A 112455-nucleotide genomic window follows, 5' to 3' on the forward strand; every position below is an offset into this window, starting at 1 on the left:
TTTGGCACGCTGTTGAGTTCTCAAGGAACGGACGCTTCCTTCGAGCCGCCTTCCAGCAGGCCCTCCGGGCTTCGTTCTTCCGTGTTTCCAGCTTATCAGATGTTTTCCGCTCCGTTTTCCGGAGTTTCATTCATCCGATTTCCCGAACTGGCCGGGGCCACTTTCGCGACGTCCACCACTTTAGCTCATTCCGAGTGTCACTCGAAATTCACACTCGCCCTGGTTGACGGGAACGCCAAGGAGCCCATTTTCATGGGGACCGGGGTGAGGGTGGGTCGAGCTGAGTGGATGGCCGCTCCAGCGACTTTCAACACTAGGCCATCGGGGCGACACCGTCAAACCCCGAGGGCCGGATCTGTCCAGATCCGGCCCTCGGGGCTCAAAGCCACAGCTCAGAGCGGGTGCGTTCTCAGCCAAGCGCGCCAAGCGTCAGCCGGCGGCGACCAGCTCCGCCGCCGCCAGGTTCCGCTTGCCGCGCCGCAGCACGAGCCAGCGGCCGTGCAGCAGGTCGGCCTCGGACGGCACTGCCTCCTCGTCCGTCACCTTGGCGTTGTTGAGGTAGGCGCCGCCTTCCTTGATCGTCCGACGGGCGGCCGAGCGGCTCGGCGACAGGCCGACGGCGACCAGCAGGTCGACCACCGTCTGGAGCTCGGTCACCTCGGCCTTCGGGACCTCGGCCAGGGCGGCGGCCAGGGTCGGGGCCTCCAGGTCGGCGAGGTCGCCCTGACCGAACAGCGCCTTGGACGCGGCGACCGCGCGCTCGTACTGCTCCGCGCCGTGCACCAGCGTGGTGAGCTCCTCGGCTAGGGCCCGCTGGGCGAGGCGGGCGGCGGGGCGCTCGGTGGTCTCGCGCTCCAGCTCCTCGATCTCCTCCTTCGAGCGGAAGCTGAAGATCCGCAGGAAGTTGGGGACGTCCCGGTCGTCCGCGTTCAGCCAGAACTGGTAGAAGGCGTACGGGGTGGTCAGCTCGGGGTCGAGCCAGACCGTGCCGGACTCGGTCTTGCCGAACTTCGTGCCGTCGGCCTTGACGATCAGCGGCGTGGCCAGCGCGTGGACGGACTTGCCGTCGGCCTTGCGGATCAGGTCCGTGCCGGCGGTGAGGTTGCCCCACTGGTCGCTGCCGCCGGTCTGCAGCGTGCAGCCGTAGCGGCGGTTCAGCTCCAGGTAGTCCATGCCCTGCAGGATCTGGTAGCTGAACTCGGTGTAGCTGATGCCCGCGTCGGAGTTGAGCCGTCGGGCGACGGCCTCCTTGGCGATCATGTTGTTGACCCGGAAGTACTTGCCCACGTCACGCAGCAGGCTGATCGCCGACATGCCGGACGTCCAGTCCAGGTTGTTGACCATGCGCGCCGCGTACGGGCCGTCGAAGTCCAGGAAGCGCGAGATCTGGCCGCGCAGCCGCTCGACCCAGCCGGCCACCGTCTCGGGGTCGTTGAGCACGCGCTCGGCGGTGGGCTTCGGGTCGCCGATCAGGCCCGTGGCGCCGCCGACCAGGCCGAGCGGGAGGTTCCCCGCCTGCTGGATGCGGCGCATGGTGAGGATCTGCACCAGGTTGCCGAGGTGCAGGCTGGGGGCCGTCGGGTCGAAGCCGCAATAGAACGTGACCGGGCCGTCCGCGAACGCCTTGCGCAGTGCGTCCTCGTCGGTGGACAGGGCGATCAGCCCACGCCACCGCAGCTCGTCGACGATGTCCGTCACGGTCACGCTTCTCCTTCGATCGGGCGTCCGCCCAGTGCTGGCCCGGTTCGGTCGGGCCCCGGGTCGGTACGACTCCAGCCTGATAGAGCCTACGCGGTCCCGGCCGGCGAGTTTCCCCCGAGGCGCCCCACCGGTCGGGCGGCGTCCGTTCCCCGGCCCCTCCCCGATACCGGAAATTCCGTTGTTCGACGGCTGCGGGCCCATTCAGAGTGGTTCCACCGCCGTGCGGCGGCAGTGACGTGTGTGGAGACGGTCGTGCCGCCGTGGCACGCCCGCGGGAAGGGTGTGCCGAGTGCGCAACACGCTGGTTCTGAACGCGAGCTACGAGCCCCTGACGACGGTGTCGCTCCAGCGCGCCGTCGTCCTGGTGCTCCAGGACAAGGCGGTGGTGGAGCAGGCGCATCCGCTGCGCTCGATCCGGGGGACGGACGTGGCCGTCCCGGTGCCACGGGTGATCAGACTGCAACGGTACGTACGGGTGCCGTTCCGACAACGGGCTCCGTGGTCGCGGCGGGGTGTCCTGGCCCGGGACCAGCACCTCTGCGCCTACTGCGGACGGCGGGCCACCACGGTGGACCACCTCCAGCCCAGGTCGCGCGGTGGTGCGGACAGCTGGATCAACACCGTCGCCGCGTGCGCGGAGGACAACCAGCGCAAGGCGGACCGCACGCCGGAGCAGGCCGGGATGAAGCTGCTGCGCCGCCCGTTCGAGCCGACGCCGCAGGCCAGCCTGATGCTGGCGCTCGGTCTGCGCAGCTCGGAGGTCCGCGACCTCGCCGACTGGCTGCCGGTCGTACCGGGCCGGCCCGTCTCGGCGGCCTGAGCGCACATCCGACGACACCCGGCGACGGACGGCGGCCGAAGGCAACGGACGGCGGCCGAAGGCAACGGACGGCGACTGAAGGCGGCCGGCAACGGAGGTGACGGCGGCGGGCGTGGAGCAGGCAGGGCGGAAGGCGTCAGTCCTTCGCCTGGTACCCCGCCGCCGTGCCGTAGTTGGTCGAGTGCTCCGGCACCACGACCACCTGCCCGCCGCCGATCAGCACCCGTCCGGAGATCAGCAGCGAGCCGGTGCCGGAGGGGAAGTTGCCGCCGGTGGCCTCCTGGCCGCCCGCCAGCGGGAACCGGCTGAGGCGGGCGGGCTGGTCGCGGCGTTCGTCGGCGGCGAGCACCAGCGACCCGCCGTCGATGCCGACGGCCCGGACGGCGCCCTTGGCGGCGGTCGGCACCTTCCAGCGCTGCTTGCCGGTGTCCAGGTCGTAGCCGACCGCGGCCACCTGCCCGCCGCCGTTCGGCGGAGCCAGGGTGGTGACCATCGTGCGGCCCTCGAAGTACACGCCGGGAGTGGCCGAAAACGTACCGTGGGCGACGTCCAGTCGGCCGCCGTCGACGGCCACCGGGATCTCGGCGGCCGGGTCGCCGGCGGTGCCCCAGGCGAACACCCGGTCGTTCTCCGGCTTCTCGCCGGTGGTGAGGACCACGGCCGGCTCGGCGGACAGCACGGTCACCGTCTTCGGCTGGTTGTTCAGGCCCCGCCACCAACTGACCTTGCCGTCGGCGGTGTTCAGCGCGACGGCCTGGTCCGCGGGGGTCGAGTCGGCGCAGGAGGAGGCGACCAGCACGGTCTTGCCGCTGACCCCGCCGGACAGTGTGCAGAACTTGCCCTGGCCGGTGTACTGCCAGACGTCCTTCCCGTCGGCCGACTCCCAGGCCAGCACCCGGTCGTCGCCGACCGCGATCACCTTGTCCTCGGTGACGCCGACCCGGGCCGAGTAGGCGCCCTTGGCGTCCGAGAGGGCCTTGGTCCAGGCGGTCCTGCCGGTCTTGGTGTCCACGGCGACCACCAGCGTGCAGGGGCTCTTCGGATCGGCCTGCGGACGGAACAGCGCCGCGCCCAGGCCCGCCTGGTTCACCCCCGCCGACAGCCCGCACGGGACGGCCCCGGCGGCCGGCGGCTCCACCGACCAGGCGAGCTTGCCGCCCGCCCGGTCGTACGCGTGCACCCCGGAGCCGTCGGCCCGGACCACCGCGTCGGCCAGCGGCCAGCTGCCGATCAGCGTGTCGTCGCCCCCGGCCGGACCGGCCGGACCGGCCGCGGCGGGCTGCGCGGCCCACGCCCGGGTGTGTGCCACCGCGAAGCCCGGCTCACCGCCGCTGCTCGCCGCCGCGCTGCCGCCGCCCTCGGTGCCGACCATCAGCCCGGCCACCGCCAGCACGCCCAGCGCGGCCACTCCTGCGCCGGTCCGCACCAGCAGGGTCTTGCGACTGGGCACGTGATCGCCGGTCAGCACAGCGCCGGCGGCCTTCCGGGCCCTGGCGGACAGTGCGGAGCCGGAGCCCGCGGCGCTGCCGGAACCGCCGCCGGCGCCCCGGCGTGCGGCGGCCCGCGACGGCGCGACGCGCTCGGCCGTCACGCCGGGGGCCTGCGGAGGGGTCTCGGCGCGATCCTCGGGGACGGGCGCGGGCGCCGGCTCGGCCTCCTCGATGTGCACGTAGCCGTCCGCCGAGTACTCCGCCCCCGCCGGGACGTACAGCCCGTCAGCGGTGGGCTGCTGCGCGGCGGCGTACGGCGCGTACGGCTGGTGCTGCAGCGGATGGTCCTGGTACGGCGGATACGGCTGGTACTGCTCCTGCTCGCCGTACTGGCCCTGGACGTAGCCGCCCTCGACCTGGCCGGTCCGGCCGTGCCCGCCCTGGTCGTAACCGGCGTGCCCGTAGCCGCTCTGCCCGTACCCGCCCTGGTCGTACCCGCTCTGGCCGTACCCGCCGTGGTCGTAACCGGAGTGCCCGTAGCCGACCTGGTCGCTCTGGCCGGCCTGCGGCTGCTGCCCGTGCTCCGCCGGGCCGTGACCCGGTTGCGGCTGCGACTGCGACTGCCACGGCAACGGCTGCTCCGGCACCTGCTGCTGCTCGGCGTACCCGCCGTACCCGTCGTTCGGCCAGTCCGCGTGGCCCTGGGGCGGCCACGGCTGTCGGGGGTGGGCGTCTCCGAAGGGCTCCTGCGCCATCCGTTCCGTCCCTCCGAGCCGCCTGCCTGCCGATGCGGCAGTCAGCATCTCACGCCCGGCCGGGGACGCGGCCCGGGCCCTCGGTCGTCCGGGGCCCCGCTTTCCGGCCGTACGGTCGGTCAGCCGGCCGACTCGGCGCGCAGGGCCTCGTCGATCCGGGCGGCGAGGGTGAGGTCCAGACCGGTGAGGCCGCCGGCGCTGTGGGTGGACAGCACGAAGCGCAGGGTGCGCCAGCGGATGTCGATGTCGGGGTGGTGGTCGAGCGCCTCGGCCTGCTCGGCGACGGCACCGACCACCCGGATCGCGGCCGGGAAGTCCGGGGCGTCGGCGGTCCGGACGATGCTGTCGCCCTCCCGCTCCCACTGCGGCAGCGCCGCCAGGGCCGCCGTGATCTCGTCCTCGCTCAGCCGTGCCCTGCTGCTCATCGCCGCGCTCCTGGTGGGTCGTCGGTCCGGGGTACCGGGCCCCCGGGTGGTCCGGGGTCCGGTGTCAGGCGGCCTTCCGGCGCGGACGGACCGCCAGCTCGCCGCCGCAGTTGGGACAGGCGCCGGCCATGGCCTCGGTGCAGTCCGGGCAGAAGGTGCACTCGTAGGAACATATCGAGGCGCCGCCGTCCGCGGTCAGCGACACCTCGCAGCGCTCGCAGCTCTCACGCATCTCCAGGGCCATGGCGTACTCCTCCGATGTGCAGACGGTCAGACGGTCTGACGTTCGTTCAGCTCAGCAACAGCTTGGTGACGGCCACCAGGCCGACCACCACGATGACACCGCGCAGCGCGGTCGGCGGGAGCCGGCGGCCGACCTTGGCGCCGAGCAGGCCGCCGACCAACGAGCCCGCCGCGATCAGCCCGGCGGCCGCCCAGTTCACGGTCGAGGTGAAGAGGAAGAAGAGCGCGGCGACCGCGTTGACGATCATCGCCAGGGCGTTCTTCACCGCGTTGATCCGCTGGAGGTCCTCCTGGAGCAGCATGCCCATCAGCGCCATCAGCAGCACGCCCTGCGCGGCACCGAAGTAGCCGCCGTAGATGCCGGTCAGGAACACACCGACCAGCAGCACCGGGCCGCCGTCCGGATCGCCGTCGGGGCGGCGGCGCGCCGCGACGGCCTTGGCCACCCGGGGCTGGACCACCACCAGGACGAGCGCGAGCAGGATCAGCGCCGGGACGATCGCGTCGAAGGCCCCGCTCGGCAGCTTGACCAGCAGCAGCGCGCCGAGCAGCCCGCCGAGCAGCGAGGCGGTGCCCATCCGCAGCACGCGGCGGCCCTGGTCGGCCAGTTCACGGCGGTACCCGATCACGCCGCTGAGCGAGCCGGGGACCAGGCCGAAGGCGTTGGAGACGTTGGCGGTGACCGGGGGGATGCCGACGGCGAGCAGGACCGGGAAGGTGATCAGGGTGCCGGAACCGACGATCACGTTGATCATCCCGGCGCCGACGCCCGCCACCAGGACGGCGATCGACTCCCAGAGCGTCATGGGTCGGCTCTCCTCTCGGTCCTGTCCGGGGGATCATGCCGGACGGCCGTACGGCCCGACCAGACCCTCCCACGATTCGGGACGCACGCCACAGCGCCCGGTCCGCCCGGGCCGGCGCCGCGACAGGCGGAGGGCCCGCCGCCTCCCGGCGACGGGCCCTCCGCGGAGCACGGTCCGACCCGTCACTCCGGGTCGATCTTCGGGTACTCCCGCGCCGGGTCCACCCGGGGGCGGGCGGCGCCCTTCTCGGTGTCCACCGGCCGCGGGCCGGACGCCGGGTCCAGCGGCACCTGGGTGGCCGCCGGGGCCGTCTGCGGGACGCTGGGCGCCGCGACCGCGCCGCCGTTCACGCCGCCGTTGCCGGTCAGGCCGGTGAAGGCGCCGCCGAGGCCCTTGAGCGCGTCGCCGACCTCGCTGGGGATGATCCACAGCTTGTTGGAGTCGCCCTTGGCCAGCTCGGGCAGGGTCTGGAGGTACTGGTAGGCGAGCAGCTTCTGGTCGGCGTCGCCGTCGTGGATGGCCTCGAAGACCGTCCGGATCGCGGCCGCCTCACCGTCCGCGCGCAGCACCGCGGCCTGCGCCTCACCCTCGGCCTTGAGCACCTCGGCCTGCTTCTCGCCCTCGGCCTTGAGGATCTGGGCCTGGCGCTGGCCTTCGGCGGTGAGGATCGCGGCACGCTTGTCGCGGTCGGCGCGCATCTGCTTCTCCATCGAGTCCTGGATGGAGGTCGGCGGCTCGATCGCCTTCAGCTCGACCCGGTTGACCCGGATGCCCCACTTGCCGGTGGCCTCGTCCAGGACGCCGCGCAGGCCGGCGTTGATGACCTCGCGCGAGGTCAGGGTGGACTCCAGGTCCATCGAGCCGATGATGTTGCGCAGGGTGGTGACGGTGAGCTGCTCGATCGCCTGGATGTAGCTGGCGACCTCGTAGGTCGCGGCGCGGGGGTCGGTCACCTGGTAGTAGATGACGGTGTCGATGTTGACGACCAGGTTGTCCTGGGTGATCACTGGCTGGGGCGGGAACGGCACGACCTGCTCGCGCAGGTCGATCCGGTTGCGGACCCGGTCGATGAACGGGACGACGATGTTCAGCCCCGCGTTGAGCGTCCGGGTGTAGCGGCCGAAGCGCTCCACGATCGCGGCGCTGGCCTGCGGGATGACCTGGATCGTCTTGATCAGCGCGATGAAGGCCACCACGACCAGGACGACCAAAACGATAAGGACGGGTTCCACGGACTCTCCCCTAGACGACCAGGGCGGTCGCGCCCTGGATTTCGACGACGTCGACCTGCTGCCCGGGCTGGTACACCTGGCCCGGGTGGAGCGCACGGGCCGACCAGATCTCGCCGTTCAGCTTGATCCGCCCGCCCTCCCCGTCGACGGTTTCCGCGACGACCGCGGTGGCGCCCTGGAGCGCCTCGATGCCCATCTTGACCTGCGGGCCCCGCTGGAGCTGCCGGTAGGCGATCGGGCGGACGAAGGCCACCAGGGCGACCGAGACGAGGACGAAGGTCACGGTCTCCAGGACCACTCCCCCGCCCAGTGCGGCCACGCCGGAGGCGGCCAGCGCCCCGACCGCGAACATGGCGAACTCCGGCATCGCGGTCAGCACCAGCGGTATGCCGAGCCCTGCGGCGGCAAGGAGCCACCAGATCCAGCTGTCCACACGTCCATCCTAGGGAGCGAAGGCCTTCGAGGCGGACAGTTCCCGCAGGTCGAGGGGCGGAAACCGGTCGCGCGTGCGACCGGTTCCCGACGGCCTTCCGGATGGCGGACGGACGGGGCGTCAGCCCAGCGGCAGACCCTGGGCCGACCAGCGGTCTCCGTGCCGCTCCAGGGTCAGCGGCAGGCCGAAGCACTTGGAGAGGTTGCGGGCGGTCAGCTCGGTGTCGATCGGGCCGGCCGTGAGCACCTTCCCCTGACGGATCATCAGGACGTGGGTGAAGCCGGGCGCGATCTCCTCGACGTGGTGGGTGACCATCGCCATCGCCGGGGCGAACTCGTCCTGGGCGAGCGCGCCGAGCCGGCGGACCAGGTCCTCGCGGCCGCCGAGGTCCAGGCCGGCGGCCGGCTCGTCGAGCAGCAGCAGCTCGGGGTCGGTCATCAGGGCGCGGGCGATCAGGGTGCGCTTGCGCTCGCCCTCGGAGAGGGTGCCGAACTTGCGGTCGGTGAGGCCGGCCATGCCGAGGCGGTCCAGCAGGGCGAGGGCCCGGCCCTCGTCCGACTGCTCGTAGGTCTCCTGCCAGCTGACCGTCATGCCGTACGCGGCGGTGAGGACGGTCTGGAGCACGGTCTGCTCGGCCGGCAGCTTGTCGAACATCGCGGCACCGGCCAGGCCGATCCGGGAGCGCAGCTCGAAGACGTCGATCTCGCCGAGCTTCTCGCCCAGCACCGTGACCTTGCCCGAGGTCGGGAACAGGTACGAGGAGGCGATCTGCAACAGCGTGGTCTTGCCGGCGCCGTTCGGGCCCAGAATGACCCAGCGCTCGCCCTCGGAGATGGACCACGAGACCTGGTCGACCAGCGCGCGCCCCTCCCGGACCACGGATACGTCCACCAGCTCCAGCACGTCGCTCATGCCTATGCCTTCCCCAAAAACAAGATTCTCGGCCGTCGGTGCGGGCGGCGAGCCTACTCCGGCGGCCGGTGGGCACGGGGTGGGTGCGCCGCACACGCATGGGCAAACCTACGCCACGCGGATGACCGCCGATTCCGTAGGCTGGCCGGATGCTCGTGACACCTGCCGACAATCCGTACGAAGAGCCCCGTTCGGGGCGGCTCACCGCATGGGGCAACGCCCTGCTGGCGGGCCTGGTGCCGCCGGACGACGCCGCCGCGGCCGTCCTGGGCTCGGACGAGGTCCACCGGGTGACCGGGCTGCCCGGTGACGGGCCCGGCGAGCGGCACGGACTGACCTGGGCGCTGGGGCGGCTGCGGGTGCTCGGTGTACGGGGCCTGCGGCTCGCGCTGCCCTCGGCCGGGCACCCGATCGGGCTGACCGGTCCGAAGGCCTTCAACGAGCGGGCCATGGACGCGGGCGAGGCCGTCCTGGCCGTGGGCGCGCCGCTCGGGCTGGTGCCGGAGGTGGACGTGTACGGCCCGGCCGGCGACCGCTCGGCCACCGTGCTGTGGCGCTGTTCCGAGGTCGACGACGCCCCTCCGGCGGACGTTCCCTCGCTGCACGAGGCCGAGCGGGAGCTGGCGGACGTGCTGCGGGAGGCGACCGTGCTGCTCACCCGCCTCGACGTGGCCGGTGCCGGGCCCGAGGCCCTGCGCGCGCTGGACGCCTACCGCCGCCGCGGCCACGGCGAGCTGCTCGCCCCCGGCTACCCGCCCCGGGCCGTCCGGGTCCTGGAGTCGGCCCGTCAGGTGTCCGCGCTGCTGGCCATCGCGTCCGGCGGGCACGGCGCCGCCGTCAGCGCCTCGGAGATGGCGGCCCGCCAGTCCGTCCTGGCCCCGCTGCGGCGCACCGCCCGGCGCGCCCAGGTGGCCGCCTACAACGCCCTCGTCGACGAGCGGGACGACCGCTGAGGCGTGCCGGGTCCCGGCGCCGCCGTCGCGCGCGCTACCCCTCCCGGGTCGCGCCGTGGCGGACGGCCCAGAGTGCCGCCTGGGTGCGGTCGGCCAGGTCCAGCTTCATGAGGATGTTGGACACGTGGGTCTTCACCGTCTTCTCCGAGAGGTGCAGGCTGCGGGCGATCTCCCGGTTGGAGCGGCCGTCGGCGATGTGGCCGAGCACCTCGCGCTCGCGCTCGGTGAGCGTGCCGCCGCGGCCCTGCGGCGCGCGCGGGCCGTCGTCGGAGAGCAGCGCCTCGGCCAGTTCGGGCTGGAGCAGGACGTGGCCGGCGTGCACCGAACGGATCGCCCCGGCCAGCGCCTCCGGGTCCACGTCCTTGTAGACGTACCCGGCCGCTCCGGCCCGCAGCGCGGGGACCATCGTGCGGTGCTCGGTGAAGCTGGTGACGATCAGGATCCGGGCCCGGCTGCCCTCCCCCTTGAGCGTGCGCAGCGCCTCGATGCCGTCGACGCCGGGCATCTTGAGGTCCATCAGGACGACATCGGGGTCGAGTTCGCGGGCCCGTTCGATGCCCTCCGCCCCGTCGGCGGCCTCGCCGACCACCTCGATGTCGTCCTGGACCTCCAGGAAGGTGCGCAGTCCGCGCCGGACCACCTGGTGGTCGTCGACCAGCAGGACGCGGATCGACGGTGTGCTCTCAGGCACCGGGGACCTCCATCTCGACGAGCGTCCCCCGGCCGGGGGCCGACTCCAGGGTGAGCGTGCCGCCGACGGCGGCCGCGCGGTCGCGCATCGAGGCCAGGCCGAGGTGGCGGCCGGCCCGGCGGACGGACTCCGGGTCGAAGCCGCGCCCGTCGTCGTGCACCCGCAGCAGCGCGCCGCGGGCCGGTGTCCCGGCCAGCGTGACGGTGACCCGGCGGGCGCCGGAGTGGCGCAGCGCGTTGTGCAGCGCCTCCTGGGCGACTCTCAGCAGCGCGGCCTCCTGGGCGGGCGGCAGCGCCCGGACGCCGTCGGCGGCGAAGGCGACGTCGGCGGTGTGCGCCCGGTCGAGGACCTGCACCTGGGAGGCGAGGGTGGCGCTGAGCCCGTCCTCCTCCAGGGCGGCGGGCCGCAGTTCCACGACGACGGCGCGCAGTTCGTCGGCCGCCTCGGCGGCCAGCCGGGCGACCTCGGCGAGCTCGGCGCGGGCCCGGGCCGGGTCGCGGTCGACGAGCTTGGCGGCCGCCTTGGCCGTGAGCCGGAGCGAGAAGAGCTTCTGTGAGACGGCGTCATGGAGGTCGTGGGCGATCCGGGCGCGCTCGCCGGCCAGGGTGAGTTCGCGGCTGCGCTCGTACAGCCGGGCGTTGGACAGGGCGAGGGCGGCGTGCGCTGCGAGGATCCGCAGCAGTTCCTCGTCGTGGTCGGTGAAGAGGCCGCCGCCGCGCTTGTTGGCGAGGAAGATGACGCCCATCACCTGCGGCTCGTCCTCGGCCGCGTCGGTGTCCAGGATCGGCATGCCCAGGAAGGCGTCCATGTCGGGGTGGGCCGCGGGCCACCCCTCGAAGGCGGGTGCCTTGCGGACGTCGACGAGCCGGGTGGGGCCGGTCTCGTGCAGCATCGCGCCGAGCACGCCGTGCTGCCGGGGCAGCGGGCCGATGGCCCGCCACTGCTCGTCGGTGACGCCGTCGACGACGAACTGGGCGAAGCCCCCGTGGTCGTCGGGCACGCCGAGGGCCGCGTACTCGGCGCCGAGCAGGCCGCGGGCGGAGGCGGTGATGCGGCGCAGCACCTCCCGGACCTCGAGGTGCCGGCTCATGGCGAGCAGGGCCTGGCTGACGGCCTCGATGCCGGACAGGCACGGTTCGCAGGCGGGCAGCGGGCCGTGGTGGGCCCGGTGGTCTCCGGTGGTGCTGGGCATACCGCCAAACTACCGCCGCCGTGACGGGCGCCGCGTCCGTCCCCGGCCGCCCCGGGCCCGGGTCCGGGGACCTAGGCCGCAGGGCCCGCCCCGGGGCCGCCGAGCACCGCCCGGGGCGCCCGGGACCGCCCTCGACCGCCCGGGTCGCGACGCGACCGCCGGGAACGCCGGGAACGCCCGAGGGGCGGCCCCCGGTGGGAGGGCCGCCCCTCGGGCGGACGTCGGAGAAGGGGTCAGCCCTTCTGCATGACCTCGGGCTCGTGCCGGCGCTGGAGCCGGGTCACGATGACGCCGATGACGACGGAGATGACGATCAGCACGCCGGCGTCGATCGCCCACTGGGCGACGCTGTGCTCCCACAGCGGGTCGTAGTTGGGGTTCTGGAAGTCCTTGTTCCAGGGGCCCATGAGCACGGAGAGGTCGAGCGTGGTGGACACGATGCCGGTGCCCCAGCGGGCCGGCATCAGCCAGGCGACCTGCTCCAGTCCGGGCTTGCTGAAGATCTGGAAGAGGCAGCCGGTGAAGACGACCTGGACGATGGCGAACATGACCAGCAGCGGCATGGTCTTCTCGGCGGTCTTCACCAGCGCGGAGATCATCAGGCCGAACATCATCGCGGCGAAGCTCAGCAGGATCATGCCGAGGGTCATCTCGATGACCGGAAGGTTCTTGACGATCAGGCCGGTCTCGGGGAGCTTGCGCGGCAGGAAGCCGACGGCGGAGATGATGGCGCCCTGGATCACGCTGAAGAAGCCCAGCACGATGATCTTGGACATCATGTACGCCGAGCGGGAGAGCCCGGTGGCTCGTTCTCGCTCGTAGATCGCCCGTTCCTTGATCAACTCGCGGACCGAGTTGGCCGCTCCGGAGAAGCAGGCGCCGATCGCCAGGATCAGCATGATCGTCGCGGCGCCGCTGTTGAGGTGGAGCTGCGTCTTGGGGTTGGGCGCGAGTCCCGGTTCGTTGGGGATCAGCACGCTGACCGCGCCGATGACCGCCGGCAGCAGCACCGACAGGGCCAGGAAGCCGCGGTCCGAGGCGAGCACCGACATGTAGCGGCGCATCAGCGTCCACAGCTGCGAGCCCCAGCTCTGCGGCTTGGGCGGGCGGATCGCCTCCTGGGCGACCTGGACGTGCTTCGCCTCGCCCGACTCCACGTCGGGGGCGGAGTACTGCTGGTAGTGCACCGAGCCGCGGTAGCGGCCGGCCCAGTCGTGGTCCGGGTAGTTCTCGAAGGCCTGGAAGACGTCCGCCCAGGTCTCGTACCCGAAGAAGTGCAGCGCCTCGTCCGGCGGGCCGAAGTACGCCACCGAGCCGCCCGGAGCCATCACCAGCAGCCGGTCGCAGAGCGCGAGTTCGGCCACCGAGTGGGTGACGACCAGGATGGTGCGGCCGTCGTCGGCGAGGCCGCGCAGCATCTGCATGACCTCGCGGTCCATGCCCGGGTCGAGGCCCGAGGTGGGCTCGTCCAGGAAGATCAGCGACGGCTTGGTGAGCAGCTCCAGGGCGACCGAGACGCGCTTCTGCTGGCCGCCGGAGAGCGCGGTGATCTTGTTGTCGGCGCGCTTGTCCAGGCGCAGCTCGTACAGCACCTCGTCGATCCGGGCCTCGCGCTCGCGCGCCTCGGTGTCGCCGGGGAAGCGCAGCCGGGCCGCGTACTTGAGGCCGGTGCGGACGGTGAGCTCCTTGTGCAGGATCTCCGACTGGGGCACCAGGCCGATGCGCGAGCGCAGTTCGGCGAACTGCTTGTAGAGGTTGCGGCCGTCGTACAGGACGTCGCCGCGGTCGGCCGGGCGGTAGCCGGTGAGGGCGCGCAGCAGCGTCGACTTGCCGGAGCCGGACGGGCCGATGACCGCGACCAGGGACTTCTCCGGGACGCCGAAGCTGACGTCGTTGAGCAGGATCTTCTTGGCGCCCTTGTGCTCGACCTCGACGGTCAGGTGGCGGGCGGAGAAGGAGACCGCGCCGGTGTCGACGAACTCCTGCAGCTGGTCGCCGACCAGGACGAAGCCGGAGTGGCCGACGGTCAGGCGGTCCTGCGGCCCCATCAGCTGGCGCTGGACGCGCTGGCCGTTGAGGAAGATGCCGTTGTGGCTGCCGAGGTCGACGATCTCGTAGCGGCCGTCCGGGAGCTGGCGCAGCTCGGCGTGGTGGCGGGAGACCTGGAGGTCGGACACCACGATGTCGTTGTCGAGCGCACGGCCGATCCGGACGGTGCGCATCGCCGACGTCAGGTTGCGGATGACGGTCGGCTGGGGACCGCCGCCGTGCTGCGGCGCGGCCGGGAAGCCCTGCTGCTCCGGGAAGCCGCCGTGCTGGGGCTGCTGCGGGGCCGGCTGGGCCTGCGGCGGCGCGTACTGCTGCTGCGGGAACGGCGGCTGCGCCTGCGGGTGGCCCGGCCAGGCCTGCTGCGGCTGCTGGTACGGGTCGTGCTGCGGCCAGCCCTGCTGCGGGGCGGGCTGGTGGGGTGCGGGCACCGGGCCGCGGCTGGTGGCGGCCTCGTGCATCGGGGCGGCCTGCGGAGCCGCGGCGTGCGCGGGTGCGGAGAAGCCGAGCCGGGGGCCGTTCTCCGGGTTGCCCAGGTTGACCACGGCACCGGGGAACAGCTGGGCCTGCATGGTGCGGGCGCCGGCCACGTACGTCCCGTTGGTGCTGCCGTGGTCGTCCAGCTGCCACCCGCTGCCGTTGAAGCTCATGGTCCCGTGGTGCCAGGACACCCGTGCGTCGTCGAACGGGAAGTCCGACTGCGGGTTGCGCCCGATGGTGTAGGACCGCCCGGGCTCCAGAGTCCGCTGCTGTCCGTTGATCTCAATGACGAGTTGCGGCACTGCGCGCCTGCCCCGCTCTCTCGGTTCCCCCGAATTGTGGCCCCCGGCCGGGGTGCGATGTTCCTGTGACTGACGGGGGGAATCATTCCAGCCCGTCGACCGCCGATGAAAGTCGGCCCGGGTGACTGTGACCAGGCTGCGACCGAGCCCCGGCCGGTGCCGTCCCGCGAGGTGGGACGGGTGCCCCCGGGCCGTCGGGCGCCCGGTAGCGTGGGAGCCACCATGAACGCATCGCCCCTGGCCGCTGAGCCCCTCCCCGCCGCCCAGCACCGGACCGCGGACGAGCGCACCCTGCTCGTCAAGGTGTTCGGCAAGGACCGCCCCGGCATCACCGCCGGCCTCTTCGCGACGCTGGCCGGCTTCGGCGTCGACGTCATCGACATCGAGCAGGTCGTCACCCGTGGCCGCATCACGCTGTGCGCCCTGATCACCCCGCCGCCCTCGCCCGGCGCCGAGGGCGGGCTGCGGGCCACCGTCCACCGCTGGGCCGACGAGCAGAAGCTCCAGGCCGAGATCCTCTCCGGCATCGGTGACAACCGGCCGCGCCGCGAGGGCCGTTCGCACGTCACGGTGCTCGGCAACCCGCTGACCGCCGCCGCCGTCTCCGCGCTCACCTCCCGGATCACCGCCTCGGGCGGCAACATCGACCGGGTCTTCCGGCTCGCCAAGTACCCGGTGACGGCGGTCGAGCTGGCCGTCTCCGGTGTGGCCACGGACGAGCTGCGGGCCGCGCTGGCCCAGGAGGCGGCCACCCAGCGGGTGGACGTCGCGGTGGTCGCCGCCGGGCTGGAGCGCCGGGCCAAGCGCCTGGTGGTCATGGACGTCGACTCGACGCTCATCCAGGACGAGGTGATCGAGCTGTTCGCCGCCCACGCGGGCTGCGAGGAGGAGGTCGCCGAGGTGACGGCGGCGGCGATGCGCGGCGAGCTGGACTTCGCCGAGTCGCTGCGGGCCCGGGTGGCGCTGCTGGCGGGGCTGGACGCCTCGGTGACCGAGAAGGTCCGCGCCGAGGTCCGCTTCACGCCGGGCGCGCGCACCCTGATCCGTACGCTCCAGCGCCTCGGCTACCAGGTCGCGGTGGTGTCCGGCGGTTTCACCCAGGTCACCGACCACCTGGTGGAGCAGCTGGGCCTGGACTTCGCGGCGGCGAACACCCTGGAGGTGGTGGACGGCCGGTTCACCGGCCGGGTGGTCGGCGAGATCGTGGACCGGGCGGGCAAGGCCCGCTGGCTGGCCCGCTTCGCCGAGCAGGCGAAGGTGCCGCTGGAGCAGACGGTGGCGATCGGCGACGGCGCCAACGACCTGGACATGCTGAACGCGGCCGGTCTCGGCGTGGCGTTCAACGCCAAGCCGGTGGTGCGGGAGGCCGCCGACACGGCGGTGAACGTGCCCTTCCTGGACACCGTGCTGTACCTGCTGGGCATCACCCGCGAGGAGGTCGAGGCGGCCGACGCGCTGCACGGCACCCCGACCGAGTAGACGGCCCGGCCCCGGCCGGTGGCGTGGGCCCCGCGCCGCACGGGCCGCGGACGCGCCCGAGGGGCGCGCGGATCAGCTCCGCGCGCCCCTCGGGTCCGTTCCGGGGATCACTCCTGCGGCGTGTGGTACGAGACCAGTTCGGCCGCGCCCGGCTCGACGCCCTTCCAGGAGCCGCGGAAGCTGAGCACCGCGATCGCCGCCGTCGGGAAGCCGCCGAGCCGCAGCCGCTCCAGCGCGTCCGGGTCGCCCGCGTCCCCGGCCAGCACCTGGGTCAGCCCCAGCACCCCCGGATTGTGGCCCACCAGCACCACGTCGGAGTACTCCTCGGGGGTCTCCTGGAGCACCGCGATGATCTCGCCGGGGCTGGCCTCGTAGACCCGCTCCTCGTAGACGGTCTTCTGCGGCCGGTGCGGCAGCTCGTGGACCGCCAGCTTCCAGGTCTCGCGGGTGCGCAGCGCGGTGGAGCAGACCACGTAGTCGGGGTTGATGCCGGAGTCGACCAGCCAGCGGCCGGCGTCCGGGGCCTGGTGGCGGCCCCGGTCGGCCAGCGGCCGGTCGTGGTCGTCCACGCCGTCCGGCCAGTCGGCCTTGGCATGGCGGAGAACGATGATCCTGCGGGGCGTGTCGGCGCTCATACCCAGCAAGCTTGGCAGAAAAGCGGCCCGGTGGCGCGACGCTCCCGGATGCCGCCACTCCGAGGGACGAGGAGTGTCGCCACCGCCCCGTTCACCTGGGCGCCGGGCGGCGTACGGGCGTCCGTCAGTCCAGGTTGGGGGCGATGGTGGCGATGATCGCCACCAGCACCACGATGGCGGCGATGGCGAGGGCGATGCGGCCGAGCTGCTTGCGGCCGTCGGTGGGGTTGGGATCGAGAACGGGCATGTCCGGAATTCTCCCACCCCGAACACGCCCGCCGTCCGCCGGGGCGTCACGCCGCGGCGCGCTCCGCCGGGTGCACCGCCTCGTCCTCGATGTGCCGGGCGCGCGCCGCCCGCAGGCCGAACAGCATCTGCGGCACCAGCAGCAGCGCCAGGAAGCCCAGCGGCAGGTACCACTCGCCGGTGACGTCGTAGAGCCGTCCGATCAGGATCGGGCCGGGGATGGAGATCAGGTAGCCGACGCCCTGGGCGAAGGCGGACAGCTGCGCGACGCCGCCGGCCGTCCGGGCGCGCAGGCCGATCATCGTCAGCACCAGCGGGAAGGCGCAGTTGGACAGGCCCACCAGGGACGCCCAGAGCCAGGACCCGCCGGCGGGGGCGAGTGCCAGCCCGGTGTACCCGGCGATCCCGCAGGCGGCCAGCACGACCACGAACAGCCGCTGGTCGCCGCGCCGGGCGGCCAGGTTGGGCAGCACGAAGGAGACCGGCACGCCGATCACCATGGTGACCGCGAGCAGCACCCCGGAGGTGCCCTTGTCGATGCCGGCGTCCTGGAAGATCTTCGGCAGCCAGCCCATCACCACGTACGCGCCGGTGGCCTGGAAGCCGAAGAAGCAGGCCAGTGCCCAGGCGGTGCGGCTGCGGGTGATCGGCAGCCTGACCGGCACGGCGGCGCCGCCCGACCGCTCGCCGCGCTCGCGCCTGGCGATCAGCACGGGCAGCCAGAGCACCAGGGCGAGGGCGCCGAGGGCGGCCCAGACGCCGAGGCCGTAGCGCCAGTCGCCGCCGAGCGCGCTGGTCAGCGGCACGGTGACGGCGGCGGCCAGCGCGGTGCCGGCGGACAGCGCCATGGAGTACAGGCCGATCATCGGACCGACCTTCTCCGGGAAGTAGCGCTTGATCACGACCGGCAGCAGCACGTTAGAGACCGCGACGCCGGCCAGCGCGAGCGCGGTGAGCAGCAGGAACACGGCCGTGCCGCCGGCGAAGGAGCGGGCCAGCACGCCCGCGGTGATCGCGCCCATCCCGGCCGTGACGACCGCGATCGGGCCGATCCGGCGGGCGGCGGCCGGTGCGGCGAAGCCGAACAGCGCGAAGCACAGCGACGGGACGGCGGTGAGCAGCCCGGCGAGCGTCGGGTTCATCCCGAGGTCGTCGCGGACCTGGTCGAGCAGCGGCCCGAGGCTGGTGACCACGGGGCGCAGGTTGAAGGCGGCGGCGGCGATCGCGACGGCGAACAGCCAGCCCAGGTACTTGGCGGAGCCGGAGGCGGCGGGCTGCTCCGCGCGCGGCGGCCGGCCCTCCGTCCGGGCGGAAGCGGTGGTCTCTGCTACGGACATGGAGAGCATCATAGAATGATGGGATGAATTGATGCACCTCGGAATTGGCATGATGTGCCGACCGTTCATCCTCCGGCCATCTCCCACCCGGACCGGCCGCCTCCCACCCAGGCCCCACCCGAGCCGTAGTCGCAAGGAGTCCCCCGTGGCGCTGTCCTCGCCGAGGCGCACCCCGCTGTCCGACCAGGTGATCGCCCAGCTGCGCGCCCAGATCACCTCCGGGGAGTGGCCGGTCGGTTCGCGCATCCCCACCGAGGCCGCCCTGGTCGAGCAGCTGGGCGTCGCCCGCAACACCGTCCGCGAGGCCGTCCGCGCCCTCGCCCACAACGGCCTGCTCGACATCAGACAGGGCTCCGGCACCTACGTGCTGGCCACCAGCGAGCTCGCCGGGGTGATGCACCGCCGCTTCGCCGACGCCGACCAGGGACAGGTCGCCGAGCTGCGGGCGGCGCTGGAGACCTCGGCGGCGGGCCTCGCCGCCCACCGCCGCACCGCCCGCGACCTGGAGCTGCTGGACGGCGCGCTGGCCCGCCGGGAGGCCGCCTGGCACTCCGGCGACGCCGAGGACTTCGTCCAGGCCGACGCCGCCTTCCACCAGGCCGTGGTGGCCGCCTCCCACAACGACGTCCTGCTCGCCGTCTACGCCGACCTCGGTGAGGTCACCCGCCAGCACCTGCGGCACGACGTCGGCCCCGAGCTGATCGCCGAACGCTACATCGGCCACCACACCATCCTGGAGGCCATCCGGGCCGGCGACGCCCAGCGCGCCTCGGTCGAGGCCGGCCGCGCCATCGGCGCCTGCGCCACCGCCGAGGCCTGACCGCCCCCGCGCGAACGCGGAACGCCGCTGCCCGGCACCCCCGAGGAGGGGTGCCGGGCAGCGGCGTACGGGCGGAGCGTCAGGCGCCGATGGCGTGCAGACCGCCGTCGACGTGGATGATCTCGCCGGTGGTCTTCGGGAACCAGTCCGACAGCAGCGCGACGATGCCGCGGCCGGCCGGCTCCGGGTCGCTCAGGTCCCACTTCAGCGGGGAGCGGTGGTTCCAGGTGTCGGCCAGGTCGCCGAAGCCCGGGATGGACTTGGCGGCCATCGAGCCGATCGGCCCGGCCGAAATCAGGTTGCAGCGGATGTCCCGCTCGCCCAGGTAGCGCGCCAGGTAACGGTTGGTCGACTCCAGGGCGGCCTTGGCCGGGCCCATCCAGTCGTACTGCGGCCAGGCGAACTGCGCGTCGAAGGTCAGGCCGACCACCGAACCGCCGTCCTGCATCAGCGGCAGCAGCGCCGTGGTCAGCGACTTCAGGGAGTACGCCGAGACGTGCATGGCGGTGGCCACGGACTCCCACGGGGTGTCCAGGAAGCTGCCGCCCAGCGCGTCCTGCGGGGCGAAGCCGATCGAGTGGACGATGCCGTCCAGGGTCGGCAGGTGCTCACGGACCTGGTCGGCGATGCCGGCCAGCTGCTCCGGGTCGGAGACGTCCAGCTCCAGCACCTTGACCGGGTGCGGCAGCTTCCTGGCGATCCGCTCGGTCAGGCTCGGGCGCGGGAAGGCGGTGAGGATGATCTCCGCACCCTGCTCCTGCGCGAGCCTGGCGGTGTGGAAGGCGATGGAGGACTCCATCAGCACACCGGTGATCAGGATCCGCTTGCCTTCGAGGATTCCGCTCATGATCAGTGACCCATGCCCAATCCGCCGTCGACGGGAATGACGGCTCCAGTGATGTACGCGGCCTCGTCCGACCCGAGGAACCGCACGGTGGAGGCGACCTCGGCGGGCGCCGCGTAGCGGCCCAGCGGCACGCCCGAGACGATCTCCGCGCGGCGCTCGTCACTGAGCACGGCGGTCATGTCGGTGTCGACGAAGCCGGGGGCGACCACGTTGACGGTGATGTTGCGCGGGCCGAGCTCGCGCGCCAGCGACCGGGCGAAGCCGACCAGGCCGGCCTTGGAGGCGGCGTAGTTGGCCTGGCCCGGGGAGCCGGACAGGCCCACCACGGACGAGATCAGCACGACGCGGCCCTTCCGGGCGCGCATCATCAGCTTCGAGGCGCGCTTGACCACCCGGAAGGTGCCGGTCAGGTTGGTGTCCACGACGGAGGTGAAGTCCTCCTCCGTCATGCGCAGCAGCAGGGTGTCGTTGGTGATGCCCGCGTTGGCGACCAGCACCTCGACCGCACCGTGCTTCTGCTCGATCTCGGTGAAGGCGGCGTCGACCTGCGCGGCGTCCGTGATGTCGCAGCGGACCGCGAGGACGTCGTACTTGGCCAGCGCCTCGGGCACCTCGCCCGAGCGGCTGGTGATGGCCACCTTGTCGCCCGCTTCGGCGAAGGCCTGGGCGATCGCGAGGCCGATGCCCCGGTTTCCTCCGGTGACGAGAACCGAGCGGCTCAACGATCCACCTCTCTCCGTGTGTGAGCGCGTACGCCGGAACGCGTACGCAGTGTGACGCTATCGGGCGGTCGGCGGCGGCGGCGCATCGGGCTCCCACAGCGCCTTACCGGCGGATCTGTCGCAATCCGACAATCCGCGGCCGCCCGAGCCGCCCCGGCCGCGGACGCCGCCCAGGCCCGGGCGCTGCCCGGATCGGGGCGACTGTACGGGAACCACACGGACGGGCGCACCCGTTGCCCCCGTGGTGCGGGCCGGCCCGGGACCTGCCGTACCGATCCCCTACCGTCCCGGCGAGCGACGAAGGCAGAACGGATGACCAAGGCACGGTCCGGGAGCACACCCCGGCGCGGACGACTGCTGGCCCTCACCGCCCTGGCGGCCGGCCTGGGCGCGGCCGCGTGGTCGTTGCGCGACCTGCCCGCGGCGTTCGGGCGGCGGCCGGACGGCGAGCGAGAGGAGCGGGTGCGCAACTCCCCGCAGTACCGCGACGGCGTCTTCCACAACGCGCCCTCCACGCTCGCCCGCGCCGCGGGGGCGCCCGGCTTCGACGGCGCCACCGCCCGCCGGATGCTGTTCGAGCGGGCCGGGCGCGTCCCCGCCCACCCGGTGCCGACCGTCCGCCCCGCCACCCCGCCCGGGCCGGCCGCCGAGGGCGTGGAGGTCACCTGGTACGGGCACGCCTCGGTGCTGGTGGAGGTCGAGGGCTTCCGGGTGCTGCTCGATCCGATCTGGAGCGACCGCTGCTCCCCCGCCGCGCACGTCGGCCCCAAGCGGCTGCACCCGGTGCCGGTGGAGCTGGAGGAGCTGCCGCAGGTCGACGCGGTGCTGATCTCGCACGACCACTACGACCACCTGGACATGGCGACGGTCAAGCGCCTGGTGCGCAGCCAGTCCGCGCCGTTCGCGGTGCCGCTCGGCATCGGCGCCCACCTGCGCCGCTGGGGCGTCCCCGAGCACCGGATCATCGAACTGGACTGGGACGAGACCTGCACCCTGGGCGGCCTGGTGCTCACCCTCACCGCGGCGCACCACTTCTCCGGCCGGGGGCTGACCCGCAACACCACCCTGTGGGGCTCCTGGGTGGTCGCCGGCCCGAACCGCAGGGTCTTCTACACCGGCGACTCCGGCTACTTCGAGGGCTACGCCCGGATCGGCGAGCAGCACGGCCCGTTCGACGCCGCGCTGGTCCAGATCGGCGCCTACGACGCGGCCTGGGCGGACATCCACATGACCCCCGAGGACGCCGTCCTCGCCCACCGGGACCTGACCGCCGGCCTGCTGGTGCCCGTCCACTGGTGCACCTTCAACCTGGGCCTGCACCCCTGGGCCGAGCCGATCGAGCGGCTGGTCAAGGCCGCCAAGGACCAGGCCGTCCCGCTGGCGGTGCCGCGCCCCGGCGAGCGGGTCGACGTCGACAACCCGCCGGAGCTGGACGGCTGGTGGGAGGCCGTCGGCTGACGGCCCGCGCCGGCCCCCGGCGGGGCGGGCCCGGCGGTCGGCCGTCCTGGCCGGAACCGCGGCGCACCGGTCGAAATGCGCTGGCCGGAAACCCGGTGGACGGGAAATGATGCGGTGCGGGCGCCCCTGTGGCGCCGCACCGCCACCCTCCGTGACCTGGGAGCCCGCTTGCCTCCGATCCCTCCGGCCGATCGCTCCGGCGCGCCGAACGGGCGCGCCGTCGACCCGCTGTTCCTCGCCCTGCCGCTGCGCCCCCTCGCCGACGCGGCCCTCACCCGGGCCCGCGAACTGGGCGTGAGCCACGCCGACTTCCGCCTGGAGCGGATCCGCAGCGCCTCCTGGCGGCTGCGCGACGCGCGTCCGGCCGGCACCTCCGACAGCGTGCGGCTCGGTTTCGCCGTCCGGGTGGTGCTGGACGGCGCCTGGGGCTTCGCCGCCGGCGTCGACCTCACCCCCGAGGCGGCCGCCCGGGTCGCCGAGCAGGCCGTCGCGGTGGCCCGCCTCTCCGGCGGGATCGGCCGGGCGGCCGGCTCCACCGAGCGGGTCGAGCTGGCCGACGAGCCGGTGTACCGGGACGTCACCTGGGTCTCCTCGTACGAGGTCAACCCCTTCGACGTGCCGGACGCCGAGAAGACCGCGCTGCTCGCCGAGCGCAGCGCCCGGCTGCTGGCCGCCGAGGGCGTCTCGCACGTCCAGGCGGCGCTGCGGACCGTCCAGGAGAACAAGTTCTACGCGGACACCGCCGGCACGGTGACCACCCAGCAGCGGATCCGGGTGCACTCCGACCTGGAGGCCACCTCGGTCGACGAGCGCACCGGCGCCTTCGACTCGATGCAGACCCTGGCCCCGCCGGTCGGCCGCGGCTACGAGTACGTCACCGGCACCGGCTGGGACTGGGACGCCGAACTCGCCGAACTGCCCGTCCTGCTGGCCGAGAAGATGCGGGCGCCGAGCGTCGAGGCGGGCCGCTACGACCTGGTCCTCGACCCGACCAACCTCTGGCTGACCATCCACGAGTCGGTCGGCCACGCCACCGAGCTGGACCGCGCGCTCGGCTACGAGGCCGCCTACGCCGGCACCTCCTTCGCCACCTTCGACCAGCTCGGCTCGCTCAGGTACGGCTCCGAGCTGATGCACGTCACCGGTGACCGCACCGCCGAGCACGGCCTGTCCACCATCGGCTACGACGACGAGGGCGTGGCCACCCAGTCCTGGGACCTGGTCCGCGACGGCGTCCTGGTCGGCTACCAGCTCGACCGCAGGATCGCCGGGTTGAAGGGCTTCGAGCGCTCCAACGGCTGCGCCTTCGCCGACTCCCCCGCGCACGTCCCGGTGCAGCGGATGGCCAACGTCTCGCTCCAGCCGGCCGCCGACGGCCCGGACACCGCGGGCCTGGTCGCCCAGGTCGAGAACGGCCTCTACATCGTCGGCGACCGTTCGTGGTCGATCGACCAGCAGAGGTACAACTTCCAGTTCACCGGGCAGCGCGCCTACGCCATCAAGGACGGCGAACTCGCCGGCCAGGTCCGGGACTTCGCCTACCAGGCGACCACCACCGACTTCTGGGGCTCGATGGCGGCGGTCGGCGGCCCGCAGACCTACCTCCTGGGCGGCGCCTTCAACTGCGGCAAGGCCCAGCCCGGCCAGATCGCGGCGGTCAGCCACGGCTGCCCGTCGGCGCTGTTCCGCAACGTCAACGTGCTCAACACCCAGCAGGAGGCGGGTCACTGATGACCGCGAAGCAGCCCCACGAACTCGTCGAGCTGGCTCTCGGCCTCTCCCGCGCCGACGGCTGCGTGGTGATCGCCGACGAGGAGTCCACCGCCAACCTGCGCTGGGCCGGCAACGCGCTGACCACCAACGGCGTCACCCGCGGCCGCCGCCTCACCGTGATCGCCACCGTGGCCGGCGCCGAGGGCACCGCCTCCGGTGTGGTCTCCCGCGAGGCCGTCACCGCGGAGGAGGTGGAAGACCTGGTGCGGGCCGCCGAGGAGGCCGCCCGCGCGGCCGGACCGGCCGAGGACGCCCAGCCGCTGATCGCGGGCCGGCCCGCCTCGCCGGACTTCACCGAACCGCCCGCGGTGACCTCCATCGAGGTCTTCGACGCCTTCGGCCCGGCCCTCGGCGAGGCCTTCGCCCGGGCCGCCGCCCAGGGCGAACTGCTGTACGGCTTCGCCCGGCACGAGATGACCTCCAGCTACCTCGGCAGCTCCACCGGCCTGCGGCTGCGCCACGACCAGCCCACCGGCATGGTCGAGATCAATGCCAAGACCGCCGACCTGTCCGGCTCGGCCTGGGTGGGCGCCGCCACCCGGGACTTCGCCGACGTCGACGTCACCGCCCTGCACACCGAGCTGACCAGGCGGCTCGGCTGGGGCGCCCGCAAGGTGGAACTGCCGGCCGGGCGCTACGAGGCGCTGCTGCCGCCCTCGGCCGTCGCCGACCTGCTGATCGTCCTCAACTGGTCCTCCGGCGGCCGGGACGCCCAGGAGGGCCGGACGGTCTTCGCCAAGCCCGGCGGCGGCACCCGGATCGGCGAGAAGCTCAGCCCCCTGCCGCTGACGCTGCGCTCCGACCCGCACGAGCCCGGCCTGGAGGCCGCGCCGTTCGTGCTCACCCACTCCACCGGCGGGGACTTCTCGGTCTTCGACAACGGCCAGCCGATCGCCGCCACCGAGTGGATCCGCGACGGCGTGCTGAACGACCTGATCACCAGCCGCCACGCGGCCGCCCTCACCGGCCTGCCGCTGCGCCCGGCGATCGACAACCTCGTGCTGGAGACGGCCGACCAGGAGTCCGCGCCGACCCTGGACGAGATGATCGCCCGCACCGAGCGCGGCCTGCTGCTCACCTGCCTCTGGTACATCCGCGAGGTGGACCCGGCGACGCTGCTGCTCACCGGCCTCACCCGGGACGGCGTCTACCTGGTGGAGAACGGCGAGGTCGTCGGCGAGGTCAACAACTTCCGGTTCAACGAGTCCCCGGTGGACCTGCTGAACCGGATCACCGAGGTGGGCCGCACCGAGCGCTGCCTGCCCCGCGAATGGAGTGACGACGTCACCCGCACCGCGATGCCGCCCGTGCGAGTCACGGACTTCAACATGAGTTCGGTCAGCCAGGCCTCCTAGCCACTGACCGACGGGGGACGAGGGACATGATGGACGAGAAGCGCCTGGTCAGGTCGAGCAAGATGCTGTCGCGCATCCTGCGGCACGAGCCCGGGCTGGTGGGGGTCTCCCTGGACGCGGCCGGCTGGGTCCGGGTCGACGAGCTGCTCGCCGCGCTCGCCGCCCGGGGCCGGCCGCTCACCCGGGCGGAGCTGGACCACGTCGTGGCGACCAACGACAAGCGCCGCTTCGGCTACTCGCCGGACGGTCTCTCGATCCGCGCCAACCAGGGCCACACGGTGGCGGTCGACCTCGGCCTGGCCGCCGCCGTGCCGCCGCCCGTGCTCTACCACGGCACCGCCGACCGGCACCTGGCGGCGATCTTCCACGAGGGCCTGCGCCCGATGGCCCGCCAGGACGTCCACCTCTCGGCGGACACCGAGACCGCGACCAGGGTCGGCGCCCGGCACGGCCGTCCGGTGGTGCTGACCGTGAACGCGGCGGCGATGACGGCGGCCGGCCACGAGTTCCGGCTCAGCGAGAACGGCGTCTGGCTCACCGACGCCGTACCCCCGCAGTACCTCTCCCGGCGCTCGTAACCCGCCGGGCCGCGCCGGCGCGCGGACCGTGCCGGCACCCGCCGCCCAGGGCCTGTCCGCTCCGCCGGACAGGCCCTTCGCGTACCCGACCGGGTGGGTCCGGCCCACCCGGTCTCGTCGCCGCCCGTGTCCGGGCGTACCGTGAGGAGGCCGCGCGGCCAGGCGCGGGGGTGCGTGACGAGGGCGGTAGGACACATGGGCAAGAGTGCCGACGGCGGGCAGGTCTTCCGGATCACCGGTGCGCGCAGCAGCCTCACCGAGGACGTCCGGGGGCGCCAGCGCCGCTACGTCATCTCGATGCTGGCCCGCACGGCGTGCGTGCTGCTCGCCGTGGTGCTGTGGGACGTCCAGCGGGTGCTGGCGTTCGCCGCGCTGGCGGGCGCCGTGCTGCTGCCGTACTTCGCGGTGCTGATAGCCAACGCGGGCCGGGAGCGGGCCCCGGGACTGCCGAGCACCTTCGACATCCCGCTCGACACCCCGCTGATGCTCGGCCCCGGTGGGACGGGTGGGGCGGGCGCGAAGGCCGGTGCGCAAGAGGCGAAGGCGGTTCCCACCGATCCTTCACAGGACGTGGACTGACCGTCCGTTTCGTGTCGTTTCACCCCCGTTCGGCTCGGCGAAAGCTCAGAAGAAGCTCAGATTAATCATGCAAGACCTCCCCATCCGAGGGTCTTGGCGTGACATACTGCGTACGCGCTCCGCATCCCCCGTCGGAGCGACGGACCGACGCCGGGCGGCTCCCCCCGTGGCTGCCCGGCGTCGCCATGTCCGGATCCGGTCGGCCCGCGCGGGCGTGACAGACTGGCGGTGCAGACGTACCCGCCAATCGTTGAGGACGGCCCGATGGACACCCCGCAGACGCCGATCTGCTCCGCCAAGGGCTGCCGGGCGGACGCCGGCTGGGTGCTGGTGTGGAACAACCCCAAGCTGCACACCCCGGACCGCCGCAAGACCTGGCTCGCCTGCGACGGGCACCGCGAGCACCTGTCCCAGTTCCTCGGGGTGCGCGGCTTCCTCAAGGAGGTCGTCGCCTTCGCCGACTGGGCCCCGGAGGCCGCCGAGGGCACCGGGGACTCCGAGAAGTCGGCCTGACCGCCGGGACGGGCGGCGGAGCCGCCGGGGGCACCGGCCTGACCGCCGGACGTCCCTGACCGCCGGGGCGCCGGCCTAGCCGCCGATCGCGGACATCGGCCGGTCGGGCTGGAGGAACTCCGGGTCGTCGATCCCGGCCCCGGCCTTCTTGCCCCACATCGCCGCCCGCCACAGCGTGGCCAGCTCGGCGTCGTCCGCGCCCGAGCGCAGCGCGGTGCGCAGGTCGGTCTCCCCGGTGGCGAACAGGCAGTTGCGCACCTGCCCGTCGGCGGTCAGCCGGGTGCGGTCGCAGGCCCGGCAGAACGGGCGGGTGACCGAGGCGATCACGCCCACCCGGCCCGGCCCGCCGTCCACCAGCCAGCGTTCGGCGGGCGCCGCGCCCCGGCGCGCGGACGGCTCGGGGGTGAGCTCGAAGCGGGCCCGCAGCAGCTCCAGGATCTCCGTCGCGGTGACCATCGACGAGCGGTCCCAGCCGTGCTGGGCGTCCAGCGGCATCTGCTCGATGAAGCGCAGCTCGTAGCCCCGCTCCAGGCACCAGGACAGCAGGTCGGCCGCCTCGTGGTCGTTGACCCCGCGCATCAGCACCGCGTTCAGCTTCACCGGCGCCAGCCCGGCGGCCTCGGCGGCGGCCAGCCCGTCCAGCACGTCCTGGTGGCGGTGGCGGCGGGTGAGGGTGTGGAACACCTCGGGGTCGAGGGTGTCCAGCGAGACGTTGACCCGGTCGAGCCCGGCCTCGCGCAGCGCGGTCGCGGTGCGGGCCAGCCCGATGCCGTTGGTGGTCAGCGAGAGCTCGGGGCGCGGCTCCAGCTCCGAGCAGGCGGCGACGACAGCGACCAGTCCGGGGCGCAGCAGCGGCTCGCCGCCGGTGAAGCGGACCTCGCGCACGCCCAGGTCGCGCACCGCGACGGTGACCAGCCGGACGATCTCCTCGTCGGTCAGCAGGTCAGGCTTGGCCAGCCACTGCAGGCCCTCCTCCGGCATGCAGTAGGTGCACCGCAGGTTGCACCGGTCCGTGAGGGAGACCCGCAGGTCAACGGCCTGTCGTCCGAAGGTGTCGAGCAGCACGTGCGTCCTTCCCCGAGATGCGACCGGCCCGGCCACCGTGACGGCGGGCCGGGCCAGCATAGTCATCGCGGGACGATCAGTGGGCGCCCAGTCCGGTCAGCGAGCGGACCTCCAGTTCAGCGTACTTCGCCGGGTCGGGTCGTTCCCTGGACAGCAGGGTGCCGATCCAGCCCGCCAGGAAGCCGATCGGGATGGAGACCAGCCCGGGGTTCTCCAGCGGGAACCAGTGGAAGTCGGAGTGCGGGAAGAGCGACTTGTCGCTTCCGGACAGCACCGGGGAGAACACCACCAGCACCACCGAGGAGACCAGGCCGGCGTAGACCGAGCTGACCGCGCCGGTGGTGGTGAAGCGCTTCCAGAACAGCGAGTAGAGCAGGGTCGGCAGGTTCGCCGAGGCGGCCACCGCGAAGGCCAGCGCGACCAGGGCGGCGGTGCTGAGCTTGCCCGCGTAGAGGCTGAGCACGATGGAGACCGCGCCGATCGCGACGGCGGCCCACTTCGCCGAGAGCACCTCCTCCCGCTCGCTCGCCCTGCCGCGCCGGATCACGTTGGCGTACAGGTCGTGGGCGAACGAGGCCGAGGAGGCCAGGGTGAGACCGGCGACCACGGCGAGGATGGTGGCGAAGGCGACCGCCGAGATCACCGCGAGCATGACCGCCCCGCCGGTGGTGCCGGCCCCGCCGCCGAGCTGCTCGGCGAGCAGCGGCGCCGCGGTGTTCCCGGACGGCGTCTTGCCCTCGACGGCCACCATGCCGCTGCGGCCGACCAGTGCCGCGGCGCCGAAGCCGAGGGCCAGGGTCATCAGGTAGAAGACGCCGATGATGCCGATCGCCCAGAGCACCGACTTCCGGGCCGCCTTGGCGGTGGGCACGGTGTAGAAGCGGACCAGGATGTGCGGCAGTCCGGCGGTGCCGAGCACCAGGGCGATCCCCAGGCTGATGAAGTCGAGCTTGGAGGTGTCGCTGGCGCCGTACTTCAGCCCGGGTTCGAGGAACGCCGCGCCCTTGCCGCTGGCGGAGGCGGCCGCGCCGAGCAGCTCCGAGGGGTTGAAGTGGTACTTGGCGAGCACCAGGACGGTCATCAGCGCGGCGCCGACGATCAGCAGCACCGCCTTGACGATCTGCACCCAGGTGGTGCCCTTCATGCCCCCTATCACCACATAGATGATCATCAGGGCGCCCACCGCGAGGATGGTCCAGCGCTTCGCGCCGTCCCCGGTGACCCCCAGCAGCAGGGCCACCAGCGCCCCGGCGCCGACCATCTGGGCGAGCAGGTAGAAGATCGACACCACGATGGTGGACACCCCGGCCGCGGTGCGCACCGGGCGCTGGCGCATCCGGAAGGCGAGCACGTCCGCCATGGTGAACCGGCCGGAGTTGCGCAGCGGTTCGGCGATCAGCAGCAGCGCGACCAGCCAGGCGACCAGGAAGCCGATCGAGTACAGGAAGCCGTCGTAGCCGTTGAGCGCGATCAACCCGGCGATGCCGAGGAAGGAGGCGGCGGACATGTAGTCGCCGGAGATGGCCAGGCCGTTCTGGAAGCCGGTGAAGCCGCGGCCGCCGGCGTAGAAGTCGGAGGCGCTCCGGTTCTGCCGCCCGGCCCGGACGGTGATGACCAGGGTGGCCAGGACGAAGACCCCGAACAGGGACATCGTCAGGCCGCGGTGCTCGGTGGCGGAGCTGGCGAGCAGGCTCATTCGGCGGACTCCCGGGGAGCGTGGACGACGGCGCCGTGCGCCTCGCGGATCGCCGCGGCGGACGGGTCGATCCGCCGGTCCGCGTAGCGGGCGTACCAGGCGGCGATGGCGAAGGTGGTCGCGAACTGCAGCAGCCCGAGCACCAGGGCCAGGTTGACGTGCCCGAGGACCTTGGTGCGCATCAGTCCCGGGGCGTAGCAGGAGAGCAGCACGTAGAGCAGGTACCAGAGCACGAAACCGATGGTCACCGGGAAGGCGAAGCTCCGGAACGAGCGCCGCAGCTTCCTGAACTCATCGCTGTCGTCGATGAGTTGGGCTTCCGTGGCGGCGGTGGTGAGCGGCGGCGAATCCACGCTGTCTCCTCACTCCTTCGGCGTATTAGTCACACGGGGGGAACGATCGAACGTGAGGGGCGTCACACGTCTGGTGCGCGCCGCGCAATGCTAGGAGCGTCCTGCCCGCCCCGGAAGGGGTTGATCGCGATCAGTCGACCGTTCGCCCCCTCGCACCATCCGATTGGCCGAAAAGCAGCCCATCTCGGCACCGCGCCGCGCACGATCCCGGGTCCCACCGCCACCGGGAGACGCCCCCAGGAAACGACACCGGGAAACGGCACCGGGAAACGCGACCGGCCCGTGCCGCGCCCCCGGGCGGGGGGGGGCGGCACGGGCCGGCGGCCGGGAGGCCGAGGCGTCAGAAGGCGATCCGCACCTTCAGGGCCGAGCGGTCGTCCATCGCGCGGTAGCCGTCCGGGACGCCGTCCAGGTCGACGGTGCGGTCGAAGACCAGGCCGGGCTCGATGGCGCCCGAGAGCACGTCCGGCAGCAGTTCGGGGATGTACGCGCGGGCCGGGGCGACGCCGCCGTTCAGCGAAACGTTTCGGCCGAACATCTGGCCGATGTCGACGCCCGCGCTGCCACCGTGCGGCACCCCGACGTAGCCCACCGCGCCGCCGTCCCGGGCGATCGAGATGGCCGTCCGCATCGACTCCTCGGTGCCGACCGCCTCCAGCACCGCGTGCGCGCCCTGACCGCCGGTCAGCTCCTTCACCGCCTCGACCGCGGCCTCGCCGCGCTCCGCCACCACGTCCGTGGCACCGAAGCGCACGGCCAGCTCGGTGCGGGCGGTGTGCCGGCCCAGCGCGATGATCCGGCCCGCGCCCAGCCGGTGCGCCGCCAGCACACCGCACAGGCCCACCGCGCCGTCGCCGACCACCGCGACCGTCGAGCCGGGCCGCACCCGCGCCGAGACCGCCGCGTGGTGCCCGGTCGACATCACGTCGGACAGCGCCAGCAGCCCGGGCAGCAGCTTCTCGTCGCCCGCCGCCTCCTTCGGCAGCTTCACCAGCGTCCCGTCCGCGAACGGCACCCGGACCGCCTCGCCCTGGCCGCCGTCCGAACCGACCTGCCCCCAGAACCCGCCGTGCGGGCAGGAGGTCTGGAGGTCCTCGAGACAGAAGTCACACGTGCCGTCGGACCAGACGAACGGCGCGACCACCAGGTCGCCCCTGGCGAAGCCGCGCACCTCGGCGCCGACCTCCTCGACCACGCCCAGGAACTCGTGCCCGATCCGCTGCCCGGCCACCCGCGGCGCCACCCCGCGGTAGGCCCACAGGTCGCTGCCGCAGATGCAGGCGTTCACCACCCGGAGCACCACGTCCGTCGGCTGCTGGATCACCGGGTCCGGGACTTCTTCGATCCGGATGTCGTTGGGGCCGTGAATCACGGTGGCACGCATGCGCTGTTCCTTAGCTGAACGATATCGACCAGGTGTACGACACCCCCGCCGACCACTCTATTCCGGGCGGTCGGTCGGAACATTCCGGCCGGAGCCACCCGTCCGGCCCCTTATCCTGTTGGACCATGCAACCGATCCAGCCCGAGACGTACGGAGCGCCGCGGACCGCACCGGTCCCCGCGCAGCGCTCCGCCGCACCCACCGGGGGCTTCGCGGTCGTCGACGTCGAGACCACCGGTCTCGGCCGCTCGGACCGCGTCATCTCGGCGGGCGTCTACCAGCTGGACCCGGACGGCGACGTCGTCGACCACTGGTACACCCTGGTCAACCCCGAGCGGGACCCGGGGCCGGTCTGGATCCACGGCCTCACCGCCGAACTGCTCGCCACCGCCCCGACCTTCCCGCAGATCGCCGACGAGTTCGCCACCCGCCTGGAGAACCGCGTCCTGGTCGCCCACAACGCGCTCTTCGACTGGAACATGATCTCCCGCGAGTTCTCCCGGGCCGGCCTGCGCGCCCCGGTCGAGCAGCGGCTGTGCACCATGGTCCTCTCCCGCGACCTGCGCCTGCCGCTGCCCAACGGCAAGCTGTCCTCGCTCGCCGCCCACTTCGGCGTCCAGCAGCGCCACGCCCACAACGCCCTGGACGACGCCCGGGTGCTCGCCGAGGCCTTCCGCCCCAGCCTCCACCTCGCCCGCGACGGCGGCGTGCCGCTGCCGCTGCAGAAGTGCGTCGCGGTCACCGACCTCGGCGAGGAGGAGCCCCCCGCGCCCGGCCGCAGCACCTGGACCGGCAACTCGTACCGCCAGGCCAGGAAGCGCCCGCCCTGCCCGTACCCCAACCCGGGGCGCTGGGAGGACGGCAAGCCGCTGGTCCAGGGCATGCGGGTGGCCATCACCGGCGACACCGCCACCGACCGCGAGGTCCTGGAGGACCGCGCGGTCGAGGCCGGCCTGCACATCGCGACCTCGGTGAGCCGCCTCACCAGCCTGCTGGTCACCAACGAGCCGGACAGCTGGAGCGGCAAGGCCCGCAAGGCCCGTGACGTCGGCACGCCCATCGTCCGCGAGGACGCCTTCCTCCAGCTGCTGCGCGAGGTCGCCCCGCACCCCGGTGCGTGAGCCGGTTGTGAGGTCGGCGTACCGTTCCCATGTGTACCGTTTTCTGCTGACCCGCCAGTGGCTGATCACCATGCTGGTCGCGCTGCTGCTGATCCCCGCGACGATCAAGCTGGGGTTCTGGCAGCTGCACCGCCACGAGGCCCGGGTGGCCCGGAACCAGCTGATCGGCCAGGCCCTCACGGCCGCGCCCGTCCCCTTCGACACCCTGTCCCCGACCCCCGGCTTCGCGGTCCCCAAGGACCTCACCTGGCGCGCGGCGACCGCCACCGGACAGTACGACCCGGCACACGAGTTCGTGGTCCGCAAGCGGACCGACTCCAACGGGACGATCGGCTACTTCGTCGTGACCCCCTTCCGGCTCGCCGACGGCAAGGGCACCGTCCTGGTCAACCGCGGCTGGGTCGCCTCCGGCAGCGGGGCCACCGAGTACCCGCCCGTCCCGGCCGCCCCGGCCGGCGAGGTCTCCCTCACCGGCCGGATGCGCGCCGAGGAGACGTACGGCGGCAGCGGCATCAAGGACCGCACCGGCCTGCCGGACCGCCAGTTCAACCTGATCAACACCGACGAGCAGGCCAGGCTGACCGGCGCCGCCCTCCTCGGCGGCTACCTCGAACTCACCGGCACCACCCCGGCCCCGGCCGACCAGCCCCAGCTGATCCCCGAGCCCAACCACTCCGACATCGGCCCGCACATGGCCTACGCCGTCCAGTGGTGGCTGTTCACCGCGATGATCCCGGTCGGCGTCTGGGTGCTCGCCCGCCGAGAGGCCAGGGACCGCGCCAAGCAGGCCGCCGAGGCCGAGGTGCCGCTCGACGCCGTGCCGGCGTAGCGCCGACAGGCCCTACAGCACGTCGTCCAGCTCCCGCAGCAAGCGGGCCTTCGCCCGCGCGCCCACCACCGACCGCACCGGCTGCCCGTCCCGGAACACCATCAGCGTCGGCATCGACAGCACCCCGTACGCCGCCTGCGTCCGCGGGTTGTGGTCCACGTCCAGGCTCACCACCCGCAGCCGGTGCACCTCCTCCCGGGCGATGTCCGCCAGCACCGGCGCCATCATCCGGCACGGCGGGCACCAGTCCGCCGTGAAGTCCACCAGCACCGGCCCCTCGGCCGCCAGCACCTCCGCGGCGAACGTGTCGTCCGTCACCGCCGGCACCCCTGCGATCCGCACCATCGTCTACTCCTTCGTCAGTTCACACCGTGGTGATCGCTCGGAGGCAGCGAGGTCGTCCCGCGCGCGGACCGCCCGCTCGAACTGCCCGGCCACCCGCGCCCGCGCCTCCCGCAGCCGCTCGATGCAGTCGTCCAGTTCGGCGAGCTTGCGCTCGTACACCTCCAGTGACGCCGGACACGAGTCCCCTTCCGGGTGGCCCGCCCGCAGGCACTCCACGAACGGCCTGGTCTCCTCCAGGCCGAACCCGACGTCCTGCAGCGTCCGGATCTCCCGCAGCAGCCGCAGGTCCCCCTCGTCGTACGCCCGGTACCCGTTGCCCGCCCGCCGGGCCGGCAGCAGTCCCAACTGCTCGTAGTACCGCAACGCCCGCGTGGTCGTCCCCGCCCGCTCCGCCAGCTCCCCGATCCGCATGCTGAACCCGCTCCTCCCGGCGCGCCTCCGCGCGCCGCCGGAACGACGGTAGACCTTGACACCCACGTCAATGCCAGCGGCCGGGGGAACACCGGCAGGCGTCCCCGGGTCCGCACGCCCGTCGGCCTCCGTCCGACGACCCCCTCCGCTACCCCCGCCCGCCGCCACCCTGCAGGATGTCCCCATGGATCTCGGACTGAAGGACAAGGCATACGTCGTCACCGGCGCCACCCGCGGCCTCGGCTTCGCCGCCGCCCGGGAGCTGGCCGCCGACGGCGCCCGGGTGCTGGTGAGCGGCCGGAGCAAGGAGGCCGTGGACGCGGCCGTCGCCGAACTGGACGCCCTGGCCGGCCCGGGCACCGCGCACGGCCTGGCGGCGGACAACTCCGACCCCGGCACCGCCGATCGGCTGGTCACGGCGGCGACCGAGCGGTTCGGCCGGCTCGACGGCGTCCTGATCAGCGTCGGCGGCCCCCAGGCCGGCCCGGTCGGAACCACCCCCGAGGACGCCTGGCGCGACGCCTTCGAGTCGGTGTTCCTCGGCGCCCTGCGCATCGCCCGCGCCGCCGCCGCGGCCCTCGGCGACGGCGGGGTGATCGGCTTCGTGCTCTCCAGCTCGGTCCGCCAGCCGATCCCCGGCCTGGGCATCTCCAACGGCCTGCGCCCGGGTCTCGCGATGGCCGCCAAGGCCCTCGCCGACGAGCTCGGCCCGCGCGGCATCCGGGTGGTCGGCCTGCTCCCGGCCCGGATCGACACCGACCGGGTCCGCGAGCTCGACGGCCTCGCGCCCGATCCGGACGCCGCCCGCGCCCAGGCCAGCGCCGGCATCCCGCTCGGCCGCTACGGCACCCCCGAGGAGTTCGGCAAGGTCGCCGCCTTCCTGCTCTCGCCGGCCGCCTCCTACCTGACCGGCCTCATGGTCCCGGTCGACGGCGGCGCCCTGCGCACCCTCTGACGCCCGGCCCGCCCCGCTACTCCACCCTGGGCCGCCTCCGCCCCCGCCGGCCCCGCCCGTGCCGCGCCTCGGCGGAGGCCGCCTGCAGGACCCGGATCCGCAGCTCGGCCGGCAGCTCCGCCAGCCGCAGGCTCCCGCACGCGTCCGCCCGGGGCCCGTCCTCGAAGTGCTCCACCAGCGCGGCCGGGTCCCCGCCCGGCCGCAACCGCACCGCCCCGCGCAACCGCGGGTGGCCCGGCGCCCGCACCAGCCGCACCCCGGCCCGCTCGACCTCCGGCAGCTCCACCGTCCCGTCCTCCATCGCCTCCTCCAACGCCCGCGCACCGACCCGCAGTCGGAGCCCGCTCGCCCCCGGCGTCGGCACCGCGATGCTCGACAGCCCGGTGCGCCTCAGCTGCGCCACCAGCCACCACGCCGTCCCGGCCACCAGTACGGCCAGCCCGCCGATCACCGTCGGCCACCACCAGGCCGACGCCACCCAGCGCCCCCGCGAGCGCCCGCTCACCACCGGCTGGTCGGGCGAGGTGAGCGGCCACCAGTGCGGCGGGTGCACGCCGAGCCGCCGGTACAGGTCGAGCCCGCCCGCCAGCACCAGCACCCCGGCCGCCAGCAGCACCGCCCCCACCACCCCGAGCAGCACCCGGTTGACGACCGTGCGCGTCACCCCGCCACTCCCTCGCCGCCGGCCGTCCCGGCACCCGTCGCGGCGCCCGGACCGGCCCCCTGGTCCGGCTCCTCCGCCACCACGACCGCGGCCCCCCGCGCCATCCGTACGTCCAGCCGCAGGGGCCGCCCCAACCCCACCCGCTCCAGCTCGTCCCGCAACTGCCGCTGCACCAGCGCCGGGTCCGCCACTCCCACCAGCGAGATCCGGACCCGCCGCCGCCCGACCCTGATCCGCAGGTGGTCGATCCCGTCCAGGCCCGCCGCCCGGTCCGCCAGGAGGTGTCCGACCCCGGCCCGGTCGACGGCCGCGGTCGTTCCCCCGTACGGCCGCAGCACCAGCCACCGCCGCAGCCCGGGCGTGACGGCCAGCCACAGCAGCCAGCCGCCGAGCAGGGCGGCCACACCGGCCCCCACCAGCACCGCCAGGTCGTCGAGGTGGCGCGTCGCCAGCTCGTCCGCGAGCTGCGCCCGCCATCGCCGCGCCGAGTGCCCGGCCCGCACCGCGACCACGTCGTACAGCAGCGCCCCCGCCACCACCAGCACCCCGGTCGCCACCAGCGCCGCCGCGGCCGTCCGCGGGGCCCGCAGCCGTCGCGCCCTCCCCCGCCGGCCCTCCGGCCCGGGCACCACCTCACTCACCGGGCGCTCCCCGTCACCAGCTTCTCGACCACGACGACCACCTCCGACACCCTCGCCCCGGTCAGCCCCGCCACCCGTTCGGCCGTCCGCGCCCGCACCGCGGCGGCCAGCGCCGCGATGTCGGAGGGGAACGGCAGTTCGAGCGCCACCCGGACCGTCACCGTGCTCCCCGGCACGGCCACCGAGACGTGCGGCGGCGCCCCCTTCGCCCGTCCGGCGGGCCAGGCCTCGGCCAGCACCTCCCGGGCGGCCCGGGCCGCGATCCGGGCGTACACCCGGTCGGCGACCCGGAGCCGCCCGCGACGCCCCGGTGCGGGGACCGAACCGGACACCGGGGCCGGAGCCGACGCGGAGCCCGCCATCAGCGGCGCCGGTCACGGCCGCGGAGCAGGTCCCCGAGCTCGCCCAGCTCGATGTCGCCCTCCAGCAGGCGTCCGATCACGAAGCCGACCAGCCCGAGCGCGGCCACCAGCAGGAAGGCCGCGAACCCGCCGAAGTACCCGGCGAAGCCGAGGGCCATGCCCACCACCAGGCCGACGATGGCCAGGTTCATCCGCTACTCCCTCGTCTCCCGCTACCCCGTCGGACCCGAACCCGCGCTCGGGACGCGCTACTTGAGCTTCGGCCGCTGCCCGGACGCGGCCACCGGCTCCTCTTCCTCCTCGAACTCCGGTTCGTCCGGGAGGTGGACGTCGTTGACCGCGATGTTGACCTCGACGACTTCCAGCCCGGTCATCCGTTCCACCGCGTTGATGATGTTCTCCCGCACCTGGCGGGCGAGTTCGGGGATGACCACGCCGTACTCGACCACCAGGGCGATGTCGATCGCGGTCTGCTTCTCGCCGACCTCGGCCTTGATGCCGCGCCCGACGCTGGGCTTGCCGCCGGGCACCCGGTCCCGCATCGCGCCGAAGGTCCGGGCCAGCCCGGAGCCGAGCGCGTGGATCCCGGCGACCTCGCGGGCGGCCATCCCGGCGATCTTCTCCACCACGCCGACGGCCAGCGCGGTGCGGCCGCGCTCCCCCACCGGCTTGGCGCCGCCGCCGACACCCGGCGAACCGGGGATCGGGGCGCCGCCGGGGTGCTTGTGCATGGTCGCGGGCGTCGGAGTGTCAGGCATGGGCGCTTCTCCCGTCGTACGGCTCCAGCTATATCGCAAACCTCCCCAACTCTGGCATTTCGCCACGTCTCCCGCCCGCCGGGCGCCGACGCAGGCACCCGTACGGGAGAACCCGGCCCCGCACACGGGAAAGGGCCCGGCCCCGGGGAGGTCTCCCCGGGGCCGGACCCCGCGTCGTGGCCGTGCGGTCAGTCGCCGATCCCGGCGAGCTCCCGGAGCCGGCGGGCCTGGGCCGCCCGTTCGGCCGAACGCTGCTCGTCGAAGGAGCGCCCGGCGGCCCCCTGCAGCAGGGCCTTGGTCTCGATCACCGCTCCGCGCGGAGCGGCCAGCAGGGCCGCCGCGAGGTCGCGGGCGGCGGAGTCCAGCTCCTCGCCCGGCACCGCCAGGTTGGCCAGCCCGATCGCGGCGGCCTCCTCCGCGCCCACCCAGCGGCCGGTCGCGCAGATCTCCAGCGCCCGCGCGTAGCCGACGAGTTCGGTGAGCGGCTTGGTGCCGGCCAGGTCCGGGACGAGGCCCAGCGAGGTCTCCTTCATCGCGAACCGGACGTCCTCGGCGACCACCCGCAGGTCGCAGCCGAGGGCCAGCTGGAAGCCCGCGCCGACGGCGTGGCCCTGGACCACCGCGATGGAGACCAGGTCCGGACGGCGCCACCAGGTGAAGGCCTCCTGGTACGAGGCGATGGCGTCGTCCAGCTCCTGGTCGGAGGAGGCGGCGAGCTGGAGGAAGGTGGGCTCGCCGGGGATGCCCTCGGGGGTGAACATGGCCCGGTCCAGCCCGGCGGAGAAGGAGACCCCCTCCGCGCGCAGCAGCACCACCCGGACGTTGCCGGGCAGCTCGCGGCCCGCGGCGGCGAGGGCGCGCCAGAGCGCGGGCGACTGGGCGTTGCGCCGCTTCGGCTGGCACAGGGTCACGACGGCGAGTTCGCCGTCGATCTCCAGGCGGACGCCGTCCCGCTCCCAGCTCGGGGCCTGCGGGTCGGTGGCGGGAGCGGTCATGGCGGGACCTCCGGTGGCGAGGGACTTGGCTACCGGAGAGTAACAAAACTCGACGCGCGAGGGCAGGGGCCCCGGACCGGAAAGATCGACGGGGCTCGCGGCGCTCGACGGCGGGCGCGGCCGAGGAGAAATGGAGAACGAAAGGAAAACGAACGGAGCCGAATCAACGGGGGACGGGCGACACCCCGGACATGACGATCGGCGGCCGGTCCACACGACCCGAGGGCGGACGCCGGGCCGAAGGCCAGCCGTCGTCTCCTCGGTCGGCGCCCTGCCGCCGCGTCATCGAGCCTATAGCCGACGAGCCGTCAGGAACCGGCCCCGGCGGTCGCCTTGTTCTTGCCCCGCGTGGCACCGCCGCGGCCCCGGAGGATCACTCCGGACTCGCTCAGCATCCGGTGCACGAAGCCGTACGAACGACCGGTCTCCTCCGCGAGAGCGCGAATGCTCGCCCCGGAGTCGTACTTCTTCTTGAGATCGGCCGCGAGCTTCTCACGCGCGGCACCGGTCACCCGGCTGCCCTTTTTCAGAGTCTCGGCCACCCGTGCCTCCTCGTAGCGTTGCTCGGTCAGATTCCCATGATCACCCATCCACCGCGTCCTGGCCACCCATTCGACAAGGTCGATGTCGGAAATGCGTGGTCCGTCGGTGGTGATCCGAGCGCATCGGGGCGCTCACCCAGCGTGCACGCCCCCGGGCGCATGGCGGCGTTCGCCGAGAAAGGGCTGATCAGCAGCGTCGGCCCGACCACGATCGAGTGGCGGGCCGACGGAAAGTCCTTAAACGGAATCCGGGTCTACTTCATTCCCGGACACGCCGAAAGGACTAGATATTCTCATCCGAAAAGCGGATCTCGCGTCTACTTCCGGTCAGGCCAGCGAGACCAGATCGGCGTACGACGGGTTCCAGAGGTCCTCCACGCCGTCCGGCAGCAGGATGATCCGCTCCGGGTCGAGCGCCTCGACCGCGCCCTCGTCGTGGGTGACCAGCACGACCGCGCCGGAGAACTCGCGCAGCGCGCCCAGGATCTCCTCGCGGCTGGCCGGGTCGAGGTTGTTGGTGGGCTCGTCGAGCAGCAGCACGTTGGCGGAGGAGACCACCAGGGTGGCCAGCGCCAGACGGGTCTTCTCACCGCCGGAGAGCACCCCGGCCGGCTTGTCGACGTCGTCGCCGGAGAACAGGAAGGAGCCGAGGATCTTGCGGATCTGCACCAGGTCGGTGTCCGGCGCGGCCGAGCGCATGTTCTCCAGCACGCTGCGGTCCGGGTCCAGGGTCTCGTGCTCCTGGGCGTAGTAGCCGATCTTCAGGCCGTGGCCCGGGATCACCTCGCCGGTGTCCGGTTGCTCCACCCCGGCCAGCATCCGCAGCAGGGTGGTCTTGCCGGCGCCGTTGAAGCCCAGCACGACGACGCGGGAGCCGCGGTCGATCGCCAAGTCGACGTCGGTGAAGATCTCCAGCGAGCCGTAGGACTTGGACAGGCCGCTGGCGGTCAGCGGGGTCTTGCCGCAGGGGGCCGGCTCCGGGAAGCGCAGCTTGGCGACCTTGTCGCTCTGGCGCACCTGCTCCAGGCCGGAGAGCAGCTTGTCGGCTCGGCGGGCCATGTTCTGCGCGGCCACCGTCTTGGTGGCCTTGGCGCGCATCTTGTCGGCCTGCGCGTTCAGGGTCGCGGCCTTCTTCTCGGCGTTGGCCCGCTCGCGCTTGCGGCGCTTCTCGTCGTCCTCGCGCTGCTGCTGGTACTGCTTCCAGCCCATGTTGTAGACGTCGATGCAGGAGCGGTTGGCGTCCAGGTAGAAGACCTTGTTGACGACCGTCTCGACCAGGTCGACGTCGTGCGAGATCACGATGAACCCGCCCTTGTACGTCTTCAGGAAGTCCCGCAGCCAGACGATCGAGTCCGCGTCCAGGTGGTTGGTGGGCTCGTCGAGCAGCAGCACGTCGGAGTCCGAGAAGAGGATCCGGGCCAGCTCGACGCGGCGGCGCTGACCACCGGAGAGGGTGTGCAGCGGCTGGTTGAGGATGCGGTCCGGCAGGCCCAGCGCGGCGGCGATGGTGGCGGCCTCCGCCTCGGCGGCGTACCCGCCCTTGGTGAGGAACTCGGTCTCCAGCCGGGCGTACTTCTTCATCGCGTTGTCGCGGGTGGCGCCCTTGCCGTTGGCCATCCGGTCCTCGTTCTCGCGCATCTTCTTCAGCACGGTGTCGAGGCCGCGGGCGGACAGGATGCGGTCCTTGGCGAGGACGTCCAGGTCACCGGTGCGCGGGTCCTGCGGGAGGTAGCCGACCTCGCCCGAACGGGTGACGGTACCGGCGGCCGGCAGGCCCTCGCCGGCCAGCACCTTGGTGAGCGTGGTCTTGCCGGCGCCGTTGCGGCCGACCAGACCGATCCGGTCGCCGGCGGCGACCTTGAAGCTCGCGGACTCGATCAGGATCCGGGCGCCGGCGCGCAGTTCGAGGGCGTTGGCGGAAATCATGGCTGGGGACTACTCCTGGGACGTGGGCGGGCGGCCGGGTGGGACGTACCCGGGGCCGGGTTGGCGTGAGGGGGGCTTCATCGGCGGTCGGCGCGGCCCTCGCGGCGCCGCCGCCCGCTATTGCCCGGAGAAGATAGCCATGGCGGCAAGTCTACCGGGCGCCGTGCCGACCCCGGGGAAGTACCGTCCCGGGGTATCCACCGGCCTCTCGCCCGCCGGTCCCCGCCGCGGGCCGGCGCCGGCGGGCCCGGCCCGCTACTGCGGCGCGGGCGGCTGGTCCCCCGCGGGGGCTCCGGTGGCCGCCGCGGCGTCCGGTGCGGCGGTGCCCGGGGCGGTGCCCGCGGCCGCCGGGTCGACCGGGGTCGGCTCCGCCGCGCAGCCGCCCTGCGGCCGGACCGCCGCGAACGGCGCGTCCACGCTGCCGCAGGCCGTCTCGGGCGCGGCCGCCTTGGTGTCGAAGACCCTGGGCGGGACGATCGGGCCGTCGGTGATCTCCACCCGGCTGCGGTCCAGCACCTTGACCGTGGCGGTCGGACCGGTGCTCGTCGCCCAACCGGTGCTGTCCAGCCGGTAGCCGGTGATGCCGCCGGAGACGGCCTGCCCGGCGCTGTTGGTGCAGGTGCGCGGGATGAGCACGGCGTAGTCGGTGTGGACGGCGCGCAGCGGGTCGTAGACGCAGCCGTTGGCCGGCTTGTCGTTGTAGCGCAGGTCGCCGTCGGCGTCGCGCAGGCCCATGGTGAGGTTCGGCGTCACCAGCGCCAGCCACGGCGAGCCGTCCCGCTGGACGGTGTGCAGCGCGCCCGCGGCCCGCTGCCTGGCGAGCTGCTTGCGCTGGGCGTCGGTCCGCTTGTCGGCGCCGGGCTCGCCGTCGCCGCGCAGCCAGTCCGACAGGCCGGGCACCGCGCGGTGCCAGCGCACCTCGTGGTCGCCGGGACGAACCGAGGTGACCATGCCGTCGTCCCAGACCACGATCGCGTTGTCGCCGGCCATCGCCAGGTGGAGCGCCTCGGCGCCCTCGCGGCGGTAGGACCAGGCCTGCTCGCCGGTCCCCTTGTGGAAGGCCTCCAGGCCGGGGCCCACCCGCAGGTCGAGGTCGGCCGAGCTGAGCGACTCGGACTTCACCGGGGTCGCGCCCGCGTCGCCCGGCCCCGCGACCCGGTCGCCGAACGGCACCGGCTTGTTCGCGTGCGCCGCCGCGCCGGCCGCAAGGACCAGCATCACCGCCGAGGCAGGCAGGATCGAGCGGGGGGTCAGTACACGCAGCGGCTTCCAGGACACGGCCGGAGCGTACCTGTCACCGGGCTCGCGAGTCAGCCCGGTTCCGTCGCCGGGACGCGCTGCCCGGCGTCCGCCCGGGCCCGCGCGCCCTCCCCGCACGTCCACCCGCCCACCTGCGCCGTCGGGGCCGCGGCGCGCCCCGGAGGGTGCGCCGGAGCGGGCCGGAGGGGCCCGACGGGACCGTTACAGAGCTGATACATGGCCGCCGGCGGTCGGCCGTTGCGTCAGACGGCGTTCGATTGGCGCCCACTTTGGGGTGACATCCGGGTTTTCGGTCCCCCTTTGGGCCTACTGTCGGCGAGCGGGGCGTCACGGTCCGTCCACGCCGAGACCGTGACGCCCCGCTCACACGACGTCCCGGAGGAGAGCACCCATGCGAATCGGCCGCCTGACGCTGGCCGCCGCCACCCTGCTGCTGATGGCCACGGCCAGCGTCCCGGCCGGGACGCCGTTCAGCCAGACCGAACGGCACGCCCTCTCCTCGGACGCCATCGAGCCGCGCGGCACGGCACCCCGCCCGGTGGTCCAGCGGCCGAGCCACGAACCGCCGTTCGGCGCCTTCGTCGGCTCCTGGGACGACTACATCCCGCAGATCGGCCGGTACGCCCAGTGGCTGGGCGACGCCAACATCCAGGTCGGCCACACCTACCTGGCGGGCAACGGCTGGAGCGACATCGAGGGCGAGCCGGCGGTGCTCGGCCTGTGGTCGCAGTGGCGGCAGGCCGATCCGTCCCGGCTGCTGGTGCTCGGGGTGCCGATGCTGGTGCCCAACGAGGCGGGCGTGTCGGACGACGAGGTCGAGACGCTGCTCGGCCAGGGGGCGCGCGGGGACTTCGACGGGCACTTCCTCAAGCTCGCGCGCCGACTGGTCACGATGGGCGGCGCGGACACCGTGCTCACCCTCGGCTGGGAGATGAACGGCACCACCTACACCCACCGCTGCAAGCCCGACCCGTCCGCCTGGAAGACGTACTGGCGGCGGATCGTCGGGGTGATGCGCTCGGTGCCGGGGCAGCGCTTCCGCTTCGACTTCGCCCCCAGCCGGGGCTTGGACGCCATCCCGTGGACCAAGTGCTACCCCGGCGACGACGTGGTCGACATCATCGGCATGGACAACTACGACCAGCCCGCCGGCGCCACCTTCGACGACTACGTGCACGAGCCGTACGGCCTCCAGGACCAGGTGGAGTTCGCCGCCAAGCGCGGCAAGCCGGTCTCGTACCCGGAGTGGGGGCTGTTCCGCAACGGCGACAACCCCGAGTTCGTGCAGCGGATGGTCGACTGGATCCGCACCCACGACACCGCCTACCAGACCGTCACCGACTACTGCCCGCACGGGTTCTTCCAGTGCGAACGCAATCCGCGCTCGACGGCGGCGTTCAAGCAGCTGATGTCCGGGTCGAAGGGGGCGCCGGCGCCGGCCGCGGGGCCGTCGGCGGCCGCGTCGGACGTTCCCGCGGTGGCGGGGCCGCCCAGCCCGCCGGAGTCGCACGCGGTACCGGCCGCACCGGCCGCACCGGGTGCCCCGCCGAGCGCGAAGGCCGGCCCGGCGGCCCGCCCGGCGAGGGGCAAGTCGACGGGCCGGCCGACGGGTGCGGCGCACGGCCGGCCCTGAGCGGTCAGCGGCGGCGGCGGGCCAGCAGCGCCTCCTTGAGCCGGGGGAAGCGGGTGCGCAGCCGGTGCGCCGCCGACTGCCGGGCCCGTACCGCCGCGGCCCGGACGGCGGCCGCCGGCGCCGCGCCCGCCGGGCCGAGCAGCAGCCGCTGGTTGGACAGCTGGTCCGGGCGCCAGCGCTGCTTGTACGGCTCCTGGCCGCGCAGCAGGCCGAGCACCGGGACGCCCGCGCCGACCGTCTCGTCCAGCGCCGCGCCGAACAGCAGTCCGGCGATGTCCAGCCGCTCGCGCAGCACCGGGTGCGCGCCGTACATGTAGAGCCCGCCGAAGGACGGGCAGAGCAGCAGCAGGTTCACCGCGACCAGTTGGCCGTCCAGGTGGAACTGGTGGACGGTGGCCCGGCCGGCGGCGACCAGCCCGGTGGTGGACTCGGTCAGGTGCCGGGCGAACCGCTCGGTGCGGTGCTCGGGCGTGACGCCGCGCGCCCGCCACTGCAGGAAGTGCAGCCGAAGCAGCCCGTCCACCGCCTGCGGCACCTCGGCCACCGGGGTCGTGCGGACCTTCACCCCCGCCTCGGCGATCTTGCGGAGCTTCACCCGGCTGCGCTGGGCGGTCTTGCCGGGCATCCGCTTGAGCAGCCGGTCCATCGGGACGGCCGGCAGGTACTGGCAGAGCGAGTCCTGGTAGCGGCGGCGGCTGCCGCGCCAGTGCCGGTAGACCCGGTGCACCGCCGCCTCCGGGTGCACCTCGCGCAGCTCCAGCCAGTGCCAGGGCCGGGTGAGCGGGAGCGCGGCGGCGAACTCGGCGGCGGCCCGGTCGGCGAACTCGTCGTCGAGCAGGACGTCGGTGTAGTCGACCAGCCCGCCGCCGAGGCCGGTCAGGCCGCCGAGCGGTCCGCCGCGGCGCACGAAGGCGCCCGCGCCGACCAGCCGGCCGGCCCGGCGGACCAGCACCACCAGGAGGCGGCCGGGGCGGCCGTAGTGGCGCCACCAGGAGCGCTGCCAGTCGGCGGCCTGGAAGAACGTGGCGGACCGGCAGCGGGCGGCCAGGTCGTCCCACTCCTCGGCGAGGACGTCCAGGGCGTCGTCCTCGGTCCGCAGCTCGGTGGTCCAGACCGGCGCCGTCAGCTGGGCGGGCAGGCTGCTTCCGCGGGTCTCGGTGCTCATCGGCCGCTCCCGGCCGCGGCCTTCTCCTGGACGGCGGGCGGCTCCTCGGCGGCGGGGGCAGGCTCGTCCGCGGCGGGGGCAGGCTCCTCGACCGGGGGCCGCTCGGCCGCCGCGGGCTCGGCGCCGGTGCGCCGGCCGGCCTTCCCGGCGGTCTTCTTCCCGGCCTTCTTGTCGGCCTTCCCGGCCTCGCTCTTCTGGCCCTCGCCCTTCGCGCCTTCCGCCTTCGCGTCCCCCGCCTTCGCGTCCCCCGCCTTCGCGTCCTCCGTCTTCGCGTCCTCGGCCGTCGCGTCCGCCGTCTTCGCGCGCTCCGTCTTCACGTCCGCGGCCTTCACGCCCTCGGTCGCGGCCGCCTCGGCCGCGGGCCCGGGCGTGCTCCCGGCCTCGGGCGCGGGGGGCGCGGAGTCGGGCCCGGCCCCGGCCACGGCGGTGGCCGGCTCCTCGCGGCGCGGGCGCGGCGTCGTCGGGACCGCCACCGGCGCGGCGGCGACGGGGGCCTCCGACGCCTTCGCGGCGCGCAGCGCCCGCAGCGTCCGCGGCGCCTCGGGGCTCCCGTCGGCGGCCTCCGGCGTCCCCGAGCCGCCCCGGCGGCGGGTCATCATCGCCAGCGAGCCCAGCAGCAGCCCCGCCGCACCGCCGACCGCCACGTCCAGCTTCCCGGAGGGCGTGGTCGGCCTGTCCGGCGCGGCGGCCGGGGACAGCGTCACCAGCCGGACGTTGGTGTCCCGGCTGCTGGTGTTGGCGAAGGAGACCAGCGAGCGGGCCACCGCGTCGGCGTTCCGGGCGGCCTCCTGGGGGCGCGGCCCGGTGCCGGTGATCTCGATCATCGGGGCGTCCGGAGAGGTCGTCCCGCGCACCAGGGACGCCAGCTCGGACCGGGTGCGGCCGGTTTCGGCGGCCGCCACGGCGAGGACCTGCGGCTGGCCGGCCAGTCGGCCGTACGCCTGGGCGAAGTTGGTCGCGATCGCCGCCTCCCCGGGGTTCTGCGCGACCACGAGGACGTAGGCGTTGGCGGCGTACGACGGGTGGGCGACGACGGCGTACCCGGCGCCGGCCGCGGCACCCAGCGGAACCGCGAGCACCACCGGCCACCAGCGGCGGACCAGGCGGCGGGCGCTTCGGCGCGGTGTGGTCATGGGGGTTGCTCCTTGGGTCTGGTACGGCGGTGGCGGGCGGTCAGACGCGGGCCAGCCGGTCGTAGAGGGCGCCCAGGTCGGAGGCGACCCGGGCGATGTCGTAGTGGCCGACGGCCGGGGGGTGCGGCAGCGGGTCGGCGGTGTGCCCGCTGAGCGGCCGCAGGTCGCGCAGGGCGGCGGCGTAGGCGGCGGGCTCGGAGGGGATGCGGCGGGCCTGCGGGGCGGCGCCGGGCGGCAGTTCGTCGAGCGCCGGGCAGGCGCTGTGCCGCACCGGAAGCCCGGCCGCGAGGCCCTCCAGGACGCCGAGGCCGAAGGTCTCCGCGTCGGAGGGGGCGGCCAGCACGTCCAGGGCGGCCAGCAGTTCGGGCACGTCGTCGCGCTCCCCGGTGAGCACCAGCCGGTCCCGGACGCCGAGTTCCTCGGCCCGGCGCTCCAGCGCGGCGCGCTCCGGACCCTCTCCGACCAGCACCAGCCGGGTGGCCGGGTCGAGGTCGGCGAGCGCCTCGACCAGCACCTCGAAACGCTTGCCGGGAACCAGCCGGCCCACCCCGCCGACCACCCAACTGCCGTACGGCAGGCCGAGTTCGGCCCGGATCCGGCGGCGGACGGCGGCCCGTTCGGCGGGCGGCAGGCTGTAGCGGGCGGTGTCGATGCCGTTCGGGATCAGCGCGATCCGGGCCGCCGGGACGCCCCAGGAGCGCAGCGTCTGGGCGACCTGGCGGGAGACCGCGACGGTGGTGCCGCCGAGCCGTTCGGCCGCCAGGTAGAGGCCCTTGACGCCCCGGGTGACCGGGCGGCCCTCGATCACCCCGGCGTGCAGCGAGTGCTCGGTGGAGACCACCGCGCGCACCCCGGCCAGCCGGGCGGCCAGTCGGCCGTACAGCTGCGCCCGGTAGAGGTGGGTGTGCACCAGGTCGTAGTGGCCGGCCCGGACCAGCCGGACCAGCCGGGGCAGCGCGCCGAAGTCCCGGTTGCCGCGCATGCCGAGGTGGTGGACGGTGACGCCGTCGGCCCGCAGCGCGGCGGCGACCGCGCCGGGGTTGGTCAGGGCGAGCACCTCGCACCGCTGGTGCGCCGGCAGGTGCCGCAGCAGCAGGTGGAGTTGGCGCTCGGCGCCGCCGGAGGCCAGGCCGGTGACGATGTGCAGCACCCTCATGGCCGGCTCCCCCGCCGGCCGTGGCGCAGCCCGGTGACCACGTCGCGCCACCGGTGCCGGCCCCTCTTGGCGCGCAGCCGCCAGGCGCCGTCGCGGTCGCCGACGTAGCAGCGGGGCAGGGCGAACCGGCCGGTGAGCGGGGAGTGCGCGATGGCGCAGGCGTGGTCGTACCCGGCGTCGCGCACGGCCAGGGCGGCGGGCAGGTCGACGGCGCCGTACGGGTAGCAGAAGCCGGTGACCGGGCCGCCGACGGCCTCCTCCAGCAGCCTCCGGCTCTCCCGGGCCTGGACGGCGAGGGCCTCGGCCGGCAGGCCGGGCAGCGCCTGGTGGCCGAGGCCGTGCGATCCGATCTCCCAGCCGGCGGCGGCGAGTTCGGTGACCTCCTGGACGGTGAGCAGCTTCTTGCGCGGGCCCTCGGCGTCCCAGTCGTTGTCCCGGCCGAGCAGGTCGGCGACCACGTACGCGGTGGCGGTGAAGCCGTACGCCTGGAGGATCGGCACCGCGTACCGGGCGAAGTCGGCGTAGCCGTCGTCGAAGGTGAGGCCGACCAGTCCGTCGTCCCGGCCGAGGGCCCGGGCCCGCATCAGCTCGCGGACCGAGACGCCGCGCCGGCCGCGCCGGTGCAGCCAGGCGATCTGTTCGGCGAACCGCTCGGGGCTGACGGTGAGCCGGTAGGGGTCCTCCTTCTCGACCGCCACCGAGTGGTACATCAGGATCCACGGCGAGGCGGAGCCGGGGACCGGCGGTCCACCGGCCGGGTGGTGGCTCCGGGACGGTCGTGCCCGGCGCGGCGGTGCGCTGCCGGCGCCCGCCCGAACCGACCGGACGGTTCCCGGTTCATCGTCCATCGGGACGCTTCCCTTCTTCGGCGACGGTTGGCGGGTTCCGGACGGGCCCCAGGGCCCGCGCGGCGGCGCGGACCGGGCCGCGCACCTCACGGGCGCCGAGCCCGGTGCCGAGGGCCGCGAAGGCCAGCGCCACGGTGAGGCCTCCGAGGAGGGTCGAGAGCAGGGGATCGGCGAGCGGTCCGGCGACGGCGGCGCCGAGCACGGTGGCCCCGGCGGCGGCGGCCACCAGCCGGCCGTGGCCGCCGAGCACCCGGCGCAGCCGCAGCGGGATGCCGCGCAGCACCAGGCCGTGCAGCAGCAGGGCGGCGGTGGCGGTGATGCCGGCCGCGTTGCCGGCGGCCAGCCCCAGGGCGCCGAAGCGGGGCGTGGCGAGCAGGCCGGTGGTGACGGTGACGCCGAGGCCGAGCACCATCGCGGCGGCCGGGTACCAGTCGAGCAGCCGGCGGCGGCCGTCCTCGGTGCCCGGGTCGTCGGCCCGGCGGACCACCGGGCGCAGCGAGAAGTACGGGCGGATCATCACGCCGATCAGGGCCTGGGCGGGCAGTCCGAAGCTGTACACCCGGATGACGTCGGCGGTGGCCGCGGTGTCGTGCGGGCCGAAGGCGCCGCGTTCGAAAAGCAGCGAGACCACCGAGGGGGCGCAGGCCATCAGGAAGGCGGTGCCGAGCAGGACGACGGCCGCCGCCTGGCCGAGGTCCTTCTCCACCCGGTCGCGGGCGGCGGTGAGGTCCCCGGCGGCGAGTGCCCGGGCGACCAGCGGAAAGGTGACGGTGCAGATCAGGATGCCCGCCGTCATGGCGAGTTGGGAGACCTTGGCGGCGTAGTTGAGGTGCGAGATGGTGCCGGGCGGCAGGGCCGAGCCGAGGAAGCGCTCGACGAAGACCTGGGACTGGCGGGTGAGCGTGAAGGCGGCCACCGGCAGCAGGGCGAGCGGCATCAGCACCAGGGTCCGGCGTGCGCGGCGGCCGCGGCCGGTGCCGGGCGGGCCCTGGCGCAGCCGGCGCAGGAACGGGCCGACCAGCAGGCCGGCCATCAGCAGGCTGCCGGCCGCGACGCCGAGGGCGGCGGAGCGCACGCCGAGGTAGGAGTGGAGGCAGAGCAGGACGGCGAGGATGCCGAGGTTGTAGGCGACGTAGATGCCGGCCGGGGCGGTGAAGCGGTGGTGGGCGCGCAGCGCGGCGGCGAGGTAGCCGGCCACCCCGAAGGGCAGCACGGTGACCGCGGTGATCCGGGTGCAGGTGACGGCCAGGCCGGGGTCGGGCAGGCCGGGGGCGAGCAGGGCGACCAGCTGCGGGGCGAGCAGGGCGGCGGCCAGGGCGAGGGCGCTGAGCGCGGTCAGCAGCCACGGCAGGGTGGCGCGGACCAGTTGGCGGACCGGGTCGGGGGCATCCGGGTCCTCCTCGCGCAGCACCAGGGCGAGGGCGAAGGCGGGCACCATGAGGAAGGACATGGCGTCCTCGATCAGCAGCGGTGCGGCGGTCTCGGGGACGGTCCAGGCGACCAGGAAGGCGTCGGTGCCCTGGTTGGCGCCGAAGTAGCGGGCCAGCAGGAGGTCGCGCAGCAGGCCGAGGCCGGAGCCGGCCGCGCTGAGCACGGCGGTGACGCCGAAGGCCTTGGCGAGGAAGCCGCGCCGGGGGGCCGGGAGGGGCTCGGCGGCGGGGGCCCCGCCGGGGGCGCCGCGGGGGGCCGGGAGGGAGGAGGCGACGGCGGTCGGCTGGTCGGTGGTCACCGGGCGGCCCCGGTGGTCGTTGGGCCGGTGGTCGCCGTGATGGTCGCCGGGCCGGTGGCGGGGGGCTCGGGGCGGTGGGCGGCCGCGCGGGCGGCGAGGCCGAGGACGACGGAGGTCAGCACGGTGGTGGTGCCGCCGATGTCGGCGTACAGGAAGTCCACCAGCACCCAGGTGAGCAGGGCGAGCGCGGCGAGCCCGGGGCCGTGGCGGTGGCGCAGGCAGCCGATCAGCAGGGTGAGGAAGAGCGCGGCGTAGGCGGTGATGCCGATCAGGCCCTGCTCGCTGAGCACCAGGAAGTACATGTTGTGCGGGGAGAGCAGCGGTTCGCGCTGGAAGCCGATGGTGGCGTCGGCGGCGTCGCTGCCGGAGGACAGCCGCAACGGGGCGTGGCTGTCGCGCAGTTGCTGGAAGGCCTTGGGTCCGGCGCCCCGCACGGGGTGGTCCTGCCAGATCCGGCCGGCGGTGGACCACAGGTCGTACCGGTCGGAGACGGACTGGTCGGGAGCGGCCGAGACGGAACCGATCGAGCCGAGCCGCTTGGTGACGCCGGAGCCGCCGAGGCCGAGGCCGCCGACCAGGACGACCGCGGCGGCCAGGCCGAGGACGGCGCCGCGCACCAGCAGCCGGGCGTCGGCGCGCAGCAGCAGCACGGTGGCGGCGAGGCCGGTGGCGATCCAGCTGCCGCGGCTGAAGGAGACGGCCAGCGGGAAGGCGAGGAAGGCGGCGGCGGCGAACATCGCGCGGCGCAGCCGGGCGTCGCCGCCCGGTCCGCGCTCGCCGAGGGCCAGCGCCAGGGCGGCGAGCAGCCCGAAGCTGACCACGCTGGACATCGCCATGATGTCGAGCGCGCCGAAGGTGCCGACGGCCCGGATCGGCTCGCCGGTGTAGGAGGCGCCGGTGTGGGTGAGGTACTGCTTCGCGCCGACCACGCCCTGGATCAGCGCGGCGAGCACGAAGGAGCCGAGGACCAGGCGCTGGTCGGTGCGGTCGCGCAGCGAGCAGAGGACGGCGGCGGGGACCAGGACGAACACCTGGGTGAGCCGGACGAAGCCGGTGACGGCGGCCGCCGGGTCGATCGAGCCGATGGTGGCGACGGCGGCGGCGACGACGATCCCGCCGAACAGCGCGCAGGTGGTGCGGTCGACCGCGGGCAGCCGCCCGCGCAGCAGGTTGAGCGCGGTGAGGGCGACCAGGGCCAGCGAGGCGAGGTCGGCGGCGGTGACGTGGACGGCGGCGGCGACGTCCTTCTCCCCGGTGGGCACGCAGACCAGCAGGACGGTGGCGGCGGCCAGCGGGCTGGTGCGCTCCGCGAGCGCGGGCAGGGCCCTGCGTAACGCCGGGCGGGGGAAGGCGGGGAGGGTCAGGGCCACGCGGGGTCAGCTCCCGTCCGGGTGGAGCATCAGGACCGCGGTGCGGCACAGGATCTTGACGTCCTGCCAGAGGCTCCAGCTCTCGATGTAGCGGTTGTCGAAGCGGGCCCGGTCCTCGATGGAGGTGTCCCCGCGCAGGCCGTTGACCTGGGCCAGGCCGGTCAGGCCGACGGGGACCCGGTGGCGGTCGGCGTACTCGGGGTAGGCCTGGCCGAACCGCATGACGAAGTACGGCCGTTCGGGGCGCGGGCCGACCAGGCTCATGTCGCCGCGCAGGACGTTCCACAGCTGGGGCAGCTCGTCCAGCGAGCTCCTGCGCAGCAGCCGGCCGACGGCGCCCATCCGGTGGTCCTGGGAGATGTTCCAGCGGGTGGCGGACTCGTGCTCGTCGTTCGGGCGCAGGGTGCGGAACTTGAGGACGGTGAAGACCCGGCCGTTCAGGCCGGTGCGCTGCTGGCGGAAGAGCACGCCGGGGCCGGTGTCGAAGCGGACGGCGAGGGCGCAGAGCCCCAGGACGGGGGCGAGCAGCAGCAGGCCCAGGGCGGCGGCGGTGATGTCCAGGGCGCGCTTGGCGGCCCAGCCGGGGCGGCGCATCGCGGGGCGGCCGACCCGCAGGCAGGGGTACCCCCACAGGTGGTCGCCGCCGGTGACCGGCGCGGTGGCCAGCGAGCCGTACTCGCGCAGCGCTGGCACCAGCCAGACCTGGCAGCCGAGCCGGGCGGCCTCGCGCAGGGTGGCGGCGGTCTCGGCCTCGTCGGCGGCGCCGGCCGTGGCGATCACGTGCTGGACGCCGTGCCGGCGCACCTCGCGCTCCAGTACTTCGCTGCCGCCGAGCACGGGCAGGTCGTTGTCGCCGGGCAGCAGCGGCGGGTCGGTGTCCAGGAAGCCGACCGGGCGCATCCCGTACTCGCCGTGCTCGCGGAGGGCGGCGGCGACCCGGCGGCCGAGCCGGCCGGCGCCGAGCACCAGGACGGGGCTGGGGCGGCTGCGGCGGCTGCGCCGGACCAGGTGGTAGAGGACGGCGCGGCCGGCGGCGGCGATCAGCAGCTGGGCGCCGAGCAGGACGGTGAGCCGGGCCGGGCCGACCGGGCCGAAGCCGGGCCAGTGGTCGGCGAGGCAGCCGGACAGGGTGACGGCGAAGGCGGTGGCGACCACGGCCCGGGCGGCCAGTGCGGGCAGTTCGTCCAGGACGGAGAGGGTGAGCCGGGAGCGGTAGAGGCCGCCGGTCAGGTTGAGCAGGAGCAGCAGGGGCAGGACGGCGGGGACGCCGAGCAGCGGGTCGAGCGGGGCGGCGGGGTCGACGGCGCGGTTGGCGATGCCGCCGGCGGAGCACAGCGCGATGACGTCGGCCTGGACCAGGGCGAGCGACAGGGCCAGCCGGGAGCGGGCCGTCCCGCGGGGCCGGTGCGGCGGCGGGACGGCCCGGGGGTGCGCCGCTCCGGCCGGCCGGTCGAGCAGCCCGGTGCCGGGTCGGCGGGGGCCGGACAGGGGCCCGGCCGGTCGGTGCACACGGTCGTGGTCAATGGTCATCAGCGCACGATCTCCCCTGCTGTGTGCCCGGGGTGACGGTGCCCCGGCACCGGTTGGCGCGGGGCGGCCGTCCCGGCCCGGCGGGCGCGGTCCTGACAGCGCCTGCTGCCGCTTGGGGCTTTCGTGGGCCCGGCGGGGCCGATCGCGAAGGAACCGGTCAGCGAGAAGTCGGTCGCGAGGGGCTCAGCCGTTAATTCCCGGAAGGAAATCCGAACGAAGCAGGCAAAATCCGACAATACAGAACCGGGCGGTACAGGGCGGAAGTTGACTTGCCGATTCATTTCCCGCCGCCCATTAATAGTTATTTCGGATTTGACGCCTCGCCTCCGTATCCGGTCGAGGGTGCGAATACGACAACGCCGGAAACGGCGGGCATTCACGGCATGTGAAACGATCAGATCCGCTCTGGGACACGGGCCCGGCGCCGCCCCGAGGCCGGTCCCGCGCCCAGCAGGTGGCGGTAGAGGACGTCCACCTGTTCGACCACGGTGCGCACGTCGTGCCGGCCGACCACGTGGTCGCGCAGCCTGGCGCCGCGCCGCTCGCATTCGATCGGATCCGACAGCGCGTCGCCCATTCGGGCGGCGAGGGCCCGCGCGTCCTCGGGCGGGACCACCGCGTGCGCCAGCTCGGACGGCGGCAGGCACTCCCGGGCGCCGGGCACGTCGGTCAGCAGCACCGGGCGGGCGCCCGCCATCGCCTCCAGCGGGGCCAGCGCCATCCCCTCCCAGCGCGAGGGCAGCACCACCAGGTCGGCCGCCGCCAGCCACGGCCGCGGGTCCGGCACGTCCCCGACCAACCGGACCCGGGACGGCTCGGCGGTCGCCCGGACCAGCTCGGCCACCCGCTGCTCCTCCGGCCCGCCGCCGACCAGCGCCAGGCGGGCCCGCGGCACCCGGCGCAGCACCTCCGGCCAGGCGGCCAGCAGCACGTCCTGGCCCTTCTGCCGGCACAGCCGCCCGACGCACACCGCGAGCGGGGCGTCCAGGTCCAGGCCGAGCGCGATCCGGGCGGCGCGGCGGTCGGCGGGCGCGTAGTGGCGCACGTCCACGCCGTTGGGCACCACCGCCCAGTCGGCGTGCACCCCGGCCGCCACGCCGTCGGCCCGCTCCTGGACGCTGACGCAGAGCAGCCGGTGCGCCCAGCGGGTCGCGAAGCGCTCCCAGCGCAGGGTGGCGGCGGCCGTCGCACCGTCCACGGCGGCGAAGGACCAGGCGTGCGGCTGGAAGACGGTCGGCACGGTGCCGCGCACCGCGAGCCGTCCGGCCAGCCCGGCCTTGGCGCTGTGCAGGTGGACCACGTCGGGCGCGGCCGCCCGGACGATCCGGCGCAGCCGCCAGGCCTCTGCGGGGGTGCCCGGGCCGGGCGGGCGCCGGGCGGGCCAGTCCTGGACCAGCGCGCCCACGGCGGCGGCCTCCTCGGCCAGCCGGCCGCCGCGCGGACAGGCGACCAGGACCCGGTGGCCGGCCTCCCGCTGACCCCGGACCAGATCGGTGACGACGCGGGCGACCCCGCCGTCCACCGGTTGCGAAATGTGAAGGATCGTCATATGCACGGCGGCGAGCCTAGGGTGGCTCCCCCGTGCCGGGCGGCCCTCGTCACCCGCAGGTGGCGGTTCGGCCACCCGTACGGCTTTCGGGTCGTACGGGTGGCCGAACCGATCGGATCTCCAAGCGATTCGCTCGCATGGCCGGATCCGGGCGCGCGGGTCCGGGCACCCGGATCGAGGCACGCGGACCCCGGGCGGGACCGGGCCCGGGCGGGGCCTCGGGGGTCCGGCGGACGCCGGTGGCCTCAGCGGACCTCGGCGGCGAGGTTGGCCAGCACCTGGTCGTGGATCCGGTTCAGGCCCTTCGGGGCGAAGGTGCGCTCGAAGAAGCCGCCGATGCCGGTCGCGCCCTGCCAGGTGGCGGTCACGGTGACCTTGGAGCGGCCCTCGCCGACGGCCGAGACGGTCCAGGTGATCACCATGCTGGAGTTGGCGTCCTTCTCCACCAGCTGGTCGGGCTCCGGCGCGGAGACGGTGAACAGGCAGTCGCGCACCCGCTTCTCGGTGGCCTGGAGCCGCCAGTGCACCTGGGTGCCGGCGCCGGTGCCGCCGACCCGCACCTCGTACTCGCTGTACTGCGCGGGCAGCAGCTTCGGGCGGGTCACCTGGTAGTCGGCCAGCGCCTCGTACACCCGCTCGGGGGCGGCGTCGTAGACCCGCTCGGTGGTGGCCTGCACCTGTCCCATGACCTTGCTCTCCTCGTCCGGTGGGAACCGCTCTGTCCGGCAAGCCAATCACAGGCTCACGCCCGCGACGCGCCGGGATAGGGTGGCCGGTGTGCTCGATCTGGTGACTGCTGTGCGCTACGTCGACCCGCTGCGCGCCGGCGGCTCCGTCCCCGGCGTGGTGGAGACCGACGACCTGGGAACGTACGTGGTCAAGTTCACCGGGGCCGCGCAGGGCCGCAAGGCGCTGATCGCCGAGGTGATCGTCGGCGAGCTGGCCCGGCGGCTGGGCCTGCGGGTGCCGGAGCTGCGGCTGGTGGACTTCGACCCGGCCGTCGCGGCGGACGAGCCGGACACCGAGATCCAGGACATGCTCAAGGCCAGCGCGGGGCTCAACCTCGGGATGGACCTGCTGCCCGGCGCGCGGGACTTCCGGCCGGGGATGATCGCGGTGGACTCCGCCGAGGCCGGCCGGGTGGTCTGGCTGGACGCCCTGACCGGCAACGTCGACCGCACCGTGCACAACCCCAACCTGGTGGTCTGGCACGGGCGGCTCTGGCTGATCGACAACGGCGCCGCGCTGATCTTCCACCACCGCTGGGCGGGCGCCGAGGCGTCGGTCGGCAGGCGGTACGACCTCAGCGCGCACGCGCTCGGCGGCTCGGCCCCGGACGTCCGGCTGGCCGACGAGGAGCTCGGGCCCCTGGTCACCGTGCCGCTGCTGGAGGAGGTGGTGGCGCTGGTCCCGGACGAGTGGCTGGCCGACGAGCCCGGCTTCGACTCGGTGGACGCCGTCCGGCACGCCTACGTCACCCACCTGGCCGCCCGGGTGGTGCTCTCCGAGGAGTGGCTGCCGGAGGGCTTCGCCACGCCCGAGCAGCTGCGCGAGGCGGAGCGGCGGCGGGCGGCCCGGACCCGGGCCGGGCGGCCGGCCTGGCTGCAGGAGGTGCCGGACCTGCACGGCAAGCCGTCGGTGGAGACGGTCTGGGAGCACCACTTCGACGAGGACTGACCGGGCCGGCCGGTGTGCGGTGGCGGAGGCCGCCGCGGCCCTTCGGTGCGGGAACGCGACCGGGGAGCGGACCCAGTGGGCCCGCTCCCCGGTTCTACTGTTCAGAGCTGTCCGCGGTCAGCGCGTCAGCGCCACCACTGGACCGCCTTCTCGGCGTTGACCAGGCCCGCGCCGTAGAAGCCGTTGTCGTCGGCGCCGCCCTCGCAGGTGGCCTTCCAGGTGCCGGCACCGCCCGGGTTGAACTCGCCGGTCGGGCACGGGACGGACTCGGCGTGGGTGGTCAGCAGCTCGGTCAGCTCGTCCGGGCTGGCCCACGGGAAGGTGCTGGCGAGCAGCGCGGCCACGCCGGCGACGTGCGGGGTGGCCATCGAGGTGCCCTGCATGTAGCCGTACTTGCCGCCGGGGATGGTGGACCGGATGCGGCCGTCCTTGTCCGGGGTGTTCGGGAACTGGAAGCGGCGGTCGCCACCCGGGGCGGTGACGGACACGACGCCCTTGCCGTAGCTGGAGTAGTACGCCTTGACGCCGTCGGAGCCGACCGCGGAGACGGCGACCACGCCGGGCAGCTCGGTCGGCAGCGACAGGCAGTCGTTGGTGACCGGGCGGGTGGTGGGCGTGGTGTCGTCCGGGCTGGCCACGTCGACGGTCTTGTGCGCCAGGTCGATGTTCTCGTTGCCCGCGGCGGCGACGTTGAGGACGCCCTTGCGCTGCGAGAAGGCGACGGCCTTGCGGACGGCCTCCGAGATCGCGGCCTGGTCCTTGTCCGTCTTGCAGTTGAACATCCACGGGTCGACGAAGTAGCTGTTGTTCGTCACCTTGAAGCCGTGCTCGCCGGCCCAGACGAAGCCGCAGACCGCGTTCTCCGGGTAGATGAACCCGCCGTCGTCGACGACCTTGACGGCGGCCAGCTTCACGTTCGGCGCGACGCCGACGATGCCCTTGCCGTTCTTGGCGGCGGCGATGGTGCCGGCCACGTGGGTGCCGTGGTCGCTGGTGGTCGGCTGCCAGGCCTTCCAGTCGGTGTTCGTCTTGCCGTCGAGGCAGGAGACCGACTGCGAGGCGTCCACGTTGGCGGCCAGGTCCTCGTGGGTGGCGTCGATGCCGGAGTCCAGCACGCCGACGGTGACGTTGCGGCTGCCGAGCGAGATCTTGTGCGCCTTGTCGGCGCCGATCTGCCGCATGTCCCACTGGTAGGCCTCGTCCGGGTCCTCACCCGGGGCGGCGGCCACGGCGGCCGAGTCGGTGGCGACCTCGGCCTTGCCCTGGTCGGAGGCCTGGATGCCCTTGGTGCGGCTGGCGCCGACCGAGTCGACGCCCTTGGCCAGGCGCAGCTTCTCGGCGAACTTGGTGTCGTTGGAGCGGGCGACCACGACGCCGACCTGCTCGTACGACTGGACCACCGTGCCGCCGAGGCCGGCGATGGCCTTCTCGACCTTCTGCACCTGGCCGTGGTTGGCCTTGGTGTTGACGACGTAGCTCATCAGCGGACCGGTCGTCGAGTCGGCCGTGGGGGCCGCGACAGCGGTACCGGCCGGCAGCGCGAGGGCGCCGGCGGTGGCGAGTACGACGCCCACCGCCGCGTACCGGGTACGACTGATCCGAGGAACACGCATGAGGGTTGGCCTCCCGGCTCGTCAGGCGGCAGCTGCGATGGGCAGGTGCGCTTGGGAATGACCGGGACGCTAATGAATATTTGGTTATAAGCGCAAGGGGTAGTCATCTAATCGTCACATCGTGACCAGGAACAGGGCCTACGGACTACCCGGCCCCAACACAGGAAACAGAGGTCAAGAGTGTTAAAAAGTGATGGTTCGCCGACGTGCGGCCACACCCGTCACGACATCGGCCACCAGCACTGATCGCATCCCTACAACGCGTACAGCCGACGGGCGTTGCCGGCCGCGACCGCCCGCGTCAGCCGCTCGGCGTCGGCCGCGGAACAGGCCCCGTCGGCCTGCCAGGCCGCGAGCAGCACACCCAGTCCGTACCGGAACTGACAGGTGCCCACCAAATACAGTTCGGGCAGGCCGTAGGCGTCGGTGGAGAACAGCATTTTCCCGAACGGGGCCAACTCCAGCATCTCGCCCAGCACCGCGGCCACCCGCGGCCCGGTGTAGGAGGCGGTCAGCCCGAGGTCGGTGTACACCGTCGGGAAGGCCTGGGCCAGCCAGGCGGCCTGCCGGTGGTACGGGTAGCCGTGCAGCAGCACCAGCGGGACGCCGCTGGGTTCGGCGGCCCGCACGAAGTCCGTCAGCAGCGACGGATCGGCCCGGTGCAGGGTGAGGTCCGGATCGCCGAAGCCGGTGTGGAGTTGGAGCGGCAGGCCGAGCTCGGCGCAGACGTCCACGGCCGTCCAGAGCAGGTGGTGCAGCAGGACCGGGTCGGTCAGCCGGACCCGCCCGGCGCGCAGGTGGGCACCGGCCGCGGCCACCACGGCCGCGGTGGCGGGGCGTTCGGCGGGCGCGGCCAGGCCGTGCCGGTAGGCGAGCACCGACTTGACCGCGACGGCCCCGGCGGCGGCCGACCGGAGCGCCTGCGCGACGGCCCGCGGCCAGTCCGCGGCGCCGCACGCCACCGTCTCGGCGACCGACTCGGACCGGACCACCTCGCGCACCGAGGCGCCGGTGGCCTCGGCCAGTTCGGCCGGCGGCAGCAGCGGGTGGCCCGCGGCGGTGGTCAGCCCGGTGTCCACCAGGCAGGTGTCGAGCCCGGCCGCCGCCAGCAGCCGCCCGGTGGCCTCGGCCGCGCCCAACTCCCGCCGCCGGGCCAGGTAGTCGGCGGCCGGGGCGTGCGCCGGCAGGCCGAGCACGGGCGGGCACCAGCGCCGCACCGCCAGGCCCAGCGCGCTGTCGAAGGGCGAGCAGCCGGGCGCGGGCGGGCGGTCGGACTCGGTGAGCAGCCCGGCCAGGGCGTCGTCGGTGAGCTCGGCCGCCACCACGCTGTGGCAGTGGTGGTCGACCAGCGCGGGGCCCTCCGGCCGGGCCACCGCTCAGTACCGCCAGCGGGTGGCCGCGACCAGCTCCTCGGGCGTGACGGCCGCGTACTGCTCCCGCTCCGCCCGGCGCACCGCCAGCACCGCCTGGTAGAGCGGCTCGCCGAGCGCCTCGCGCAGCACCGCGGAGCGCTCGTACGCGGCGATCGCCTCGGCCGGACCGGTCGGCAGCCGGGGCACCGTACCGGGCTCGGCGGCCGCCGGATCCCCGGTGAACTCCGGCGGGAGCGCTCGGCGCTGGTCCAGCCCGGCGAGGCCGGCCGCGATCACCCCGCCGACCGCCAGGTACGGGTTGGCGCTCGCGTCGAAGCACTTGACCTCGGCGTTGGCGGTGGCGGCCCGCTCCCCGGTGGAGCCGGTCACCAGGCGCAGCGCGGCCTCGCGGTTCTCCAGGCCCCAGCACTGGTAGGCGCCGGCCCAGTGCGAGGGCACCAGCCGCAGGTACCCGGCCGGGCTGGAGCAGCCCAGCACCAGCAGTTCGGGCAGCGCGTCGAGCACCCCGGCGAGGAAGCCCTCGGCCTCGGCGGTCAGGCCGTGCGGGCCGGGGCCGCCGTGGCCGAGGTTGCGGCCGTCCCGCCAGAGGCTGACGTGCAGGTGCCCGCCGTTGCCGACGACGCCGGTCTCGACCGCCGGGGCGAAGGAGGCCCGCAGGCCGTGCCGGGCGGAGACGGCCCGGACGGTGTGCCGGACCAGGACGGAGGTGTCGGCGGCGGAGACCGGGCCCTCGGGGGCGACCGAGACCTCGAACTGGCCCGGGGCGTACTCGGGGTGGATCTGGAGGACGCCCAGCCCCTGCCTGCCGAGGGCGGTGAGGACGTCGCGCAGGTAGTCGGAGAGGTCGGTGACCCGGTGCATCCCGTACGCCGGGCCGTGCGTCGGGTACCGCGGCTCCTCCTGCGGGGTGCCGGCCAGGGCGACCGTCCACTCGACCTCGATGCCGGCCTTGAGGCTCAGCCCGCGCGCGGCCGCCACGGCCTGGGCCCGGCGGGCGAACAGCCGTTGGCAGCCCGGGTGCGGGCCGCCGGCCTGGGTGTACCTGTCCCCCGGGGCCCAGGCCCAGCCGGGCTGGGCGGCCAGCGGGACGACCCGGTCGAGGTCCGGGTAGAGCCTGAGGTCCCCGGTGGGGCCGCCGATGATCGGGCTGGTGGTGATCGTGTCGTCGGCGAGGAACACGTCGAAGCAGGGCGCGGTGCCGACGCCCCACTGCGCGGCGTGCGCCAGGCCGCCGAGCGGGACGGCCTTGACCCGGGTGACGCCGGCGTTGTCCACCCAGGTGACGGCCACCGCCTCGACGGCCTCGGTGCGCAGCCGGTCGGCGGCCTCCCCGGCCCGCTCGGCCCGCTCGGCGCGCGAGGGCAGCGCGACGGCCTCCGCCGCGGCGGCGGCGAGCCGGTCGGCGGTGACGGGCGGCTCGGCGGGGCCGGGAGCGGTGGGATCGGGCGCGGCGGGGCCGGCGGGGACGGTTCCGGGGGTCATGCCCCCATGCTGCCCCGCCGGTCACGGTCGGGTAACTCCCCTATCGGGTGGTCCTATTGGCAGCCCTGTTCACCCGTTCACCCGTTCGGGGCGAACCCGGCGGCCGGCTCCGCCGCGCGGTCCGCTCCGGGTGGTCGGCGTCCGCGTGCGAGGGCGCGCGGTGGCGGGTTTTCGCCTCCGCCCCCTTCCTACTCACGAGTAGCTTCGCTACAGTGGCCGGACACGCACCACCGCCGGGCTTCGGGAGCCGCACCGGCGGCAGGCCGCGGTCGCCGTTTCTCCGGCGCCCGCGCGGTGCGCTCTTCACCGGCAGGTGCCGCGGACCGCGGCGGGCCGGGTCTCCTCCTCGTATCAGAGTCGCTTCCTTCACCTTCGAGCGCCTGAGCACCACGGCGCATCCGCAGTTCGGCCGGAGCGGACCGGCCGCTGCCCGATGCACCGCACCCGTCATCTCCCCAGCCCCCGCGCGTGGACCCTCCTCCGGCGGCGGCCGCCCCCGGCGTACGGGCGCGGCGGCGTGCCCGCCGGAGCACGCGCGGGCCCTTCATGACTAGGAGTCAGGACAGATGGAGCGTCCCTTCCCCACTGTCGCCGTCGTCGGCCTCGGCACGATGGGTGCCGGCGTCGCCGTGGCGGTCGCCAAGAGCGGCCGCCGGGTGATCGGCATCGAGGCCACCGAGGACTCGGCCGCCCGGGCGCTGGCCCGGATCGAGGAGGCCACCGCGCACGCCGTGGACCGGGAGCGGCTGACCGCCGAGGAGCGCGCCGGGCTGCTGGCCCGGCTCTCGGTCGGCCACGAGCTGGCCGCCGCCGCCGACGCGGACCTGGTGATCGAGGAGGTGCCCGAGCAGCTGGAGCTGAAGCGGGAGGTCTTCGCCGAGCTGGACCGGATCTGCCCGGAGACCACCGTGCTGGCCACCGGCACCACCGCGCTCTCGGTGACCCGGATCGCCGCCGCGACCGCCCGCCCGGAGCGGGTGCTCGGCCTGCACTTCTTCAACCCGGTGCACAGCATGAAGCTGGTCGAGGTGGTCCGCACCGTGCTGACCTCGCCGCGGACCGCCGAGGACGCCGCCGCCTTCGCCCGGGACCTCGGCAAGGAGCCGGTGGCGGCCGGCGACCGGGCCGGCTTCGTGGTCAACGGCCTGCTGTTCGCCTACCTGAACCAGGCCGCCGCGATGTACGAGTCCAAGTACGCCTCGCGGGAGGACATCGACGCCGCGATGCGGCTCGGCTGCGGCCTGCCGATGGGCCCGCTGGCGCTGCTCGACCTGATCGGCGTCGACACCGCCCGCACCGTGCTGGAGGCGATGTACGAGCAGTCCCGGGACCGGCTGCACGCCCCCGCCCCGATCCTCGGCCAGCTGGTCGCGGCCGGGCTGCTGGGCCGCAAGACCGGCCGCGGTTTCTACACCTACGAGGCGCCGGGCTCCTCCCGGGCCGTGGACGCGGCCACCGGGCCCGCCCTGCCGAAGGTGCCGGGCCGGGAGGTGCGCACCGTCGGCGTCTGCGGCTCGGGGACGATGGCCACCGGCATCGCCGAGGTGTTCGCCAAGGCCGGGCGCCCGGTGCTGCTGGCCGCCCGCAGCCAGGAGAAGGCCGAGCGGGCCAAGGCGCAGCTGGCGAAGTCCCTGGAGCGCTCGGTGGCCAAGGGCCGGCTGTCCGCCGAGGCGCGGGACGCCGCGCTGGCACTGGTGACCCCGGTCGGCCAGTACGCCGAGCTGGCCGAGGTGGACCTGGTGGTCGAGGCGGTCGCCGAGGACCTGGCGGTCAAGCGGGAGCTGTTCGCCACCCTGGACAAGGTCGTCAGGCCGGGCGCGGTGCTCGCCACCACCACCTCCTCGCTGCCGGTGATCAGCTGCGCGACCGCCACCTCGCGGCCGCAGGACGTGATCGGCATGCACTTCTTCAACCCGGCCCCGGCGATGAAGCTGGTCGAGGTGGTCTCCACGGTGCTGACCGCGCCGGACGTCACCGCGACCGTGCTGGAGCTGACCGCCGAGGTCCGCAAGCACCCCGTGGAGTGCGGCGACCGGGCCGGCTTCATCGTCAACGCGCTGCTCTTCCCGTACCTGAACGACGCGGTGCGGATGCTCCAGGAGCACTACGCGACGGTGGACGACATCGACACCGCGATGAAGCTCGGCTGCGGCTACCCGATGGGCCCGTTCGAGCTGCTGGACGTGGTCGGCCTGGACGTCTCGCTGACCATCGAGCAGGTGCTGCACCAGGAGTTCCGCGAGCCCGGGCTGGCCGCCGCGCCGCTGCTGGAGCACCTGGTCGCGGCGGGCTGCCTGGGCCGCAAGACCGGCCGCGGCTTCCGCGACCACGCTCGCCGGTGACCACGCCGCAGGCCGGTGGCACGGCCGCCGGGAACGGCGCCCCGCCGTACGGCTCCGCTCCCTCCGCGGCCTCCACGCGCCCCGGCTGGAGCCCCGGGACGGTGTCCTCCCGCTGGCCCCGCCCGGCCGTGACCGGCCCGGTCGCGCCGGTGCGGCGGGGAAGGGCCGCGGCCGTGCCGTCCGGGCCGTGTAGCGTTCCGGACATGGATCGGGTTCAGTCAACCTCCCCGCAGCACCCCGCCGGGCCGCACGGCGGCACCGACCGGACCGCCCCCTCGACCGGGGGCACCGGACCGGAGGGCGGGCCGGGCAGCCGCCGGGCGGCGGCGCAGCGCCAGCAGATGCGCCAGGACCTGGCCACGGCCGCGATGGAGCTGTTCGCCTCGCAGGGCTACGAGGAGACCACGGTCGACCAGATCGCGGCCGCCGCCGGGGTGGCCCGGCGCACCTTCTTCCGGTACTTCCGGTCCAAGGAGGAGGCGATCTTCCCGGACCACGACGACACCCTGGTGCGGGTGGCCGACCTGCTGGCCAGTGCCGAGCCGGAGGAGCACCCGCTGGACGTGGTCTGCCGCGGCATCAAGGAGGTGCTGCGGATGTACGCCTCCACCCCGGCGGTGTCGGTCGCGCGGTACCAGCTGATCCGTCAGGTCCCGGCGCTGCGCGAGCGGGAGATCGCCGTGGTGGCCCGTTACGAGCGGCTGTTCACGCGCTACCTGCTGGGACGCTTCGACACCGGCGAGTCCATCCCGTCCGGCTGGCAGCGCGGCGGCGAGGACGACTCGATGCTGGCCGAGGTCTCGGCGGCGGCGGTGGTCGCGGCGCACAACCACGTGCTGCGGCGCTGGCTGCGGGCCGGCGGCCGGGGCGACGTGGAGGCGCAGCTGGACCACTCCTTCGAAGTGATCCGGCGGACCTTCTGGGCCTCCACCGCGCCGGGTGCCAGACGCCGGGGATCACTGGTGGCACCGGGTGCCAACGGGACCCCCGGGGACACCGGGGCGGAGAGCGCACTGAGTGCCAGTCCCGGAGGTGAGGTACTCATCACAGTCGCCCGGACGGACGCTCCGCTGGAGGTCGTGGTGGACAGCATCCGGGCCGCGCTGAGTGGCGCCCGGGAGTCCTAGCGGGAACGTTTACGCAGGTCAGAGCGGTGTCGAGGGCCCGTGCCGAGCAGTCGGCGCGGGCCCTTCGCATGCCCGCGCGACGCGCGTCGAACGGCCCGGGAGGCCGCCGGAATTCGTGACACCCGGTGTCTTTACGAGTGGCACAGGGTGCCATTACCTTGTTACTCACCGGTCGCGGCGCCGCGGCTCCCCACCTCGGCGCGCCGTCGTCCGGCGCTCCCACACCCCGGGAGCAGAGCCAGCAGGCCCGGTCCACCCCGGGCACCCAGCCTGACCCACCCACCACCCACCTCAGCGAAGCCGGTGTCCGCTCCCGGCTCCCCCAGACGCCCTGTGACCCTCACACAGGTACGCCTTCGGAGGCAGCCATGCAGGAAATCCTCGACGCGATCCTCAGCAACGACGCCACGTCGGAGGACTACGCGGCGCTCAAGCTCCCCGAGTCCTACCGGGCCGTCACGCTCCACAAGGACGAGGAGCAGATGTTCGCGGGCCTCGACAGCCGCGACAAGGACCCCAGGAAGTCCCTCCACCTCGACGAGGTGGCCCTGCCCGAACTGGGCCCCGGCGAGGCCCTGGTCGCCGTGATGGCCAGCTCGGTGAACTACAACACCGTCTGGAGCTCGATCTTCGAGCCGGTCTCCACCTTCGGCTTCCTGGAGCGGTACGGCCGGCTGTCGCCGCTCACCAAGCGCCACGACCTGCCGTACCACGTCCTCGGCTCCGACCTCGCGGGCGTGGTGCTGCGCACCGGCGCCGGCGTCAACGCCTGGAAGCCCGGCGACGAGGTCGTCGCCCACTGCCTCTCGGTCGAGCTGGAGTCCCCCGACGGCCACAACGACACGATGATGGACCCGGAGCAGCGCATCTGGGGCTTCGAGACCAACTTCGGCGGCCTGGCCCAGCTGGCCCTGGTGAAGACCAACCAGCTGCTGCCCAAGCCGAAGCACCTCAGCTGGGAGGAGGCCGCCTCCCCCGGCCTAGTCAACTCCACCGCCTACCGCCAGCTGGTCTCGCGCAACGGCGCCGGCATGAAGCAGGGCGACAACGTGCTGATCTGGGGCGCCAGCGGCGGCCTCGGCTCGTACGCCACCCAGTACGCGCTGGCCGGCGGCGCCACCCCGATCTGCGTGGTCTCCAACGACCAGAAGGCCGAGATCTGCCGCGCCATGGGCGCCGAGGCGATCATCGACCGCTCGGCCGAGGGCTACCGGTTCTGGAAGGACGAGAACAACCAGGACCCGCGCGAGTGGAAGCGCCTGGGCGCGAAGATCCGCGAGTTCACCGGCGGCGAGGACGTGGACATCGTCTTCGAGCACCCGGGCCGGGAGACCTTCGGCGCCTCGGTGTACGTCACCCGCAAGGGCGGCACCATCGTCACCTGCGCCTCCACCTCCGGCTACATGCACCAGTACGACAACCGGTACCTGTGGATGTCGCTCAAGCGGATCGTCGGCTCGCACTTCGCCAACTACCGCGAGGCCTTCGAGGCCAACCGCCTGGTCGCCAAGGGCAGGATCCACCCGACCCTGTCCAAGGTCTACTCCCTGGAGGAGACCGGCCAGGCCGCCCTGGACGTGCACCACAACAAGCACCAGGGCAAGGTCGGCGTGCTCTGCCTGGCCCCCGAGGAGGGCCTGGGCGTCACCGACCACGAGCTGCGGGCGAAGCACCTGCCCGCGATCAACCGCTTCCGCAACGTGTGAGACGGGTCCGATGACTGAGCCTCAGAAGCGCGACCGGCCCTGGCTGATGCGCACCTACGCCGGCCACTCCACCGCGAGCGACTCCAACGCGCTCTACCGGCGGAACCTGGCGAAGGGCCAGACCGGCCTGTCCGTCGCCTTCGACCTGCCGACCCAGACCGGCTACGACTCCGACCACGTCCTCGCCCGCGGCGAGGTCGGCCGGGTCGGCGTCCCGGTGGGCCACGTCGGCGACATGCGCACCCTGTTCGACGGCATCCCGCTCGAACGGACCAACACGTCCATGACGATCAACGCCACCGCGATGTGGCTGCTGGCGCTCTACCAGGTGGTCGCCGAGGAGCAGGGCGCGGACGTCGCCAAGCTCACCGGCACCACCCAGAACGACATCGTCAAGGAGTACCTGTCGCGCGGGACGCACGTCTTCCCGCCCGGCCCGTCGGTGCGGCTGATCACCGACATGATCGCCTACACGGTCGGCAGCATCCCCAAGTGGAACCCGATCAACATCTGCAGCTACCACCTGCAGGAGGCCGGGGCGACGCCCGTCCAGGAGATCGCCTACGCGATGTGCACCGCCATCTCGGTGCTCGACGCCGTGCGCGACTCCGGCCAGGTGCCGGCCGAGCGGATGGGCGAGGTGGTCGCCCGGATCTCCTTCTTCGTCAACGCCGGCGTGCGCTTCGTCGAGGAGATGTGCAAGATGCGCGCCTTCGCCCGGCTGTGGGAGAAGGTCACCCTGGAGCGCTACGGCGTCACCGACCCCAAGCAGCGCCGCTTCCGGTACGGCGTCCAGGTCAACTCGCTCGGCCTGACCGAGGCCCAGCCGGAGAACAACGTCCAGCGGATCGTCCTGGAGATGCTGGCCGTCACCCTCTCCAAGGACGCCCGCGCGCGGGCCGTCCAGCTGCCCGCCTGGAACGAGGCGCTCGGCCTGCCCAGGCCCTGGGACCAGCAGTGGTCGCTGCGCATCCAGCAGGTGCTGGCCTACGAGTCGGACCTGCTGGAGTACGGCGACATCTTCAACGGCTCCCGGGTGATCGAGGCCAAGACCGCCGAACTGCTGGCCGGCGCCGAGGCCGAGATCGACAAGGTGCTGGAGATGGGCGGGGTGATCCCGGCCGTCGAGTCCGGCTACCTGAAGTCCAACCTGGTCGCCTCGCACGCCGCCCGCCGGGCCCGGATCGAGTCCGGCGAGGACCGGATCGTCGGGGTCAACTGCTTCGACACCACCGAGGAGAGCCCGCTCACGGCCGACCTCGACACCGCGATCATGGTGGTCGACCCGGCCTCCGAGCAGTCCGTGCTCGCCGCCCTGGAGGCCTGGCGCGCCGAGCGCGACGAGGCCGCCGCCCAGGAGGCGCTGGCCGGGCTCAAGGCCGTCGCCGCCACCGAGGCCAACCTGATGCCGGCCACCCTGGCCTGCGCCCGGGCCGGGGTCACCACCGGCGAGTGGGCCTTCGCCCTGCGCGAGGTCTTCGGCGAGTACCGCGCGCCCACCGGCGTCGGCGGCGCCCCCGTCGCGGTGGCCGCCGAGCCCGGCGGCGAGCTGGAGCAGGTCCGCGCCGCGGTCGCCGCCACCGCCGAGGAGCTGGGTGCCGGCAAGCTGCGCCTGCTGGTCGGCAAGCCCGGCCTGGACGGGCACTCCAACGGCGCCGAGCAGATCGCCGTCCGGGCCCGCGACGCCGGGTTCGAGGTGGTCTACCAGGGCATCCGGCTGACCCCGGAGCAGATCGTCTCCGCCGCCGTCGCGGAGGACGTGCACTGCGTGGGCCTGTCCATCCTCTCCGGCGCGCACGGCGAGCTGGTACCCGACGTCCTGAAGCGGCTGCGCCGCGCCGGGGTGGAGGATGTCCCGGTGATCGTGGGTGGCATCATCCCGGCAGCGGACGGCGAGGCCCTCAGGGCCGCCGGCGTCGCCGCCGTGTTCACCCCGAAGGACTTCGGGATCACGACCATCATCGGCCGGATCGTGGACGAGATCCGGCTGGCCAACAAGCTCCAGCCGTGGACGCCCGCACCGACCGCGGCCACGAACTGACCAGCTGACCAGCTGACCACTGGGAAGGAACCGAAAGACCCTCATGACTGCTGTCAACCGCCTGCGCCCGCGCCGCTCCTGCCTCGCCGTACCGGGCAGCAACCCGCGCTTCCTGGAGAAGGCCCAGGGCCTCCCGGCCGACCAGGTCTTCCTGGACCTGGAGGACGCCTGCGCCCCGCTGGTCAAGGAGAGCGCGCGCCACAACATCGTCGACGCACTCAACAACGGCGACTGGGGCGCCAAGACCCGCGTCGTGCGCGTCAACGACTGGACCACCCACTGGACCTACCGCGACGTGATCACCGTGGTCGAGGGCGCCGGCCCCAACCTCGACTGCATCATGCTGCCCAAGGTCCAGGACGCCGAGCAGGTCAGGGCGCTCGACCTGCTGCTCACCCAGATCGAGAAGACCATGGGCTTCGAGGTCGGCAGGATCGGCATCGAGGCGCAGATCGAGAACGCCAAGGGCCTGATCAACGTCGACGCCATCGCCGAGGCCTCGCCCCGGCTGGAGACCATCATCTTCGGCCCCGCCGACTTCATGGCCTCCATCAACATGAAGTCGCTGGTGGTCGGCGAGCAGCCGCCCGGCTACGACGCCGACGCCTACCACTACATCCTGATGCGCATCCTGATGGCCGCCCGCGCCAACGACCTCCAGGCGATCGACGGCCCGTACCTCCAGATCCGCAACCAGGAGGGCTACCGCGAGGTCGCCCGCCGCTCGGCCGCGCTCGGCTTCGACGGCAAGTGGGTGCTCCACCCGGACCAGGTCGCCGCCGCGAACGAGATCTACTCGCCCTCGCAGGAGGACTACGACCACGCCGAGCTGATCCTCGACGCGTACGACTACTGCACCTCCGAGGCGGGCGGCGCCAAGGGCTCCGCGATGCTCGGCGACGAGATGATCGACGAGGCCAGCCGCAAGATGGCGCTGGTCGTCGCCGGCAAGGGCCGGGCCGCGGGCATGCAGCGCACCACCAAGTTCGAGATCCCGGAGGCGTGACCATGCAGTTCGGACGCACCTACGAGGAGTTCGAGGTCGGCGCGGTCTACAAGCACTGGCCCGGCAAGACGGTCACCGAGTACGACGACCACCTCTTCTGCCTGCTCACCATGAACCACCACCCGCTCCACATGGACACCAACTACGCGGAGAAGACGACCGACTTCGGCCGCAACGTCGTGGTGGGCAACTACGTCTACTCGCTGCTGCTCGGCATGTCCGTCCCGGACGTCTCCGGCAAGGCGATCGCCAACCTGGAGATCGAGTCGCTGCGCCACGTCGCGCCGACCTTCCACGGCGACACCGTCTACGGCGAGACCACCGTGCTCGACAAGTGGCCGTCCAAGTCCAAGGACGACCGCGGCATCGTGTACGTCGAGACCAAGGGGTACAAGCAGGACGGCACGGTCGTCTGCGTCTTCCGCCGCAAGGTGATGGTGCCGACCGCGACGTACACCGAGGAGCGCGGCGGCGAGCAGCCCGGCCGCCCCACCCCCCTCTCCTGACCCTCCCCTCCACCGGGCCCCTCTTATAGGGGCCCCTCTCCAGACCCCGGACGGGAAGGCCGCCGTCATCGGCCGACCCCCACCCGGTCGGGGGCCCTGCTGCCGCAGCCACGCCGGCAGGGCCCCCGAAGAATCCCCCCCCCCGCCACTTTCAGACTTCCGGAGCCGCACGATGGGACGCCTCGCACAGACCGACGGCCTCACCGAGATCCAGCGGGACATCCTCGCCACCGTGCGGGATTTCGTCGACAAGGAGATCATTCCGGTCGCGACCGAGCTGGAGCACAAGGACGAGTACCCGACCGCCATCGTCGAGGGCATGAAGCAGCTCGGCCTGTTCGGCCTCACCATCCCCGAGGAGTACGGCGGCCTCGGCGAGTCGCTGCTCACCTACGCCCTGGTGGTCGAGGAGATCGCCCGCGGCTGGATGTCGGTCTCCGGCATCGTGAACACCCACTTCATCGTGGCGCACATGATCAACGCCCACGGCACCCAGGAGCAGAAGGACCACTTCCTGCCCAGGATGGCGGCCGGCGAGATCCGCGGCGCCTTCTCGATGTCCGAGCCGGGCCTGGGCTCCGACGTCTCGGCCATCTCCACCAAGGGCGTCAAGGACGGCGAGTCCTACGTCCTCAACGGCCAGAAGATGTGGCTCACCAACGGCGGCACCTCCACCCTGGTCGCGGTCCTCTGCAAGACCGACGAGGGCGGCGACACCCCGTACAAGAACATGACCACCTTCCTGATCGAGAAGGAGGCCGGCTTCGGCCCCAACCCCCGGGTTCCCGGCCTGACCGTGCCCGGCAAGATCGAGAAGATGGGCTACAAGGGCGTCGACACCACCGAGCTGGTGCTCCAGGACGTCCGCGTCCCGGCCGACCGCGTCCTCGGCGGTGTGCCCGGCCGCGGCTTCTACCAGATGATGGACGGCGTCGAGGTCGGCCGCGTCAACGTCGCCGCCCGCGGCTGCGGCGTCGCCCGCCGCGCCTTCGAGCTCGGCATCTCCTACGCGCAGCAGCGCTCCACCTTCGGCAAGAAGATCGCCGAGCACCAGGCGATCCAGTTCAAGCTCGCCGAGATGGCCACCAAGGTCGAGGCCGCCCACCAGATGATGGTGATGGCCGCCCGCAAGAAGGACGGCGGCGAGCGCAACGACCTCGAGGCCGGCATGGCCAAGTACCTCGCCTCCGAGTACTGCAAGGAGGTCGTCGAGGACGCCTTCCGCATCCACGGCGGCTACGGCTTCTCCAAGGAGTACGAGATCGAGCGCCTCTACCGCGAGGCCCCGATGCTGCTCATCGGTGAAGGTACTGCGGAGATCCAGAAGATGATCGTCGGGCGCCGGCTCCTGGAGGAGTACCGGATCGCCGACTGATCCCCGGGCCGCCCGCCGACGGAACACCTCGCCGGGCGGCCCCCTCGAACCGCCGGTCGACGGGCGTGCGGGCCCGTCCCGGCGGAGCGCCGTGCCCCGTCACGGGCCCGGGCCTGGTCCGCCCCGGTCCGGCACGGCCCTCCGGAAGCGGCCGCAGGGCGTACAGCTGCAAGGACGCGCCCTGCGGCCGCTTCCGCACACCCGCTTCCGGCCGCTACGGCCGTTTCCCCCGCCGGGTTCCGTCGGCGCACCCGTTGAGACAAGAGTCACCAGCCCTGTCCGGTCCCTTGGGAACCGGACCGGGTCGAGCTACGGTCGTAGGAGTGGACGCGCACACGCGCCGCCACCGGACACATGAACGAGCAGGCGGGTTGCCCACCCACCGTGTGCTCCCGATAGCATCCACCGGGACAGCAAGCCGTCCCTCTATTACCGATCCCGCGGTGGCCCCCGTCCAGCGGCCATGATCCCCCGCGACAAAGGTCTTCGATGCCCATCAGCCCGTCCCCTCACACCTCCGTCACGGACCGCGATGCCCTCGCAGCCCCGACGGCCGGTCGGCGACCCCGCGTGACCATCGCGCGCGGAGCCACCCCCTGGTTCGTCCCCACCCTCGCCACGGCCGCCGTGACCACCGCCCTCACCCGGCGCAGCGGCAAGTGGGCCCTGGCTGCGGTACCCGCCTGCGCGCTCGGCGCCGGCATGCTGTGGTTCTTCCGCGACCCCGAGCGTGAGATCGGCACGGGCAGAGTGATCTCCCCCGCCGACGGCGTGGTGCAGAGCATCGACGCCTGGCCGGACGGCCGCACCCGGGTCGCGATCTTCATGAGCCCGCTGAACGTCCACGTCAACCGCGCGCCCCTGCCGGGCACGGTGACGTCGGTCGAGCACGTCGCGGGCGGCTTCGTCCCCGCGTTCAACAAGGACAGCGACCAGAACGAGCGGGTCGTCTGGCACTTCGACACCGAGCTCGGCGACATCGAGATGGTCCAGATCGCGGGGGCCGTGGCCCGCCGCATCGTGCCGTACGTCGACGCCGGAACCAAGGTCGAGCAGGGCGACCGGATCGGTCTGATCCGGTTCGGCTCCCGGGTCGACACCTACCTGCCGGCCGGCGTCGAGGTCGGCGTCGAGGTCGGCCAGAAGACCACAGCCGGGGTGACGCGCCTTGACCGTGACTGATCCTGAGACAATCGTCGGCCTGGACGACGAGGAGACGGCCCTGCGTCGCCGCCGCTGGGCGCGCGACCGCGAGCTGCGCGCCCCGCGCTCTCCCCAACACCTGTCCACCGCCGACTTCCTGACCCTGGGGAACGCCGTCTGCGGCTTCCTGGCGATCTACTCGATCACCACCGGGGTCCTGGTCCCGCACATCACCAACCCGGACGCGGCGCCGGACCGGCACAGCGCGGCCACGGCGGTCACGCTGCTGCTGATCGGCTCGATGTGCGACCTCTTCGACGGCCTGGTGGCGCGCAAGCTGCGCTCCTCCGCCCTCGGAGCGGAACTGGACAACCTGGCGGACCTGATCAGCTTCGGCATCGCGCCGGCCTACTTCGTCGCGGTCTGGGGCATGGTCTCCCAGGGCTCCAACAGCAAGCTGTCGGCGCTCATCGCCATCACGGTGCTGCTCGCGGTGGTCCTGCGGCTGGCCCGCTTCTCGGCCGTCAAGATGCGGCCGGGGGTGTTCCAGGGCATGCCCTGCCCGATGGGCGCGATGACGGTGATCGCCATCGTGCTGCTCGACCCGCCGTTCCTGCCCGGTCTGCTCGCCATCTTCGGCGCCGCGTACCTGATGGTCAGCCGGATCGAGTACCCCAAGCCGCAGGGGCTGCTGGCCACCGCCACGCTCTGCTGGATCGTGGTCTCCATCGGCTGCCTGGCCGCCTGGGCCACCGGTCTGCCCGGTGGCGACAACCTGATGCACGTCGGCGCGTTCGCCCAGATCACGCTCGCCGCGATGGCGCCGCTGCTGGTCATCCGCCGCAAGGTGGGCCAGAAGGTCGGCGACGTCCGCGCCCGGCGGGCGGAGTCGCGGATCGGCTGACCCCGAAGCCGTCGCACGGCGAAGGGCCCGGAACCTGGTGGTTCCGGGCCCTTTCCCGTGCGTCGTCGCGGTCGGGCGCCGCGGGCTCAGGCGCCGCCGGTGTGCACGCTGAACGCCGAGCGGCGGGCCGCCCGGGCCACGGCCGGGTCCGGGTGCACGCCGGAGACCGCCGTCAGCACCGAGGCCGCCCGCGGGTGGCCGGACTGCCGGGCCCGGGCGAACAGCCGGACCGGGTCACCCGCCGAGGCGCCCTCGACGTGGCCCACCAGCAGCTCGGTCTCGCCGTGGTCGAGCACCGCGGCCGCGGTGTCCACCCAGAGCCAGGCCGCGTCCTCCGCGCCCAGCACGTCCGCCGGGGAGACCCCCTCGTCCGCGCGCTCCGCCAGCCAGAGCAGCGCGTAGGGGCGCAGCACCGGCTCGTCCACGGCGGCGCGCACCGCCTGCTCGGCCGGACCGCCGGCCACCCTCAGCGCCTCGAAGGCCAGCCCGCGCACCAGCGCGTCGTCGCCCTGGGCGGCGTCCAGCAGCTCGCCCACCGCCCGATCCGCGGGCCGGGCCGCGACCCAGGCCCGGAACTCGGCGCGGGCCGGGCCCGGCGAGTAGTCCGCACAGGCGTTCAGCAGCTCGAAGGCGCTCTGCTCGATGTGCCCGGCCGCGGTCTGCGCGACCGTGCAGATCTCCTCCAGCTTCGCCCGCACCGCCCAGTGGCCGAGCGGCGACAGCTCCGCGGCGTCGTTCCTGCGCTCCAGGGCGCCGACGGCCGCCAGGCCGTCCAGCATCCAGTCCAGGACGGCGGCCACGTCGGAGGGCGCGGCCGGGGTGTCGATCTGCGGCGCGCGGCAGGTGCCGCGGACGGCGGAGACCGCCGAGGCCGCGTGCGGCACCGGCGACAGGCCAGGGCCACCGAGGCCCGTACCGACCCGGCGCTCGTCCAGGCCGCGGCGCAGCAGCTCCAGCAGCTCGCTCTCGGCGACCGGGCCGTCCACCAGGTGGAGGAAGGAGAGCAGCTGCGGGGCCTGGTCCACGGCCTGGCCGGCCAGGACGGCGAACACGCCGCGCAGCGCGGCGGGCGGCACCGGGGCGAGCAGGGTCCAGGCGTCGAACAGCGCCGACCAGCCGCGCACCACGGCCTCGTCGTCGTGCTCCCAGGCGTGCAGGCGCCAGCCGGGGCCGGCTCCGCCGTCGCGGGGCTCCACCAGGCCCACCAGCAGCGCCCGTCCCCAGGCCTTGGTGGCCGCGCCGACCGTCATGGCCAGCGCCCGGCCCGCCGCGCGGGCGTCCTCCGGGAGCAGCTCCCCGCGCTTGTCGACCTCGGCCAGCTCGCCGGCCCAGCGGGCGACCCGGACGGCGTCCACCAGCATCCGGCGGGCCAGCGGCGCCAGCTCGGCGGGTGCCGGGAAGCCCTCCGGCACGGGAACCCTGCCGCGCCCGGGAGCCGGAGCGGGCCCTCGTCGCCGGGGTACTCCGTTACGGGGGACACCCGCCCCGCCCGGCCTGCCACCGGCGGGCCGTTGGGCCGTTCCGGGGAGACGGGTCACCGTCGCACCGGTACCGATCGTCGGCGGGAGCGGGGCATCACGGTCGCGCGGGTTCCGAGACGTCACGTCGAGCAGTCTTCCCCTTGCACCGGCCTTCTGTCACATCCGGTTGTCCGTACGACCGGGCGACCGGTGGCGGCACCTCCGCAAGATCGGGCAACAACGGCATACCGCCTGGCCGGAAACGTGTGACCTGGCCATGCCACTCATCACCCCCCGGTTGCCGGGAATGCTCGACCGGTCACCGTGCGTACGGGTGGGGGGTAACGAGTCGGAGCCCATTGTCACCCCCGACGGCGGGGTGGTTTTCGCACGGGGGATCCGCGCCGCCCGGGCCCGGCGGGGGTGTCCAGCCCGGTTCCGGACGGACGGCGGGCGCGGCGGGGGAGCGCACGGCACGAGAAGTCGGCCGGACCGACTTCTCGTGCACGGCGGGCGGAACGGGAGAAAGCGCCATTCGTGGACCGGGGGGAAGCGCGGCGGGAAAACCGTCGTGACCCGGCCGAAAACGCCGCGCGCGCGAGGGGGGGCTCCCGGGCTACAGCAACGGCGTGAGCCAGCGGCGGAGGAGTTCCGTGTAGCGGTCCGGGGCGGTGTTCCAGAGGGTGGCGTGATCGGCGCCGGGGAACGGCTGGAGGCTGACCACGTCGCGGCGGGCCGCGGCCAGCTTCTCGACGGTGCCGAAGGAGGCGACCCGGTCCTCCGGGCTGTGCAGGACGAGGGTGGGCACCCGTAGGTCGGCGCCTTCGGCGAGGCGGGCGAAGTCCGCGAGGTCGACGCCGGTGCGACCCTCGGCGGCGAGGGCGCCCAGCTCGGCGGCGACGCCCCGGAAACCGGCCCGGGCGGCGTCCCGGCGGGCGGAGGCCGGGAGGTCGAGCACCGGCGAGTCGAGGATCAGGCCCCGGACGGCGTGCGACCAGACGGAGCGGGCCGCGGTCTGCAGGACCATGGTCGCGCCGAGGGACCAGCCGTACAGGATCACCTTGCCCGCGCCGCTGTCGAGCGCCAGCCGGACCGCCGACTCGACGTCGCGCCACTCGGTCTCGCCGAAGTGGCTGAGCCCGTCCGGGGAGTCGGGGGCGCCCCGGTCACCGCGGTAGGTGACGGCGAGGGCGGGCAGGCCGAGCCGGTCGAGCACGGGGAGCACCGGGAGGGTCTGCTGGCGGTCGGCCTCGGGGCCGTGCACCAGGATCACCCAGGTGCCGCGCTTGCCGTGGAGCCGCCAGGCGGGCAGCGCGCCGAGCTCGCCGTCGGCGGCGGTGTCGGCGAAGGCCAGGCCGAGCGCCTCGGAGGGGTCGCCGAGGTGGACCCGGGGGGTGAAGCGGACTTCGGTGCCGGGGGCGAGGGTGCCCCGGTCGGCGCGGACCAGCCGACGGGTGACGCCCCGTTCGTCGCCGTGCAGGACCTCCTCGACCACCGCGTGCCCGCCGTCCGCCCACTCGACCGCCCAGCGGCCGGGGCGCAGGCTCGCGGGGCCGCGGGTGAAGGTGACCCGGCCGGGGGCGAGGCCGCGGACCACCACCGGCGCCGACTCCTGGACGGCGGGCGCCGGACGGACCATCCGCTCGGAGGCCCGACGGCCGATCACCAGCACGGCGGCCCCGGCCGCGGTGGCTCCGACCGCGGCGGCCGCCACGACGGCGGCGGTTCCCCAACGCATATCGCTCCCCGCTCTGTTGCTCTCGGACCGGACGGTGTTCGAGCACCAGTTCACCGGCACCCCGCCCGGGCGGCCACCCGGATGGGCCGTCCGGGTCGCCCGGGCGGCGGTCGGGCGGACCCGAGGAGGGGACGGTCGGGAGGGCGACCGCCCGGGCCGGTGCCGCTGTCGGCGCCTGCCGGTGCCGGGCGATCCCACGGGGTGTCAGCGGGCCGGCGTGTGACCAACCCCTCCGTGACCTCGGTTGACTCCCGGTTCGGCCCCGTGATGGGATCCTGGGGCCAAACGGAGGCATGGAGAGGAAGCCGGTGGAAGTCCGGCGCGGTCCCGCCACTGTCACCGGGGAGCACGCTCGGAACATCGCCACGGCGGGCCGTCGACGGCCGCTGGAAGGCTCCGGGAGTGCGTTCGACCCGGAAGCCAGGAGACTCTCGCCCCCGTCACGTCGATCCAGGGCGCGGACCCTGAGTGAGGACACGCACGCGATGCAGGCTGCCCCGCCCGGCCGGACTCCGAGCTGCCTTCCGCCGTGCGGCCGATGACCCCGCCCACCGCCTCCGCCGCTCCGCGCCCGCTGACCCGCGCCGCCGCGTTCGCGCTCGGCGCCGCCGCGGGCTACGCCGCCGACACCCGCTTCGCCGACCCCCGCCGGGGCCACCCGGTGGCCGTCTTCGGCAGCGCCGCGACCCGGCTGGAGCGCCGGCTGTGGCGCGACGGCCGCGCCGCCGGCGCCGGCTACACGGCGCTGTGCGTGGGCGCGGTCGCGGCGGGCGCGCTCGCCCTGGACCGTACGGTGGGCCGGCGCCCGCTGGGCCGGGCCGCGCTGGCGGCGGCCGCGACCTGGACCGTGCTCGGCGGCACCTCGCTGACCCGGGAGGCGCGCACCATCGGCCGCTCGCTCGCCGCGGGCGACCTCGCGGCCGCCCGGGAGCGGCTGCCGCACCTGTGCGGGCGGGACCCGAGCGCGCTGGACGGGCAGCAGATCGCCCGGGCCGTGGTCGAGTCGGTGGCCGAGAACACCGCCGACGCCGTGGTGAACGCGCTGGCCTGGGGCACCCTGGCCGGCACCCCCGGACTGCTGGCCTTCCGCGCCGTGAACACCCTGGACGCCATGGTGGGCCACCGCTCGCCGCGCTACGCCCGGTTCGGCTGGGCCTCGGCCCGGCTGGACGACCTGGCGGGCTGGCCCGGCGCCCGGCTCACGGCGCTGCTGACGGTGGCCGCCGCGCCCGAACCCCGGACCGCCTGGCGGGTCTGGCGGCGCGACGGCTCCGCTCACCCGAGCCCGAACGCGGGCCAGGCCGAGGCGGCGTTCGCCGGCGCGGTGGGCGTGCGGCTGGGCGGGACGCTGCGGTACGGCATGGGAGGCCCCCCGGGCGAAGCCTGGGGGAGGGTGGAGGACCGGCCGGTGCTGGGCGCGGAGCTGCGCCCGGTCACGGTGGACGACATCGAACGGGCCTGCGCGCTCTCCCGGCGGGTGGGCGCACTGGCGCTGGGTACGACGGTCGCGGGGCACGTCCTGCTGCGGACGCTGCTGAGCAGGAGGGGGCGGGCATGACGAACGCGCTGCTGGTCGCGGGGACGACCTCGGACGCGGGCAAGAGCGTGGTGACGGCCGGGATCTGCCGTTGGCTCGCCCGCCAGGGCGTGCGGGTCGCGCCGTTCAAGGCGCAGAACATGTCGCTCAACTCCTTCGTCACCGCCGACGGCGCCGAGATCGGCCGCGCCCAGGCGATGCAGGCGCAGGCCGCCCGGGTGGAGCCGGAGGCGGCGATGAACCCGGTGCTGCTCAAGCCCGGCGCGGACGGCCGCAGCCAGGTGGTGCTGCTCGGCCGGCCGGTGGCCGAGGTGGGCGCGCTGGACTACCGCGAGCGCAAGCCCGTCCTGCTGGAGCGCGCCCTGGAGTGCCTGGCCGACCTGCGCCGCCGCTACGACGTGGTGGTCTGCGAGGGCGCGGGCTCGCCGGCCGAGATCAACCTGCGCGACCGCGACATCGCCAACATGGGCCTGGCCACGGCCGCCGCCCTGCCGGTGGTGGTGGTCGGGGACATCGACCGCGGCGGGGTCTTCGCCGCGATGTACGGGACGCTGGCGCTGCTGTCGGCGGAGGACCAGCGGCACGTGGCGGGCTGGTTCGTCAACAAGTTCCGCGGCGACTCCCGGCTGCTGGCGCCCGGGCTGGAGATGCTGCACGAGCTGACCGGACGTCCGGTGCTGGGCACCCTGCCGATGCTGCCCGGGCTCTGGCTGGACGCCGAGGACTCGCTGGACCTGTCCACGGTGGTCGACCGGACGGACGGGCCCGGACCGCTCGGCGCGGACGTGCTGCGGGTGGCCGTGGTGCGCTTCCCCCGGCTGTCCAACTTCACCGACCTGGACGCGCTCGCGCAGGAGCCGGGCGTACTGGTCCGCTGGGCGACCAGGCCGGAGGAGCTGGCCGACGCCGACCTGGTGGTGCTGCCCGGCACCCGGGCCACCGTCGCGGACCTCGCCTGGCTGCGCGAGCGCGGCCTGGAACCGGCCCTGAAGGCACGGGCGGCGGCCGGACTGCCGGTCCTCGGGGTCTGCGGCGGCTACCAGATGCTGGCGCACTCCATCGTGGACGAGGTCGAGTCGAAGGCGGGCGCCGTCGACGGGCTCGGCCTGCTGCCGACCCGGGTGCGGTTCGGCGCCGAGAAGGTGCTGGCGCGGCCGGTCGGCGAGGCGTACGGGCAGCGGGTCGAGGGCTACGAGATCCACCACGGGGTGGTGGCGGTCGAGGGCGGCACCCCGTTCCTGGACGGCTGCCGGGTGGGCGCGGTCTGGGGCACGACCTGGCACGGCGCGCTGGAGAACGACGGGTTCCGCCGTGAACTCCTGCGCGAGGTCGCCGAGTCGTCCGGCCGGGCGTTCGTCCCGGCGCCGGACACCTCCTTCGCCGCGGCGCGCGAGGCCCGGCTGGACCGGCTGGGCGACCTGATCGAGGAACACGCGGACACCGACGCGCTGTGGAAGCTGATCGAGGGCGGGGTGCCGGCGGCCGGATCGCTGCCGTTCCTGCCGCCCGGGGCCCCTGGGAGTGACGCATGACCGACGTCCGCTATCCGTTCACCGCGATCGTCGGCATGGCCGACCTGCGGCTCGGGCTACTGCTGAACGCGGTCTCCCCGGCCGTGGGCGGCGTGCTGGTGCGCGGCGAGAAGGGCACCGCGAAGTCGACCATGGTGCGCGCGCTGGCCGGCCTGCTGCCGTCCATCGCCACCGTGGACGGCTGCCGCTTCGCCTGCGACCCGGGCGCGCCCGACCCGCAGTGCCCGGACGGGCCGCACGCCCCCCCGTCCTCCACCGAACGACCGTCCCAGCTGGTCGAGTTGCCGGTCGGCGTGGCCGAGGACCGGATCGTCGGCTCGCTCGACCTGGAGCGGGCGCTGGCCGAGGGCGTCAAGGCCTACGAGCCCGGACTGCTCGCCAGGGCCCACCGCGGCGTGCTCTACATCGACGAGGTGAACCTGCTCCAGGACCACGTGGTGGACCTGCTGCTGGACGCCGCCGCGATGGGCCGCTCCTACGTCGAGCGCGAGGGCGTGTCGGTGCGGCACGCGGCGCGCTTCCTGCTGGTCGGCACCATGAACCCGGAGGAGGGCGAGCTGCGGCCGCAGCTGCTCGACCGGTTCGGCCTGACCGTCGAGATCGCCGCCACCCGGGACCCGGCCGAGCGCGCCGAGGTGGTCCGCCGACGGCTCGCGTACGACACCGACCCGGCCGGCTTCGCCGCGCGGTTCGCCGAGGACGAGCGGGCGCTCGCCGAACGCATCACCGCGGCGCGGGAGTTGCTGCCCGAGGTCGAACTGACCGATGTGGCGCTGCGCCAGATCACCGCCGTCTGCGCCGCGTTCGAGGTGGACGGGCTGCGCGCGGACATCGTGATGGCCCGCACCGCCGTCGCGCTGGCCGCCTGGGACGGGCGCACCGAGGTGCTGGAGGAGGACGTCCGCACGGCCGCCCGGCTGGCGCTGCCGCACCGGCGCCGCCGCAACCCCTTCGACGCGCCCGGCCTGGACGAGGAGCAGCTGGACCGGACGCTGGAGGAGCACGCGCAGCAGCAGGACGACCCGGAGCCCGAGGGCGACGGGCCCGGGCCGGACGGGGACGGCCCCGACGGCGGGCCGGAGGACGGCGGTCCGGACGGGGACGGCCCCGACGGCGGGGGCGCCCCCGAGCCGTCCGGCCCCGAGGGCGGTCTCGACGGACGCGAGGGCCCGGACGGCCCGGAGGCCGCCGAGGAGCCCGCGCAGCCGCCCGTGCCGGCCCAACCGCCCTCCCCCGCGCGGGAGTCGGCGCCGGTCGCGGCCGGGGACCCGTACCGGACCCAGCTGTTCACCGTCAAGGGCACCGGGCACGGCGCCCAGGGCCGCCGCTCCCCCGCCGAGACCACCGGCGGGCACACCATCCGCGCCCGCCGCCCGCAGGGCGCGCTCGGCCGGCTGCACCTGACCGCCACCCTCCAGGCCGCCGCGCCCCACCAGGCGGCGCGCGGGCGCACCGGCCGGGCCCTGGTCCTGAAGAAGGACGACTTCCGCGAACAGGTGCGCCAGGGACGGGAGTCCAACCTGGTGCTGTTCGTGGTGGACGCCTCCGGCTCGATGGCCGCCCGGCAGCGGATGACCGCCGTCAAGGGCGCGGTGCTGTCGCTGCTGATGGACGCCTACCAGCGCCGCGACAAGATCGGCATGATCACCTTCCGGGGCACCGGCGCCGAGCTGGCGCTGCCGCCCACCTCCTCGGTGGAGGTCGGCGCGGCCCGGCTGGAGTCGCTGCCCACCGGCGGGCGGACCCCGCTGGCCGCCGGCCTGCTGCGCGCGCACGAGGTGCTGCGGGTGGAGCGGCTGCGCGACCCGAGCCGGCGCCCGCTGCTGGTCGTGGTGACCGACGGCCGGGCCACCGGCGGGCAGGACGCGCTCGCCCGGTCGCGCCGCGCGGCCGCGTTGTTCGCGGCGCAGGGCACCGCGAGCGTGGTGCTGGACTGCGAATCCGGCCCGGTCCGCCTGGGCCTGGCCCGTACGCTGGCCGGACTGCTCGGCGGCACCGCCGTCAGCCTGGACGAGCTGCGCGCCGAGGGCGTGGCCTCGCTCGTCCGCGAGAACCGCACCGGGAACCGTGGTGCCACTTCGACTGCTTCGATGCGAAAGGCGGCCTGAGCCGACATGCCCAAGGGTGTCCCCGAGAGCGTCCCCGAAGACGGCCTGACGACCCGCCAGCGCCGTACGCTGCCGATCACCGCCGTGCACACCGGCCCCGGCAAGGGCAAGTCCACGGCCGCCTTCGGCATGGCGCTGCGGGCCTGGAACCAGGGCTGGTCGGTCGGGGTGTTCCAGTTCGTGAAGTCCGCCAAGTGGAAGGTCGGCGAGGAGAACGCGCTGCGCGTGCTCGGCGCCTCCGGCGAGGGCGGCACCGTCGACTGGCACAAGATGGGCTCCGGCTGGTCCTGGATCCAGCGCTCCGCCGAGCAGGAGATGTCCAGCGAGGAGGCGGCCAAGGAGGGCTGGGAGCAGGTCAAGCGGGACCTCGCGGCCGAGACCTACCGCTTCTACGTGCTGGACGAGTTCACCTACCCGATGCACTGGGGGTGGATCGACCCGGAGGAGGTGGTGGCCGTGCTCGCGGACCGCCCGGGCAGCCAGCACGTCGTCATCACCGGCCGGTACGCCCCCGAGGCGCTGACCGGCTTCGCCGACCTGGTCACCGAGATGACCAAGGTCAAGCACCCCATGGACGCCGGCCGCAAGGGCCAGCGCGGCATCGAGTGGTAGACCGTTGAGCAGCATCCCCCGCCTCGTCGTCGCCGCACCCTCCTCGGGCGCCGGCAAGACCACCGTCGCCACCGGCCTGATCGCGGCGCTCGCCGCGCGCGGGCTGGCGGTGTCGCCGCACAAGGTCGGCCCCGACTACATCGACCCGGGCTACCACGCGCTCGCCGCCGGGCGCCCGGGCCGCAACCTGGACGCCTTCCTGTGCGGGCCCGAGCGGATCGCGCCGCTGTTCCTGCACGGCGCGGCCGGGGCGGACGTCGCGGTGGTCGAGGGGGTCATGGGCCTGTTCGACGGCGCCTCCGGGCGCGGGGAGCTGGCGTCCACGGCACACGTCGCCAAGCTGCTGCGGGCGCCGGTGGTGCTGGTGGTGGACGGCTCCTCGCAGTCCCGCTCGGTGGCCGCGCTGGTGCACGGCTTCGCCTCCTGGGACCCGCAGGTGCGGCTCGCCGGGGTGATCCTCAACCGGGTCGCCTCCGACCGGCACGAGCAACTGCTGCGCGAGGCCCTGGAGGAGGGCTCCGGCGTCCCGGTGCTGGGCGCGCTGCGCCGCTCCGCGGCGGTCGCCACACCGTCGCGCCACCTCGGGCTGATCCCGGCGGTGGAGCGCTCGGCGGAGGCCCTCAAGGCGGTCGCCGACATGGGCGAACTGGTGGCCTCCTCGGTCGACCTGGACGCCGTGCTGGAACTCGCCCGGAGCGCACCGGAGTTGGACGCCGAGCCGTGGGACCCGTCGGCCGAGGCCACCCCGGTGGCCGGCCGGCCGCGGATCGCGGTGGCGGGCGGCCCGGCCTTCTCCTTCTCGTACGCCGAGAACGCCGAACTGCTCGGCGCGGCGCGCGCGGAGGTGGTCCCGTTCGACCCGCTGCACGCCTCGGCACTGCCCCAGGGGACGGCCGGCCTGGTCATCGGCGGCGGCTTCCCCGAGCTGTACGTGCGCGAGCTGAGCGGCAACGCCGCGCTGCGCGCCGCCATCGCCGGGTTCGCCGCCGCGGGCGGGCCGATCGCCGCCGAGTGCGCCGGACTGCTCTACCTGGGGCGGGAGTTGGACGGCCTGCCAATGTGCGGCGTGCTGCCCGCCGACGCCCGGATGACCGAACGGCTCACCCTCGGCTACCGGGAGGCGGTCGCCCTGCACGACTCCCCGCTGGCCCCGGCCGGCACCAGGCTGCGCGGCCACGAGTTCCACCGCACGGTCTGCGAGCCCGGCGCGGGCGAACTCCCCGCCTGGGGCTGGCGCCTGCCGACCGGCCCCCGCACGGAGGGCTTCGCGGCCGGTAACGTGCACGCCTCGTACCTGCACCTGCACTGGGCGGGCGCACCGGCGCTGGCGTCCTCCTTCGCGGCCGCGGCGGCGGACTTCGCGGCGGCGGACTTCGCGGCTGGGATCCTCGCGGCGGGGCCGGGCGGGGCCGCGTAGTTCGGCGGCCGGGGCTCCGGGGTCGGGTGCGCTGCGCGCCGGCGGTGGCCGCGGAGCGGGAGGCCGCGCGCGGCGACCGGGTGGCCGGGATGGCCGCCGCACAGGCGGAGTCGGTGCACCGGGGCGTCACGTTCCACCTGGTGAGCTCGCGGGCGTCCGCGGCGGACCGCGCCCGGGCGGTGGCCGCGCGGGTGACAGCCGCGCGGGTGACGGCCGCGCGGGTGACGGCCGCGCGGGTGACGGCCGGGACGGGGGCTGCGGGCTACCCCCGGTCGAGCAGCGCAGCCAGGTAGCGCGCCACCTCGTCGCGCAGTTCCTCCGGCGCCGGGACGTTCCAGTGCCCGCTGCCCGCCGTCGCGTTGAACAGCACCCCGTCGCACCAGCGGATCAGACGGCGGGCGTCCGCCGTCGGTTCGGCCGAACCGCACCGCGCGAGCAGCGCCGCGGCGATGTCGGCGAAGCGCCCGCCCAAGCGGTCGTAGACCGCCCGCAGTTCGGGCCGCCGGGTGGCCTCCAGGGCGAGTTCCAGCCGCGCCACCGTGAGCCGGCGGCTGCTGGTGAGCGCCCGGTGCAGCAGATCGGCGCCGACCCGGACCAGGAGGTCCCGCGCGGCGGCGGGGGTGGGGGCCGCCGCCGGGGGCTCCGCGGCGAGGCCCGGGTGGTCCTCGGTCTCCCGCTCGGCGATCCGGGTCAGCGCGAGTTCGAGCAGCGCGGCCCTGGTCCGGGCGAGGTTGGAGGTCGAGCCGGCGGGCAGGCCCGCCTCCTCGTCCACCGCGCGGTGGGTCAGCCCGCGCAGGCCGCGCTCGGCGATCAGGGCGATGGCGGCGTCGGCGATCAGGATCGGGCGCGGGGGTGTCATGGGTCCGATCATGGCTCTTCTCCTCGGGCGAGCCAATTCACTACAGCAGCAGTGTCCGCACACTACATCTGTAGTACGGTGCTGGCATACGGACACTACGGATGTAGTGCGAGGAGAGGAGCCCACCCATGGGCAGCCCGCGGGACAGGCAGCAGACGATCGTCATCGGCGGGGGCATCGGCGGGCTCGCCGCCGCCCTCGCCCTCCACCGGCAGGGCTTCCCGGTGCGCGTCCACGAGCGCGCCGACTCCCTCGAACCCGTCGGCGCCGGGCTCGCCCTGGCCCCCAACGCCCTGCGCTCCCTCGACCGGCTCGGCGTCGGCGGGCGCCTGCGCGCCCTGGCCACCCCGCACCCCGCCATCGGCCTGCGCCACCCCTCCGGCCGCTGGCTCGCCCGTACCAGCACCTCGGCGTTCGAGGCCTGCTTCGGCGACACCATCGCCGCCGTGGCCCGCGCCGACGTCGTCACCGCCCTGGTCGACGCGCTCCCGGCGGGCACCGTCCGCACCGGATCACCCGCCACCCTCGTCGCCCCGGGCGACGCCACCGGGCCCGCCGTCGTCCGCACCGCCGACGGGGAGGAGAGCGCCGACCTGGTGGTCGCCGCCGACGGCATCCGATCCGCGGCCCGCGGCCTGCTCTTCCCCGGGCATCCCGGCCCCCGCTACAGCGGCTTCACCACCTGGCGCACCATCGTCACCCCCGACCGCCACCCGGCGGCCGTCGGCGAGGTGTGGGGCCGCGGGCGGCTCGCCGGGATCGTCCCGCTCGCCGACGGCCGGGTCTACCTCTACGGCGCCGCTCTCGCCCCGGCCGGCGAGCGCGCCGCCGACGGCAACGAACGGGCCGAACTGCTGCGCCGGTACGGCGACTGGTGCGCCCCCGTACCGCAACTGCTCGCCCTGGCCGAGCCCGAGCGCGTCCTGCGCCACGACGTCTGGGACCTCGCCGACCCGCTGCCCGCCCACCACCGCGGCCGGGTCGCCCTGCTCGGCGACGCCGCCCACGCGATGTGCCCCTTCCTGGGCCAGGGCGCCTGCCAGGCCATCGAGGACGCCCTCGTCCTCGCCTCCGTGCTCACCCCCGGTGCCGACCCGGCCGCCGCCCTGCCCGACTACACCGCCGCCCGGCTCCCGCGCACCACGGCCGTCGTCGCCGGCTCCCGCCGCATCGGCGACCTCGTCGCCCTCCGCTCCCCCGCCGCCACGGCCCTGCGCACCACCGCCCTCACCCTCGCCGGCCTTCTCCCCGCCCGCGCCCTGCTGAGCCGCTCCGCCCCGACGTACGACTGGCAGCCACCGGCCCTGCGCGGAGCACGGTGAGCGGAGCACCCCACCGCCCGCCGAGCGGCGGTGGCACGGCGGATCAGGGCCGAGGCCGGGCACGGGTCACCCGTCGGTGTCCTTCCGGTGCCGGGGCGAGGCGTAGACGGGATGGACGGCGGGCGTTGCCGGGCGCTTCGGCGCACAGGTCGCTCCAGCCCTTGGCAGCCTCGCTCGTACCGAACCGAAGGCGCCACTCGCCGCCGACGGGTGGCGGAGGGTCGTCGTCGCCGCGCTCGGGGCTCACGGCTCGACCACCTCGCCGTGATCGTCACCGGGGAGGGGTGCGGTGAGCTCGGCCGTCAGGTCCGGGTCCGCGAGGACTCTGGCGGTGGCCCGCCACTCGGCTATCACCCGGTGCAGACCGGCGTGCACGTCCAGCTCGACGACGTCACGCGTCGCGTCGACGAGGTCGACGACGAACTCGCGGACCTCCTCGGCCGACAGGTGCCTGGTCCAGGGGAAGACGGCGGGAAGGGCCAGCAGCACGGCCCGCGCGCCCTCGTCGCTGCTGATCAGCGCGGCGAACAGACGCGCGGTGACGTCCGCCGTCTCCTCGCGCTGACGGTCGTGGCGCTCGGTGGTGAGGTACAGGTCCTCACCGTCCCGCCGCGTGACGTGCACGCGCCTGGCCCGCTCCACGGTGTCCGCGACACGCTTGGAGTTCTTCGACAGCTCGGAGAACGACACGGTGAGAGTCGACGTGGCTCGACGATAGTTCGGAACGTGTTCCGATGTCAGGCCGATCGTCGGCCGTCGGCGCCCCGGGCCCCGGGTGTTCCGCTCTCCCCGCGACCCGCGACGGGCCGCGCCGCCCGTCAGCGCAGCCGCAGGCGGAGGGCGTCCCCGGTGTCGAGGCCGAGTCCGGCGGCCCAGGCCAGGGCGTCGGCCATCGGGGCCGAGCGGTCCGCGAGGCGCACGGCGGCGAGGCCGGCCGGGATCCGGCCGGCCGCCGAGAGCCGCGCCCACTGGCGGCCGTCGAGCGCGAGGTAGCGCAGCTCGGGGAGGTCCGCCAGGACGGTCAGGTCCCGGACGGCGGCGCCGGAGAGGTCCAGGGCGCGCAGGTTCGGCACCGTCCGCAGCGCCGCGAGGTCGAGCGGCACCGCGCCGCCCTCCGCGGGTGTCGCCACCTCCAGTGCCCGCAGCTCGCGGTGGCCCGTCAGCGGGGTCAGGTCGCCGCCCGCCAAGGTGACCCGCAGGGACTCCACGGGCAGTTCGCGCAGCGGCGTCAGGTCCGCCGTGACGGAGCGGTTGAGGTGCAGCCGCCGCAGCAGGGGCGCGGCGGCGAGGGGCGAGAGGTCGACCGGCCCGGCCGCGTCGTTGACGTGCAGCGCCTGGAGGTGCGGCGGGACGGGGTCCGGCACCGCGCCGATGACCTCCCGCCGGACGGACGCCCGGTCGGTGCCGGACGCCTCCTCCTCCCAGAAGACCCCGCCGGTCAGCCCGATCCAGTCCTCGTCGACCTCGTACGCGCCCGCCGCCAGCTGGTCCGCGTACCGGCGGAAGAGGGCCGTGACGGACTCGGCGACGTACTGCGGCCCCTCGTCGTGGTCGCGGCCGATCCGGATCACCTGGCCGGGCCGGCCGTCGCGGGCCGGGGCGAGGTCGACGGCGAGGTAGTTGCCGTCCCCGCCGGTGGCGAACGGCAGCCAGGCCGGGTGGGCGCCGCAGCGGCGCACCGTCTCCGGCGGGTCGGCGTCGAGGGCCACCGCGTTCCAGCCCAGGCTCCAGCCGAACCAGGCGGGAGCGCTCACGCGCTCGTGGACGGCGGCCATTCCGGCCAGCGACAACCATCCGTAGCCGCCGACGAGGTGGCCGTGCCGGCCGTCGACCTGGTCGCCGTCGGCGATCCGGTAGAGGGCCCGCAGGTCGGCGGGCAGGGCGTGGCCGAGGCGGCGTTCGACGGCCTCGATCCCGGCGTCGGAGGCGGCCGGCGGCAGCCGGTCCGGACGGCCGAGGACCGCGGCGCGGCGCTCCAGGTACGTGCGGAAGTGCGCGACGGCGAGGTCCGGGTCGCCGGCCGGGGCGGCGGTGCCGGGCTTCTGGTCGGCGCCGGGCGCCGGCAGCCGGTAGTCGTCGTCCAGGACGGCGATGAAGCCGTCGCCCGACGAGCGCAGGCTGTCGACGGAGTCGTCGAACGCGGTCAGTTCGTGCTCCCCGGACGGGCGGCAGCGCAGCTCCAGCGTCATCCGCTGCCAGCCGCGGGCCCGCCGGACACCTTCGGACAGCTGGTACAGCTCCCCGAAGGGCGCCTCCACCGGTGCGCCGCGGCCGACCGCGCCGGGCACGACGTGGGCGCCGGAGTACGAGAGCCCGCCCGGACCCGCCGAGACGGCGAGCACGGCCTCCGTCCAGCCCTCGGGCGCCGCGGCGGCGATGCCCTCGGCGATCCGCCGCGCCACGCCGGCCATCGGCTCCCCGACCTGCCCGGTGCCCTCGATCACTGCCCGCCCCCTCGTGCTCCGTGGTGCGGGACAGCATGGCAGGGGCCACCGACAGCCGCCCGGGGCGGGGTGCCGCTCCCCGCCCCGGACGCGCCCGGCACCGGGTTCGACCGGGTTCAGAGGAGCGGCTCGGTGTCCCCGTGCGCGATGAGGAGCTTGCGCAGCAGGGCGTCCAGCCGGGTGCGCTCCTCCGTGTCGAGGGCCGAGAGGATGCGCTCCTCGTTCCGGACGTGACCGGCCAGGGCGCCGTCGATCAGGTCCTTGCCGGCCGGGGTGAGGCGGACCAGGACGGCGCGGCGGTCGGTCGGGCAGGGGTTGCGCTCGACCAGGCCCTTGGCGGACAGCCGGTCGACCCGGTTGGTGATGGCGCCGGAGGTGACCATCGCGGACTTGAGCAGCGCGCGGGCGTTGAGCTCGTACGGCTCGCCGGAGCGGCGCAGGGTGGCCAGCACGTCGAACTCGGAGGAGTCCAGGCCGCATTCGGTGAAGTACTCGCGCAGGGCGTTGTCGACCCGGGCGTTGAGCCGTCGCAGCCGCCCGATCAGGGCCATCGGCCCGGCGTCCAGGTCGGGGCGGGCCCGGGCCCACTGCTCGACGATGTCGTCCACGGTGTCGCGCTGCTGCTGCATGTCCGTCGCCCTCCCGGAGCCGTCTGTCCGAAGTCGTCCGCCTGCCCTACGCAGATATCTTAACATTCACATACTTGACGTTCGCCGATCCTGGGCGTAGAAATATCTCAACGTTCAGATAATCAACGTTCAGGGGGACGTCATGGACCGCAAGCGCGCAGCGATCGCCGCCACCGCCGCTCTCGCCCCGGCCGCGTGGGGCACCACCTACCTGGTCACCACCCAGTTGCTGCCCGAGGGCCGCCCGCTGCTGCTCGCCGCGCTCCGCGCGCTCCCCGCCGGACTGCTCCTGCTGCTGATCGGCCGCCGACTTCCCAAGGGGCGCTGGTGGGGGCGCGCGGCCGTGCTCGGGATGCTCAACATCGGGCTGTTCTTCCCGCTGATGTTCGTCGGCGCCTACCGCCTGCCCGGCGGCGTCGCCGCCACCATCGGGGCGATCCAGCCGCTGCTGGTCACCGGCTTCTCGATCGGCGTGCTGCGGGTGCGGCCCGGCCGGCGGGCGGTGGTCGCCGGACTGGTCGGGGTCGGCGGAGTGGCCCTGCTGGTGCTCAAGAGCGGTGCCCGGCTGAACGGCGTCGGGATCGCCGCGATGGTCGCCGGAGTCGCGCTGATGGCCATGGGCACCGTCCTCACCCGCCGCTGGGGCCGCCCCGAGGGCGCCACCCTGCTCGACCTCACCGCCTGGCAGCTCCTGGCCGGCTCGGTCTTCCTCGTCCCGCTCGCCGCCGTCGTCGAGGGCGCGCCGCCCGCCCTGAGCGCCGCCAACCTGGCCGGCTTCGGCTACCTCGGCCTGGTCGGCACCGCGCTCGGCTACTTCCTCTGGTTCCGCGGCATCGAGCACCTCGGCGCCGGCCCGGCCTCGTTCCTGGGCCTGATCAACCCGGTCGTCGCCACCCTCGGCGGCCTCGTCGTCCTCGGCCAGACCCTGACCCCCTGGCAGGTGCTCGGCCTCCTCCTCGCCCTCGCCGCCATGCTCGCCGGCCAGGCCCCCGCCCGCCGCGCCGCGGCCCCGAGCCCGGCCCCCGCTCCGGCGCCGGTGCCCGCCGCGGCGCCGGTCCTCCCCGCCCCCCAGCGCGAACCGGCCGTCACCCGCTGACCGGCACCGTCCCGAACGCCCGCGCCCCCGCCGAAGTCCACGGCGGGGGCGCGGGCGTGTTGCCGACGGCCGACAGGGGCGCGCGGACGGGCCGCGGGCGGCGGGTCAGCCGGTGGCGCGGACGTAGATGTCGGCGGCGCCGGGGAGGCCGCCGGGGATGGTGGCCACGTAGATCCGGCGGGCGGTGGGGGCGTGGCCGGGGAGGCCGGTGGGGCTCGGCGAGGGGGTCCAGGTCGGGGTGGGGGCCACGGCGGGAGCCGGGTCCTCGGAGGTCGGCTCCTCCGGTGCCGGAGCCGGGGCGACGGCGGGGGCCGGCTCGGCGGCCGGGGCCTCGGGGTCGGCGGCAGCCGGGTCGGCGACGGTCGGATCGGCGACGGATGCCTCGGAGTCGGCGGCGAGCCCCCCGGAGTCGGCGGGGGGCTCACCGGACTCCGCGGCGGGGCCGGACGGGCCGCCGGGGTCGGCGGGAGCGGCCGTCGGCGCCGGGCTCTCGGCGGCGGTCCCGGACGGAGCGGGGGAGGGGCCGACGGCCGGCGGCAGCGGGGACTCGGGGAGCTCCGGGGCCTCGGCCGGCTCGTCGCCGCCGAGGGCCGCGAGCAGGTCGGCCGGCAGCCGGGCGGCCGGGCCGGGCGAGGGCAGGTCGTAGGCGCTGAGGAAGTCGCCGAGGCCCGGGGCCCTGCCGCCGCCGAGGCGGTAGTGCAGGTAGGCGACCGGGGCGCCGTCGGAGGTGTGGGTGTAGACGGCGCCGACGGGGACGTAGAAGCGGCCGAGGCCGGGGTGCTGGGAGGGGTGGAGGCCGGCCAGGCGTTCGGCGCGGTCGCGGTCGGTCTCGCGGCCGACGCGGCCGACGGTCAGCGTGTTGACGCCGCGCACCACCAGGGCGGCGGCGACGGACACGCAGAGCACCAGTCCGACGGCGACGGTGCGCCGCAGGACCGGGCGGCCGTGCAGGGCCGGCCAGGAGTCGGTCACCATGCGCTCGGGTGGGATGCCGTCCACGGTTGTCTCGCTCCCCCGTTCGATCAGAACGCTCGATCAGGACGTCTGATCAGGACATTCGTTCCGGACGCCTGATCAGGACGTCACACTCTGCTCGACGTGGGACCGTAGCCGAGAGTTCCTCAGCCCAGGTAGGCGGGGGCGACCGCGGCCCCGGTGACCTGCCGCGCGCTGCCCGAACCGTCCGCCGGGACGGTCCACAGATCGGCACCGTAGTCGCCGGGCAGCGCGTAGACCAGGGTGCCGTCGTCGGACCAGAGCGCCTGGTCGTCGATGTTGCGCTGCTCGGCGGTGGCGGTCTCGGTCATGGTGGCGAGGTCGAGCACGTACAGCCGCCACGGGGAGTCGGCGGGCAGGCCGGGGACACGCTTCTTGTACGCCACGCGGGTGCCGTCCGGGGAGAGCGAGGGGCACTCGACGTTGTCGTGCAGGGTGGTCAGGGTGCGGGCGGCGAGGTCGCCGCGGACGAGGTGGGTCCGCCCGGCGCTGGCCAGGGTGGCGTAGAAGGTGGTGTCGTCGGCGAAGGTGACGCCCCAGATGTTGACGTCGTGCGCCTGGTACGGGTGACCGTCCAGGACGACGGCGAAGTCCTCCAGGTTCTCCTGCAGGTTCCAGTCCCGGACGTCCACGATCGAGGTGCGGGTGGAGAAGTCGCTGCCCGCGTAGGAGTCGCCGCTGACGAAGACCGTCCAGGCGGCGAGGTGCCCGGACGGGGAGACCCGGGAGCGGGTGGGGATGCCGGCCGCCGGGAACGAGCGGAGCTCACGCAGGCGGTCGTCCAGCACCACGGCGCGGTAGGTGTCCTCCAGCGCGCCATGCTGGGCCTGGAGGCAGACGCCGGTGCCGGCGGCGGCGTGGAAGCGCAGGCACTGGACGCCGGAGGCGGTGCGCGGGCCGTCCGGGTGGTCGGCGGCGACAGAGGTGACCTCGTCCCGGTGCGGGCCCCAGGCCATGTTGCGGAACAGCAGCCGTCGTCCGCCGTCGTGCGCCTGGAGGGACACCTGACCGGACTCGACGGACGGCCCGCCGGGCTGGGCCCGGTCCCGGCGGGCGGTGCGGTCGGCGGCGTACAGGACGGCCCCGGTGCCGACCGCGCCGAGCAGCACGACGGCCACCAGCAGGATGATCACCCTGGTCCGGTTCCGCAGGTTCATCGGGTCTCCTCCTCGGTCCTGGCGACATCGGGATCGGGCTGCCCGGCGGCGCTGGGCCGACCGGCGTCGGGCTCGGGCCGCCCGGCGGCCGGCTCGGCCCAACCGGAGTCGGACCGGGGCCCGTCCGCGGCGGGTCCGGACGGGCGCAGCACCGCCGCCGCGCCGAGCACGCACAGCGCCAGCGCCCCCGCCGACCAGCCCAGCGCCGCCGGGCCGCCGACCACGCCCCACAGCGCGCCGAACAGCAGCGAGCAGGCGAACCGGGCCAGCGCCTGCCCGGTGCCGACCAGGGCCAGCCCGGCGCCGCGCTGCTCGGCGGGCACGGCGTCGGCGGCCGCGGCGGCGAGCACGCCGTCGGTCGCCGCGTAGAAGGTGCCGTGCAGCACCAGTACGCAGACCGCCACCGGCAGCCCGCGCAGCGGGGAGAGCAGCAGCCCGTACGCGAGCAGCAGCACCCCGTGCCCGGCGAGGAAGAGCCGGTGGCGGCCGATCCGGTCGGCGAGCGCGCCGAGCGGGACGGCGAGCAGCAGGAAGGCGGCGGCGGTGCCCAGCGGCAGCAGCGGGAACAGGCCGACGGGCAGGTCCAGCCGGCGCTGGACGAGCAGGTAGAGGAAGGAGTCGCTGACGGTGGTGAGGCCGAGCAGGACGGCGCAGAGCGTCAACCGGCGCAGCCCCGGCAGCCGCAGCAGGGTGAGGCTGTCGCGCAGCGAGGGCGCGGAAGTCGACAAGTCGTCACCCTGCTGCCGGTTCGGCACGAACAGCAGCAGGATCAGCACGCCGAGCGCCGCGACGCACGAGCTGACCGTGAACACCGCGTCGTAGCCGTGCCGCTCGCCGCCGTCGGCGAGCAGCGGACCGCCGGCCAGCCGCAGCACCAGGAAGGCGGTGAGCGGGCCGAGCAGGGCGCCGGCCGTGTCCATCGCCCGGTGCACGCCGAACGCCCGGCCGCGGTGGGCGGGTTCGGTGGCGAGCGAGATCATCGCGTCCCGGGGCGCGGTGCGCAGGCCCTTGCCGGTGCGGTCGACGGCGATCACGGCGCCGATCAGCGGCACGGTGTGGACGAACAGCAGCAGCGGCCGGCACAGCGCGGACAGCCCGTACCCGACGGCCGCGACGGCCTTGTGGCGGGCGGCCCCGTCGCGGCCGCGGCGGTCGGCGAGGTGGCCGCCGACCAGCCGGACCAGGGCGCTGAAGCCGTTCTGGATGCCGTCGAGCAGGCCGAAGCCGAGTGGGGAGAGGCCGAGGCCGGTGAGCAGGTAGAGGGGGAGGACGGCGGTGACCATCTCGGAGGAGACGTCGGTGACCAGGCTGACCGCGCCGAGGGCGACGACCGCGCCGGGCACGGCGGCCCGTCGCCCCCGCCCGGCGGCCGGCCCGGCGGGGGTCGACGCGGTGGGGCCCGACGCGGCCGGGGCCTTCGAGCTGCGGGAGTCCGCGACGTACACGGGCGTCAGTTCCGGGTTCCGGCGGCGCGGCCGGGGCGCGAGGGCGGCGCGGCGGTGGGGGTGCCGGGGGCGGGGGTCATGGGGGTGCGCGGTCGTGCGAAGGCCATGGGGTCCTCCGGAAGTCGGGGCTTCCCGGGCGGGAGCGCCGAGAACAGTAGGAGCGTCATGGTGTCGTGTACCGCACAACGCGGGTGAAGAACAGGCGAACAGCTGCAGTGCCCGGGTGGGCCCGCGACGGACCGGGGGCGACGGGAACGGCGCCGGACGCCCCACCCGCCCTGCTCCGCCTCGCCCTGCCCCGCCGGGAACGGCGTCGGACGTCACACCCGCCGTGATTGACCCGTTCCGGCCGGGCGTGGTGGGATCACCGGAGCTCGGGACGAAAGGGTGCGGCACGTGAGCGGACTGGTCTCCGTCGCCCAGCGCACCCTGGTGGTCGGCATCGGCGCGAGCAGCGGCGCCGAACGGACCGAGGTGCTGCGGCTGTTGACGGACACCCTCCGGGAGGCCGGCCTGCCGCTCGCCGCCGTGGCCCGGCTGGCCACCGTGGCGGGCAAGGCGGACCACCCGGCGGTGCGCTGGACGGCCGACCACCTCCCCGGGGTGCCGGTGGACGAGCACCCGCCCGAGGCACTGGCGGGCGTGACGGTGCCCAACCCCTCCCCCGCGGTCGGTACCGCCGTCGGCACCGCGAGCGTCGCCGAGGCGGCGGCGCTGGCCAGCGCGCCGGGCGGCCGGCTCGTGGTGACCAAGCGGAAGTCGGCACGGGCCACGGTCGCGATCGCCCGCTCCGCCGCGGCCGCCGCCGGGGGCCCCTACGACCACCCGAACCGTCCGCCCACACCCGGCACCGCCGGCACCACCCGCACCGCCCCGCTAGGAGATCCCTCGTGACCGCCCCCGAACCCGACCTGCGCCACCACGGCGACGCCGAGGTCCGCGCCGACGGGCTCGGCCTGGTCGACCTCGCCGTCAACGTCCGCACCGGCACTCCCCCGGCCTGGCTGCGCGAGCACCTCGCGGCCACCCTCGGCGACCTCGCCGCCTACCCCGACCAGAGCGCCGCGCGCGCCGCGGTGGCCGCCCGGCACGCCCGCCCGGTCGAGGAGGTGCTGCTCACCTCGGGCGCCGCGGAGGCCTTCGTCCTACTGGCGCGGGTGCTGACGCCACGTCATGTCGCCGTGGTGCACCCGCAGTTCACCGAGCCCGAGGCGGCCCTGCGGGACGCCGGACACCGGGTGCACCGGGTGCTGCTCTCCCCCGGGGACGGGTTCCGGCTGGGCGCCGTCCCCGAGGAGGCGGACCTGGTCGTCCTCGGCAACCCGACCAACCCGACCTCCGTGCTGCACCCCGCCGAGGCCGTCGCCGCCCTGGCCCGGCCGGGGCGCACCCTGGTGGTGGACGAGGCGTTCATGGACACCGTCCCGGGCGAGCGGGAGTCCCTCGCCGCCGTCCGGGGCCTGCCCGGCCGGGTCGTCGTGCTGCGCAGCCTCACCAAGACCTGGGGCCTGGCCGGGCTGCGGATCGGCTACGTGCTCGGGCCGGCGCCGCTGATCGCCGAGTTGGGCGCCGCCCAGCCGCTCTGGCCGGTCTCCACCCCGGCGCTGGCCGCCGCCGAGGTATGCAGCACCCCGGCGGCGCTCGCCGAGGCGGAGCGGGCGGCGGCCGAACTGGCGCTCCGGCGCGAGCACCTGGTGAAGGGCCTGGCCGCCTTCCCGTCCGTACGGCTGTACGGCGAACCGGCCGCCTCCTTCGTCCTGGTGCGGCTGCCGGAGGCGGCGGCCGTCCGGCAGCGGCTGCGCGAGCACGGCTTCGCCGTCCGGCGCGGGGACACCTTCCCGGGACTGGGCGAGGAGTGGCTGCGGATCGCCGTCCGGGACGAGGCCACCACCGACCGCTTCCTCGACGCCCTGGAGGCCGTGCTCGGTTCGGCCTGAACGGCGCGGGATCGGCCCTCCTCGCCCGCCCGGCTGACCGGACGGACGACCGGACGGACGGACGGCCGAGGAGGGCCGGACGCGGCGCGCGGCGCGGGCCTACCGGACCCCGAGCGCCTCCGCCGCCAGGGCCGTGCCCCGCACCCGGGCCGCGATCTTGGCGAAGGCGGTGTCGCGCGAGGTCGAGGCGTCGTCGGCGAACGGCGAGAACCCGCAGTCGTCGGTGGTGCCGAGCTGGTCGACCGGGATGTACCGGGCCGCGGCCAGCACCCGGTCGCGCACCTCCTCCGGGCTCTCCACCCGGGGGTCGATCGGGTCGGTCACCCCGACGAACACCCGGATCCCGGGGCGCAGTTGCTCCGCGATGACGGCGAGGACGCGCTCGGGGTCGGCCTCGCTCGCCAGCTGCACGTAGAAGTTGCCGACCTTGAGCTGGAAGAGCCTGGGCAGCAGCTCCGCGTAGTCGACGTCCAGGCTGTGGGTGGAGTCCTGGTCCCCGCCCGGGCAGGTGTGCACGCCGAGGCGGGCCCGCTCCTCCTCGGTGAACCGCTCCAACACCTGGTTGTTGAGGGCCACGAAGTCGCCCAACAGGCCGCCGGACGGGTCCAGCTTGAGCGACAACCGCCCCTCGGTGAAGTCCAGTTGGACGACGTGGGCGCCCGCGTCCAGGCAGCCGCGGATGTCGGCCTCGGCCTCGTCGGCGAGGTCCCGCAGGAACTCCTCGCGCGAGTACCCGTCGATACCGTCGGCCGGGTAGAGCAGGCTGAGCGCCGAGGGCGCGATGACGGCCTGCTTGACGGGCTGCGCGGTGTGGCGTCGGGCGTCGCGCAGGTAGCTCTCGGCCCGGGCCTGGTACCGGAAGGGCCCGGCGGTCAGCCGCGGCAGCTGCCGGGTGTGCCCGTCGGCGAAGGGGATGACGGCGCCGTCCCCGGCGAGGGACGCCAGCCCGGCGAGGGGGTAGGTGACGAAGCTCGGCTTGGCCTGCTCGCCGTCCACCAGGACGGGGCACCCCAGTTCCTCCAGCTTGGCCAGCGTCTCGGCGGTGGCCTCGTCCTGCAGCTTCTTCAGATCGGTGTCGGAGAGCCGCCCTTCGGCGTGCTCGGCGAGGGCGTTCAGCAGGGTGCGCGGCCGCGGGATGCTGCCGATGGGCTCCGTGAAGATGGTCATGAGTGGACGTTAGAAAGGGTGGTGCCGGGTCCACAATGGGGCGCTCGGCGCACTTCATCCGGCCCTTCACGCCTTGCGCGCTCCCACGCCCCCGGTTCACGCCCTAGCCTTCGGCCCACTCCCGCAGCCTGGCGAAGTCCTCGGCCAGCAGCCCGATCCGGGGGTTGACGTGCAGGGCGAGCGCCGGCCCGGGGTGGTGGGCGGTGATCCACTCCTGGTCCTGCGGGCCGAGTTCGTCGTCCACCCAGACGAACGGGCGTCCGGCGGCCCAGGCGACCACGTCCCTGGTCTTCCAGTGCAGCCCGTCGGGGTTCACGCCGAACAGGTCGGTCCAGCGGATGTACGGGAGTTCGGGCAGGCCGATGTGCGGCCCTATCAGGGTGTTCGCCTCGCCCATCCACCCGGTGGCCCACACCAGTTCGTACGGCAGCGCCAGCAGTTCCTCGCCGTGCGACGGGTTCAGCCACACCCGCAGCGGCTTGACCCGGACGGCGGGCGGCTTGGCGTGCCTGGCGCGCGTCGCCTGCCGCGCCTGGACCGCCGCCAGGTGCTCCTGCTTCGCCACCCACCAGGACGGGCGCAGCCGGTGGGTGGCGTAGCCCTCGGGCCTCCGCTTCGGCGCGGCGTAGGGGTTGAGCGGTCCGTCCACGTCGAGGAGGAGCAGGGGCTGCTGGGTCATGCCTTGAATTCTCGGCCCGGCGGAGACGCTTGACCAGCGGTTCGCGGGTCACGATCGGGCCCCGTACCGGGCGCCGGGGAACGCCCGCGGGCCCCCTCCCGGGTCGGGAGGGGGCCCGCGGCGTGGTGCGGGTGCACCGCGGTGCGGTGCGGGTGCCGGGTGCGGCGGTGGATCAGACCTGGCCGGCCTTCTCCAGGGCCTCGCAGCAGGTGTTGATCAGGAGGCGGGTGACGACGTAGGGGTCGACGTTGGCGTTCGGGCGGCGGTCCTCGATGTAGCCCTTCTTCTCCACCTCGACCTGCCACGGGATGCGCACGGAGGCACCGCGGTCCGAGACGCCGTAGCTGTAGACGTTCCACGGGGCGGTCTCGTGCTTGCCGGTCAGGCGGGACTGGATGTCGTCGCCGTACTGGCTGACGTGCTCCAGCACCTTCTCCTGGGAGGCGCCGAGCGACTCGCAGGCGGTGATGATGGCGTCGTAGCCCTCGCGCATCGCCTTGGTGGAGAAGTTGGTGTGGGCGCCCGCGCCGTTCCAGTCGCCCCGGGCCGGCTTGGCGTCGAGGGTGGCGTCGATGCCGAACTCCTCGGCGGTGCGGTAGAGCAGGTAGCGGGCGATCCACATGTCGTCCGAGACGCTCAGCGCGTCGACCGGGCCGATCTGGAACTCCCACTGGCCGGGCATGACCTCGGCGTTGATGCCGCAGATGGCCAGGCCGGCGTCGATGCAGCGGTCCAGGTGCAGCTCGACGATCTCGCGGCCGAAGACCTCCTCGGCGCCGACGCCGCAGTAGTAGCCGCCCTGCGGGGCCGGGAAGCCGCCCTCCGGGAAGCCGAGCGGCCGGGAGCCCTTGAAGAAGGTGTACTCCTGCTCGATGCCGAAGATCGCCTCCTGGGAGGCGTACCTCTCGGCGACCTCGCGCAGCAGGGCGCGGGTGTTGGAGACGTGCGGGGTGCCGTCCGTCTCCAGGACCTCGCAGAGCACCAGGATGTGGTCGCCGCCGCGGATCGGGTCCGGCACCACCTTCACCGGGTCCAGCACGCGGTCCGAGGCGTGGCCCTCGGCCTGGCTGGTCGAGGAACCGTCGAAGCCCCAGGTGGGGATCTTGTCGGCGTTGGGCAGGACGCGAGTCTTGGAACGGAGCTTCGCGGTCGGCTTCGTGCCGTCGATCCAGATGTACTCGGCCTTGATTGCCACGGCGTGTCCCTCGCATTGCTGGGTGGTGGGTGCCCGCGTAGCGTCGCAAGCCGCCGTTTCCCGGTTGTTCCTCTCATGTAACACGCAGGTGAACCAACCGTCCGCATTGGCACGGTCACGGTGCGGGAGTGCCGGGGGCGGCACTCCCGCCGTTCCGGGTGCCGCCGGTGACGGCACCGGCGTGGTCAGTGACGACGGGCGTGCGCGGCGCGACGGCGCCGGGTGGCCCACAGCGCGGCCGCTCCGCCCGCGACCAGGGCGGCGGCCCCCGCGGCGAGCGGCCCGGTGGCGCTGCCGCCGGTGGCGGCCAGCTTCTCCGCCTTCTCCACCGCGGCCTGCGGGACGGCGGTGCGCGAGGCGGTGGTGTCGGCGACCGGCTGGGCGGCGGCGGGCGCGCCGGTGGGCGCGGCACTCGGGGCGGCCGGGCCGGACGGGGTGGCCGCCGGCGCGGAGGGCTTCTCGCAGCTCACCGAGGCGACGGTGATCTTCCCGGTGACCTTGGCGACGTTCAGGTTGAGCGGGTTCACCTCCACCTGCACCTCCAGGGCCGAGGCGGCGGCGGTGGTCGTGGTGACGGTCTTCTTGGAGAACTCCACCGAGACGCTGCCGATCAGCGGCACGTCCACCTTGGTCGGTCCGTACAGCCCGACGGTGACCGGCTTGCCGAGCACGCTGACCCTGACCGGCGCGATGACGTCGGCGGTCGGCCGCCCGTCCACCGGGCAGGTCGCCTCGGCGCTCATCGCCTCCAGGCCGAGCAGCGCGGTGGCGGGCAGGCCGGGGGCGTGCACGTCGGCGTTGACCAGCTTGACGGAGGCGGTGGCGCCCTTGGCGTCGACGCGGGTCACCGACTTCCCGACGTCGGCCTTGACGAGCTCGACCGGACCGGTCTGGTCGACCCCGGCCACCGTGGCCGTCAGGACGGAGCCACCCCCAGCCTCCGGCTGGGCGGACCCCCATCGCTGGGCCGGCGACTCCACCTTGTTCAGCGCGATGTTCACCGGAACGTCCACCGCCTTGTTCAACAGGCTGACGTCCAGGTCGAGTTCGGCGGTGACGGCGCGCGCCTTACCGGGCGACGGGGCGGGCTCGGCGGCGTGGACCGGAGCGGCGGTGAGCAGCGTGCTCGCCGCCACGGCGGTGGCCGCGGCGGCGGAAACGATTCGGCGAGAAGACATGGCGATACCCCCACACAGATGAAACGATGAGCCGCCAGTCTTCTCGAACAATCCGTCACATGAGTAACACAGAAAGTCATTTCACCCGTTGGAGTGAGATTGGCGTTCTGTGCTTACGCACCTCTGCTACGGCAGCCGCCAGTCCACCGGCTGCGCCCCCTGCCGCACCAGCAGCTCGTTGGCCCGGCTGAACGGCCGCGAGCCGAAGAATCCGCGGTCGGCCGACATCGGGCTGGGGTGGACCGACTCCACCGAGGGGACGCTGCCCAGCAGCGGGCGCAGGTTGCGGGCGTCGCTGCCCCACAGGATCGCCACCAGCGGGCCGCCGCGCGCCACCAGCGCCCGGATCGCCTGCTCGGTGACCGCCTCCCAGCCCTTGCCCCGGTGCCCGCCGCTCTTGCGCGGCTGGACGGTGAGCACTCGGTTGAGCAGCAGCACGCCCTGGTTCGTCCACGGGGTGAGGTCCCCGTTGGAGGGCTGCGGCAGGCCGAGGTCGGTGCCGTACTCCCGGTAGATGTTGATCAGGCTCGCCGGGATCGGCCGCACCTCCGGCGCCACCGAGAAGCTGAGCCCGACGGCGTGGCCGGGGGTGGGGTACGGGTCCTGCCCGACGATCAGCACCCGCACGTCGGCGAAGGGCTGCTGGAAGGCGCGCAGCACGTTCGGGCCGGAGGGCAGGTAGGTACGGCCTGCGGCCAGTTCGCTGCGCAGGAAGTCGCCCATCGCGGCGACCCGTCCGGCGACGGGTTCCAGGGCGGCGGCCCAGCCGGGCTCGACGATCTCGTTCAGTGGACGCGGTGCCATGGTCGCCACCCTATCGGCCTACACCGACAGGGCTTTCAGCGGATGATCATGCGATCGACGCCGGTCGGGAGGGGTCCGCGGCCGTCCGACCGGCCCCCGCGGCGACCCGGCCGGCCGCCCCCGCGGCCCCCGGCACGGCTACCCGACCGGCCGCCCCCGCAGCACCACCAGCCGCGGGTCCGCGAGCACCCGGACGTCCGCCCGGGGGTCCTGGGCGTACACCACGAAGTCCGCCGGCGCGCCCTCCTCCAGCCCCGGCCGCCCCAGCCACTCGCGCGCCCCCCAGCTCGCCGCCGACAGCGCCTCGGCCGGGCTCAGCCCTGCCCTGACCAGCTCCGCCACCTCGTCCGCGACCAGCCCGTGCGCCAGCGAGCCGCCCGCGTCGGTGCCGACGAACACCGGGATGCCGGCGTCGTGCGCGGCGCCCACGGTGTCGTACCGGCGCTCGTGCAGCCGCCGCATGTGCGCCGACCAGGCCGGGAACTTGGCCTCGCCGCCGGCCGCGAGGTCCGGGAAGGTGGCGATGTTGACCAGGGTCGGCACGATCGCCACCCCGCGCTCGGCGAAGGCCGGGATCAGCTCCTCGGTCAGCCCGGTGGCGTGCTCGACGCAGTCGATACCGGCCGCCAGCAGGTCCGGCAGCGACTCGGCGGAGAAGCAGTGCGCGGTGACCCGGGCGCCCTCCTCGTGCGCGGCCGCGATCGCCTCGGCCAGCGCGTCCCCGGGCCAGCAGGCGGCGAGGTCGCCGCGCTCGCGGTCGATCCAGTCGCCGACCAGCTTCACCCAGCCGTCGCCGCGCCGTGCCTCGGCCCGGACGTAGGCGGCCAGGTCGCCGGGCTCGATCTCGTGCGCGTAGTTGCGGATGTAGCGGCGGGTGCGGGCGATGTGCCGCCCGGCCCGGATGATCCGGGGCAGGTCCTCGCGCTCGTCGATCCACCGGGTGTCGGCGGCCGAGCCGGCGTCGCGGATCAGCAGGGTGCCGGCGTCCCGGTCGGTGAGCGCCTGCTTCTCGCTGGTCTCGGCGTCCACCGCGCCGTGGGCGTCCAGGCCGACGTGGCAGTGCGCGTCCACCAGGCCGGGCAGCACCCAGCCGGTCACCGTCCGCACGTCCCCGGCGGTCGGCGGGCGGGTGAAGCTCACCCGGCCGTCCACCACCCAGAGTTCGTCCCGGACGTCCTGCGGACCGACCAGCACCCGACCCCGCACGTGCAGCACCGCGCCATCGTTCATGGCCGCACTCTACCGACGGGCGGGTGCCGTGTAAGCAGTCACGATGCGGCAGACTCGTTTCCGGCACCCCACCCCGCGAAAGGCGATCAAGACGTGAGTCCCTTCCTCGACCTGCCCCCGCTCAGCGCCGCCGAGTTCGCGGCGATCGAGGACCGGGTGGCCGCGCTGCTGCACACCGCGGCCGACGTGATCGTCACCCAGGGCGAGGCGCTCCTCCCCCTGGAGGCCGCCATCCGCGGCGCCGCGCACCCCGGTTCGACCGCCCTCAACATCGTCACCGGCCCGTACGGCCAGACCTTCGGCAACTGGCTGCGCTCCTGCGGGGCGAAGGTCGTCGACCTGGCCGTGCCCTTCGACGGCGCGGTGAGCGCCGAGCAGGTGGCCGAGGCCCTGGACGCCCACCCGGAGATCGACTTCGTCTCCCTGGTGCACGCCGAGGCCGCCACCGGCAACACCAACCCGGTCGCCGGGATCGGAGCCGCGGTCCGCGAGCACGGTGCGCTGCTCATGCTCGACGCGGTGGCCTCCGTCGCCGCCGAGCCGCTGCTCACCGACGAGTGGGGCGTCGACCTGTGCGTCATCGGCGGCCAGAAGGCGATGGGCGGCCCGGCCGGGGTCTCCGCCGTGTCCGTCTCCGAGCGCGCCTGGGAGCGGATCGCCGCCAACCCGGCCGCCCCGCGCCGCTCCTACCTCTCGCTGCTGGACTGGAAGGAGCGCTGGACCGACGCCGGCCGCGCCGTCCTGCCGCACGCCCCGGCCCAGTTGGAGATGCTCGCGCTCGGCGCCTGCCTGGACCGGATCGCCGTCGACGGCCTGCCGGCCGTGATCGCCCGCCACCGCGCCGCCTCCGCCGCCACCCGCGCCGGCGTCCGCGCGCTCGGCACCCTGGCCCCGTACGTGGTCGAGGACGCCCACGCGGCGCCGGTCGCCACCACCCTGCGCACCCCGGACGGCGTGGACGCGACCGCCCTCGCCGCCCGCCTCGATCCGGCCCTGCCGGTCCAGCCGGGCGGCGGCGCGCTGGCCGGCTCGATGCTGCGGGTCAACCACTACGGGCAGGCGGCCGCGCTGGACACCGTCCGCGCCTGCCTCACCGGCCTCGCCGCCGCCACCTCGGCCGACCCGGCGCCCGCCCTGGCCGCCGCCGAGGCCGCCTGGAGCGCGACCGTCCGGGCCTGAGCCGGGGCACGACGGTCCGGGCCCGGGCCGGCGCGCGACCGACCGGGCCTGAAAGCTGGAGGCGCGACGGTCCGGGCCGGAGAGCCCGGGGCAGCCGGCACCACGCGCGGCGGCGGCCCTCGGAGGACGTCCTCCGAGGGCCGCTGCCGTGTCCGGGTGTCAGTGCCCGTTGACGCCCACCACCTCGACGCCGCGGATGTTCCGCTCGATCTCCTCCGCCGGCAGCGCGATCGCCAGCGCCCAGTAGTAGACGACCAGCGAGAACACCACCACGACGACGATGTCCCACCACAGCGGCAGGTTCCCCCGCGCGCCCGCGCCGAAGGTGCCCTGCCAGGAGATCAGGCCCATGCCGATCAGGTAGACCGGCAGCCACTGCCCGGCCCGGAAGTCCATCCGGGGCGCGTTCGGCACCCCCTTGGAGCGCGCGTACCAGGAGTACCCGCCGAGCAGCAGGTAGCCGATCACGATCGCCAGGCCCAGCCGCCACAGGGTGTCCCAGCCGGACCAGTAGATGACCAGGCTGGCCACCGCGAAGGCCAGCGGCGAGATCACCGCGCCGCCGGGCAGGTGGTACGAGCGCTCCATCTTCGGCAGCCGCTTGCGCAGCACCCCGAAGGCCAGCGGGGCGCCCGCGTACATCAGCACCACCGCCGAGGTGATGAAGCCGACCAGCCGCTGCCAGCTCGGGAAGGGCAGGAAGCAGATCACCCCGGCCGCCCAGGCGATGAGCAGGCCGAGCCAGGGCACCGCGCGCCTGTCGGTGGACTGCAGCGCCTGCGGCGCGTAGCCGTTGCGGCTCAGGCCGTAGGTGACCCGGGAGCTGGAGGTGATGTAGACCAGCCCGGTGCCGGCCGGGGAGACGACCGCGTCGATGAACAGCACGGTGGCCAGCCAGCCCAGACCGACCAGGGTCGCCAGGCCGGCGAACGGCCCGCTGATCCCGGGGTAGTCGAGCGCGCTCCAGCCGTGGGCGAAGGTCTCCGGCGGCAGCGCGCCGATGAACACCACCTGGAGCATCACGTAGACGATCGTGCCGATCACCACCGAGCCGAGCACCGCGCGCGGGATGTCCCGGCGCGGGTTGCGGCTCTCCCCCGCCCACTGGATGGCCTGCTCGAACCCGAGCAGTGCGAAGATCACCCCGCTGCTGCTGATCGCGGTGAGCACGCCCTTGGCGCCGTCCGGCGCGAACCCGTGCACGTCGAAGTTGGAGCCGTGGAACTCGGTGAGGCCGAGCGCGAAGATGGCCAGCACCGGGACGGCGACCTTCCACACGGTGGCCGCGCTGTTGGTGTGCGCGAGCAGCCGCACGCCGAGGAAGTTGATGGCGACGAACAGCCCGAGCAGCACGGCGGCGACCACGAAGCCGGTCCCGGTGAGGGTCAGGTCGTCGTGCAGCAGGCCGCGCGCCCAGGTCCAGTGCCGGGCGTAGTTGATCATCGCCTGCACCTCGATCGGCGCGATGGTCGCGGCCTGCAGCCAGGTGAACCAGCCGAAGGACATCCCGGCGAACCCGCCGAAGGCGTAGTGCGGGTAGCGGGCCGTGCCGCCGGCCACCGGGAACAGCCCGCCCAGCTCGGCGTGCACCAGCGCCAGCAGGATGATCGCCACCGCGCCGATGCCCCAGGACAGCAGCGCGGCCGGCCCGGCCGCCACCGCCGCCTTCTGCGCCCCGAACAGCCAGCCGGAGCCGATGATCGCGCCGACCGAGGCCCAGAGCAGTCCGATGACACCGACCTCGCGCCGCAGCGCGGTGTGCCCCGAGCCGGGCGGATTGGATGAGGAATGGGCCATGGCCGATCGCCTCTCGAAGCAGGAGGAAGTCCTCCGACAGTGCCGCAGCGCCACCGCCGCCCCGCCCCGAAACGCCCCGCGCCCCGCGCCCCTCACTCGAACAGCCGGTCGCAAGCGCCCGCCGGCACAGTTCCCGAAGCGTTCACCCGCCCGGCACGTGGAACTCACCGGAGGCAGGCAGGCTCCCGAGCAGCACCTGAAGTTGGCTATACAACTTCATGCCCTACGACAGCCGTAGTGCCGCCGAGGAGGAGACCGTGACCGAGCTGCCGCCGTACTGGCTGCGCGACAACTGCCCGTGCCCCGAGTGCCGGGACCCGCGCAACGGACAGAAGCTGTTCCAGATCGACGACCTTCCGGACGGCCTGGCGGTCGCCGGGAGCACGGAGGCCGACGGGCACCTGGAGGTGCGCTGGTCGGACGGGCACCGCTCCCGCTACCCGCTGGAGTGGCTCGACCGGGCGGACGGCGGCGACGGACGCACCGAGCACGGCAAGCGGCTCTGGACGGCCGCGGACTTCGCGGCCGGCCTCCCCGGGGCGCGGTGGGAGGCCTACCTGGAGGACCCCGCCGAGCGGGCCGCGGTGCTGGCCGCCGTACGGCGCGACGGCTTCGCCGTGCTGCGCGGGGTGCCTGCCGTGGAGCGGCAGGTGCTGCGGGTCGCGGAGAGCTTCGGGTACGTCCGGGTCACCAACTACGGGGAGCTGTTCGACGTCCGGGTCGAGCCGGACCCGAACAACCTCGCCTTCACCAGCGCCGCCATCGCCCCGCACACCGACAACCCGTACCGGGACCCGGTGCCGACCCTCCAGCTGCTGCACTGCCTGGAGAACTCGGCGACCGGCGGCGACTCCGGGCTGGTGGACGGGTTCCGGGCCGCGGCGATCCTCCGGGAGGAGGCGCCGGACGCGTTCGAGGTCCTCACCCGCACGCCCGTCCCGTTCGTCTTCCGCGACCGCCGCACCGAGCTGCGCGCCGACCGGCCGCTGATCGAGGTGGACCCGCGGGGCCGGATCCGCGAGGTCAGGTTCAACAACCGCTCGATCGGCACCGTCCGGGGGATCGGCCCGGACGACCTGGACGCCTTCTACGCCGCCTACCGCCGCTTCGCCGCGATCGCCCTGCGCCCCGGCCTCCGGCTCACCTTCCGCCTCGGCCCCGGCGACTGCCTGGTCTTCGACAACACCCGTCTGCTGCACGCCCGCACGGCGTTCCGGCCGGACGGCCACCGGCACCTCCAGGGCTGCTACGCCGACCTCGACGCGCTGAACAGCACCCTCGCCGTGCTGCACCGCCGCGCCGCCGCCCTGGACACCATCGCCGAGCTGTTCGCCGGCGAGGGCGCCGGGGAGTACCTGGGCGAGGAGGTCACCATGGCCGAGCACATGCTCCAGGCCGCCGCTGCCGCCGAGGCCGCCGGGGCGCCGGCGCACCTGGTCGCCGCCGCACTGCTGCACGACGTCGGGCACTTCCACGGCGCCCTGCACGGCCGGGACCTGATGGACGGCCGGGACAACCGCCACAGCGACTCGGGGGCCGACTGGCTCGCCCAGTGGTTCGGCCCGGAGGTCACCGAGCCGGTCCGGCTGCACGTGGCCGCCAAGCGCTACCTGTGCGCCGTCGAACCCGGGTACCGGGAGCGGCTCTCCGCGGCCTCCGCCTACACGCTGGAGGTCCAGGGCGGCCCGATGGACGAGCGGCGGGCCGCCGCCTTCGCCGAACTCCCGGGCGCCCGGGACGCGGTGGCGGTACGGCGCTGGGACGAGCGGGCGAAGGTGGCCGGCGCCCCGGTGCCGGGCTTCGAGCACTACCGCCCGCTGCTCGCCGCCCTCATGCGGTGAGGACGCCGGCGCGGCGCGCGGGCCGGCTCAGTCCAGCTCCCGCGCGTGCCGCGAAAGAGCAGAGGTGGCGAGGGAGTTGTGCACGCTGAACGCCACCGTCCCGGGCAGGTAGCGGTCCTGGGACCACTCCACCGGCGTGCCCGTCGGGTCGGTCGTACGGCGCCGCTCGCGCAGCAGCGGACCGCCCCGGCGGCACCCGAGCAGCCGGGCGTCCTCGGCGTTGGCCGGGACGATGTCGATGGTGTGGTCGGCGTCGGTGAACAGGATGCCGTGCTCGCGCAGCACCTCGGTGTGCGAGACCACGTCCGGCGGCAGCTCGGCGACGATCTCGCCAACCCGCGGCGGGTAGACGGTGCGTTCGACCATCACCGGCGTGCCGGACAGCGTGCGCAGCCGGACGATGACGTACACCTCGGCGCCCGGTTCCAGGCGCAGTTGCTCGCGCTCGGCGGCGTCGGCCGGGCGGCGCACCAGCGAGTCCAGGATGCCGCCGGGCTCCTCGCCCATCGAGTACGCCCAGTGCGTGAAGCTGAGCAGTTCGGAGAAGCTCTGCACCCGGGCGCCGCCGAGCACCACCCGGCGGGTGCCGCGGCGGGAGGTGACCAGTCCGTCGGAGCGCAGCACGGCGAGCGCCTGGCGGACGGTGCCCCGGGAGACGCCGTACTGCTCGGCCAGCGCGCCCTCGGCGGGCAGCCGGCCGGCCTCGCCGAACGCTCCGGTGGTGATCGCCTCGCGCAGGTCGGCGGCCACCTTCCGGTACAGCGCGCCGGGGCGCTCGGCCGGGCTCGCCCCGGCGGCCGAGGGGCCCCCGGCTGCCGGGCGCCCCTCGGCCTCGGGGCGCTGGGGCTCAGTTGCCACGTCAGTCAATGTCCCTCCTGGGGCGGTGTCCTGCGCAGCCGTGCCGGCGCGGACAGCCCGACCTTATCCCGCTGCGCCTTCGAAGCATCGCACCGAACGGATCGCGCTCCGATGGCCGGATTCCACCGTTCCCGCAGCCGACCCCGGTTCTGGGCCGTCCGTTCACCTTCCCGTCACCGGGCTCCGGCGTACTTACTGCCGTCAGCGAAGTTGGCTAGTCAACTCGGACGACGTCGATCGATCGCTCACCCCGGCCGGTCCGCCGCCCTTCGCGAGACGCAGGCCCGCGGACCCCCCGCGAACGCCCCTCGCAGTACGCCCCCTCAACAGGAGACCTCCCCGTGACCGTGCACCGCGCCCGCGCCGCCGCCTTCGCGGCCGTCCTGACCGCCGCCGCGCTCTCCCTCACCGCCTGCGGCTCCGCCGGTTCGAGCGCCAAGTCCGGCGACACCGCCAAGGGCGGCGCCAAGGACGCCAGGACGGCCACCTCCGCCGCCGACTTCGGCGGCATGGAGGGCCTGATCGCCGCCGCCAAGAAGGAGGGCAAGCTGCACGTCATCACGCTGCCCCGGGACTGGGCGAACTACGGCAAGATCATCGACAGCTTCAAGGCGAAGTACGGCATCGAGGTCGAGGAGGAGAACCCGGACGGCTCCAGCCAGGACGAGATCAACGCGATCAACTCCCGCAAGGGCCAGGACCGCGCCCCCGACGTGGTCGACCTGGGCAGCGCCTTCGCCCTCCAGGCGGTCAAGGACGGCATCCTCGCCCCCTACAAGGTGGCCACCTTCGACAAGGTGCCGGACACCATGAAGGACGCGAACGGCGCCGCCGTCAACGACTACGGCGGCTACGTCTCCATCGGCTGCGACGCCAAGAAGATCGCCAACTGCCCGAAGACCTTCGCCGACCTGCTCAAGCCGGAGTACAAGGGCCAGGTCGCCCTCAACGGCAACCCGACCAAGTCCGGCTCGGCCTTCGGCGGCGTCTACGCGGCCGCGCTCGCCAACGGCGGCTCGCTGGACGACATCCAGCCCGGCATCGACTTCTTCGGCAAGCTGAAGCAGTCCGGCAACTTCAACCCGGTCGAGTCGACCCCGGCCACCATCGAGAAGGGCGAGACCCCGATCTCGATCGACTGGTCCTACCTGAACGCCGGCTACACCGACGAGTTCAAGGACAAGGGCGTCGACTGGAAGGTCTCCATCCCGGCCGACGGCTCCTACGCCCAGTTCTACAACCAGGGCGTCAACAAGTGGGCCCCGCACCCGGCGGCCGCCCGCCTGTGGCAGGAGTACCTGTTCAGCACCGAGGGCCAGAACCTCTTCCTCGGCGGCTACGCCACCCCCTCCACCTTCGAGGCGCTGAAGAAGGACGGCAGCCTGGACGCCCCCGCGGCCGCCAAGCTGCCCACCGTCGAGAAGCCGTTCACCACCTTCCCGACCGTCGACCAGATCAACGCGGCCAAGAAGGTCGTCACCGAGAACTGGACCAAGGCCATCGCGGGCTGACACCCGCGCCGCGCACCGCACTTCGGGCTGAGAAAAGGCACTCATGACCACGGCTCCCACCCCGGTGCCGACCACCCCCGCCGCCACCTCCCCCGGTGGCGGCGCGGGGGCGTCCGCCACCGCCACGACCTCCCCCACCACCACCGCGCCCACCCCGCGGCGCCGCCCGCTCGCCCGCCTCGGCGGCGCGTCCTGGCTGGCCGCCGTACCGCTGCTGCTGTTCTTCCTGATCGGCTTCGGACTGCCCACCGTCGCCATCGTGATCGGCGCGTTCACCACCTCCAGCGACGCGGAGACCGGCGCCGGGCAGTTCACCTTCGACAACCTGACGGCCTCCGTGCAGGGCGGTTACCGGACGGCCATGCTGAGCAGCCTCAAGCTCTCCGCGCTGACCGCGCTGCTCGCCACCGCGCTCGGGCTGCCGCTCGCCCAGGCCGTCGTCACCTCCCGGCACGGCTGGCTGCGCCAGGCGGTGCTCACCGCCTCCGGCGTGCTCGCCAACTTCGGCGGCCTGCCGCTCGCCTTCGCGTTCGTCGCCACCCTCGGCAACGCCGGCGAGATCACCAAGCTGCTGCACCTCACCGACCACGGCTGGTCGTTGTACTCCTTCACCGGCCTGACGATCGTGTACCTGTACTTCCTCGTCCCGCTGATGGTGCTCACCATCACCCCGGCCCTGGACGGCCTGCGCACCCAGTGGCGCGAGGCGGCCCAGAACAACCGCGCCACCACCCTCCAGTACTGGCTGCACGTCGCGCTGCCGATCCTGCTGCCCTCCCTGCTCGGCGGCTTCGTGCTGCTCTTCGGCAGCGCCTTCGCCGCGTACGCGACCGCCGCCGCCATGGTCGGCGCGACCGTCCCGCTGGTCAGCCGCTCGATCGCGGACGCGCTCTCCGGCAACGTGCTGGTCGGCCAGGGCAACCTCGCCCTCGCCCTCAGCCTCAACATGATCGTCGTGGCCGTCCTGGTGATGGCCGTGTACCTCCCCCTCCAGCGCCGGAGCGCCCGATGGCTCAGCTGACCACCCCCGCCCGCACCGGCCGACGCACCGTGCGCTGGTGGCGCGGCGCCGTGCTGCTGCTCGCCGGCGTCTACTTCCTCGTCCCGCTCGCGGCCTCCTTCTGGTTCTCGGTCGACGACCCCAAGGGCCTCAGCCTCGACGCCTACACCGGGCTGCTCTCCGCCCCCGGCTTCCTGGACAGCCTCTGGCTGACCCTCGGCCTCGCCCTGGTCACCGTGGTGGTGCTGCTGCTCCTGCTGGTCCCGGCGCTGATCGCCGTCCGGCTCGGCTCGCCGAAGCTGCGCCCGGTCATCGACGTGCTCTGCACCTTGCCGCTGGTCGTCCCGCCGGTCGCGCTGACCGCCGGCCTCATCGGCGTGCTCCGCTGGGGCCCGGACTACCTGATGGACACCCCGTTCTTCCAGACCTTCGTGTTCGTCCAGGACCCGGACTTCCCGCTGGTGCTGGTCATCGCCTACGTGCTGATGGCCCTGCCGCTGGCCTACCGCGCCCTGGACGCCGGCCTGCGCTCGATGGACGTGCGCACCCTGGTCGAGGCCGCCCGCAACTGCGGCGCGAGCTGGCCGCGCGCGGTGTTCACCGTCGTCCTGCCGAACCTGCGCGGGGCCCTGCTGAACGCCTCCTTCCTCACCCTGGCCCTGGTGCTCGGCGAGTTCACCGCCGCCTCGATCCTCGGCTTCCAGCCCTTCCCGGTCTGGATCTACTCGGTCGGCAACAGCCAGGCCCACATGTCGGTCGCGGTCTCCATCCTGAGCCTGCTGCTCACCTGGCTGCTGCTGCTCCTGCTGGCCACCGCCGGGCGCGAGCGCCACGCCAAGACCGCCACCTCCTGAAACCCCCCGGAGTCACCAGTCATGACCACGGCCACCGCCATCGCCGACGGCGTCACGCTCTCCCCCGGCAGCGCCACCGTCGAATTCCGCTCCCTGCGCCGCGCGTTCGGCGCCACCACCGCCCTCGACGGCCTGGACCTGACCGTCCGCCCGGGCGAACTGCTCGCCCTGCTCGGCCCGTCCGGCTGCGGCAAGACCACCGCGCTGCGCATCCTGGCCGGCTTCGAGCAGCACGACTCGGGTGAGGTCCTGGTCGACGGCCGGGACATCACCGCGATCCCCGCGCACAAGCGCGACGCCGGCATGGTGTTCCAGTCCTACAGCCTCTTCCCGCACCTGACCGCGCTGGACAACGTCGCCTTCGGGCTGCGGATGCGCGGCACCGGCAAGGCCGAGCGCCGCAGGCGGGCCCAGGAGCTGCTGGAGCTGGTCGGCCTGCCGCACCGCGCCGAGCACTACCCGCACCAGATGTCCGGCGGCCAGCAGCAGCGCATCGCGCTCGCCCGCGCGCTCGCCCTCCAGCCGCGCGTCCTGCTGCTGGACGAGCCGCTGTCCGCGCTGGACGCCAAGGTCCGCCTCCAGCTGCGCGAGGAGATCCGCCGCCTCCAGCAGGAGCTGGGCATCACCACCCTGTTCGTCACCCACGACCAGGAGGAGGCGCTGTCGATGGCCGACCGGGTCGCGGTGCTGCGCGCCGGGAGGCTGGAGCAGTGCGCCGCCCCGTCCGAGCTGTACGGCCGGCCCGCCACCGCCTTCGTCGCCGAGTTCGTCGGCACCATGAGCCGCATCCCGTGCACCCGGACGTCGGACGGCGTCGAGGTGCTCGGCCGCCGGCACCCGGTGGACGGCGCGATCCCGGCCGACGGCGAGCTCCAGGTGCTGGTGCGCCCGGAGAACGTCCTCCTGGCCCCGGCCGAGGACGGCCCGGCGCTGGTGGTCACCGCCTCCTTCCTGGGCGCCGTCACCCGGCTCACCGTCCGGCTGGACGACGGCACCGAGGTCAAGGCCGACCTGCCCACCGAGGCCGCCGCCGCGCTGCCGGCCGGCGCGCGGGCCGCGCTCACCCTGCCGGACCGCCCGGTCCTGGTGGACCGCCGCGCCGCCTGAGAGCCTCGTACCTCCCCGCTCCGTCCGAAGAACCACCGGAAGAACCACCGAAGGTACCGCCATGCCTGACACCACCGTGCCCGACTCCACCGGGCCCGATTCCGCCGGATCCGGCTCCACCGGGCCCGCGCACCCCGCCCGGCCCGCCGCCGCGCTGCCCGCCGCCGTCCTGTTCGACATGGACGGCACCCTGGTCGACACCGAGCAGCTGTGGTGGCGGACCGCCGCCGAACTCGCCGAGGAGCTGCACCACCCGCTCACCGACCGGGACGCCCCCGAGGTGCTCGGCCAGGCCGTCGAGCACACCGCCGCCCACCTGCACAGGGTCAGCGGCACCGCCCTCGGCGAGGCCGAACTCGCCGCCCGGCTGGGCGAGTCCTTCGCCGCCAAGGTCGCCGCCGAGACCGTGCCGCGCCCCGGCGCGCTCGCCCTGCTCGCCGCGCTGCGCGACGCCCGGGTGCCCACCGCGCTGGTCTCCGCCTCCCCGCGCCGGGTGGTGGACCTGGTGCTGTCCGCCATCGGCCGGGACTGGTTCGCCGTCACCCTGGCCGCCGAGGACACCGAGCGCACCAAGCCCGCGCCCGACCCGTACCTCGCCGCCGCCGAGCGGCTGGGCCTGGACCCGGCCGTCTGCCTCGCCGTCGAGGACACCCCGACCGGGGTCGCCTCCGCCACCGCGGCCGGCTGCGCCGTGCTCGCCGTGCCGTCCACCGCGGTGCCGATGCCGCGGGGCGAGCGGATCACCCTGCTCGCGAGCCTGGAGCTGGCCGACCTCGCCCTGCTCGGGAAGCTCGCCGCGGTCGGCGCGGTTCGACCCTGACATGCCCTATCTCCTGCTCGCCCTCGCCATCGTCAGCGAGGTCTGCGCCACCAGTTGCCTCAAGCTCACCGAGGGGTTCACCCGGCTCTGGCCGAGCCTCGGCGTCGGCGTCGGCTACGCGCTCTCCTTCGTGCTGCTCGGCCGCGCGCTCAAGCACATACCCGTCTCGATCGCGTACGCGGTCTGGTCCGGGGCCGGCACCGCGGCGGTCGCCGGGATCGGCGTGGTCGCCTTCGGCGAGTCGCTCGGCAGGCTCCAGTGGCTGGGCATCGCGCTGGTGATCGTCGGGGTGGTCGTGCTCAACCTCAAGGGCGGCCATTCCTGACGTGCCGTCATCTCCGGTGCCGGCCACCGGCGCCGCCGGTACCCCATCGTACGTGTACGCCTCACACCAGGGCCGTCGGCGTCAAGAGTGCGTCGACGGCCCGTAAAGGTCGCGCAAACATCCCGTCCCCGACCCCCGCAGCG

At 74.3% G+C, this 112455-nt stretch carries 102 protein-coding genes and 1 riboswitch; of the genes, 42 read left to right on the forward strand and 60 right to left on the reverse strand.

The features are described 5' to 3' along the window. Positions 1-429: 429 nt before the first annotated feature. Entirely contained in the window at positions 430-1698 is a 1269-nt protein-coding gene (gene tyrS, locus ACIQI7_RS18780) for a tyrosine--tRNA ligase (RefSeq protein WP_401111697.1), read from the reverse strand. A gap of 292 nt (positions 1699-1990) precedes the next feature. On the opposite strand from tyrS, the gene ACIQI7_RS18785 reads away from it, so the two are divergent. Beyond that, on the forward strand, positions 1991-2521 hold the full coding sequence (locus ACIQI7_RS18785) for an HNH endonuclease (RefSeq protein WP_401111092.1): 531 nt from the start codon (positions 1991-1993) through the stop codon (positions 2519-2521). A gap of 136 nt (positions 2522-2657) precedes the next feature. On the opposite strand, the gene ACIQI7_RS18790 is transcribed toward ACIQI7_RS18785, so the two are convergent. The 7 genes from ACIQI7_RS18790 to ACIQI7_RS18820 all read right to left on the reverse strand — a co-directional run bounded on the left by ACIQI7_RS18790 (position 2658) and on the right by ACIQI7_RS18820 (position 8757). Next, positions 2658-4706 (reverse strand): PQQ-binding-like beta-propeller repeat protein, encoded by a 2049-nt coding sequence (locus tag ACIQI7_RS18790; protein ID WP_401111095.1) that lies wholly within the window; start codon positions 4704-4706, stop codon positions 2658-2660. 119 nt (positions 4707-4825) lie between these two features. Next, on the reverse strand, positions 4826-5131 hold the full coding sequence (locus ACIQI7_RS18795) for a 4a-hydroxytetrahydrobiopterin dehydratase (protein WP_401111098.1): 306 nt from the start codon (positions 5129-5131) through the stop codon (positions 4826-4828). 64 nt (positions 5132-5195) lie between these two features. Continuing rightward, positions 5196-5375: a DUF1272 domain-containing protein gene (locus tag ACIQI7_RS18800; protein WP_401111101.1), complete on the reverse strand. Its 180-nt coding sequence runs from the start codon at positions 5373-5375 to the stop codon at positions 5196-5198. Between the two features lie 46 nt (positions 5376-5421). Beyond that, a complete protein-coding gene (locus ACIQI7_RS18805; RefSeq protein WP_401111103.1) occupies positions 5422-6180 on the reverse strand; it encodes a sulfite exporter TauE/SafE family protein in 759 nt (252 codons plus the stop codon). A 182-nt stretch (positions 6181-6362) separates the two neighbouring features. Next, the gene (locus ACIQI7_RS18810; RefSeq protein WP_387758518.1) at positions 6363-7412 is read right to left on the reverse strand and encodes an SPFH domain-containing protein; all 1050 of its coding nucleotides are present in this window, start codon (positions 7410-7412) and stop codon (positions 6363-6365) included. Between the two features lie 10 nt (positions 7413-7422). After that, a complete protein-coding gene (locus ACIQI7_RS18815; protein ID WP_387758517.1) occupies positions 7423-7845 on the reverse strand; it encodes an NfeD family protein in 423 nt (140 codons plus the stop codon). A 120-nt stretch (positions 7846-7965) separates the two neighbouring features. After that, positions 7966-8757: an ABC transporter ATP-binding protein gene (locus tag ACIQI7_RS18820; RefSeq protein ID WP_097235722.1), complete on the reverse strand. Its 792-nt coding sequence runs from the start codon at positions 8755-8757 to the stop codon at positions 7966-7968. A 149-nt stretch (positions 8758-8906) separates the two neighbouring features. Here ACIQI7_RS18820 and ACIQI7_RS18825 point away from each other — a divergent pair, with 149 nt between their 5' ends. Next, entirely contained in the window at positions 8907-9710 is an 804-nt protein-coding gene (locus ACIQI7_RS18825) for a hypothetical protein (protein WP_401111109.1), read from the forward strand. 34 nt (positions 9711-9744) lie between these two features. On the opposite strand, the gene ACIQI7_RS18830 is transcribed toward ACIQI7_RS18825, so the two are convergent. The 3 genes from ACIQI7_RS18830 to ACIQI7_RS18840 form a co-directional block, all read right to left on the reverse strand. Next, on the reverse strand, positions 9745-10401 hold the full coding sequence (locus ACIQI7_RS18830) for a response regulator (RefSeq protein WP_387758514.1): 657 nt from the start codon (positions 10399-10401) through the stop codon (positions 9745-9747). After that, a complete protein-coding gene (locus tag ACIQI7_RS18835; protein ID WP_401111700.1) occupies positions 10394-11491 on the reverse strand; it encodes a GAF domain-containing sensor histidine kinase in 1098 nt (365 codons plus the stop codon). The genes ACIQI7_RS18830 and ACIQI7_RS18835 overlap by 8 nt, the downstream gene beginning before the upstream one ends. 335 nt (positions 11492-11826) lie before the next feature. Beyond that, a complete protein-coding gene (locus tag ACIQI7_RS18840; RefSeq protein ID WP_401111113.1) occupies positions 11827-14421 on the reverse strand; it encodes an FHA domain-containing protein in 2595 nt (864 codons plus the stop codon). 222 nt (positions 14422-14643) lie between these two features. On the opposite strand from ACIQI7_RS18840, the gene serB reads away from it, so the two are divergent. Then, positions 14644-15900: a phosphoserine phosphatase SerB gene (gene serB, locus ACIQI7_RS18845; protein WP_387758510.1), complete on the forward strand. Its 1257-nt coding sequence runs from the start codon at positions 14644-14646 to the stop codon at positions 15898-15900. A 107-nt stretch (positions 15901-16007) separates the two neighbouring features. Here the strand turns inward: serB and ACIQI7_RS18850 are convergent, their stop codons facing one another. The 3 genes from ACIQI7_RS18850 to ACIQI7_RS18860 form a co-directional block, all read right to left on the reverse strand. Next, positions 16008-16535: a SixA phosphatase family protein gene (locus ACIQI7_RS18850; protein ID WP_387758509.1), complete on the reverse strand. Its 528-nt coding sequence runs from the start codon at positions 16533-16535 to the stop codon at positions 16008-16010. Positions 16536-16659: 124 nt separating this feature from the next. Further along, the gene (locus ACIQI7_RS18855; RefSeq protein ID WP_387758507.1) at positions 16660-16782 is read right to left on the reverse strand and encodes an SGM_5486 family transporter-associated protein; all 123 of its coding nucleotides are present in this window, start codon (positions 16780-16782) and stop codon (positions 16660-16662) included. Positions 16783-16828: 46 nt separating this feature from the next. Continuing rightward, entirely contained in the window at positions 16829-18127 is a 1299-nt protein-coding gene (locus tag ACIQI7_RS18860) for a CynX/NimT family MFS transporter (protein WP_401111703.1), read from the reverse strand. A gap of 136 nt (positions 18128-18263) precedes the next feature. On the opposite strand from ACIQI7_RS18860, the gene ACIQI7_RS18865 reads away from it, so the two are divergent. Beyond that, positions 18264-18938 carry a FadR/GntR family transcriptional regulator gene (locus ACIQI7_RS18865; RefSeq protein ID WP_401111119.1) on the forward strand — a complete coding sequence of 225 codons (675 nt, stop codon included), beginning with the start codon at positions 18264-18266 and terminating at the stop codon, positions 18936-18938. 79 nt (positions 18939-19017) lie between these two features. Here the strand turns inward: ACIQI7_RS18865 and fabI are convergent, their stop codons facing one another. Together fabI and fabG are read right to left on the reverse strand one after the other, a co-directional pair. After that, positions 19018-19785: an enoyl-ACP reductase FabI gene (gene fabI / locus ACIQI7_RS18870; RefSeq protein WP_401111121.1), complete on the reverse strand. Its 768-nt coding sequence runs from the start codon at positions 19783-19785 to the stop codon at positions 19018-19020. Positions 19786-19787: 2 nt separating this feature from the next. Beyond that, positions 19788-20507: a 3-oxoacyl-[acyl-carrier-protein] reductase gene (gene fabG / locus ACIQI7_RS18875; protein ID WP_401111124.1), complete on the reverse strand. Its 720-nt coding sequence runs from the start codon at positions 20505-20507 to the stop codon at positions 19788-19790. 312 nt (positions 20508-20819) lie between these two features. Here fabG and ACIQI7_RS18880 point away from each other — a divergent pair, with 312 nt between their 5' ends. From ACIQI7_RS18880 to ACIQI7_RS18905, 6 genes are all read left to right on the forward strand, one after another. Beyond that, positions 20820-21965: an MBL fold metallo-hydrolase gene (locus ACIQI7_RS18880; protein WP_401111127.1), complete on the forward strand. Its 1146-nt coding sequence runs from the start codon at positions 20820-20822 to the stop codon at positions 21963-21965. A gap of 177 nt (positions 21966-22142) precedes the next feature. Further along, positions 22143-23696: a TldD/PmbA family protein gene (locus ACIQI7_RS18885; RefSeq protein WP_401111705.1), complete on the forward strand. Its 1554-nt coding sequence runs from the start codon at positions 22143-22145 to the stop codon at positions 23694-23696. Continuing rightward, entirely contained in the window at positions 23696-25093 is a 1398-nt protein-coding gene (locus tag ACIQI7_RS18890; protein WP_401111129.1) for a metallopeptidase TldD-related protein, read from the forward strand. Before ACIQI7_RS18885 ends, ACIQI7_RS18890 begins: the two co-directional genes overlap by 1 nt. Before the next feature lie 29 nt (positions 25094-25122). Further along, complete coding sequence (locus tag ACIQI7_RS18895; RefSeq protein ID WP_401111709.1) at positions 25123-25671, forward strand: RNA 2'-phosphotransferase; 549 nt, start codon at positions 25123-25125, stop codon at positions 25669-25671. A 195-nt stretch (positions 25672-25866) separates the two neighbouring features. Further along, positions 25867-26250: a DUF3099 domain-containing protein gene (locus ACIQI7_RS18900; protein ID WP_401111132.1), complete on the forward strand. Its 384-nt coding sequence runs from the start codon at positions 25867-25869 to the stop codon at positions 26248-26250. Positions 26251-26514: 264 nt separating this feature from the next. Then, positions 26515-26763, forward strand: coding sequence for a hypothetical protein (locus ACIQI7_RS18905; protein WP_401111135.1), 249 nt, complete (start codon positions 26515-26517; stop codon positions 26761-26763). 75 nt (positions 26764-26838) lie between these two features. On the opposite strand, the gene moaA is transcribed toward ACIQI7_RS18905, so the two are convergent. The 4 genes from moaA to ACIQI7_RS18925 form a co-directional block, all read right to left on the reverse strand. Further along, positions 26839-27828 (reverse strand): GTP 3',8-cyclase MoaA, encoded by a 990-nt coding sequence (gene moaA / locus ACIQI7_RS18910; protein ID WP_401111711.1) that lies wholly within the window; start codon positions 27826-27828, stop codon positions 26839-26841. A gap of 76 nt (positions 27829-27904) precedes the next feature. Continuing rightward, positions 27905-29524: a cation acetate symporter gene (locus ACIQI7_RS18915; RefSeq protein WP_401111138.1), complete on the reverse strand. Its 1620-nt coding sequence runs from the start codon at positions 29522-29524 to the stop codon at positions 27905-27907. Next, positions 29521-29877, reverse strand: coding sequence for a DUF485 domain-containing protein (locus ACIQI7_RS18920; RefSeq protein ID WP_387758492.1), 357 nt, complete (start codon positions 29875-29877; stop codon positions 29521-29523). Before ACIQI7_RS18920 ends, ACIQI7_RS18915 begins: the two co-directional genes overlap by 4 nt. Before the next feature lie 340 nt (positions 29878-30217). Further along, on the reverse strand, positions 30218-31261 hold the full coding sequence (locus tag ACIQI7_RS18925; protein WP_401111142.1) for a zinc-dependent alcohol dehydrogenase family protein: 1044 nt from the start codon (positions 31259-31261) through the stop codon (positions 30218-30220). 125 nt (positions 31262-31386) lie between these two features. Between ACIQI7_RS18925 and ACIQI7_RS18930 the strand changes: the two genes are divergently transcribed. Together ACIQI7_RS18930 and ACIQI7_RS18935 are read left to right on the forward strand one after the other, a co-directional pair. Continuing rightward, a complete protein-coding gene (locus tag ACIQI7_RS18930) occupies positions 31387-32382 on the forward strand; it encodes a DEDDh family exonuclease (protein ID WP_401111145.1) in 996 nt (331 codons plus the stop codon). 31 nt (positions 32383-32413) lie between these two features. Continuing rightward, on the forward strand, positions 32414-33211 hold the full coding sequence (locus ACIQI7_RS18935; RefSeq protein WP_401111148.1) for an SURF1 family protein: 798 nt from the start codon (positions 32414-32416) through the stop codon (positions 33209-33211). Between the two features lie 12 nt (positions 33212-33223). Here the strand turns inward: ACIQI7_RS18935 and trxA are convergent, their stop codons facing one another. Both trxA and ACIQI7_RS18945 read right to left on the reverse strand, forming a co-directional pair. Further along, a complete protein-coding gene (gene trxA, locus ACIQI7_RS18940; protein ID WP_401111151.1) occupies positions 33224-33556 on the reverse strand; it encodes a thioredoxin in 333 nt (110 codons plus the stop codon). A 3-nt stretch (positions 33557-33559) separates the two neighbouring features. Then, positions 33560-33967 carry a MerR family transcriptional regulator gene (locus ACIQI7_RS18945; RefSeq protein ID WP_401111154.1) on the reverse strand — a complete coding sequence of 136 codons (408 nt, stop codon included), beginning with the start codon at positions 33965-33967 and terminating at the stop codon, positions 33560-33562. Between the two features lie 184 nt (positions 33968-34151). On the opposite strand from ACIQI7_RS18945, the gene ACIQI7_RS18950 reads away from it, so the two are divergent. After that, positions 34152-34922, forward strand: a complete 771-nt coding sequence (locus ACIQI7_RS18950; RefSeq protein ID WP_401111156.1) for an SDR family oxidoreductase — start codon at positions 34152-34154, stop codon at positions 34920-34922. A gap of 16 nt (positions 34923-34938) precedes the next feature. On the opposite strand, the gene ACIQI7_RS18955 is transcribed toward ACIQI7_RS18950, so the two are convergent. The 9 genes from ACIQI7_RS18955 to ACIQI7_RS18995 all read right to left on the reverse strand — a co-directional run bounded on the left by ACIQI7_RS18955 (position 34939) and on the right by ACIQI7_RS18995 (position 42088). Then, positions 34939-35586: an alkaline shock response membrane anchor protein AmaP gene (locus ACIQI7_RS18955; protein WP_401111159.1), complete on the reverse strand. Its 648-nt coding sequence runs from the start codon at positions 35584-35586 to the stop codon at positions 34939-34941. Further along, on the reverse strand, positions 35583-36227 hold the full coding sequence (locus ACIQI7_RS18960) for a DUF6286 domain-containing protein (protein WP_401111161.1): 645 nt from the start codon (positions 36225-36227) through the stop codon (positions 35583-35585). The genes ACIQI7_RS18955 and ACIQI7_RS18960 overlap by 4 nt, the downstream gene beginning before the upstream one ends. After that, a complete protein-coding gene (locus ACIQI7_RS18965; protein WP_401111164.1) occupies positions 36224-36559 on the reverse strand; it encodes a hypothetical protein in 336 nt (111 codons plus the stop codon). Before ACIQI7_RS18965 ends, ACIQI7_RS18960 begins: the two co-directional genes overlap by 4 nt. A 29-nt stretch (positions 36560-36588) precedes the next feature. Beyond that, the gene (locus ACIQI7_RS18970) at positions 36589-36780 is read right to left on the reverse strand and encodes a hypothetical protein (protein ID WP_387758474.1); all 192 of its coding nucleotides are present in this window, start codon (positions 36778-36780) and stop codon (positions 36589-36591) included. Positions 36781-36837: 57 nt separating this feature from the next. Further along, complete coding sequence (locus ACIQI7_RS18975; protein WP_401111713.1) at positions 36838-37320, reverse strand: Asp23/Gls24 family envelope stress response protein; 483 nt, start codon at positions 37318-37320, stop codon at positions 36838-36840. A gap of 215 nt (positions 37321-37535) precedes the next feature. Beyond that, entirely contained in the window at positions 37536-38342 is an 807-nt protein-coding gene (locus ACIQI7_RS18980; protein ID WP_401111166.1) for an enoyl-CoA hydratase/isomerase family protein, read from the reverse strand. 308 nt (positions 38343-38650) lie between these two features. Then, entirely contained in the window at positions 38651-38884 is a 234-nt protein-coding gene (locus ACIQI7_RS18985; protein ID WP_030059940.1) for a helix-turn-helix domain-containing protein, read from the reverse strand. A 327-nt stretch (positions 38885-39211) separates the two neighbouring features. After that, the gene (locus ACIQI7_RS18990) at positions 39212-40810 is read right to left on the reverse strand and encodes an ABC-F family ATP-binding cassette domain-containing protein (protein WP_387758470.1); all 1599 of its coding nucleotides are present in this window, start codon (positions 40808-40810) and stop codon (positions 39212-39214) included. Between the two features lie 255 nt (positions 40811-41065). Continuing rightward, positions 41066-42088: a hypothetical protein gene (locus ACIQI7_RS18995; protein ID WP_401111170.1), complete on the reverse strand. Its 1023-nt coding sequence runs from the start codon at positions 42086-42088 to the stop codon at positions 41066-41068. A 373-nt stretch (positions 42089-42461) separates the two neighbouring features. On the opposite strand from ACIQI7_RS18995, the gene ACIQI7_RS19000 reads away from it, so the two are divergent. Further along, positions 42462-43703 (forward strand): glycoside hydrolase family 26 protein, encoded by a 1242-nt coding sequence (locus tag ACIQI7_RS19000; RefSeq protein ID WP_401111172.1) that lies wholly within the window; start codon positions 42462-42464, stop codon positions 43701-43703. Between the two features lie 4 nt (positions 43704-43707). On the opposite strand, the gene ACIQI7_RS19005 is transcribed toward ACIQI7_RS19000, so the two are convergent. The 9 genes from ACIQI7_RS19005 to ACIQI7_RS19045 all read right to left on the reverse strand — a co-directional run bounded on the left by ACIQI7_RS19005 (position 43708) and on the right by ACIQI7_RS19045 (position 54869). Continuing rightward, complete coding sequence (locus ACIQI7_RS19005; protein ID WP_401111174.1) at positions 43708-44868, reverse strand: GNAT family N-acetyltransferase; 1161 nt, start codon at positions 44866-44868, stop codon at positions 43708-43710. Further along, positions 44865-46001: a Wzz/FepE/Etk N-terminal domain-containing protein gene (locus ACIQI7_RS19010; RefSeq protein WP_401111177.1), complete on the reverse strand. Its 1137-nt coding sequence runs from the start codon at positions 45999-46001 to the stop codon at positions 44865-44867. Before ACIQI7_RS19010 ends, ACIQI7_RS19005 begins: the two co-directional genes overlap by 4 nt. Positions 46002-46041: 40 nt before the next feature. Next, positions 46042-47157 (reverse strand): glycosyltransferase, encoded by a 1116-nt coding sequence (locus ACIQI7_RS19015; protein WP_401111180.1) that lies wholly within the window; start codon positions 47155-47157, stop codon positions 46042-46044. Further along, complete coding sequence (locus tag ACIQI7_RS19020) at positions 47154-47867, reverse strand: polysaccharide deacetylase family protein (RefSeq protein ID WP_401111182.1); 714 nt, start codon at positions 47865-47867, stop codon at positions 47154-47156. Before ACIQI7_RS19020 ends, ACIQI7_RS19015 begins: the two co-directional genes overlap by 4 nt. Before the next feature lie 127 nt (positions 47868-47994). Beyond that, entirely contained in the window at positions 47995-49734 is a 1740-nt protein-coding gene (gene murJ / locus ACIQI7_RS19025; protein WP_401111185.1) for a murein biosynthesis integral membrane protein MurJ, read from the reverse strand. Further along, the gene (locus ACIQI7_RS19030; protein ID WP_401111188.1) at positions 49731-51104 is read right to left on the reverse strand and encodes an O-antigen ligase family protein; all 1374 of its coding nucleotides are present in this window, start codon (positions 51102-51104) and stop codon (positions 49731-49733) included. Before ACIQI7_RS19030 ends, murJ begins: the two co-directional genes overlap by 4 nt. 6 nt (positions 51105-51110) lie before the next feature. After that, on the reverse strand, positions 51111-52634 hold the full coding sequence (locus ACIQI7_RS19035; RefSeq protein WP_401111190.1) for a sugar transferase: 1524 nt from the start codon (positions 52632-52634) through the stop codon (positions 51111-51113). Between the two features lie 394 nt (positions 52635-53028). Continuing rightward, positions 53029-54183: a glycosyltransferase gene (locus tag ACIQI7_RS19040; protein WP_401111192.1), complete on the reverse strand. Its 1155-nt coding sequence runs from the start codon at positions 54181-54183 to the stop codon at positions 53029-53031. A 245-nt stretch (positions 54184-54428) separates the two neighbouring features. Continuing rightward, complete coding sequence (locus ACIQI7_RS19045; protein ID WP_359903353.1) at positions 54429-54869, reverse strand: SRPBCC family protein; 441 nt, start codon at positions 54867-54869, stop codon at positions 54429-54431. A 91-nt stretch (positions 54870-54960) separates the two neighbouring features. Here ACIQI7_RS19045 and ACIQI7_RS19050 point away from each other — a divergent pair, with 91 nt between their 5' ends. Beyond that, entirely contained in the window at positions 54961-55860 is a 900-nt protein-coding gene (locus ACIQI7_RS19050) for a HipA family kinase (RefSeq protein WP_387758450.1), read from the forward strand. A gap of 125 nt (positions 55861-55985) precedes the next feature. On the opposite strand, the gene ACIQI7_RS19055 is transcribed toward ACIQI7_RS19050, so the two are convergent. The 3 genes from ACIQI7_RS19055 to ACIQI7_RS19065 form a co-directional block, all read right to left on the reverse strand. Continuing rightward, complete coding sequence (locus ACIQI7_RS19055) at positions 55986-57473, reverse strand: S8 family peptidase (protein ID WP_401111194.1); 1488 nt, start codon at positions 57471-57473, stop codon at positions 55986-55988. Positions 57474-57727: 254 nt separating this feature from the next. Beyond that, positions 57728-58846, reverse strand: a complete 1119-nt coding sequence (locus tag ACIQI7_RS19060) for an amidohydrolase family protein (RefSeq protein ID WP_401111197.1) — start codon at positions 58844-58846, stop codon at positions 57728-57730. 3 nt (positions 58847-58849) lie between these two features. Next, complete coding sequence (locus ACIQI7_RS19065; protein WP_401111200.1) at positions 58850-60328, reverse strand: glutamine synthetase; 1479 nt, start codon at positions 60326-60328, stop codon at positions 58850-58852. Between the two features lie 566 nt (positions 60329-60894). Between ACIQI7_RS19065 and ACIQI7_RS19070 the strand changes: the two genes are divergently transcribed. From ACIQI7_RS19070 to ACIQI7_RS19110, 9 genes are all read left to right on the forward strand, one after another. Then, positions 60895-62670: a 3-hydroxyacyl-CoA dehydrogenase family protein gene (locus ACIQI7_RS19070; RefSeq protein ID WP_401111202.1), complete on the forward strand. Its 1776-nt coding sequence runs from the start codon at positions 60895-60897 to the stop codon at positions 62668-62670. Positions 62671-62873: 203 nt separating this feature from the next. Further along, positions 62874-63797: a TetR family transcriptional regulator gene (locus tag ACIQI7_RS19075; protein ID WP_401111205.1), complete on the forward strand. Its 924-nt coding sequence runs from the start codon at positions 62874-62876 to the stop codon at positions 63795-63797. Positions 63798-64165: 368 nt separating this feature from the next. Then, on the forward strand, positions 64166-65503 hold the full coding sequence (gene ccrA, locus ACIQI7_RS19080; protein WP_401111208.1) for a crotonyl-CoA carboxylase/reductase: 1338 nt from the start codon (positions 64166-64168) through the stop codon (positions 65501-65503). A 10-nt stretch (positions 65504-65513) separates the two neighbouring features. Then, the gene (locus ACIQI7_RS19085) at positions 65514-67544 is read left to right on the forward strand and encodes a protein meaA (protein ID WP_401111211.1); all 2031 of its coding nucleotides are present in this window, start codon (positions 65514-65516) and stop codon (positions 67542-67544) included. A 43-nt stretch (positions 67545-67587) separates the two neighbouring features. Beyond that, on the forward strand, positions 67588-68550 hold the full coding sequence (locus ACIQI7_RS19090) for an HpcH/HpaI aldolase/citrate lyase family protein (RefSeq protein ID WP_401111214.1): 963 nt from the start codon (positions 67588-67590) through the stop codon (positions 68548-68550). Between the two features lie 2 nt (positions 68551-68552). Next, positions 68553-69056, forward strand: coding sequence for a MaoC family dehydratase (locus tag ACIQI7_RS19095; RefSeq protein WP_401111216.1), 504 nt, complete (start codon positions 68553-68555; stop codon positions 69054-69056). Positions 69057-69228: 172 nt separating this feature from the next. Then, positions 69229-70431: an acyl-CoA dehydrogenase family protein gene (locus ACIQI7_RS19100; protein ID WP_387758434.1), complete on the forward strand. Its 1203-nt coding sequence runs from the start codon at positions 69229-69231 to the stop codon at positions 70429-70431. A 489-nt stretch (positions 70432-70920) separates the two neighbouring features. Next, a complete protein-coding gene (locus ACIQI7_RS19105) occupies positions 70921-71613 on the forward strand; it encodes a phosphatidylserine decarboxylase (protein WP_049655656.1) in 693 nt (230 codons plus the stop codon). After that, the gene (locus tag ACIQI7_RS19110) at positions 71600-72478 is read left to right on the forward strand and encodes a CDP-alcohol phosphatidyltransferase family protein (RefSeq protein ID WP_401111221.1); all 879 of its coding nucleotides are present in this window, start codon (positions 71600-71602) and stop codon (positions 72476-72478) included. Before ACIQI7_RS19105 ends, ACIQI7_RS19110 begins: the two co-directional genes overlap by 14 nt. A gap of 86 nt (positions 72479-72564) precedes the next feature. Here ACIQI7_RS19110 and ACIQI7_RS19115 read toward each other — a convergent pair whose 3' ends face one another. Both ACIQI7_RS19115 and ACIQI7_RS19120 read right to left on the reverse strand, forming a co-directional pair. Beyond that, positions 72565-73890 (reverse strand): hypothetical protein, encoded by a 1326-nt coding sequence (locus ACIQI7_RS19115; RefSeq protein ID WP_387758430.1) that lies wholly within the window; start codon positions 73888-73890, stop codon positions 72565-72567. Positions 73891-74554: 664 nt separating this feature from the next. Further along, complete coding sequence (locus ACIQI7_RS19120) at positions 74555-75676, reverse strand: alpha/beta hydrolase family protein (RefSeq protein WP_401111223.1); 1122 nt, start codon at positions 75674-75676, stop codon at positions 74555-74557. A gap of 297 nt (positions 75677-75973) precedes the next feature. After that, a riboswitch (cobalamin riboswitch) is annotated at positions 75974-76107 on the forward strand. A gap of 107 nt (positions 76108-76214) precedes the next feature. On the opposite strand from ACIQI7_RS19120, the gene ACIQI7_RS19125 reads away from it, so the two are divergent. The 6 genes from ACIQI7_RS19125 to ACIQI7_RS19150 are packed head-to-tail and all read left to right on the forward strand — an operon-like array spanning position 76215 to position 83175. Continuing rightward, entirely contained in the window at positions 76215-77234 is a 1020-nt protein-coding gene (locus ACIQI7_RS19125; RefSeq protein WP_401111225.1) for a cobalamin biosynthesis protein, read from the forward strand. After that, on the forward strand, positions 77231-78745 hold the full coding sequence (locus ACIQI7_RS19130) for a cobyric acid synthase (protein WP_401111228.1): 1515 nt from the start codon (positions 77231-77233) through the stop codon (positions 78743-78745). The genes ACIQI7_RS19125 and ACIQI7_RS19130 overlap by 4 nt, the downstream gene beginning before the upstream one ends. Continuing rightward, on the forward strand, positions 78742-80853 hold the full coding sequence (locus tag ACIQI7_RS19135) for a putative cobaltochelatase (protein WP_401111231.1): 2112 nt from the start codon (positions 78742-78744) through the stop codon (positions 80851-80853). The genes ACIQI7_RS19130 and ACIQI7_RS19135 overlap by 4 nt, the downstream gene beginning before the upstream one ends. Positions 80854-80859: 6 nt before the next feature. Beyond that, positions 80860-81465 (forward strand): cob(I)yrinic acid a,c-diamide adenosyltransferase, encoded by a 606-nt coding sequence (cobO, locus tag ACIQI7_RS19140; protein ID WP_401111233.1) that lies wholly within the window; start codon positions 80860-80862, stop codon positions 81463-81465. A gap of 4 nt (positions 81466-81469) precedes the next feature. Further along, positions 81470-82882: a cobyrinate a,c-diamide synthase gene (locus ACIQI7_RS19145; protein WP_401111236.1), complete on the forward strand. Its 1413-nt coding sequence runs from the start codon at positions 81470-81472 to the stop codon at positions 82880-82882. A 26-nt stretch (positions 82883-82908) separates the two neighbouring features. Further along, complete coding sequence (locus ACIQI7_RS19150) at positions 82909-83175, forward strand: hypothetical protein (protein WP_401111239.1); 267 nt, start codon at positions 82909-82911, stop codon at positions 83173-83175. On the opposite strand, the gene ACIQI7_RS19155 is transcribed toward ACIQI7_RS19150, so the two are convergent. After that, positions 83145-83753, reverse strand: a complete 609-nt coding sequence (locus ACIQI7_RS19155; protein ID WP_401111240.1) for a TetR/AcrR family transcriptional regulator — start codon at positions 83751-83753, stop codon at positions 83145-83147. The two genes, ACIQI7_RS19150 and ACIQI7_RS19155, sit on opposite strands and share 31 nt — an antisense overlap. Before the next feature lie 116 nt (positions 83754-83869). Between ACIQI7_RS19155 and ACIQI7_RS19160 the strand changes: the two genes are divergently transcribed. Then, entirely contained in the window at positions 83870-85063 is a 1194-nt protein-coding gene (locus ACIQI7_RS19160) for an FAD-dependent monooxygenase (protein WP_401111242.1), read from the forward strand. A 243-nt stretch (positions 85064-85306) separates the two neighbouring features. Here ACIQI7_RS19160 and ACIQI7_RS19165 read toward each other — a convergent pair whose 3' ends face one another. The 3 genes from ACIQI7_RS19165 to ACIQI7_RS19175 form a co-directional block, all read right to left on the reverse strand. Continuing rightward, positions 85307-85753, reverse strand: a complete 447-nt coding sequence (locus ACIQI7_RS19165) for a prevent-host-death family protein (protein WP_401111244.1) — start codon at positions 85751-85753, stop codon at positions 85307-85309. A 128-nt stretch (positions 85754-85881) separates the two neighbouring features. Further along, positions 85882-87507, reverse strand: a complete 1626-nt coding sequence (locus ACIQI7_RS19170) for an SMI1/KNR4 family protein (protein ID WP_401111247.1) — start codon at positions 87505-87507, stop codon at positions 85882-85884. A gap of 116 nt (positions 87508-87623) precedes the next feature. Continuing rightward, positions 87624-88136 (reverse strand): MarR family winged helix-turn-helix transcriptional regulator, encoded by a 513-nt coding sequence (locus tag ACIQI7_RS19175; protein WP_401111249.1) that lies wholly within the window; start codon positions 88134-88136, stop codon positions 87624-87626. A 142-nt stretch (positions 88137-88278) separates the two neighbouring features. Here ACIQI7_RS19175 and ACIQI7_RS19180 point away from each other — a divergent pair, with 142 nt between their 5' ends. Continuing rightward, positions 88279-89232 (forward strand): EamA family transporter, encoded by a 954-nt coding sequence (locus ACIQI7_RS19180; RefSeq protein WP_401111251.1) that lies wholly within the window; start codon positions 88279-88281, stop codon positions 89230-89232. A 105-nt stretch (positions 89233-89337) separates the two neighbouring features. On the opposite strand, the gene ACIQI7_RS19185 is transcribed toward ACIQI7_RS19180, so the two are convergent. From ACIQI7_RS19185 to ACIQI7_RS19195, 3 genes are all read right to left on the reverse strand, one after another. Next, on the reverse strand, positions 89338-90231 hold the full coding sequence (locus ACIQI7_RS19185) for a hypothetical protein (protein ID WP_401111254.1): 894 nt from the start codon (positions 90229-90231) through the stop codon (positions 89338-89340). A 122-nt stretch (positions 90232-90353) separates the two neighbouring features. Beyond that, a complete protein-coding gene (locus tag ACIQI7_RS19190) occupies positions 90354-91385 on the reverse strand; it encodes a TolB family protein (protein ID WP_401111256.1) in 1032 nt (343 codons plus the stop codon). Beyond that, a complete protein-coding gene (locus tag ACIQI7_RS19195) occupies positions 91382-92830 on the reverse strand; it encodes an MFS transporter (protein ID WP_401111258.1) in 1449 nt (482 codons plus the stop codon). Before ACIQI7_RS19195 ends, ACIQI7_RS19190 begins: the two co-directional genes overlap by 4 nt. A gap of 396 nt (positions 92831-93226) precedes the next feature. Between ACIQI7_RS19195 and ACIQI7_RS19200 the strand changes: the two genes are divergently transcribed. Continuing rightward, positions 93227-93724 carry a cobalamin biosynthesis protein gene (locus ACIQI7_RS19200; RefSeq protein ID WP_401111261.1) on the forward strand — a complete coding sequence of 166 codons (498 nt, stop codon included), beginning with the start codon at positions 93227-93229 and terminating at the stop codon, positions 93722-93724. Then, complete coding sequence (gene cobC, locus ACIQI7_RS19205) at positions 93721-94767, forward strand: Rv2231c family pyridoxal phosphate-dependent protein CobC (protein ID WP_401111264.1); 1047 nt, start codon at positions 93721-93723, stop codon at positions 94765-94767. The genes ACIQI7_RS19200 and cobC overlap by 4 nt, the downstream gene beginning before the upstream one ends. A 99-nt stretch (positions 94768-94866) precedes the next feature. Here the strand turns inward: cobC and ACIQI7_RS19210 are convergent, their stop codons facing one another. The 6 genes from ACIQI7_RS19210 to ACIQI7_RS19235 form a co-directional block, all read right to left on the reverse strand. After that, the gene (locus tag ACIQI7_RS19210; RefSeq protein WP_401111267.1) at positions 94867-95934 is read right to left on the reverse strand and encodes a cobalamin-independent methionine synthase II family protein; all 1068 of its coding nucleotides are present in this window, start codon (positions 95932-95934) and stop codon (positions 94867-94869) included. Between the two features lie 103 nt (positions 95935-96037). Next, positions 96038-96613 (reverse strand): hypothetical protein, encoded by a 576-nt coding sequence (locus tag ACIQI7_RS19215; RefSeq protein WP_401111269.1) that lies wholly within the window; start codon positions 96611-96613, stop codon positions 96038-96040. 172 nt (positions 96614-96785) lie between these two features. Further along, positions 96786-97808 carry a glutamine synthetase gene (gene glnII, locus ACIQI7_RS19220; RefSeq protein WP_401111272.1) on the reverse strand — a complete coding sequence of 341 codons (1023 nt, stop codon included), beginning with the start codon at positions 97806-97808 and terminating at the stop codon, positions 96786-96788. 185 nt (positions 97809-97993) lie between these two features. Further along, on the reverse strand, positions 97994-98986 hold the full coding sequence (locus ACIQI7_RS19225) for an SCO1860 family LAETG-anchored protein (RefSeq protein WP_401111274.1): 993 nt from the start codon (positions 98984-98986) through the stop codon (positions 97994-97996). A 126-nt stretch (positions 98987-99112) separates the two neighbouring features. Beyond that, complete coding sequence (locus ACIQI7_RS19230) at positions 99113-99790, reverse strand: uracil-DNA glycosylase (RefSeq protein WP_401111277.1); 678 nt, start codon at positions 99788-99790, stop codon at positions 99113-99115. Positions 99791-99928: 138 nt separating this feature from the next. Then, entirely contained in the window at positions 99929-101020 is a 1092-nt protein-coding gene (locus ACIQI7_RS19235; protein WP_401111280.1) for an amidohydrolase family protein, read from the reverse strand. A gap of 93 nt (positions 101021-101113) precedes the next feature. On the opposite strand from ACIQI7_RS19235, the gene ACIQI7_RS19240 reads away from it, so the two are divergent. Then, positions 101114-102199 carry a pyridoxal-phosphate-dependent aminotransferase family protein gene (locus ACIQI7_RS19240; RefSeq protein ID WP_401111282.1) on the forward strand — a complete coding sequence of 362 codons (1086 nt, stop codon included), beginning with the start codon at positions 101114-101116 and terminating at the stop codon, positions 102197-102199. Positions 102200-102358: 159 nt separating this feature from the next. Here the strand turns inward: ACIQI7_RS19240 and ACIQI7_RS19245 are convergent, their stop codons facing one another. Continuing rightward, entirely contained in the window at positions 102359-103996 is a 1638-nt protein-coding gene (locus ACIQI7_RS19245) for an APC family permease (RefSeq protein WP_401111285.1), read from the reverse strand. A gap of 257 nt (positions 103997-104253) precedes the next feature. Between ACIQI7_RS19245 and ACIQI7_RS19250 the strand changes: the two genes are divergently transcribed. Continuing rightward, complete coding sequence (locus ACIQI7_RS19250) at positions 104254-105837, forward strand: TauD/TfdA family dioxygenase (protein ID WP_401111288.1); 1584 nt, start codon at positions 104254-104256, stop codon at positions 105835-105837. Positions 105838-105864: 27 nt separating this feature from the next. Here the strand turns inward: ACIQI7_RS19250 and ACIQI7_RS19255 are convergent, their stop codons facing one another. Continuing rightward, a complete protein-coding gene (locus ACIQI7_RS19255; protein WP_401111291.1) occupies positions 105865-106695 on the reverse strand; it encodes a GntR family transcriptional regulator in 831 nt (276 codons plus the stop codon). A gap of 341 nt (positions 106696-107036) precedes the next feature. On the opposite strand from ACIQI7_RS19255, the gene ACIQI7_RS19260 reads away from it, so the two are divergent. The 6 genes from ACIQI7_RS19260 to ACIQI7_RS19285 all read left to right on the forward strand — a co-directional run bounded on the left by ACIQI7_RS19260 (position 107037) and on the right by ACIQI7_RS19285 (position 112312). Beyond that, positions 107037-108206 carry an ABC transporter substrate-binding protein gene (locus ACIQI7_RS19260; RefSeq protein WP_401111294.1) on the forward strand — a complete coding sequence of 390 codons (1170 nt, stop codon included), beginning with the start codon at positions 107037-107039 and terminating at the stop codon, positions 108204-108206. A gap of 43 nt (positions 108207-108249) precedes the next feature. Then, a complete protein-coding gene (locus ACIQI7_RS19265; RefSeq protein ID WP_401111297.1) occupies positions 108250-109227 on the forward strand; it encodes an ABC transporter permease in 978 nt (325 codons plus the stop codon). After that, the gene (locus ACIQI7_RS19270) at positions 109215-110060 is read left to right on the forward strand and encodes an ABC transporter permease (protein ID WP_401111300.1); all 846 of its coding nucleotides are present in this window, start codon (positions 109215-109217) and stop codon (positions 110058-110060) included. The genes ACIQI7_RS19265 and ACIQI7_RS19270 overlap by 13 nt, the downstream gene beginning before the upstream one ends. Positions 110061-110081: 21 nt before the next feature. After that, positions 110082-111167: an ABC transporter ATP-binding protein gene (locus tag ACIQI7_RS19275; protein WP_387758382.1), complete on the forward strand. Its 1086-nt coding sequence runs from the start codon at positions 110082-110084 to the stop codon at positions 111165-111167. Between the two features lie 61 nt (positions 111168-111228). Next, positions 111229-111987: an HAD family hydrolase gene (locus ACIQI7_RS19280; protein ID WP_401111302.1), complete on the forward strand. Its 759-nt coding sequence runs from the start codon at positions 111229-111231 to the stop codon at positions 111985-111987. Between the two features lies 1 nt (position 111988). Then, a complete protein-coding gene (locus ACIQI7_RS19285; RefSeq protein ID WP_387758379.1) occupies positions 111989-112312 on the forward strand; it encodes a DMT family transporter in 324 nt (107 codons plus the stop codon). The last annotated feature ends 143 nt before the right edge of the window (positions 112313-112455 follow it).

Source organism: Kitasatospora sp. NPDC092039 (assembly GCF_044756065.1).
Classification (GTDB): Bacteria; Actinomycetota; Actinomycetes; order Streptomycetales; family Streptomycetaceae; genus Kitasatospora.

What these genes read in the sequence shown, in the direction of transcription:
- ACIQI7_RS18900 (WP_401111132.1), top strand. Translation starts at nt 25,867, where the DNA reads ATGGGCAAGAGTGCCGACGGCGGGCAGGTCTTCCGGATCACCGGTGCG.
- ACIQI7_RS19280 (WP_401111302.1), top strand. Translation starts at nt 111,229, where the DNA reads ATGCCTGACACCACCGTGCCCGACTCCACCGGGCCCGATTCCGCCGGA.
- ACIQI7_RS19005 (WP_401111174.1), bottom strand. Translation starts at nt 44,868, where the DNA reads ATGAGCACCGAGACCCGCGGAAGCAGCCTGCCCGCCCAGCTGACGGCG.
- ACIQI7_RS19075 (WP_401111205.1), top strand. Translation starts at nt 62,874, where the DNA reads ATGGATCGGGTTCAGTCAACCTCCCCGCAGCACCCCGCCGGGCCGCAC.
- ACIQI7_RS18950 (WP_401111156.1), top strand. Translation starts at nt 34,152, where the DNA reads ATGGATCTCGGACTGAAGGACAAGGCATACGTCGTCACCGGCGCCACC.
- cobO (WP_401111233.1), top strand. Translation starts at nt 80,860, where the DNA reads ATGCCCAAGGGTGTCCCCGAGAGCGTCCCCGAAGACGGCCTGACGACC.
- ACIQI7_RS18905 (WP_401111135.1), top strand. Translation starts at nt 26,515, where the DNA reads ATGGACACCCCGCAGACGCCGATCTGCTCCGCCAAGGGCTGCCGGGCG.
- ACIQI7_RS18860 (WP_401111703.1), bottom strand. Translation starts at nt 18,127, where the DNA reads ATGCTCTCCATGTCCGTAGCAGAGACCACCGCTTCCGCCCGGACGGAG.
- ACIQI7_RS18915 (WP_401111138.1), bottom strand. Translation starts at nt 29,524, where the DNA reads ATGAGCCTGCTCGCCAGCTCCGCCACCGAGCACCGCGGCCTGACGATG.
- ACIQI7_RS19000 (WP_401111172.1), top strand. Translation starts at nt 42,462, where the DNA reads ATGCGAATCGGCCGCCTGACGCTGGCCGCCGCCACCCTGCTGCTGATG.
- ACIQI7_RS19010 (WP_401111177.1), bottom strand. Translation starts at nt 46,001, where the DNA reads ATGACCACACCGCGCCGAAGCGCCCGCCGCCTGGTCCGCCGCTGGTGG.
- ACIQI7_RS19130 (WP_401111228.1), top strand. Translation starts at nt 77,231, where the DNA reads ATGACGAACGCGCTGCTGGTCGCGGGGACGACCTCGGACGCGGGCAAG.
- ACIQI7_RS19045 (WP_359903353.1), bottom strand. Translation starts at nt 54,869, where the DNA reads ATGGGACAGGTGCAGGCCACCACCGAGCGGGTCTACGACGCCGCCCCC.
- ACIQI7_RS19090 (WP_401111214.1), top strand. Translation starts at nt 67,588, where the DNA reads ATGACTGCTGTCAACCGCCTGCGCCCGCGCCGCTCCTGCCTCGCCGTA.
- ACIQI7_RS18855 (WP_387758507.1), bottom strand. Translation starts at nt 16,782, where the DNA reads ATGCCCGTTCTCGATCCCAACCCCACCGACGGCCGCAAGCAGCTCGGC.
- ACIQI7_RS19270 (WP_401111300.1), top strand. Translation starts at nt 109,215, where the DNA reads ATGGCTCAGCTGACCACCCCCGCCCGCACCGGCCGACGCACCGTGCGC.
- ACIQI7_RS18795 (WP_401111098.1), bottom strand. Translation starts at nt 5,131, where the DNA reads ATGAGCAGCAGGGCACGGCTGAGCGAGGACGAGATCACGGCGGCCCTG.
- ACIQI7_RS19175 (WP_401111249.1), bottom strand. Translation starts at nt 88,136, where the DNA reads ATGCAGCAGCAGCGCGACACCGTGGACGACATCGTCGAGCAGTGGGCC.
- ACIQI7_RS19065 (WP_401111200.1), bottom strand. Translation starts at nt 60,328, where the DNA reads ATGACCCCCGGAACCGTCCCCGCCGGCCCCGCCGCGCCCGATCCCACC.
- ACIQI7_RS19095 (WP_401111216.1), top strand. Translation starts at nt 68,553, where the DNA reads ATGCAGTTCGGACGCACCTACGAGGAGTTCGAGGTCGGCGCGGTCTAC.
- ACIQI7_RS19180 (WP_401111251.1), top strand. Translation starts at nt 88,279, where the DNA reads ATGGACCGCAAGCGCGCAGCGATCGCCGCCACCGCCGCTCTCGCCCCG.
- ACIQI7_RS18820 (WP_097235722.1), bottom strand. Translation starts at nt 8,757, where the DNA reads ATGAGCGACGTGCTGGAGCTGGTGGACGTATCCGTGGTCCGGGAGGGG.
- ACIQI7_RS19035 (WP_401111190.1), bottom strand. Translation starts at nt 52,634, where the DNA reads ATGACCATTGACCACGACCGTGTGCACCGACCGGCCGGGCCCCTGTCC.
- ACIQI7_RS19100 (WP_387758434.1), top strand. Translation starts at nt 69,229, where the DNA reads ATGGGACGCCTCGCACAGACCGACGGCCTCACCGAGATCCAGCGGGAC.
- ACIQI7_RS18970 (WP_387758474.1), bottom strand. Translation starts at nt 36,780, where the DNA reads ATGAACCTGGCCATCGTCGGCCTGGTGGTGGGCATGGCCCTCGGCTTC.
- ACIQI7_RS19155 (WP_401111240.1), bottom strand. Translation starts at nt 83,753, where the DNA reads ATGATCGGACCCATGACACCCCCGCGCCCGATCCTGATCGCCGACGCC.
- serB (WP_387758510.1), top strand. Translation starts at nt 14,644, where the DNA reads ATGAACGCATCGCCCCTGGCCGCTGAGCCCCTCCCCGCCGCCCAGCAC.
- ACIQI7_RS19105 (WP_049655656.1), top strand. Translation starts at nt 70,921, where the DNA reads ATGCCCATCAGCCCGTCCCCTCACACCTCCGTCACGGACCGCGATGCC.
- ACIQI7_RS18980 (WP_401111166.1), bottom strand. Translation starts at nt 38,342, where the DNA reads ATGACCGCTCCCGCCACCGACCCGCAGGCCCCGAGCTGGGAGCGGGAC.
- ACIQI7_RS19020 (WP_401111182.1), bottom strand. Translation starts at nt 47,867, where the DNA reads ATGTACCACTCGGTGGCGGTCGAGAAGGAGGACCCCTACCGGCTCACC.
- ACIQI7_RS18850 (WP_387758509.1), bottom strand. Translation starts at nt 16,535, where the DNA reads ATGAGCGCCGACACGCCCCGCAGGATCATCGTTCTCCGCCATGCCAAG.
- ACIQI7_RS19275 (WP_387758382.1), top strand. Translation starts at nt 110,082, where the DNA reads ATGACCACGGCCACCGCCATCGCCGACGGCGTCACGCTCTCCCCCGGC.
- ACIQI7_RS19015 (WP_401111180.1), bottom strand. Translation starts at nt 47,157, where the DNA reads ATGAGGGTGCTGCACATCGTCACCGGCCTGGCCTCCGGCGGCGCCGAG.
- ACIQI7_RS18835 (WP_401111700.1), bottom strand. Translation starts at nt 11,491, where the DNA reads ATGAGCCGGCACCTCGAGGTCCGGGAGGTGCTGCGCCGCATCACCGCC.
- ACIQI7_RS19265 (WP_401111297.1), top strand. Translation starts at nt 108,250, where the DNA reads ATGACCACGGCTCCCACCCCGGTGCCGACCACCCCCGCCGCCACCTCC.
- ACIQI7_RS18895 (WP_401111709.1), top strand. Translation starts at nt 25,123, where the DNA reads ATGGACGAGAAGCGCCTGGTCAGGTCGAGCAAGATGCTGTCGCGCATC.
- ACIQI7_RS19070 (WP_401111202.1), top strand. Translation starts at nt 60,895, where the DNA reads ATGGAGCGTCCCTTCCCCACTGTCGCCGTCGTCGGCCTCGGCACGATG.
- ACIQI7_RS19085 (WP_401111211.1), top strand. Translation starts at nt 65,514, where the DNA reads ATGACTGAGCCTCAGAAGCGCGACCGGCCCTGGCTGATGCGCACCTAC.
- ACIQI7_RS19285 (WP_387758379.1), top strand. Translation starts at nt 111,989, where the DNA reads ATGCCCTATCTCCTGCTCGCCCTCGCCATCGTCAGCGAGGTCTGCGCC.
- ACIQI7_RS19235 (WP_401111280.1), bottom strand. Translation starts at nt 101,020, where the DNA reads ATGAACGATGGCGCGGTGCTGCACGTGCGGGGTCGGGTGCTGGTCGGT.
- ACIQI7_RS19215 (WP_401111269.1), bottom strand. Translation starts at nt 96,613, where the DNA reads ATGACCCAGCAGCCCCTGCTCCTCCTCGACGTGGACGGACCGCTCAAC.
- ACIQI7_RS19135 (WP_401111231.1), top strand. Translation starts at nt 78,742, where the DNA reads ATGACCGACGTCCGCTATCCGTTCACCGCGATCGTCGGCATGGCCGAC.
- ACIQI7_RS19120 (WP_401111223.1), bottom strand. Translation starts at nt 75,676, where the DNA reads ATGCGTTGGGGAACCGCCGCCGTCGTGGCGGCCGCCGCGGTCGGAGCC.
- ACIQI7_RS19230 (WP_401111277.1), bottom strand. Translation starts at nt 99,790, where the DNA reads ATGGCACCGCGTCCACTGAACGAGATCGTCGAGCCCGGCTGGGCCGCC.
- ACIQI7_RS18945 (WP_401111154.1), bottom strand. Translation starts at nt 33,967, where the DNA reads ATGCGGATCGGGGAGCTGGCGGAGCGGGCGGGGACGACCACGCGGGCG.
- ACIQI7_RS19125 (WP_401111225.1), top strand. Translation starts at nt 76,215, where the DNA reads ATGACCCCGCCCACCGCCTCCGCCGCTCCGCGCCCGCTGACCCGCGCC.
- ACIQI7_RS18825 (WP_401111109.1), top strand. Translation starts at nt 8,907, where the DNA reads ATGCTCGTGACACCTGCCGACAATCCGTACGAAGAGCCCCGTTCGGGG.
- ACIQI7_RS19245 (WP_401111285.1), bottom strand. Translation starts at nt 103,996, where the DNA reads ATGGCCCATTCCTCATCCAATCCGCCCGGCTCGGGGCACACCGCGCTG.
- ACIQI7_RS18990 (WP_387758470.1), bottom strand. Translation starts at nt 40,810, where the DNA reads ATGATTTCCGCCAACGCCCTCGAACTGCGCGCCGGCGCCCGGATCCTG.
- ACIQI7_RS18975 (WP_401111713.1), bottom strand. Translation starts at nt 37,320, where the DNA reads ATGCACAAGCACCCCGGCGGCGCCCCGATCCCCGGTTCGCCGGGTGTC.
- ACIQI7_RS19160 (WP_401111242.1), top strand. Translation starts at nt 83,870, where the DNA reads ATGGGCAGCCCGCGGGACAGGCAGCAGACGATCGTCATCGGCGGGGGC.
- ACIQI7_RS18890 (WP_401111129.1), top strand. Translation starts at nt 23,696, where the DNA reads ATGACCGCGAAGCAGCCCCACGAACTCGTCGAGCTGGCTCTCGGCCTC.
- ACIQI7_RS18800 (WP_401111101.1), bottom strand. Translation starts at nt 5,375, where the DNA reads ATGGCCCTGGAGATGCGTGAGAGCTGCGAGCGCTGCGAGGTGTCGCTG.
- ACIQI7_RS19190 (WP_401111256.1), bottom strand. Translation starts at nt 91,385, where the DNA reads ATGAACCTGCGGAACCGGACCAGGGTGATCATCCTGCTGGTGGCCGTC.
- ACIQI7_RS18930 (WP_401111145.1), top strand. Translation starts at nt 31,387, where the DNA reads ATGCAACCGATCCAGCCCGAGACGTACGGAGCGCCGCGGACCGCACCG.
- ACIQI7_RS18925 (WP_401111142.1), bottom strand. Translation starts at nt 31,261, where the DNA reads ATGCGTGCCACCGTGATTCACGGCCCCAACGACATCCGGATCGAAGAA.
- ACIQI7_RS19040 (WP_401111192.1), bottom strand. Translation starts at nt 54,183, where the DNA reads ATGACGATCCTTCACATTTCGCAACCGGTGGACGGCGGGGTCGCCCGC.
- ACIQI7_RS19055 (WP_401111194.1), bottom strand. Translation starts at nt 57,473, where the DNA reads ATGCGTGTTCCTCGGATCAGTCGTACCCGGTACGCGGCGGTGGGCGTC.
- ACIQI7_RS18790 (WP_401111095.1), bottom strand. Translation starts at nt 4,706, where the DNA reads ATGGCGCAGGAGCCCTTCGGAGACGCCCACCCCCGACAGCCGTGGCCG.
- ACIQI7_RS18880 (WP_401111127.1), top strand. Translation starts at nt 20,820, where the DNA reads ATGACCAAGGCACGGTCCGGGAGCACACCCCGGCGCGGACGACTGCTG.
- fabI (WP_401111121.1), bottom strand. Translation starts at nt 19,785, where the DNA reads ATGAGCGGAATCCTCGAAGGCAAGCGGATCCTGATCACCGGTGTGCTG.
- ACIQI7_RS19225 (WP_401111274.1), bottom strand. Translation starts at nt 98,986, where the DNA reads ATGTCTTCTCGCCGAATCGTTTCCGCCGCCGCGGCCACCGCCGTGGCG.
- ACIQI7_RS19210 (WP_401111267.1), bottom strand. Translation starts at nt 95,934, where the DNA reads ATGACCATCTTCACGGAGCCCATCGGCAGCATCCCGCGGCCGCGCACC.
- trxA (WP_401111151.1), bottom strand. Translation starts at nt 33,556, where the DNA reads ATGGTGCGGATCGCAGGGGTGCCGGCGGTGACGGACGACACGTTCGCC.
- ACIQI7_RS18805 (WP_401111103.1), bottom strand. Translation starts at nt 6,180, where the DNA reads ATGACGCTCTGGGAGTCGATCGCCGTCCTGGTGGCGGGCGTCGGCGCC.
- ccrA (WP_401111208.1), top strand. Translation starts at nt 64,166, where the DNA reads ATGCAGGAAATCCTCGACGCGATCCTCAGCAACGACGCCACGTCGGAG.